Source organism: Mucilaginibacter gotjawali (assembly GCF_002355435.1).
Taxonomy (GTDB): domain Bacteria; phylum Bacteroidota; class Bacteroidia; order Sphingobacteriales; family Sphingobacteriaceae; genus Mucilaginibacter; species Mucilaginibacter gotjawali.
Window position 1 is genome coordinate 3569595 of the sequence record NZ_AP017313.1, and the last position, 115343, is coordinate 3684937.

At 43.1% G+C, this 115343-nt stretch carries 90 protein-coding genes and 1 pseudogene (2 of these 91 cut by a window edge); 33 read left to right on the forward strand and 58 right to left on the reverse strand.

From position 1 onward, the window contains the following. Positions 1–1170, forward strand: partial view of a DUF3943 domain-containing protein gene (locus MgSA37_RS15820; protein WP_157750591.1) — the 3' portion only. The gene continues 189 nt to the left of window position 1, outside the view; the window shows 1170 of its 1359 coding nt (coding positions 190–1359); the start codon falls outside the window, past its left edge; the stop codon is at positions 1168–1170. Between the two features lie 7 nt (positions 1171–1177). On the opposite strand, the gene MgSA37_RS29410 is transcribed toward MgSA37_RS15820, so the two are convergent. From MgSA37_RS29410 to MgSA37_RS15865, 9 genes are all read right to left on the reverse strand, one after another. Continuing rightward, positions 1178–1372 (reverse strand): nitroreductase family protein, encoded by a 195-nt coding sequence (locus MgSA37_RS29410; protein ID WP_157750592.1) that lies wholly within the window; start codon positions 1370–1372, stop codon positions 1178–1180. Then, complete coding sequence (locus tag MgSA37_RS15830; RefSeq protein WP_096353253.1) at positions 1369–1767, reverse strand: nitroreductase family protein; 399 nt, start codon at positions 1765–1767, stop codon at positions 1369–1371. The genes MgSA37_RS29410 and MgSA37_RS15830 overlap by 4 nt, the downstream gene beginning before the upstream one ends. Positions 1768–1867: 100 nt before the next feature. Continuing rightward, positions 1868–3259: a sensor histidine kinase gene (locus MgSA37_RS15835; RefSeq protein ID WP_172885330.1), complete on the reverse strand. Its 1392-nt coding sequence runs from the start codon at positions 3257–3259 to the stop codon at positions 1868–1870. Between the two features lie 136 nt (positions 3260–3395). Then, positions 3396–4889 carry a L,D-transpeptidase scaffold domain-containing protein gene (locus MgSA37_RS15840; protein ID WP_096353256.1) on the reverse strand — a complete coding sequence of 498 codons (1494 nt, stop codon included), beginning with the start codon at positions 4887–4889 and terminating at the stop codon, positions 3396–3398. A gap of 163 nt (positions 4890–5052) precedes the next feature. Continuing rightward, on the reverse strand, positions 5053–5475 hold the full coding sequence (locus tag MgSA37_RS15845) for a hypothetical protein (RefSeq protein ID WP_096353258.1): 423 nt from the start codon (positions 5473–5475) through the stop codon (positions 5053–5055). A 59-nt stretch (positions 5476–5534) separates the two neighbouring features. Further along, complete coding sequence (locus MgSA37_RS15850) at positions 5535–5966, reverse strand: Hsp20/alpha crystallin family protein (protein ID WP_096353259.1); 432 nt, start codon at positions 5964–5966, stop codon at positions 5535–5537. Positions 5967–6074: 108 nt separating this feature from the next. Beyond that, complete coding sequence (locus tag MgSA37_RS15855) at positions 6075–7277, reverse strand: PAS domain-containing sensor histidine kinase (protein ID WP_096353261.1); 1203 nt, start codon at positions 7275–7277, stop codon at positions 6075–6077. A 40-nt stretch (positions 7278–7317) separates the two neighbouring features. Beyond that, complete coding sequence (locus MgSA37_RS15860; RefSeq protein WP_096353262.1) at positions 7318–8037, reverse strand: LOG family protein; 720 nt, start codon at positions 8035–8037, stop codon at positions 7318–7320. Positions 8038–8196: 159 nt separating this feature from the next. Beyond that, a complete protein-coding gene (locus MgSA37_RS15865) occupies positions 8197–9051 on the reverse strand; it encodes a hypothetical protein (RefSeq protein ID WP_096353264.1) in 855 nt (284 codons plus the stop codon). Positions 9052–9332: 281 nt separating this feature from the next. Here MgSA37_RS15865 and MgSA37_RS15870 point away from each other — a divergent pair, with 281 nt between their 5' ends. The 15 genes from MgSA37_RS15870 to MgSA37_RS15935 all read left to right on the forward strand — a co-directional run bounded on the left by MgSA37_RS15870 (position 9333) and on the right by MgSA37_RS15935 (position 24439). Further along, positions 9333–9527 carry a hypothetical protein gene (locus MgSA37_RS15870; RefSeq protein ID WP_096353265.1) on the forward strand — a complete coding sequence of 65 codons (195 nt, stop codon included), beginning with the start codon at positions 9333–9335 and terminating at the stop codon, positions 9525–9527. A gap of 72 nt (positions 9528–9599) precedes the next feature. Next, positions 9600–10226: a TetR/AcrR family transcriptional regulator gene (locus MgSA37_RS15875; protein WP_096353267.1), complete on the forward strand. Its 627-nt coding sequence runs from the start codon at positions 9600–9602 to the stop codon at positions 10224–10226. Positions 10227–10239: 13 nt separating this feature from the next. After that, positions 10240–11559 (forward strand): TolC family protein, encoded by a 1320-nt coding sequence (locus MgSA37_RS15880; protein ID WP_197706007.1) that lies wholly within the window; start codon positions 10240–10242, stop codon positions 11557–11559. 19 nt (positions 11560–11578) lie between these two features. Further along, entirely contained in the window at positions 11579–12517 is a 939-nt protein-coding gene (locus tag MgSA37_RS15885; protein ID WP_096353268.1) for an HlyD family secretion protein, read from the forward strand. A 199-nt stretch (positions 12518–12716) separates the two neighbouring features. After that, complete coding sequence (locus MgSA37_RS15890) at positions 12717–13583, forward strand: ABC transporter ATP-binding protein (RefSeq protein WP_157750593.1); 867 nt, start codon at positions 12717–12719, stop codon at positions 13581–13583. A 1-nt stretch (position 13584) separates the two neighbouring features. Next, positions 13585–14325 carry an ABC transporter ATP-binding protein gene (locus tag MgSA37_RS15895; protein ID WP_096353270.1) on the forward strand — a complete coding sequence of 247 codons (741 nt, stop codon included), beginning with the start codon at positions 13585–13587 and terminating at the stop codon, positions 14323–14325. A gap of 55 nt (positions 14326–14380) precedes the next feature. Continuing rightward, entirely contained in the window at positions 14381–15487 is a 1107-nt protein-coding gene (locus MgSA37_RS15900; protein ID WP_096353271.1) for an ABC transporter permease, read from the forward strand. Further along, positions 15484–16605 carry an ABC transporter permease gene (locus MgSA37_RS15905; protein ID WP_096353273.1) on the forward strand — a complete coding sequence of 374 codons (1122 nt, stop codon included), beginning with the start codon at positions 15484–15486 and terminating at the stop codon, positions 16603–16605. The genes MgSA37_RS15900 and MgSA37_RS15905 overlap by 4 nt, the downstream gene beginning before the upstream one ends. A 157-nt stretch (positions 16606–16762) precedes the next feature. Further along, entirely contained in the window at positions 16763–16921 is a 159-nt protein-coding gene (locus MgSA37_RS28275) for a lmo0937 family membrane protein (RefSeq protein ID WP_157750594.1), read from the forward strand. Between the two features lie 146 nt (positions 16922–17067). Next, the gene (locus MgSA37_RS15910) at positions 17068–17514 is read left to right on the forward strand and encodes a DinB family protein (protein ID WP_096353274.1); all 447 of its coding nucleotides are present in this window, start codon (positions 17068–17070) and stop codon (positions 17512–17514) included. A 57-nt stretch (positions 17515–17571) separates the two neighbouring features. Continuing rightward, positions 17572–17895 (forward strand): hypothetical protein, encoded by a 324-nt coding sequence (locus tag MgSA37_RS15915; protein ID WP_096353276.1) that lies wholly within the window; start codon positions 17572–17574, stop codon positions 17893–17895. Between the two features lie 4 nt (positions 17896–17899). Then, entirely contained in the window at positions 17900–18307 is a 408-nt protein-coding gene (locus tag MgSA37_RS15920; protein ID WP_096353277.1) for a DUF6855 family protein, read from the forward strand. A gap of 290 nt (positions 18308–18597) precedes the next feature. Further along, positions 18598–19335, forward strand: a complete 738-nt coding sequence (locus MgSA37_RS15925) for an outer membrane beta-barrel protein (RefSeq protein ID WP_096353279.1) — start codon at positions 18598–18600, stop codon at positions 19333–19335. A gap of 362 nt (positions 19336–19697) precedes the next feature. After that, a complete protein-coding gene (locus MgSA37_RS15930; protein WP_096353280.1) occupies positions 19698–22835 on the forward strand; it encodes a SusC/RagA family TonB-linked outer membrane protein in 3138 nt (1045 codons plus the stop codon). Between the two features lie 32 nt (positions 22836–22867). Beyond that, positions 22868–24439, forward strand: a complete 1572-nt coding sequence (locus tag MgSA37_RS15935) for a SusD/RagB family nutrient-binding outer membrane lipoprotein (protein WP_096353282.1) — start codon at positions 22868–22870, stop codon at positions 24437–24439. A gap of 68 nt (positions 24440–24507) precedes the next feature. Here the strand turns inward: MgSA37_RS15935 and MgSA37_RS15940 are convergent, their stop codons facing one another. From MgSA37_RS15940 to MgSA37_RS29760, 3 genes and pseudogenes are all read right to left on the reverse strand, one after another. Beyond that, positions 24508–25119, reverse strand: coding sequence for a TMEM175 family protein (locus MgSA37_RS15940; protein WP_096353284.1), 612 nt, complete (start codon positions 25117–25119; stop codon positions 24508–24510). A 154-nt stretch (positions 25120–25273) separates the two neighbouring features. Beyond that, a complete protein-coding gene (locus MgSA37_RS15945) occupies positions 25274–27124 on the reverse strand; it encodes an outer membrane protein assembly factor BamB family protein (protein ID WP_172885331.1) in 1851 nt (616 codons plus the stop codon). A gap of 35 nt (positions 27125–27159) precedes the next feature. Continuing rightward, a pseudogene (locus MgSA37_RS29760) lies at positions 27160–27444 on the reverse strand (hypothetical protein); the annotation flags it as partial. Between the two features lie 255 nt (positions 27445–27699). Here MgSA37_RS29760 and MgSA37_RS15950 point away from each other — a divergent pair. Then, positions 27700–28398 (forward strand): hypothetical protein, encoded by a 699-nt coding sequence (locus MgSA37_RS15950; RefSeq protein ID WP_096353285.1) that lies wholly within the window; start codon positions 27700–27702, stop codon positions 28396–28398. Between the two features lie 162 nt (positions 28399–28560). On the opposite strand, the gene MgSA37_RS15955 is transcribed toward MgSA37_RS15950, so the two are convergent. The 4 genes from MgSA37_RS15955 to MgSA37_RS15970 form a co-directional block, all read right to left on the reverse strand. Then, positions 28561–29055: a hypothetical protein gene (locus MgSA37_RS15955; RefSeq protein ID WP_157750595.1), complete on the reverse strand. Its 495-nt coding sequence runs from the start codon at positions 29053–29055 to the stop codon at positions 28561–28563. 381 nt (positions 29056–29436) lie between these two features. After that, the gene (aqpZ, locus tag MgSA37_RS15960; protein WP_096353288.1) at positions 29437–30153 is read right to left on the reverse strand and encodes an aquaporin Z; all 717 of its coding nucleotides are present in this window, start codon (positions 30151–30153) and stop codon (positions 29437–29439) included. A gap of 217 nt (positions 30154–30370) precedes the next feature. Further along, complete coding sequence (locus MgSA37_RS15965; RefSeq protein WP_096353290.1) at positions 30371–31603, reverse strand: hypothetical protein; 1233 nt, start codon at positions 31601–31603, stop codon at positions 30371–30373. Further along, positions 31600–32241, reverse strand: coding sequence for an RNA polymerase sigma factor (locus tag MgSA37_RS15970; RefSeq protein WP_096353292.1), 642 nt, complete (start codon positions 32239–32241; stop codon positions 31600–31602). The genes MgSA37_RS15965 and MgSA37_RS15970 overlap by 4 nt, the downstream gene beginning before the upstream one ends. Before the next feature lie 124 nt (positions 32242–32365). Between MgSA37_RS15970 and MgSA37_RS15975 the strand changes: the two genes are divergently transcribed. After that, entirely contained in the window at positions 32366–32596 is a 231-nt protein-coding gene (locus MgSA37_RS15975; RefSeq protein ID WP_157750596.1) for a hypothetical protein, read from the forward strand. 32 nt (positions 32597–32628) lie between these two features. Here MgSA37_RS15975 and MgSA37_RS15980 read toward each other — a convergent pair whose 3' ends face one another. From MgSA37_RS15980 to MgSA37_RS16120, 29 genes are all read right to left on the reverse strand, one after another. Then, positions 32629–33930 (reverse strand): sensor histidine kinase, encoded by a 1302-nt coding sequence (locus MgSA37_RS15980; protein WP_096353295.1) that lies wholly within the window; start codon positions 33928–33930, stop codon positions 32629–32631. Next, a complete protein-coding gene (locus tag MgSA37_RS15985; RefSeq protein WP_096353297.1) occupies positions 33914–35287 on the reverse strand; it encodes a sigma-54-dependent transcriptional regulator in 1374 nt (457 codons plus the stop codon). The genes MgSA37_RS15980 and MgSA37_RS15985 overlap by 17 nt, the downstream gene beginning before the upstream one ends. A gap of 125 nt (positions 35288–35412) precedes the next feature. Continuing rightward, positions 35413–36597, reverse strand: a complete 1185-nt coding sequence (locus MgSA37_RS15990; RefSeq protein WP_096353299.1) for an ABC transporter permease — start codon at positions 36595–36597, stop codon at positions 35413–35415. Between the two features lie 24 nt (positions 36598–36621). Further along, positions 36622–37848 (reverse strand): ABC transporter permease, encoded by a 1227-nt coding sequence (locus MgSA37_RS15995; RefSeq protein ID WP_096353300.1) that lies wholly within the window; start codon positions 37846–37848, stop codon positions 36622–36624. 24 nt (positions 37849–37872) lie between these two features. Beyond that, entirely contained in the window at positions 37873–38538 is a 666-nt protein-coding gene (locus MgSA37_RS16000; RefSeq protein WP_096353302.1) for an ABC transporter ATP-binding protein, read from the reverse strand. Positions 38539–38578: 40 nt separating this feature from the next. Beyond that, a complete protein-coding gene (locus MgSA37_RS16005; protein ID WP_096353303.1) occupies positions 38579–40033 on the reverse strand; it encodes a TolC family protein in 1455 nt (484 codons plus the stop codon). A 99-nt stretch (positions 40034–40132) separates the two neighbouring features. Then, complete coding sequence (locus MgSA37_RS16010; RefSeq protein WP_096353305.1) at positions 40133–41377, reverse strand: efflux RND transporter periplasmic adaptor subunit; 1245 nt, start codon at positions 41375–41377, stop codon at positions 40133–40135. Positions 41378–41595: 218 nt separating this feature from the next. Then, entirely contained in the window at positions 41596–43032 is a 1437-nt protein-coding gene (locus MgSA37_RS16015) for a phytoene desaturase family protein (RefSeq protein ID WP_096353306.1), read from the reverse strand. Continuing rightward, complete coding sequence (locus MgSA37_RS16020) at positions 43032–43814, reverse strand: NIPSNAP family protein (RefSeq protein ID WP_096353308.1); 783 nt, start codon at positions 43812–43814, stop codon at positions 43032–43034. The genes MgSA37_RS16015 and MgSA37_RS16020 overlap by 1 nt, the downstream gene beginning before the upstream one ends. Before the next feature lie 120 nt (positions 43815–43934). Then, positions 43935–48098: a hybrid sensor histidine kinase/response regulator gene (locus MgSA37_RS16025; RefSeq protein WP_096353309.1), complete on the reverse strand. Its 4164-nt coding sequence runs from the start codon at positions 48096–48098 to the stop codon at positions 43935–43937. Positions 48099–48300: 202 nt separating this feature from the next. Beyond that, a complete protein-coding gene (locus tag MgSA37_RS16030) occupies positions 48301–50751 on the reverse strand; it encodes a glutaminase family protein (RefSeq protein WP_096353311.1) in 2451 nt (816 codons plus the stop codon). A gap of 188 nt (positions 50752–50939) precedes the next feature. Then, positions 50940–51704 carry a 3-keto-disaccharide hydrolase gene (locus MgSA37_RS16035; RefSeq protein WP_096353312.1) on the reverse strand — a complete coding sequence of 255 codons (765 nt, stop codon included), beginning with the start codon at positions 51702–51704 and terminating at the stop codon, positions 50940–50942. A gap of 132 nt (positions 51705–51836) precedes the next feature. Further along, positions 51837–52718: a sugar phosphate isomerase/epimerase family protein gene (locus tag MgSA37_RS16040; protein WP_096353314.1), complete on the reverse strand. Its 882-nt coding sequence runs from the start codon at positions 52716–52718 to the stop codon at positions 51837–51839. 120 nt (positions 52719–52838) lie between these two features. Continuing rightward, positions 52839–53729 carry a hydroxypyruvate isomerase family protein gene (locus MgSA37_RS16045; protein ID WP_096353315.1) on the reverse strand — a complete coding sequence of 297 codons (891 nt, stop codon included), beginning with the start codon at positions 53727–53729 and terminating at the stop codon, positions 52839–52841. 8 nt (positions 53730–53737) lie between these two features. Then, positions 53738–55021, reverse strand: a complete 1284-nt coding sequence (locus tag MgSA37_RS16050) for a nucleoside permease (RefSeq protein WP_096353317.1) — start codon at positions 55019–55021, stop codon at positions 53738–53740. Positions 55022–55043: 22 nt separating this feature from the next. Further along, positions 55044–55451: a c-type cytochrome gene (locus tag MgSA37_RS16055; RefSeq protein ID WP_096353319.1), complete on the reverse strand. Its 408-nt coding sequence runs from the start codon at positions 55449–55451 to the stop codon at positions 55044–55046. A gap of 77 nt (positions 55452–55528) precedes the next feature. Then, positions 55529–56785, reverse strand: a complete 1257-nt coding sequence (locus MgSA37_RS16060; RefSeq protein WP_096353320.1) for an MFS transporter — start codon at positions 56783–56785, stop codon at positions 55529–55531. 58 nt (positions 56786–56843) lie between these two features. Next, on the reverse strand, positions 56844–57899 hold the full coding sequence (locus MgSA37_RS16065; protein ID WP_096353322.1) for a sugar phosphate isomerase/epimerase family protein: 1056 nt from the start codon (positions 57897–57899) through the stop codon (positions 56844–56846). 185 nt (positions 57900–58084) lie between these two features. Then, complete coding sequence (locus MgSA37_RS16070) at positions 58085–59254, reverse strand: Gfo/Idh/MocA family protein (protein ID WP_197706010.1); 1170 nt, start codon at positions 59252–59254, stop codon at positions 58085–58087. 133 nt (positions 59255–59387) lie between these two features. Continuing rightward, complete coding sequence (locus tag MgSA37_RS16075) at positions 59388–60017, reverse strand: gluconate 2-dehydrogenase subunit 3 family protein (protein ID WP_096353325.1); 630 nt, start codon at positions 60015–60017, stop codon at positions 59388–59390. Positions 60018–60129: 112 nt separating this feature from the next. Continuing rightward, the gene (locus tag MgSA37_RS16080) at positions 60130–60756 is read right to left on the reverse strand and encodes a gluconate 2-dehydrogenase subunit 3 family protein (protein ID WP_096353326.1); all 627 of its coding nucleotides are present in this window, start codon (positions 60754–60756) and stop codon (positions 60130–60132) included. A gap of 125 nt (positions 60757–60881) precedes the next feature. Beyond that, a complete protein-coding gene (locus MgSA37_RS16085) occupies positions 60882–62303 on the reverse strand; it encodes a Gfo/Idh/MocA family protein (protein WP_096353328.1) in 1422 nt (473 codons plus the stop codon). A 186-nt stretch (positions 62304–62489) separates the two neighbouring features. Continuing rightward, a complete protein-coding gene (locus MgSA37_RS16090; RefSeq protein ID WP_096353329.1) occupies positions 62490–64169 on the reverse strand; it encodes a GMC oxidoreductase in 1680 nt (559 codons plus the stop codon). Between the two features lie 128 nt (positions 64170–64297). Further along, the gene (locus MgSA37_RS16095; RefSeq protein WP_096353331.1) at positions 64298–65977 is read right to left on the reverse strand and encodes a GMC oxidoreductase; all 1680 of its coding nucleotides are present in this window, start codon (positions 65975–65977) and stop codon (positions 64298–64300) included. A 435-nt stretch (positions 65978–66412) separates the two neighbouring features. Beyond that, on the reverse strand, positions 66413–68125 hold the full coding sequence (locus MgSA37_RS16100; protein ID WP_096353333.1) for a GMC oxidoreductase: 1713 nt from the start codon (positions 68123–68125) through the stop codon (positions 66413–66415). A 4-nt stretch (positions 68126–68129) separates the two neighbouring features. Then, a complete protein-coding gene (locus tag MgSA37_RS16105; RefSeq protein ID WP_096353334.1) occupies positions 68130–68723 on the reverse strand; it encodes a gluconate 2-dehydrogenase subunit 3 family protein in 594 nt (197 codons plus the stop codon). 136 nt (positions 68724–68859) lie between these two features. Then, positions 68860–69777: a TIM barrel protein gene (locus tag MgSA37_RS16110; protein WP_096353336.1), complete on the reverse strand. Its 918-nt coding sequence runs from the start codon at positions 69775–69777 to the stop codon at positions 68860–68862. Between the two features lie 4 nt (positions 69778–69781). Further along, positions 69782–71317, reverse strand: coding sequence for a TolB family protein (locus MgSA37_RS16115; protein ID WP_096353337.1), 1536 nt, complete (start codon positions 71315–71317; stop codon positions 69782–69784). A 348-nt stretch (positions 71318–71665) separates the two neighbouring features. Then, positions 71666–73549, reverse strand: a complete 1884-nt coding sequence (locus MgSA37_RS16120; RefSeq protein ID WP_157750597.1) for a tetratricopeptide repeat-containing sensor histidine kinase — start codon at positions 73547–73549, stop codon at positions 71666–71668. Between the two features lie 321 nt (positions 73550–73870). On the opposite strand from MgSA37_RS16120, the gene MgSA37_RS16125 reads away from it, so the two are divergent. Continuing rightward, on the forward strand, positions 73871–74569 hold the full coding sequence (locus MgSA37_RS16125; protein WP_096353340.1) for a toxin-antitoxin system YwqK family antitoxin: 699 nt from the start codon (positions 73871–73873) through the stop codon (positions 74567–74569). Between the two features lie 89 nt (positions 74570–74658). On the opposite strand, the gene MgSA37_RS16130 is transcribed toward MgSA37_RS16125, so the two are convergent. The 3 genes from MgSA37_RS16130 to MgSA37_RS16140 form a co-directional block, all read right to left on the reverse strand. Then, positions 74659–76371 carry a sodium:solute symporter family transporter gene (locus MgSA37_RS16130; RefSeq protein WP_096353341.1) on the reverse strand — a complete coding sequence of 571 codons (1713 nt, stop codon included), beginning with the start codon at positions 76369–76371 and terminating at the stop codon, positions 74659–74661. A 314-nt stretch (positions 76372–76685) separates the two neighbouring features. Continuing rightward, on the reverse strand, positions 76686–77183 hold the full coding sequence (locus MgSA37_RS16135; RefSeq protein ID WP_096353342.1) for an FKBP-type peptidyl-prolyl cis-trans isomerase: 498 nt from the start codon (positions 77181–77183) through the stop codon (positions 76686–76688). 48 nt (positions 77184–77231) lie between these two features. Beyond that, positions 77232–79325, reverse strand: coding sequence for a thioredoxin domain-containing protein (locus MgSA37_RS16140; protein ID WP_096353344.1), 2094 nt, complete (start codon positions 79323–79325; stop codon positions 77232–77234). 406 nt (positions 79326–79731) lie between these two features. Here MgSA37_RS16140 and MgSA37_RS16145 point away from each other — a divergent pair, with 406 nt between their 5' ends. Beyond that, positions 79732–81861, forward strand: a complete 2130-nt coding sequence (locus MgSA37_RS16145; RefSeq protein ID WP_096353345.1) for a hypothetical protein — start codon at positions 79732–79734, stop codon at positions 81859–81861. Between the two features lie 162 nt (positions 81862–82023). Next, positions 82024–83067 (forward strand): hypothetical protein, encoded by a 1044-nt coding sequence (locus MgSA37_RS16150; protein WP_096353347.1) that lies wholly within the window; start codon positions 82024–82026, stop codon positions 83065–83067. An 84-nt stretch (positions 83068–83151) separates the two neighbouring features. On the opposite strand, the gene MgSA37_RS16155 is transcribed toward MgSA37_RS16150, so the two are convergent. Continuing rightward, on the reverse strand, positions 83152–83490 hold the full coding sequence (locus MgSA37_RS16155) for a PIN domain-containing protein (protein WP_197706011.1): 339 nt from the start codon (positions 83488–83490) through the stop codon (positions 83152–83154). Between the two features lie 55 nt (positions 83491–83545). Next, a complete protein-coding gene (locus MgSA37_RS16160; RefSeq protein WP_096353348.1) occupies positions 83546–83791 on the reverse strand; it encodes a hypothetical protein in 246 nt (81 codons plus the stop codon). Positions 83792–84041: 250 nt separating this feature from the next. On the opposite strand from MgSA37_RS16160, the gene MgSA37_RS16165 reads away from it, so the two are divergent. The 4 genes from MgSA37_RS16165 to MgSA37_RS16180 all read left to right on the forward strand — a co-directional run bounded on the left by MgSA37_RS16165 (position 84042) and on the right by MgSA37_RS16180 (position 89424). Then, a complete protein-coding gene (locus MgSA37_RS16165) occupies positions 84042–86021 on the forward strand; it encodes a M1 family metallopeptidase (protein WP_096353350.1) in 1980 nt (659 codons plus the stop codon). A 162-nt stretch (positions 86022–86183) separates the two neighbouring features. Continuing rightward, the gene (locus MgSA37_RS16170) at positions 86184–87599 is read left to right on the forward strand and encodes a glucoamylase family protein (RefSeq protein ID WP_096353351.1); all 1416 of its coding nucleotides are present in this window, start codon (positions 86184–86186) and stop codon (positions 87597–87599) included. Between the two features lie 168 nt (positions 87600–87767). Continuing rightward, on the forward strand, positions 87768–88559 hold the full coding sequence (locus MgSA37_RS16175; RefSeq protein ID WP_096353353.1) for a Fic family protein: 792 nt from the start codon (positions 87768–87770) through the stop codon (positions 88557–88559). A gap of 238 nt (positions 88560–88797) precedes the next feature. Further along, on the forward strand, positions 88798–89424 hold the full coding sequence (locus tag MgSA37_RS16180) for a DoxX family membrane protein (RefSeq protein WP_197706012.1): 627 nt from the start codon (positions 88798–88800) through the stop codon (positions 89422–89424). A 338-nt stretch (positions 89425–89762) separates the two neighbouring features. On the opposite strand, the gene MgSA37_RS16185 is transcribed toward MgSA37_RS16180, so the two are convergent. The 6 genes from MgSA37_RS16185 to MgSA37_RS16215 all read right to left on the reverse strand — a co-directional run bounded on the left by MgSA37_RS16185 (position 89763) and on the right by MgSA37_RS16215 (position 101953). After that, positions 89763–92078, reverse strand: a complete 2316-nt coding sequence (locus MgSA37_RS16185; protein WP_232010660.1) for a glycoside hydrolase family 127 protein — start codon at positions 92076–92078, stop codon at positions 89763–89765. A gap of 835 nt (positions 92079–92913) precedes the next feature. Then, positions 92914–93441: a hypothetical protein gene (locus MgSA37_RS16195; protein WP_157750598.1), complete on the reverse strand. Its 528-nt coding sequence runs from the start codon at positions 93439–93441 to the stop codon at positions 92914–92916. A gap of 10 nt (positions 93442–93451) precedes the next feature. Beyond that, positions 93452–95992, reverse strand: coding sequence for an RHS repeat domain-containing protein (locus MgSA37_RS16200; protein ID WP_096353359.1), 2541 nt, complete (start codon positions 95990–95992; stop codon positions 93452–93454). After that, positions 95959–97173, reverse strand: a complete 1215-nt coding sequence (locus MgSA37_RS16205) for a DUF6443 domain-containing protein (RefSeq protein WP_096353360.1) — start codon at positions 97171–97173, stop codon at positions 95959–95961. The genes MgSA37_RS16200 and MgSA37_RS16205 overlap by 34 nt, the downstream gene beginning before the upstream one ends. A gap of 25 nt (positions 97174–97198) precedes the next feature. Next, positions 97199–100612: an RHS repeat domain-containing protein gene (locus MgSA37_RS16210; RefSeq protein ID WP_096353362.1), complete on the reverse strand. Its 3414-nt coding sequence runs from the start codon at positions 100610–100612 to the stop codon at positions 97199–97201. A 282-nt stretch (positions 100613–100894) separates the two neighbouring features. Continuing rightward, entirely contained in the window at positions 100895–101953 is a 1059-nt protein-coding gene (locus MgSA37_RS16215; protein ID WP_096353364.1) for a hypothetical protein, read from the reverse strand. Between the two features lie 919 nt (positions 101954–102872). Between MgSA37_RS16215 and MgSA37_RS16220 the strand changes: the two genes are divergently transcribed. From MgSA37_RS16220 to MgSA37_RS16230, 3 genes are all read left to right on the forward strand, one after another. Then, positions 102873–105140, forward strand: a complete 2268-nt coding sequence (locus MgSA37_RS16220) for an ATP-dependent helicase (RefSeq protein WP_096357539.1) — start codon at positions 102873–102875, stop codon at positions 105138–105140. A gap of 170 nt (positions 105141–105310) precedes the next feature. Next, positions 105311–105679 (forward strand): helix-turn-helix domain-containing protein, encoded by a 369-nt coding sequence (locus MgSA37_RS16225; protein WP_096353365.1) that lies wholly within the window; start codon positions 105311–105313, stop codon positions 105677–105679. 188 nt (positions 105680–105867) lie between these two features. Then, the gene (locus MgSA37_RS16230) at positions 105868–106155 is read left to right on the forward strand and encodes a hypothetical protein (protein ID WP_096353367.1); all 288 of its coding nucleotides are present in this window, start codon (positions 105868–105870) and stop codon (positions 106153–106155) included. 77 nt (positions 106156–106232) lie between these two features. Here the strand turns inward: MgSA37_RS16230 and MgSA37_RS16235 are convergent, their stop codons facing one another. Continuing rightward, a complete protein-coding gene (locus tag MgSA37_RS16235; protein WP_096353369.1) occupies positions 106233–107669 on the reverse strand; it encodes a tetratricopeptide repeat protein in 1437 nt (478 codons plus the stop codon). 540 nt (positions 107670–108209) lie between these two features. Between MgSA37_RS16235 and MgSA37_RS16240 the strand changes: the two genes are divergently transcribed. Both MgSA37_RS16240 and MgSA37_RS16245 read left to right on the forward strand, forming a co-directional pair. Then, positions 108210–108764, forward strand: coding sequence for a hypothetical protein (locus MgSA37_RS16240; RefSeq protein ID WP_096353370.1), 555 nt, complete (start codon positions 108210–108212; stop codon positions 108762–108764). A gap of 255 nt (positions 108765–109019) precedes the next feature. Further along, positions 109020–110390, forward strand: coding sequence for a dipeptidase (locus MgSA37_RS16245; protein WP_096353372.1), 1371 nt, complete (start codon positions 109020–109022; stop codon positions 110388–110390). Between the two features lie 81 nt (positions 110391–110471). On the opposite strand, the gene MgSA37_RS16250 is transcribed toward MgSA37_RS16245, so the two are convergent. Continuing rightward, complete coding sequence (locus MgSA37_RS16250; protein ID WP_096353373.1) at positions 110472–111581, reverse strand: mandelate racemase/muconate lactonizing enzyme family protein; 1110 nt, start codon at positions 111579–111581, stop codon at positions 110472–110474. 342 nt (positions 111582–111923) lie between these two features. Here MgSA37_RS16250 and MgSA37_RS16255 point away from each other — a divergent pair, with 342 nt between their 5' ends. The 3 genes from MgSA37_RS16255 to MgSA37_RS16265 all read left to right on the forward strand — a co-directional run. Beyond that, entirely contained in the window at positions 111924–112646 is a 723-nt protein-coding gene (locus tag MgSA37_RS16255) for a DUF4290 domain-containing protein (protein ID WP_096353375.1), read from the forward strand. A 127-nt stretch (positions 112647–112773) separates the two neighbouring features. Next, positions 112774–114081, forward strand: coding sequence for a UDP-N-acetylglucosamine 1-carboxyvinyltransferase (gene murA / locus MgSA37_RS16260; RefSeq protein WP_096353376.1), 1308 nt, complete (start codon positions 112774–112776; stop codon positions 114079–114081). 242 nt (positions 114082–114323) lie between these two features. Continuing rightward, positions 114324–115343: the 5' portion of a glycosyltransferase family 39 protein gene (locus MgSA37_RS16265; RefSeq protein ID WP_096353378.1), read on the forward strand. 540 nt of this gene lie beyond the right edge of the window; the window shows 1020 of its 1560 coding nt (coding positions 1–1020); its start codon is at positions 114324–114326; its stop codon lies off the right edge, out of view.

A 115343-nucleotide genomic window follows, 5' to 3' on the forward strand; every position in this document is an offset into this window, starting at 1 on the left:
GCCTGGTCAAAAATTTCTTTTAAAACAGTCGGAAGCAATACAAAACCCAGCAGCTGGTTTTGGGATAACGATGATTTTTTAACTAACCAATTTGGACATCCCTCACATGGGAGCATCTTTTTCAATTCTTTCCGGTCAAACGGTTATAGTTTTTGGCAGTCGGCTCCTGCAACATTTGCCGGCAGTTATATATGGGAAACTTTTGGCGAGAGCCAGGCCCCCTCTATCAATGACTTTATTAACACAGGCTTTGGAGGTTCGATACTGGGCGAATTCACGCATCGGTTTGCGAACAAAATAATAAACAACCACAGCCGGGGCTTAAAACGTCAGGCCAACGAAGTTTTGGCGCTGCTGATTAATCCCGCTAATGGACTTAACAGGATAATTGATGGTAAATGGGGCAAAGTCAGTGTCAACCCGGTTGAAAAGGATACGACTAAGGTTTATGTTGAATTTGACGCCGGCATGCGCCGGTTTTCGGTTAATAATCGCGATGGGAGTTTCAGCTGGTATGGCCGTTTTAAACTATTATATGGGTCGCCCTATGAAAATTACAGGTCTCCGTTCAGCTTCATCTCTATCAATACAGAATTTGGCAAGAGTATAAAGTCAAATGTAAATCTGATCAGTGTGTATGGCTCTTTAGCGGGATTCTGGGTACAATACACAGATCAAACGCAACAAATGGCGCTGCTTACCGCTAATTATGATTATATAAATAACGATGCTTTTTTTTACAGTTCAGAAAATATAAAGCTCAATTTATTTTCAAAGTTTAAGCTATCCCGCAAGATAAAATTAAACACAACATTTGGCACCGGCCCAATCATATTAGCTGCCATACCTGACCCTTACCTTAAGCTTGACAGGCATTATGATTATTGCTGGGGTGCCGGGCTTAACGCCGGCGCGATGATCAGTTTGAACGACAGGTTTTTTTATGGCATAAATTACAGGGGGGGATGGTTTAAAACCTATAGCGGCAACTCCTCAGACAATTTTTTACATACCGTTACCAGTGAACTTGGATTTAAGATCATCAAAGGATATTCCATATCTGCAGAACCCGGATATTTTGACCTGCTGGGTCATTATAAACACTATCCCGGTTACGACAAAACCTACCCCTATTTAAGGATTTCCGTCAGGTTTAATAAATTGCTTTAGTTTTACCCTATACATAAAAAACGTTACCGTCAACCATTTCGTGCTCCTTTGGATGTTCATCGCCATAGCCGAGGATTATGGCCAGTTGCACCATATCAGTGTCCGGGATATTCAGTAAATGATAATCGGGGGTTTTCATCACAAATTTTGCAAAACCAACAGGGCAGGTTTCCAGGCCGATGGACCTGGCAGCAAGCATCATATTCTGGGCACACATACCCACGTCCAGCCCCCCCACTCATCATCTTTGGGCGAAGTAATGAATATGACTACCGGCGCTCCATAAAACACATGATCACTTTTTGTAACCAGGTCTGCTATGGTTGAAAAATGAAAAAGACTGAGGCTTATTTTCACTACTTCTTTTAAACTAAGATCCTTTACCCCCTGCAAGGCTATGTGTGCTATTTCTTTGGAATAAGACCTGATCTTGTTTTTATCCGTAAGCACAAAAAATTTCCAGGGCTGCCGGTTCATTGCTGACGGCGCCATTTTCCCGGCCGCTATAATACGGCACACCAGGTCTTTTTCAACAGGCGTGTCTTTATATTTCCGTACTGCGCGCCTTTTATAAATGTTATTTATAACTTCATTCATCGTCTTATGTTATTGCTTGTAATTTATTTGCCCGGGTTGCATCCCGGTTTATTTTATTCTGTATTGCGCATTTATACCTGATGATGTGTGCTGCGTTGGATCACATGGGCTTGCCATCGCTGAAAATCATCTCAAAACGTGTTTCTTTTCCGGGCATACTGGAGAAAGACAACTTGCCGTTCATTAATTTAACATACCTTAAAACTATGTTCAAGCCTAATCCCGTTCCGGGAATGTTCCCGGTATTATTTACCCTGTAAAATGCCGTAAACAGGTTTTTTTGATCGTCTTCGGCAATGCCTATTCCGTTATCTTTAACACTAATAAAAATCCTATCGCCGGTGTACCTGGTTTCAAGCAATATGGTGGCCTGGTCGCCGGCATATTTGATTGAGTTGGAGATAAGGTTTACAATTGCATTGTGCACCAGGTGCTTATCCAGGTCAACGATAATACTTGTCTCCGAGGGGTTATATAATAGCTTCTGGTGGGGTTTTAAACTAAGCTCCATATCTTCAATAATGGATTCGCACAATTCTTTCAGGTCGAAATGCTCATTTTTCACCCTGACTTTACCGGTATTTAATTTTTCCAGCGATAAAAAGTCTTCCAAAATTGCCGTCAGGTTGTTTACTGCGGTTTTGATTTTATGGCTGTGTTTTAAAACACCGTCAGCATCATTATTCCTGGCGTATTTGTCAATTAATGACAATGAAAGCATCATTGAACTTAATGGCGTACGGAATTCATGCGAGGCAATGGAAACGAAATTGGTTTTTAGCTCGCTAATTTCTTTTTCCTGCTGGTAGGTCTTTACCCTGTTGTTGAATTCGCGCCAGATGAACCAGATCAAAAAGTAAACAATAATCAAAATCATTACTGTACCGCTTATAATAGCTATTTCAGTTCGTTCCCTGAGTTGCCTGTTTTCTGCTTCCCGTGTTACCAGCAGCTTTTGTTCGGCCTGTTTAATGGCGTTAATATCGGCAATGGCCACATCCATTTTTGCTTTTTCAAGAAAAACAATTTGTGCAGTTGACCTATCTTTCTGCGGCTTTAATAATAACTGGCCTGATTTCCAGTCCTGGGCGAGATTATTAAGATCGTTGGATAGGTTCGCTACTCTTTTAGTCTGCCCGGGGTTATCCTTAACCATATCAGCTAATATTTTGAGCTGAGCCTGCAGGTAGATGATGTTCGCATTATATTCCTTTAAAAAGCCGATCGATTTCGTGTTCACGTACCGGTTTCTGCTGAGCGAAATTTCGTTTAAAAGATCGCCTACCGTATCAACTTTATTATATACACTGTAAGCATGCTCAATCCATTTTTCCTTCTCACGCTGCCTGCCCGAATAATATAACGAAGAGGCACCCACAATCAGTACCAATAGAATAGCTGCAGTTCGGCCCACATAAACCATTATAGGAAAGGCTTTCTTGATTTCAGCCGGAGTTACAGGCGACAACTTGTTTTTTGCGGGTATTCCCATGACAGCCATTTGTTTTTATAAATATCCTCAATCCCCGCGCGGTACAGAATGATCAACATCACTAATAAACCTGATGATAAACAGGTACTTTTTTGTTAAACAGCAGAATGGCCATACCTATTTTTGCAAAATTGGGTTAATTAACTAATGCCAGCGGATCGACAATGTTATACAAAGCCATTTCGAGACGCTTATCCAGCCCGTAAATATCTTTGAATACCACCAGAGCGCCGTTTTGTACTTCGCAGGTTAAATAAGTTACGATTATCGGTATCGTCTTTTTTAAGATGAAATTTTGCGTTTTATACTGTCTTATTGCGTGGTGTACGTTGGTGATTAAATTTTCTGAACCGTCAAGTGCCAGGATCAGGCCCGCCAGCTTTTCGGCTTGCTCAACCCTTATGCAACCGTGACTAAAATCCCTTTCCTGTACCTTAAATAATTGTTGTTCGGGCGTATCGTGCAGGTAGATATCATACACATTCGGGAACCTGAAAACAATGAGGCCCATTGAATTATCGCAGCCTGCTGATTGCCGGGCAGTGTACCCGCCCGGATTGTTGCTGATCATTTCAAGGGCTTCCATCCCGGGCGAAATGTAATTTCCCTTTTCATCATATAATGAAATCTGGTTGCGCTCAAGGTATTCGTGATCTTTCAATGCTTTTGGCAATATCTCGGTTTCGAATATTTTTTTGGGCACCCTCCATTCCGGCGCAGTGGTGAAGTAACTAACCGCACTGTTTAGTGTCGGTGTTGGCCACGCAGGTTTGCCAACAATTACCTTAAATTCATAGGTGGTGTCGGGCTGGTGAAATTTGAGGGTGTACGATGGAATATTAATATGAATATAAGCGCTATCGGCTACGCCAGCCCAGCGCAGCCTTTCCATATTAGCAGCGATCCTTCTGACTGTTGAGTCAGGGATATCATAACAATCACCCTGATAAACACCTTCAAGCAGGTGCATCTGGTATTGCAGGTCGGCATAGGCTTTCACCTTCGGCTGAACGCTGATGACCGATTTCATAAAATCCTTCTGCGGCAGTGCGGTGGCCAGGAAGGCCCCGGCGTTAAAGCCACCCTCAATACCGTTATCTATTTTATCAGCCGTAAAGTCGGGGTTTAATTTACCGTAGTGCAAATGGTTCATAAAAGCGATCACGGCATCGGTTAACGTGATATCGTATTTTGCCTTTTCCACATCATTTACCGCAAGTGGTTTTTCCAGAATGTTGTGCAAAAGATCATAAGACAAATCTTTTGGATGATAATCGTCATGTGATAAACCGAACTGCAAAACGCAATCCAGCATCAGCATAGCCTCCCACGTTTGTTTCGGGCTTTTAGCCGCATCAACCCATACAGGTTGAAAGCCATTGTGCTGATAAAAGCGCAATACTGACTTCGGATACAACAGGTTTGACCAACTCTTACGCTCAAACCCACTTTTAATTTCAACTGAAATTGCGGTATCGGGTTTAAGTGCGGCTAAACCCCGGCCATTCACTTCTTTTTCAGCTGAAGCCAGGTTGCAAAAGACAAAAAGTCCAACAACAAAAAATACAAGCAAAAAACAAATTTTGCGGCTTCCGCTAATTTGAATTATTGATTTGGCATGTGTTTCCATGGCTTAATTATTAATTATACAAATTTCATCATTAGCCAACTATTTGATAATGATTACAGTCACATAATACCCTGATTAAAAACACCTTTAGGCTTCCCCAAACAAAAAAAGCGCCTTAAAAAAAGCGCCTCTCTAACTATAGACTTATATATATTTGGTTTGACTAATGTTCAGCAATAAGTTTGTTTTGGTGGGATATACCGCTAATAAGCGTAAAAATTTCCTTTTTTGTATTGCGGTAATCGGCCATAAGCTTGGTTACCATCCCTTCCAACCTTACCTGATTGGAAGCTAAATTATCAGCGTCCTCGGGGATGATGTCTTCGGCCATTAACTCAAGGTGTTTTAACTGATCAAGCAGTAATTTGTCTGCCACGGTTTCTTCCTTTTCAAGGTTGTATAATCTCATACCGGCATGGGTAAGTTCAGCAATATGAGCCTGGTTACATAAAGGGATAAAATGGTCTTCTAACAAACGGTGCAAAAATGCAGTTTCAATCCTGAAGAATTCAAGATCAGAAGCCCAATGCCTGTCAATTACATAATATTGTAATGAACGGGAAGAAATATTAGCTGCAGATTCCATGATGTGTGGTATAAAATACTCCGGCAGCAAATTGCCGGAGTATTGGATTATCAACTAAATTAATCAACTTTCACTTCTTTTTTGGCAACTAAATTTTTCCCTGATTTCTTCAGTTCAATATTCAGCAGGCCATCGCGATATTTGGCAACAATATCGTCTTCAACTACATTTTCAGGCAAAGTAAATGTCCTGATAAATGAAGAGCATGAAAATTCCCTCCGGGTATATTTTTCTTTTTCTTCATTTTTTTCTGTAGCTGTTTCCGCACTGATGGTTAACAACCCATTTTCAGTGGTAACCTTAAAATCTTCTTTTTTAAAACCAGGAGCTGCTACCTCCAGTTCATAATTGTTTTTAGTTTCCCGAATGTTTACGGCTGGCAAAGTTTCGCCATTAAAAAATGGCTGATTGAAAAACTTGTCGGTGTTCCAGAAATCTTCCATCATTGATCCTAATGATGGAAAACGATTTGTTTTTACAAGATTTGACATAGGAGTAAATATTTAATGTTTATGATGTAAAATTGCTAACCTTTACCATTAAAAACCATGATTGCGGTCATCTCATTCAGTGATGTTTATCATAAAAAATACTAAAAGCTAGTTAATTATTCCACCGGGCGAAACGGGCAAAACCAACTCGAAAATTGTGCCGTTTTCGTCGCTTTTAAAACTGATTTTCCCATTCATTAATTCTACATACCGTTTTACAATATTGAGGCCCAGGCCGGTTCCCTGTATCGTACCAATATTGCCGGCCCTGAAAAAAGGCTCAAACAGGTGTGCCTGGTCAACAACCGGAATACCGATACCATTATCCCTTACTGTGATTATATATTGTTCTTCATTTTTTATTGTTTTCACTTCTATTACCCCATCCTCGCCTGAATATTTAATGGCATTTGATAGGAGGTTGAAAACACTATGCCTTAGCAGGTTATCATCCACCATTATTCTTTCAGGCCCCCCGTTGTTCATATAATCAATTCTCTGCCCCGGCCTGGCCTGCAATGACAGCTGCATTATTATTTCGTGCATAAGCACCTTCAAATCAATTTCCTTCAGTTCGGTTTTCAATTTACCCGATTCAATACGTTCAACCGATAGAAAATCATTTAAAATTGCAGTGATATAATTAACGGAAGATTTGATCTTACTGAGGTGGTATAACACCTTATCGCGATTCAGTTTATCATAATATTGCTCAATAAGCGATGCCGAAAGCTGGATACTGCTGAGCGGAGTACGAAATTCGTGCGAGGCTACCGAAACGAATTGCGTTTTTAGCTGATTCACTTCTTTTTCCCTGAGTAATGAGTTGTAAACTTCATCTTTTGCCTTTTCAAGGGCGATGACAATATTTTTGAGAGAACCTGTTCTTTCTTCAACTATCGCTTCCAGTTTTGAGGTATATAAATGCCGTTCTTCCTCCGCCTTTTTTTCCAGACTAAGATCATGCACAACCCCCGCAAATAAAATTTTGTCGAGGTATTTTACTTCGCTCACTGCCAGTCTTGCAGGAAAAACCGAACCATCTTTTTTTAACGCTTTTACTTCTCTGCCCTTGCCAATGATCCGGGCCTGCCCGGTTTTTTTGTACTCGTCTATATGCGACTGGTGTTCGGGCCTGTCATGTTCGGTCATTAAAATACCGATATTTTTACCGTTTAACTCGCCCTGATCGTAACCAAATAAAATACAGGCCGAAGGGTTGGCTGTCAAAATAGTGCCATGGTCGTCTATAATGATAATCCCGTCTACAACATTTTCAATAACAGCTTTTAAAAGATCATTATTCTCCATCGGTATTATAAATTATCTTGCACTTGCACATATATCGTTTTTATTCATGCTCAAATAACCATTTAAAAGGTCTTACTTTATTCTCAGGCTTTAAACCATATTGTTTTATACTTTTTTCGATAATGTGCATGGTGGCCTCCTCGATGCTATCGGTAACCAGGTAAAGGCGGGCATCCGCTTCGCCGATGGTGCCATTCTTTTTCATAGTTTCGATATGTCCGATCAATTCCTTATGATATTCTTTACCAAAAATAATTATGGGAAAATTCTCGATTTTACGGGTTTGAATTAAAATTAAAGCTTCAAAATATTCGTCCATAGTACCGTACCCGCCAGGCATTACCACAAAAGCAAATGAATATTTAACCAGCAGCACTTTACGTACAAAGAAATGCTTTACATATACCCACTTATCAAGGTATTGATTGGGTTTCTGTTCAACCGGCAGCACTATATTGCATCCAACGGAACGACCGCCTACATCTTTGGCGCCCCTGTTGGCGGCTTCCATTAAACCCGGACCGCCGCCCGTTAAAATGGTAAAGCCCAGTTTTGCAAATGCTGCCGCAGCTTCGCGGGTGAGCTGATAATACGGATGATCTTCTTTAAAGCGGGCAGAACCAAAAATGGTTATACATGGGCCGATAAAATGCAGTCCCCTGAAACCTCTGATAAACTCAATGATCATTTGAAAAGTGAACTTTAATTCCTTATAACGGGAATGCGGGCCATCAAGGAATATGATCTCAGACTTGTTCATTAGTAAATTAAAGGGAATAATCAACCAGTTTAGTAATTGATAAATACAAAAATGAGCACATAACAACGACGCCCAAATGATGAGCATCATCCGGAAAAGTGACCTGGGTCATATTATCCCCCCCCCGTCCACGAAAAAACCACCGTTAAAGCTTATCTCTTACCCGGGAAATATAAGCAAAGGCACCGTAACATAAGCCGGCAACTGGTTTGTTATATGCCTCCCTATAATTTGTTCAAAATGGAACTGGTGGTTGATCAATACCAAAAGATCAGTATTTAGCCCGTTGATCATTACATCAACCACTTTTTGAATATCTCTTTCTTTAATATTATTAAAAAACAACTGGTCGTAATTCACTACGCTGCCGATGGCCTCGCTAAAAAAACGCATGGCATAATTTTTTTCCATATCTGGCAATCCCCGGGCAGAAATGTGCGCTATCTGCAATTTAGCATTGTATGGCCTGGCGATACTAGCCAAACATTTCACAACAGGGAGCTGACAATACCTCAGATCGGCCATGTAAACAATTCGCTCCAGGTCCTTCACCTGGTATTTGCCGGGAACAAGCAAAAGCGGGCACATTACCCGGTTTAAAACGCAATGAATATTAATTTGCCTGGTTTCTCCCATCAACTCCACATTTTCATGCATGCCCTTAACCATCATCCAAATATTGTTTTTAATAACAAACGCAGCCATATCGTTTTCAGAGAAGCCAGCGGCATTAAAATCACTTATCCGCGGTTTAAAAACACTTTTATTTTGGCTGTTTAATAATACCAGTTTGCTTAGCAAACAAGGTCTGGATTTGGGTTTAGACTTAAACTTAACGCCATCGTCCGCATTAACCGCAACCAAAACATATTCCATTGCCTTTACCGGCGCATTTTCTTTAAATATATTAGCAATTAAAAGGTCGGCATTTACCTTTTGGGCGATGTTCAAGGCCAACTTAGCAGCATGTGCGGCTTCCGGAGAAGCATCGTTGATAACTACAATGGTTTTCATCGGTTTAATTGTTAATAAATTATCAAAATACAATTTTGGTTATAAGAGGGGCTTCATAAATTTCGGAAATTATTTTCAGAACAACCCATGATCCCTGTCACTTAAAAAATTGATCCTGATCATAAAACCACCTCTCTTTCCCTATTATTCATCATTAATATTACAGCGGTTATTTTATTTACGCGGCACGCTGATAATATGACTTGTATCAGCTATTGGGCTGACGCCCATCATACCACGGGCGAAATTATTGTGGTTATTTTGAGCATAATCTGCTAACGATGGCAAAGAAAAGAGAAACAGGAGAAGCGGTTGAGATACCGGAACCTGCAAAAGAACCCGAAATTAAACCCGCAGCTGATCCAAAAGAACCAGCCGCCCCAAAAGAAGCCCCAAACAGCATCCCGGTTGAAAATCCGGTTGGGCCACCACCCAATGAGGTTCCTTCACCCGGCCAGGCTTTCAATACGTATTAGCAATTAATTTTTTGTTTTAAACATTTGTTTAATTACTTTGTTTAACTTAGGTTTGTAGGGAAATTTCGCAGCATGGATAAACCTGGTAACATAACAAATCCCGACGCTTCAACCGAAGAAAAGATCAAAGAGGCTGCCCGGGTTGTATTCACCGCTAAAGGGTACGCCGCTACCACAGTGAGAGATATTGCGGCCCAGGCAAACATTAACCTGGCTTTAGTGAATTACTATTTCAGGAGTAAGGAAAAGCTATTCGACCTGATCATGGCCGAAACCATGAAAATTTTATTTGACAAAATAAAGCCGGTAATTTATGATGAATCTACAACTCTGAACGAAAAGATAAGCGGGATAGTGGACAGTTACCTGGAGTTATTGCTGGAAAACCCTGAACTGCCCTTATTCGTGGTAAGTGAAATGAGATCAGGTTCGGATATGCTCCCGAAAATGACGGAAAACGGGAAATTGTTTTTAGAATCGCACTTTGCCAAACAGATCCGGCAGCTACAGGCAAAAGGCCAACTTAATTTTCATCCGGTCAATATTATGATGAATATGCTTGGGCTCATCGTCTTCCCTTTTATCGGGCGGCCTTTAATGCTCAAAACCGGGATAGTAAACGAAGAGGAATTCAGAAAAATAATTGAAGAGCGCAAAAAATTAATCCCGTTATGGATCGTCAGTATAATAAACCTTTAAATTTTTTATCAAAATGACCAAAATATTTAAGGCCAAAATATTTCCGTTCAACCAACAATGGTTCGGTATCCTGCTCCTGCTTTTGATGGCAAACCTTTTTACACCGATTGCAAAAGGACAATCATCTTTAACTATAAATGAGTGTTATAGCCTCGCCCGCAAAAATTATCCGTTGATAAAACAAAGGGATTTGATCACCAAAACAAAAGAATACTCTGTTTCAAATGCAGCCAAGGGTTATTTGCCGGCATTTTCGGTAAACGGGCAGGCAACCTATCAATCCAACGTAACCACATTTCCATTTTCTATCCCCATAAAAGGCTTTACCTTACCAAATTACAGTAAGGATCAATATAAAATATTTGGCGAATTGGACCAGACCATATATGATGGCGGCGTTATCAGCAACCAAAAGCAAAATGCTGAGGCGAATGAAATCATACAGCAACAAAGCCTTGAAGTTCAATTGTATGCCTTGTACGACCGCGTGAACCAGTTATTTTTTGGGGCGCTGCTTGTAAATGAACAGCTTAAACAAAACGACCTGTTAAAAGCCGATGTACAAAACGGTATCGACAAAGCAAAAGCGCTGCTGGCCAACGGCATGGCCTACCGCAGCAGCGTGGATGAGTTATCCGCACAAATATTACAAACCGAACAGGCGAGAGTGGAACTTACTGCTACAAAAAAAGCTTTTCTGAATATGCTGGGCCTGTTTATCAATAGCCCGCTGGACGAAAATACCGTGCTTGAAAAACCCGCTGAGCCGCAGCTTAGCCAAACCATCAGCAGGCCGGAACTAATGACCTATGAATACCAGAAAAAAACCTTCGACTTGCAGGACAAACTGTTAAATGCGCAATTACGCCCTCATTTTGGCTTTTTCGCCCAGGGTGGATACGGCAGGCCCGGCTTAAACCCATTGAGCAATAATTTTCAATGGTATTATATTGGCGGCTTAAAGCTCAGCTGGAATTTAGGCAGCTTATATACCTTAAAAAATCAACGGGAATTACTTGATATCAACCGGAAAAACCTGGATATACAAAAAGAAACTTTCCTGTTTAATACCAGCGTCACTCAAAAACAGCAAAACGCCGATATAGAAAAATATATGCAGCTGGTAAAAAACGATGATGCCATCATCGCGCTGCGCGAATCGGTAAAAAAAGCGGCAAGCGCGCAGCTTGAAAACGGTGTGCTAAGCGCACATGATTATATTAACGAGGTAAATAATGAAGACCAGGCCAGGCAAAACCTCATCCTGCACCAAATGCAGCTTTTACAGGCCGAATACAGTTACCAGACTACCATAGGCAATATCAAAAATTAAGAAACAAAAGATTACTCGCATGAAAACACGGATATTTTTATACATCATGATAATGCCCCTGCTATTTACAGGATGTAGTTTAAATGATCATTTATCAGATGCATCAGGCACATTTGAGGTGGATGAAGTGATTGTGTCGTCGGAAGTGCCCGGGAAGATCCTGTCGCTGAATATCGACGAAGGTTCTTTGCTCAAAAAAGACAGCATTGTAGGCATCATAGACTCTATTCCACTTGAGTTGCAAAAAGCACAGGTGGAGGCATCGATAAGTGCACTGCATGAAAAGACAATGGACGTAGGGCCGCAGGTACAAATGCTTAAAGACCAAATAGCTGTACAAAAAACACAACTGGCAAACGCAATGACTGAAAAGGCACGTACAGAGCGTTTGATAAAAGCAGATGCCGCCACCACCAAACAACTGGACGACTGGAACAACCAGATCGAGGTATTAAAAAAACAGATCGCAGTAAACGAACAGCAAATAAAAGTACAGGAAACCACCACCGGCACGCAGAACAACAGCGTTTTGAGTGAAGCAAAACCGTTGAGCAAATCGGTAGCTCAGATCAATGACCAGCTGAAACGTACCAATATTAAAAACCCGGTCAACGGCACCGTGCTTACTAAATACGCAATGGCGGGTGAAGTAACTTCGGCGGGCAAAGCCCTGTATAAAATAGGCGATCTTTCGGTTGTAACACTGAGAGCTTATATCACCGGGACGCAGCTTGCACAGGTAAAATTAAACCAGCATGTTAAGGTTTTGGTGGATAAGGATGCCAGCAATTACCGCACCTACGACGGGGTGATCAATTTCATATCGGACAAGGCAGAATTTACACCAAAAACCATCCAGACAAAAGATGAACGGGCCAACCTGGTGTACGCGATAAAGATCCATGTAAAAAACGACGGCTACCTGAAGATAGGGATGTACGGCGAAGTAAAGTTTTAAAGCCTCACCCTGCCCTCTCCAAGGGAGAGGGTTCTTTAAAAGCAAGTGGTTCAAGTCCTCTCCTTTGGAGAGCCTGCCGGCCGCAGGCAGGGATTTAGGTGAGGCCAACAAATATCAGAATAAAAAAACATTGAACGAATTAAAGCATGAAGCCCGTAGTTGTCGAGAATATTATTCAAAAATATCACGTTAAAAAACAGTGGTAGCTGCCCTTAAAGGCGTTTCGTTTACTGTTGAAAGGGGTGAGATTTTTGGCATCATAGGCCCCGACGGCGCGGGTAAAACATCCCTGTTCCGCATATTAACCACCTTGTTGCTTGCCGAAAGCGGCAACGCATGGGTGGATGGGTTTGATGTAATAAAGGATTATAAAGAAATAAGGAACCGCATCGGTTATATGCCGGGCAAATTTTCATTATACCAGGACCTTTCGGTGCAGGAAAACCTCGAGTTTTTCGCTACTATTTTTAATACCACCATCGAAAAAAACTACGAGCTGATCAAAGAAATTTACCTGCAGATTGAGCCATTTAAAGAAAGGAAAGCTGGCCAGCTGTCAGGCGGAATGAAACAAAAACTGGCCCTGTGCTGCGCGCTGATCCACAAGCCCTCCGTATTGTTCCTTGACGAGCCAACAACAGGTGTGGATGCAGTATCCCGCAAAGAATTTTGGGACATGCTTCACCGGCTAAAATTACAGGGCATTACCATACTGGTATCAACCGCCTATATGGATGAAGCCAGCCTTTGCGACCGTGTAGCCTTAATTCAAAAAGGCGAAATTCTGTCAATAAATACCCCTGAGGGCATTATTGACCAATTTGAAAAACCTTTATGGGCCATTAAGGCTAACGAAATGTACAAACTGATGAATGCCATTAAGAATGATCCGGCTGTTGAAAGCTGTTATCCCTTCGGGCAGTACCATCACGTGGTTTTTAAAACGCAGGAAAACAGCAAACAAAAGCTGGAGAACTTAGCAAAGGCCGGGCATTATACCGATGTGGAGATTGAGGCTATCAAACCAAATATTGAAGATTGTTTTATGGCATTGATGAACGATTAAGATGGAAAAAGTTATCACCGCAAAAGATTTAACCAAAAAGTTCGGGGATTTTACCGCTGTGGACAAGATCAACTTTGATGTGGAAAAGGGTGAAATATTTGGCTTTTTGGGAGCAAACGGCGCCGGAAAAACTACGGCGATGCGGATGCTTTGCGGTTTGCTGTTGCCTACATCAGGCCAGGCCACGGTTGCGGGATTTGATGTTTATAAACAAAACGAAAAGATCAAACAAAACATCGGCTATATGAGCCAGAAGTTTTCGCTGTATGAAGACCTGACTATTACCGAGAATATCCGTTTTTACGGTGGTATTTATGGTTTGAGCAATGATCGGATTAAAGAAAAAACGGCGCAGCTGATCAAACTGCTGCACCTGGAGGGACAGGAAAAAACATTGGTAAAAGCCCTGCCGCTTGGATGGAAGCAAAAACTGGCTTTCTCCATAGCGATAGTGCATGAACCCGCGATTGTTTTTTTGGACGAGCCAACCGGCGGTGTTGACCCGATAACCCGCCGTGAATTTTGGGGCCTGATATATGAAGCATCGGCAAGGGGGATCACCATTTTTGTAACCACCCATTACATGGATGAAGCGGAATATTGTAACCGGGTTTCGATCATGGTTGACGGCAGGATCGACGCGCTTGATACACCGGCAAATTTAATGAAAAATCATTCGGCAAGTTCAATGGATGAGGTGTTTTTGCATTTGGCCCGGAAAGCGGTGCGGACAGGAGATTAGGTTTATGTCATTAGGTCATTGTTTAATTGATACGGTTTAATAAACGATTAACAACGTGAAGCAATTTTTAATTTTTGTAAAAAAAGAGTGGCTCCATATCTGGAGGGACCGGCGCACCCTGTTTATCCTGATCTGGATGCCTATCGTACAAATCATCCTGTATGGCTTCGCGTTGACCAACGAGGTAAAAAATTCGAATATTGCCATTTTTGACCAGTCACAGGACCAGGCGTCAACCGATATTTCCAAAGAAATTGCGGCGAGTCGCTATTTTAACCTGGTAAAAAATGTGCATTCGTACCAGGATGTGGGCGCAACGTTCAGGCAGGGAAAGATCAGGTTGGCGATTATTTTTCCGGTCAATTTCCGGTACGATCTGCTGCACAGCAACCATGCGCAGATCCAATTGATCGCTGATGCATCCGACCCAAATACAGCCAACACACTTACCAACTATGCTGGTTCCATCATCAACGATTACCAGCAAAGTTTAACTAATAATGAGCAATTACCTTATACTATAAAAACACAGGTACGCATGCTGTATAACCCTGAATTAAAGGGCGCTTATAGCTTTGTACCGGGTGTAATGGCATTGGTGCTGATGCTGGTTTGCACCATGATGACATCTATCGCCATTGTAAAAGAAAAAGAAATGGGCACGATGGAAGTGATACTGGTATCACCCTTAAAACCGTTCCGGATCATCATTGCGAAAGCTGTCCCCTATTTATTTGTCTCGCTGCTTAACATTACCAGTATCTTGCTGCTCAGTGTTTATGTATTGGATGTACCCATTGTGGGCAGCTTATGGCTTTTGATGGCAGAGAGCACCTTGTTTACCATAACTTCGCTGTCATTGGGCATCTTGATCTCTAACAGCGCAAAAACGCAGCAAACGGCTATGTTTATTGCCATGATGTCCTTGTTTTTGCCCACGCTATTGTTCAGCGGCTTTATGTTCCCGATAGAAAACATGCCGGTGCCGATGCAGGTCATTTCAAACGTGGTGCCGTCGAAATGGTTTTATATCATCATTAAGGACATCATGATAAAGGGGCTTGGATTTACCGCTGTTTGGAAAGAAACGCTGATATTGGTGGGCATGACCATGACACTGCTGGGTATCAGTATTTATAATTTTAAAATCAGGCTGGCATGAGAATGTTGAAATTTTTATTGCAGAAAGAGCTGAAGCAGATATTCCGCGATCCGGGGATCATCAGGGTGTTGTTTATTATGCCGATGGTGCAGTTACTTATTTTACCCCTTGCTGCCGATTATGAAATAAAAAACATTAACCTGGGGGTGGTTGACCAGGATCATACCGAATATTCGCGCATCCTCACCAATAAAATTATTGCCTCCGGATATTTTAAACTTAAAGATTACAGCCCAACCTTTAACCAGGGCCTGAAAGCCATTGAACTGGATAAAACCGACCTGATAGTAGAAATTCCGCCGCATTTTGAGCGCGACCTGGTAAAAGACAACCAGGCAACGTTATTTATCGCCGTGAACGCCATTAACGGTGTTAAGGCGGGCCTGGGCGGGGCTTATGTGCAGCAAATCATACAGGGCTATAACCAGAATGTCCGCATGAAATGGATCCAGGCGCCCAGGTATAGCCCGCAGCCCACGATTGACGTAACGTATTCCGACTGGTACAACCCCCACATGAACTACAAGGTATTTATGGTACCGGGCATTTTGGTGATGCTGGTGACGATGATCGGATCCTCATTTGCGGCAAACAATATCGTACGTGAAAAGGAATTGGGCACCATCGAACAGATTAATGTGAGCCCGATAAAAAAATGGCAGTTTATTTTAGGCAAACTTATCCCCTTCTGGATGCTGGCCCTTAGTGTGCTCACGTTAGGTTTAATAATTGCCAGGGTTGTTTACGGAATTATTCCGCTGGGCAGCTATTTTACTATTTATATTTTCGCTTCGATATACCTGCTGGCGGTTCTGGGGCTCGGATTGTTATTGTCCACCTACGCGCAAACCCAGCAACAATCTATGCTCGTATCGTTTTTTGTGACGATGATATTTAACCTGCTTAGTGGGTTATACACTCCTATTGAAAGTATGCCGACCTGGGCACAATGGATTACCAAATTTAACCCGGTATCCTATTTTATCGAAGTAATGAGGATGGTGATGTTGAAGGGCAGCGGGCTTACGGATATCAGGTTCCATATTGTGGCTATTTTAGGTTTTGCACTTTTTTTTAACGGCTGGGCTGTTTTAAATTACCGGAAAAGGACCGGTTAGGTCCGGATTACCTTATTTGTTCATTTTTTATGCAAAATTCTACCATTTGTAGTTTTTTGTAAACACAAAAGGGACTTTTACCCTATGTGATATGTTTGCCGGCAATTTGGCATGATTATTTTGTTATGGCAAATACATTTACTAAAAACAAAATATTATGAGATCAATCCTTTATATTATCGCTGTCATCCTGATAATTGGATGGGCGATTGGCGTGTTTGCTTACTCGGCAGGTGGAATAATTCATGCTTTGCTTGTAATAGCAATTATTTCAATTCTTATCGGCTTAATCAGGGGTGATACCTCTGTCATTTAAAACGAATTGTTTATTTCATATCGAGGCGGCCCTGCGGGTCGCCTTTTTTTTTGGTATACCGGCTTAATATTTTCACGATCATCTCCTCTTAAATAAATTAATCGCTTATATTTAAACAACCTTAAATCCATCTGATTTTTATATAAATGAAAACAGTTTTTGACGAAGAAACAAGACGCGAATTAATTGAAAGAATTAATAACCTGAATGAAAACAGCCTCGCCCAATGGGGTAAAATGAATGTATACCAGACGATAAAACATTGCATACTGGCAGACGAAAATTATTTGGGCAAACGGAATTATAAACGGACATTTCTCGGGCGGGTTATTGGCAAAATAGCCCTAAAGGGTATGCTGAAAGATGACAAACCTATGAGCCGGAATGCACCTACCGGCAAAGATTTTAAGATAACTGAAACCAAAGGCAATCTTGCTGCGGAGAAAGCTAAATGGATTGCTTCGATCAGGGAATACGGGGATTTTTCAAACCCTGGTTTCGTTCATTGGTTTTTCGGAAAAATGACAAAGGAACAGGTGGGCTACTTTGCGTATAAACACAACGATCATCACTTAAGGCAATTTGACTGTTAAAATAAATGGACTGACCGTTGATAAGTTTTAAGGCTGAAACATTTACTTTATCAAAAAATGAAAATAGTTAAGGTAACCTATACCACCACAGCAGGATACGCAGAGCAAAACCAGCGCAATATCAAAAAGGTAATGAGCGATCTGCAGGAGCTGGCACATCCGGGTATTTTTTATCACGTATGTATGGGGGCTGATGGTAAATCATTTACGCATACTGCCTTTTTCAGCACCGAAGAATACCAGCAAATACTTTTCGACCTTGTTTCCTTTCAAACTTTCCAGTCAGAGCTGAAACAAAGCGGCCTTGATTCACCTCCGAAACAGGAATTTTTAACACTGGTGGGCTCATCAAAACAAATATTTAACGAAAAAATAAATTAAACTTATGAAAGAACAGATCGGCACAAAAGAAAACCCAACCCTATTAAAAACCCCACCATTATCGTCGGAATACACCATGCATTTTGATGTAAAAGACGGTAAAGACGTTTTAGTATGCACCGTTGGAAAGACGGTATTGCTGTATGACTACCATTGTTTGGCAGACCTGCATGCAATGCTGAAACAGCATGCCGACTGGATGGAACTGGGCAGCGCAGATGAACAAAAACCTGCCAAAGAAGGTACTGTTGAAGCCTGGGGCCGGTCGGACAAAAACCCTGTGGGCGGATGGTACGGCCTTAAGAAAGGCCTTCGCGGGCGCTTTGGTATGTATATCCCGCCGTTAATGGAAAAACTTGGGTTGGCCGAGGTTACGCACGATGCAAAAGGGAATAAAATGAAAGCACTGTAGTTTGGGCCGCATTTGTGCCTTCAAATATGGCCGATCAATATTTCATTTCGCGTATTCACTGCCGGGGAATGAACACGATTGGATAACAAACTGAATAAAATATCTTTTATCTCAAAAAATGCCTTTAAAATTCTTAAAATTGCACGTATTGCTATTGTTACATGCAAAATTTAACATTTTTTAAGAATTGATATAGATACTATTAGAATCCTTTATACGTTTGCATAACCGATGCGTTTTGCATCAGGCTGATAATGGCATAAAACAAAATATTACTCCGGCACTTTTATATGAAAAAACACCTTACTATTTTATCTGCAATTTTAATTTCCTTATTCTCTTTAAACGTAAAAGCACAGGATGACAAACCGGTTGCTAAAAGTTACCTGACATTTATGGGTGGCACATCAATCCCGCTGGGTAGCTTTGCATCCACCAATTACAGCGATAACAAATCGGGGTTTGCTAAAAAAGGCCCTACATTCGGCTTAGACGCTGCAGTGTATGTGTATAAAAGCCTGGCAATTGGCGCTACCTTTTCGTTCCAGGACCAGGGTGAATTAAGCCAGGCCGACGCCCAAAACCTTGCAAATGGCTACAATGCCAGTTTTACCAAGAACCAAAGTTCAGTAACTACGGTAAACCGATACCATAACCTCAATTTGATGGCCGGGCCACAATATTCGTTTTTGTATAAAAATTTCACGTTGGACCTAAGGGCTGACGCCGGATTGATTAAAAGTTCGTCCACGCCATCAATTATCATTGTTTTTAATAATTCATCTAATTCGGGATCTACCTATAACCAGTTGAGCTCTGGTGCCACCGCTTTTGCATATGGAGGCAGCGCAGGTTTGCGTTATGCGCTGAGCGATTCATGGGATGTAGGCATTCGGACTAACTATGTAACTTCAAGCGGTTTAAAAATTGAAAATACCGGTGGCGACACCGGCACGGTAGGCCGTTTCCAAACCAAGCTTCCGATAAGCGAGATTCAAACAACTATTGGTATGACCCTTAAGTTTTAATCCCTGCAGTTAACAAGAAACAATTTTTCGAAAATAGTAAAAGCGGCTGCATCAACAGCTGCTTTTTTGTTTTTGACAACTTATTACCACAAAAGCAGCAGCAATGTGTTAAAAATCTTCAATGGCTATACCTAAAAACCTGCCTACGCCGCTTTAATAATTATAACTTTTGCGTTACATTAACTTTTAAAACATTTTTTTATTATTTTAGCTAAAGTATCCCTGTTTTAATACTTCCTGGTTTTTATGCTGAAACACAGCCGCAATCCTCTCCCGAACCACCCGGGGATGAAAGCTGTTTTTTTATCGTAAAATAGTGCTGCAAGATTTGATCATTAGTTTTTTACCTAAAATTTTATTGTATGCAAAAAACACTCTACTACAAAAGTTTTATTTTTATTTTAAAAAATGTTTGCTTAACGGCTGTATTCGTCCTGCTTCTTATAGGTAATGCCATGGCGCAGGCGGGGCAGGTAATCAAAGGAACAGTAACTGATGCTGAAACAAAAGAGCAGCTTGCCGGCGTTACCGTGAGCGTGAAGGGGGGCACCAATAAGGTGGCTACCGATGTAAACGGAGCGTATGCGATAACCGTGCCCCCCGGAAGCGTACTGGTTTTTTATACGATCGGCTATGACCGGATTGAATTTACGGTAACTAACCAAACCTCCATCGATGTAAAATTAAAACAATCAACCACGCAGCTTAAGGATGTAATGGTTACCGCACTGGGTATTACCAAGGAAAAAAGGGCCATCGGCTATTCAGTATCTGAAGTAAAAGGGGCATCCATTACCGAGGTGCGCGAAAATAGCTTCGTAAACAGCTTGGAAGGCCGGGTTGCCGGGGTAAACGTTAGCGGGGTTGCTACCGGCCCTAATGGAGCCAGCAATGTTATTATCCGCGGCATTACCAACATGACGGGTAACAACCAGCCTTTGTACGTGTTAAATGGCATTCCATTAGTTAATAATAATTACGCCACAACGGATGTTGGTGGCGGTTACGGGGGCAAAGACGGCGGCGATGGCATCGGCGATATTAACCCGGACGATATTGAGACAATCTCTATATTAAAAGGAGCGGCAGCTACCGCATTGTATGGCTACCGCGGTTCAAACGGAGTAGTTTTGATCACTACCAAAAAAGGTAAAAGCGGCGAAGGCCTGGGCGTTGAAATTAATTCAAACTATGTGAGCGAAAATGTGATTGATGAGACCAATTTTCAAACACAATATGGGCAGGGATATAATGGCGCCAAGCCGGTAAACGCAGCGGATGCACTCGGATCAATGGAATCAAGCTGGGGAGCCCCGCTTGACGGGACAAAAACATTCCAGTTTGATGGGGTAAAGAGGCCGTACTCAGAAGCAGCCAAAGGCAATCTCGGTCGTTTTTATCACGCCGGCAGCAATTTCACCAACACGGTTGCATTTAGCAAAGGTTTTGGGGACGATGGTGCAACCCGTTTTTCGGTAAGCGACCTATACGACCAAAGCTATGTACCAAATGCCGGACTCAAACGGCTCACTTTTAATCAGACAACCAATCTTAAACTGGCAAAAAGTTTAACGCTCGACCTTTCCTCGCAGTATGTATCTGAATATACCCAAAACGCACCCAACGTGTCTGATGCTGTTGGTAACCTGAACTGGGGCCCAATGTTTGTTCCGCCGAATATAAACATTACCACCCTGGCAGGTCCGTTTGGCAACGGAACTATGGCCAATGGCAATGAGTTAAATCCATTCGCTGACCCTTACACCACTAACCCCTATTTTGCAGCTTATCAGTTACAGGGCGCTATTCACCGCAACCGTTTTACGGGTTCGGCCAATGCCAAATACACTTTTGACAACGGCATTTTTATCGGCCTTGCAGTTGCCGATGATTATACCAGCGACCGTAATACCAATATAGAACCAATTGGCACGGGCTATTTGGTTGACGAGGGTGTTAATGGAGATATGTACGAGCAAAACGTTAAACAAACAGAACTTAATATAGATTTGACTACAGGAAAAAAGATCAAATTCAGTAAAAACTTCTCCACTAATTTATTGTTCGGCGTAAATTACCGGAAGTCGGTTCAGGAATACTTCACCGCATCAGGCCAAAATTTTGCCATCCCATTATTATATAATATCGGCAACCTTGAAAACCTTACGGATAACTATTCCTTAAATAATGAAGAATTTGAATCAGTATACGCCAGTGCCGATCTGTCTTACAAAGATTTCCTGTATTTGACTGTAACAGGCCGCAATGACTGGTATTCAACGCTGGCGCCGGGAAAGATCAATTATTTATATCCATCATTAAGCGGTTCATTTGTTTTCTCGGAGTTGCTGCATATACCAGCGTTGGACCTTGGAAAGATCAGGCTCAGCTACGCAGACGTAGGCGGGGCTGCTGATAATCCTTACCAAACATTGCAAACCTATGCCATTGCCGGTACCTTAACTATTACCAATGGAATTTTCCCGATAGGTACTGCCGGAAACGGGCAGGTGCCGAACAGTGCACTAAAACCCTCATCAAGGCGTGAAATTGAAGCGGGCCTTGAAATGGATTTCTTTAAAAACAGGTTAAAGTTTGACCTTGCTGTTTATCAGAAGAAAGTGATAGATGATATTGTACCGGTTACTATTGATTATACATCGGGCTACAATTCGGCCCTTCTTAATGTAGGAACACTCAGGTATAATGGCCTTGAACTGGCAATAGGTGGAACGCCGGTTAAGAGCCGGGATATTACCTGGGATATCGACTTTAACGCTTCCTATACCAAAGGCAAAGTAATCTCGCTTGGCGGACAGCCGCAAATTACGCTCGGTTATGAAGCCCAGGATTGGGGATCGGCTGCATATACCCAGCAAATAGTAGGTAAAGAGCCCATGCAAATTATTGCATTGGACCCGGCCCGGGATAGCCAGGGAAAAATCATTATCGACCCTGCATTGGGAGCGCCGGACCCTTCGCTTGCACAACCTAAAGATTATGGGTCGGCCGAGAACCCCTGGACCGGCGGTATCAACAACTCATTTCACTTCGGACCGGTTAACCTTTCCTTCCTGATCGACGGAAAATTTGGCGGTAAATTATTTTCAAACACTAACCTTATCGCCTACCAGCAGGGGCTTTCAAAATTAACTTTGCCCGGCCGGGATCTGCTCTATGGTACCAACCAGCAATATGCATCGGGGTATTATGGCGACTGGCAGGCAGCAGACCAGGGAATGTTTGTGTATGATGCCAGCTTTATTAAGTTCAGGCAGTTGACGTTAGGTTATGATTTCCCGGTAAAAAAGCTGTTTAACAATAAAATACATGGGTTAAAACTGAGTTTTGTTTGTCACAATGTATTCACTATAACTAAACATACACCAAATATTGATCCTGAATCAACTTATTCTGCATCGATATATACGCAGGGGCTGGAGGCACCGGCAGTTCCCTATTCAAGGACTATCGGGTTAAACCTTAATATCAAATTGTAAGCAAACAGGTGTAAACTTTAAAAATTAACAACATGAAATTTAAATATATATATCTAATCATTGCTGCTTTTATCATAGGCTCTGCTGCTTCGTGTAAAAAGGAGCTGACAAATGTAAACACCAATCCAAATGCTATCACATCAGATAAATATGATCCCAATCTTTTATTAACCACGGTTCAGTTGATGTATACAGGGAGCACCAGTTTTGGGGGGAGTGCATGGGCTACCAAGTGGGGCGGCGTTGGCTGTTTTATTCAGCATACCGCTTCAACCAACCCCGGCTTTTATTACGGAGACAAATATTTAAATAATATAGGCGCCATGGGCGAAATGTTCCAGGACTCCTATACCTCTGAAGTTCAGCCGGTAGTTGAACTGTACCTTTTAACAGCAAATAAAACCCAATACCGGAACCTGCACCAGATGGCGCGGATAATGAAGGCAATGGTATTTGAGCAAATAACCGACCTTTATGGTGATATTCCTTATTTCCATGCAGGTTTAGGTTATTACGAGCGCCTTTACACCCCTTCATATGATAAACAGGAAGTGATTTATCCCGACCTGCTAAAAGAAGTATCGCAGGCCGTTGACAGCCTGAGTGAAAGCGCCGATAAGCCGAGCGGCGATGTTTTGTATTCATCAGCCGGTGATCAGATCGCCGAATGGAAAAAATTCGGCAACTCATTATTGTTGCGGATGGCTATGCGTTTAACCAAAGTAGACCCGACAACAGCCCAAAGCTATGTAGCAAAAGTAGTGGGTAAAACATTTCAAAACAATGGCGATAATGCTATTGTACAGCACCAGGATGGGAACCAGTTAACCCAAAACAGGGATGCGCTTGAAATATTCGGCAATGACAGTACCGACCTGAAGCTATCGAGTGCATTTATCAGCGGCATGAAAATCAACAGCGATCCGAGGTTGCCTGTGGTGGCCTGGATCTATTCACAGGATAACAATGGCAATAGTACCGGTGACAGTGATCCGGCTGACCAGATCGGGATGCCTCCCGGCTTTATTGCGGGTGGTAATAACCCTGCCATAAACATTACCAAACTTGATACTTTTCCCAAGGCAGGCATACCCGGTTACTCTCGTATAAATGACAATATATTGAACACAGCGGCACCAACTTTAATACTGACTTATGCTGAAACTGAGTTTTTACTGGCCGATGCCGGTAAACGATGGCCGTCCCTTAACATCTCCCCGGCAACGCATTATAAAAATGGTGTATTGGCGGCTGTTACCCAATTGTCCGTATATGGCGATGGTGCTGCCATCAGTGATGCTGACGCACAGGCTTATTATGAAAATGTGGCCTATAATGATGCCAATGGGCTTAACCAGATCAATACCCAATATTGGCTTTGCACATTAATGGACGAATACGAAGCATGGAGTAACTGGCGGCGCACGGGCTTTCCAAACTTAACACCCGTAAATTACCCGGGGAACGTAACCAGCGGCACCATACCACGCAGGCTCACCTATCCACCAAGCCAAAAAATCACCAACCTGGCAAATTATAACGCTGAAATAGCACAATTAACCGGCGGTGATAAAATGACCACTCATATTTGGTGGGATAAGTAGCAAAGTCAAAAGTCCCGCGTCGAAAGTCTTAAGTCGGGTAGAATTTGCGCCGACTTGAGACTTTTGGCTTAGCCTTTAGACTCACAAGGAGGCTCCTCACCTACCAGCTGCCGTTCGATGCGCTTATCGGGAATAAACCAGATACAGGCAACAACGATGTATAGAATAAAGCTGATGTTTGAGTTAAGCCAGGACATTGCTATTGCGGTAGCATAAATACCTATGGAAACTTTCCCCTTCCAATCTTCGCCAATAGCTTTTGCCAGTACCGAATTCCGGCCATGGTGCCGTATCAGCGCCAATAATAAAATGGTATAGGCACAGGCATTCATAATGAGCACGATGCCGTAGCAGGTTACCGGCCAGCGTGAAAAATTATTTTCGCCCATCCATGCGGTAACAAAAGGAACCAGGGAAAGCCAGAACAGCAGGTGCATATTGGCCCAAAGGATGGCCCCGTTTACGGATTCCGCCGCCTGCATCATGTGGTGATGGTTATTCCAATAAATGCCCACATAAATAAAGCTAAGCAAGTAGCTTCCAAGAACCGGGATCAGCGGCTTTAAGGCGCTTAAATCAGCGCCATGAACCCCTTCCGGAATTTTTAACTCCAAAACCATTATGGTTATAATAATGGCAATCACGCCATCGCTAAATGCCTCTAGACGACCTTTTTCCATATTATTTGAGGTGAAGAGTTAACGGCGAAAGGTAAGAATTAAGTCCGAAAGTCGGAAAAGTCCGATGGCCACTTTTTTACTCTATATGGAACTTTCGTTTTCACATAAATTTTGGTGCAAACTAATCTCTAATCTCCAGTCTCTAATCTCTACCTTACGGCAACGCAAAACAAACATAACTATCGCCTGATTTGCTGCCGATCTTGCCGCCGCCGCAGGCAATCACCACGTATTGTTTGCCACTAATAGCATAGGTTGCCGGGGTTGCGTAGCCTGCCGCCGGTAATTTGGCTTCCCAAACCTGCTTGCCCGTCTTTTTGTCAAAGGCCCTTATTTTTTCATCCTTTGTGGCGGCAACAAACACCAAACCGCCTTTTGTAACCAAAGGCCCGCCGTATAATTCGGTGCCGGTTTTGGGGATGCCTCTTTTTGTGAGTTCAGGATATTCGCCCAGGGGTACTTTCCATAATAGTTTGCCCGAGGTCAGATCGACGGCATCCAACGTACCCCACGGTGGTTTAATGCCCGGGTAGCCATTGGTATCCAAAAACCTTTTATAACCATTCATGGTATATGGAATATTATTCTGCGCGCTGGCAGAAACCGGTTCTTTTGAAATAATTTGCCTGTCAGAGGGTTTTTCAGGCAGATTTAAAATAAAGGCCAGTAATGCAGCCTTTTCAGCTGCCGGAATTTGCCTGAACGAAGGCATCATATTACGCCCGCTGGTAACCAGTTGGCTTACCTGCTGTTCATTATATTTTTTACCGATATTGACCAGTGATGGATAAGAACTGCCATTCCCTTTCAATTCGGGGCTATGACAGGTGATACAGTATTTATTGTAAATAGCATGGCCTATCCCCCGCAGGTTATGCGCATAATTATTCTTTGGCACATCGATCATTACCTGTGCCCAGGGCATTTCGGTATTGCTGATATACATGATCTTTGTTTCGGGGTCTACCGCCGCGCCGCCCCATTCGCCGCCGCCGTCAAACCCAGGAAAGATCCAGTCCCCATCCTTACTTGGCGGGGTAAACATAGTATTGTATTTTACCTTATTATATTTCTCCAGCATGATTTTATGCGTTTCGGGCGAAATATCCGTCACATCCTCCGGCCCGAAATGCTGGCGGGCAAAGGGCTGCGGCAAACTGGGTATGGGTTGTGTTGGCCATGGTTGTTCGCCCGGCAATGCGTTGGTGGGTACTGGTTTTTCCGTGATCGGGAATACAGGCTGCCCGTTCTTCCTGTCAAACATAAAAATAAAACCGTGTTTTGTGATCTGCGCCACGGCATCAATTGTTTTACCTTCGTGCCGTATGGTTACCAGGTTGGGGTTAGCCGGAAGATCACGATCCCACAGGTCATGGTGAATTACCTGGTAATGCCAGATATATTTACCTGTGGCGGCATCCAGCGCGATAAGGCAATTGGCGAAAAGATCAGTGCCTTTACGGTGCGCCCCGTAAAAGTCGCCGCCAACTGAACCTGTCGGAATGTAAACAATGCCACGTTCTTCGTCGAGCGCCATCCCGCCCCAGTTATTGGCGGCGCCCAGTTTCTTCCAGGCTGTGCTGTCGGGCCAGGTATTAAACCCATATTCTCCCGGGTGTGGAATGGTGTGAAAGATCCACCTGAGTTTGCCGGACATCACATCATAGGCCCGGATATGCCCAGGTGCTGCATCTTCTGATTCATCAACCCGCGCACCCATAATAATCAAATCTTTATAAATAACGCCCGGGGTAGTGCCCGAAACATAGGAATTGACTTTCCGGCCAAGGTCCTCGGTGAGGTCCAAATACCCCCCTTTGCCAAAACGTGTGATCGGCTGGCCGTTTTCCGCATCAATAGCAAAGGTTTTTTGCCCGACACTGTAAAAAAGGCGTTTATTATCGCCGTTTTTATCCTCCCAATAGGTAACTCCCCTGCAAACTTTATAATAGGCCATCGGGTCATTCTTTTTGAGGTATCCAGGCTGGCAGGGTCGAAAACCCATTTTTGTTCGCCTGTGGCGGCGTCCAAAGCAAATAACTTTAACTTCGGGCTGGTGCCATACAATATACCGTCAACCATTATTGGGTTGCACTGGTTCTGGCTGCGGTTTGCGCTGTCTTTGTCAGCTGAACTATAGGTCCATGCAACTTTAAGCCGACTTACATTCTGAAGTGTGATCTGATTGTTTGAGGAATACCTGTTGCCGTCTTTTGATCCGGCATAAGTGCTCCACCCGCTGTGCCCCGTCGATGAAATATGTTTTTTACAGGAATAAATAAGGCATAACGCCCCCAGGAAGGATAAATAAGTTTGGGTTCTCATAAATGAGTGTTTAGCATAACAGGGTTTACCCTATAAAACTAATCACAATCCATTGGAAATAAAAAAGAAAACCGGACTGAATTTATTATTATTATATAACTTTATCATAGTAAAAGCCAATTAATCAACCAAAACAATAAGCATTGACTGATAAAGTGCAGGTGCCCCCCTTTATTAACTGCTGTTATTCTCACTTGAACGTTGTAATCGAAAAAGGTCTATGTCCAATTAATTAGATAGTTAAATTTTACAAATATGAAAACAAACGATCAAACCGGGTTAAATCAACGCCGTACATTTTTAAAGCAATTTGCAACAAGCGCTGCAGTGTTAAGTACAGGGATGCTTTCTGCACCTTTTAGTTTGGCGGCCGAAGGTATGTCTGCACAGGATATTTCAGATGCAGATGAATGGTTTAAACAGGTAAAGGGGAAACATAGGATAGTATTTGACGTTACAAAACCTAACAGCATACTTCCTTTCGCATGGCCGCGGGTATTTTTACTCACCAACCAAAAGACAGGCTCATCTGAAAGTGAATGCGGCGTAGTGGTGATCTTGCGGCATGACGCTATTCCTTATGCTTTTGGGCACCAACTTTGGGAAAAGTATAAATTTGGCGAGTCATTTAAGATCAATAACGATGCAACAAAAGCTCCCGCTACACAAAATCCGTTCTGGGAGCCGAAAGCAGGAACTTTCAAGGTGCCGGGAGTGGGCGAAGTACAGATCGGGATAAACGAGTTACAATCAAGCGGCGTTATGTTTTGTGCCTGTGATGTAGCCATAACGGTACACACCGCAGTGATAGCAGAAGCTACCAAACAGGATGCTGCAGCAATAAAACAGGAATGGCTGGCCAATTTGTTACCAGGCGTGCAAGTAGTTCCCTCCGGCATTTGGGCCGTTGGCCGGGCACAGGAACACGGATGCACTTATTGCTTTGCAGGTTGAAAATAAATTAAAGCCAAACAAATCGGAACCCCGACACACTTTACTATTTCTAACTAATTTTATTTCCGGGGCTGTTTGGTGTGTACATTCCGGCCGCTGGCTTTTTCATAAACCGCCGGGTAATGGGAACATATAAAAATCCTGATAAAGCTTCTTGAGGGCCTATTTTGTAACCCCATACTTCTTTAAAATTGCGCTCTCATAACCAGGAAGGACAGCCATTATTCTCTTACTCTCATAAGCTGAAAATGAGGCGAACTTAAAGGCTTCGGCAGGGTATGCCTGGAAATTTTTCTTTAAATTATCAATCTGGGGTTGTAATTCCTTTATTTTATCCTGGTATTTTTTTTCTATGGCGTTCCTTTCCTGCGAGTCAAGCTTTGATGTATCTGCGGCCAGCGCTTTCATTTCATCCAGGTAAACTGTTATACATTCATCATACAGCGTACATACTTTTTTTTCATCAGCATCCGTAATATTTAAGGAGTCGATAACCGAATTGCTTTTTTTTGCGTTAGCGGTTACCGAACCGCTTGCTGCCGGCGACGCTGCAGTTGAACTGGCTGTTGAGCCTGAGCTGGCTTTTCCTTTGCATGCTGCAATAAAAATACAAATGACTATTGCCACACAAAGTTTAAGATTGATTTGTGCTTTCATGTTTTTTGATTTGTGTTTGTTAATTATACGATTAAATATCTTTAACTGATTGCCCGCACACACCGGAAATATTGTGCGGACAAACGATCCTATCATGATTAAAAACGGCCGGAAAAACCCTTTTATAAAAATAACGATGCATTTATGTTGATGCAAATTACAACTGTAAATCAAACTGTTACATCAATTTCAATAAGCATCAATCAAATATAAAATAAAAAATCTGCAATAGTCAATAGGATATTTTCCTTGTTTTAAAACAGGGCCGGCATCAATTTAGCGTGTTTGCATATAAGCAGCATGAAGCAAAAAGCCCCAGGCGTATAAGCAGGGGCTAAACACGGTATAACCGGAAATATTTATTTTATTAAACAAAAAAGATCATTTCTCTTCAAAGGCCACTTTATAAAACACAGCTGCTACTATCCCGCCAAGTATGGGCGCGACAATGAAGAGCCATAACTGGCCGAGCGCGTTGCCACCGGCAAATACGGCCGGACCCAGACTTCTGGCAGGATTCACCGAAGTCCCGGTGATGGGTATTAATACCAGGTGAATTAAAGTAAGAGATAAACCAATCGCCAGACCAGCCATTGCTGGATTTGCGCGTTTGGCCGTAGTTCCGAATATTATTAAAAGAAACAGGAAGGTAAAAACAGCTTCGCCTATAAATGCCGATTGTGTTGAATAATGGCCAAGATAATTAGCGCCCCAGCCATTGGCGCCAAGGGCATATTCGCCCATAGCAAAAGAAGCACGGCCTGAAGCCAGCAAATACAATACGCCCGATGCGGCAATGGCCCCGATACACTGGAAGATAACGTAACCAATTGTATCTTTAAAAGACAGCTTACCTGCTACCAGCATTGAAATAGAAATGGCAGGATTAATGTGACAGCCTGAAATTGGCCCGATAGTATACGCCATAACAACAACGCTTAGGCCAAAGGCAAGGGAAATACCCAATAACCCCACCCCAGATGGCGGAATATCAGTTGAATTAGCGCCCGCGATAACTGCTGCACCGCAGCCAAAAAGTACGAGACAGAATGTGCCGATCAGTTCGGCCAGATACTTTGTAAGTGGTTTGGTTTCCATAATTAATTGAGAATTAAGGTTAAAAATTAATTAAATATATATAACTATCTGCGATAAAAGGCAACCTTATTCCAAATAAAATACTGACTAAACATTGTGATAAAGTAGTTTGCTTTTGAATTATGGTTTTTAACAAGAAATAAAAAAAAACACTAAATACCTGACAATCAGCGGCAGCTATTGATAAAACAAGTGATAGTATATGAATATCCTTTTTTTATGGTTTTTGCAATGGATTTAAATTCCAGGTGACACCGATAGCGACACCGGTTGATTGCAGGTGCACCTGGCTGTAGCCTAAATTACCGAGCGGCAGTTTTAAATAAGGCTGTACACTAATACCAAACTTTGAATTCACCTGGTGCTCGTAGGTTGCATTAAGATTAAGTACTCCAAAAAAATATTTATGGATACCCGGTACCGTGTAATTTGAAGGCCCGGTTTCATAAGTACCTGCATAGTTAAACTTATAACTTTCGTGCAGCATGATATAAGAGGACAGGCCGGTGCCTATTGAAACCTGGTTTTGATGCTTGTTGTAAACCTGGTAACCTATATTTAGCGGAATATCCAGCATACGGCAATCAGCAACTACATTTAAGGGCGTAACCGGGAATTGGTAAGGTGTATGATAATTACCAAACCCGGTTAAATAGGGCTTTACGGAATAGATAGCACCCGTACTGATGGTTAATTTTTTTGATACCCCCGCTGAAAAAAGGAGTCCGACATTGGTACCTAATTTACTTTGCTGAAAGCCGCCCACCCCATTCAGGTCGGGGGCAGCCAGCACACTGAGTGCAAATTGAGGGCGATAGGATTGCTTAATCTGAGTTTTAACAGGTTTATTTTGGGGTTTCGATACTGTTCCGGTATCAGTTTTAACAGTAATGTTTGAGGCCGTCAATTCATTAGTTTGCGGCTTGCTTAAAGCCGGGGATTTTTTTTCAGCAATGGCTTGTTTATTTGGTTGCGGATATACCTTGCTGTTATTTGACGAAGTATCAGCACTTACAATAGTTGGCCCCGACATCGTTTTGACCGGCAAGATTGATATCGACTTACGGCCGCCTTTTTCACCTTTTGTTGTGATGGCAACAAAACTTTCAATACCCGGTGCTTTTTTTAATTGAGCAGGCCGCGGTTGACTGGGGGTGGCGGCGATGGCTTTATTTGTTTTTGGTCGCTCCTTTACAAGGTTAGCAACTGATGATTGGTTGCTTTTTTGTTCAGTGCGCTGTTGCCGTAACATCCACCAGCCGAAAAATAATAACAACAATGCCGCCACGCCGCTTAAAACCGGCATCCAATAAACGATTACACGTTTTTTCTTTGGTTTGTCCAGCATTTGTTCCAGCGCGCTCCAATCCTGTTCCTGGTAAGCGGCCGGCTCAACCGGGTCCTCCAGTTTGCGTTTAAACAGATCGTCTAATTCATTGTCCTTATTCATTTTTTAAAACCTTTATTTAAAAACATGCGCAATGCATCATCCATTTTAATGAATGTGATGTGCGTATAATCCATGCCGCTGTTATAATTGGCGCTATTGGCGCGGCTGTCTGATTGCAGGATCATGTCTTTGAGTTTTTGCCTTGCCTTATACAAATTTGATTTTGAGGTACCCGTACTGATATGCAGCATTGCGGCGATCTCCTCATGCGAATAGCCTTCTATCGCAAAAAGATTGAAAACAGTGCGATAGGCGTGTGGTAAAGCCTGCACCATTTTTAACAGGTCCTCATAATTAAGATTCCTGTCGGGTAATTCTCCATCGCTCAGTTCGGCAGCCTGGTCGAGATCTTCATTAAAGGCCAGCTTGAGTTTGGAGCGGTAGAAATCGATGGAGGTATTGATCATGATCCGGCCAAGCCATGCCTTAAACGGGAGCGCATCATTAAATTTACCGATCTTGCTAAACACTTTGAAAAAACCCAGGTTCGTTACTTCGGCAGCTTCATCCCTGTTACCGGCATAACGCAGGCATATACCCATAGCAAAGCCATAAAACGCCTTGTACAATTCTTTTTGGCATTTCCTGTCCTGTTTAATACAGCCTTTTATTAGTTCCTGTAAGTCTCCTTCTCCCATTTGGGTGGCTTTTCTTTACCCGTTTAATTTGCTGCTCTTGCTATCCCGTCAATAAAATTACTAAAATTAATTTTAATCAACCGGCATTAGCAATTGATGAGTCGATGTCGTTTAATTAAGCGGGATGCCTGTTCTTTCCAATCGTTTATTTCACCAGGTCAGCAAAAGTTCTATGCAGATGTGGGCATGGCGTTCATTTTGTAGCGTTGCGCTACAAGTGCTACAAGCGCTGAAAAAAAACGATAAAAAACTGATTATCAATAATTTAAATATTGAAAAAAATATCACTGAGAAAATCTTGTCAGCAGTTTTTCACGCTTCGCTCCTGCCGGATATCCCGTTCAGCAAACGATGATGGGTTAAAATCCGCTTGACAAAAAGAGAATATTAATTAAAAATTATGCTGAATTCGGTTTGATGTTCGGCAACTGTCTTTAAAGAGAAATCAAAATTATGGTTGATCAGTATTTCGCGCACCAGGGTAAGCCCAATGCCCTGCCCGTCTTTTTTGGTGCTGAAAAATGGCGAAAAAAGATCGGAGGCATGTTGCCCGTCAATACCTGCGCCGGTATCGGCAATTACCAGGCTTCTATTGGCAGGCAAGCTGATAAAGCTTATTTTCCCTTTTTCGTTGATGGCCTCAATGGCATTTTTCACAATATTGATCAGTACCTGCTCCATTTGCTGTGCGTCGGCATTGATCATAAAGGGACCCTCGGTCAGCCGGAATTCAAATTCAACCAGCTTCTCCCCTGCTTTAATTGCCATTAGCCGTGTAACGGAACCGATAAGCTGATGAAGATCAAGGGGCTTTTTGTTGGCAGCGGGCAGTTTTACCAGGTCGGCAAAGCCGCGCATAAAATGATTCAGATTTTGATTGCGGTCTATCGCCACCTGTAAAGCGTCTTTTAATGTATCGTTCTTATTGCCCTCCCAAAGCTGGTGGGTTTTTAATGTTGATTGCATTATAGAATTGACCGGCCCAATGGTATTATTCACTTCGTGCGCCATCATCCTGATCACCTTGCCATAAACATTCTTTTCGGCGGCCAGTATTTCAGTAGTCAGGTCTTCAATCATGATAAAATGCCTTGAGAAACCTCTGTCGATAAAATGCGATTTCTGGAGTTTATAGGTATTGATGCCATCGGGCTTAACTACCATCGCTTCGCCGGAGTTTAAGCGTTTTATTTGCAGCAGTAAGGGGTGCCTTAATTTATCCACAGGATACTTTAAAACATCGTCGGCACTAACACCGATGATCTGTAGGGCTTTGGGGTTAATCTGCTGTACATTATCATCATAATCAAGTATAATGATTCCGGTTGGGGACGTGAAAATGAGTTTTTCGAGAAAAAAATGCTGCTGTTCCTGCCGGGTTCGCTCGGTGCGCAATTCATCCATCATCTGGTTATACACTTCAATCAGCTGATCCATTTCGTGCTTGCCGGTAGAAAGGAATTTCACATTAAAATCGCGGTCCTTAATTGCTTCTACCCCCTGCATTAATGTTTTTAGAGGGCGCAGCAATTGTAGATATAATTGCCAGGCGATGATCACCGAAATGATGATAAATACTTCGGAAATGATAAAGTAGATCCTGTTTTGCGCAAAGATAAACCACGACAGCGTAAGGGCTACCAGGTGAAGGATAACAACAAACAGGATATATTTAGTCCTCAGCTTCATCGTAAGGGATTTGGTATTTATCCAGGCGCCTGTAAAGGGCGCTGCGGGTAAGCCCCAAAGATACAGCCGCTTTTGATATTTTGTTTTTGTGATATTCCATTGCCCGTTTAATCATTTCAACCTCCACTTCCTCCAGCGTTAATGTGCCGATACCCGGCAACTGCATATTGCCTTTTTTTACGGGCGAAAGTTCAAATTGCGAGCGGAAATCTTCAGCGGTAAGCTCGTCGTTTTTACTGACAAGTATTGTTCTTTCCACCAGGTTTTTTAATTGGCGGATATTGCCGGGAAGCGGCAATTGCTGCAGCCATTTGATGGCAGCAGGTGCTACCGAAAGTCTCGGACGGTTATAGATCTCTTTTAAATTATCTATAAAAAAATTCACCAGCAGCGGGATGTCCTTTGGCCGGTCGCGCAGGGCGGGCAAATAAATGGTAATGAGGTTGATGCGGTATAACAGGTCCTCCCTGAAGGTGGACCTGTTTACCATATCATTCAGGTTTTTATTTGTGGCGCAAACTACCCGAACATCCACCGTTTTGGTGCGGCTGTTGCCTAAAACCTCGTAGGTCCTGTCCTGCAATACCCTTAGTAACTTTACCTGGCTGCTGCCGTCAAGGTCGCCTATCTCATCCAAAAAAATAGTTCCCTTATTGGCCAGTTCAAAACGGCCGGCCCTGTCAAAACGGGCATCGGTAAACGCCCCCCGCACATGGCCAAACATTTCGCTTTCAAACAGGGAGGTAGAAATACCCCCCAGGTTTACTTTAACAAAGGGTTTACTTTTGCGGAGGCTGTTTTGGTGGATAGCTTCGGCAATCAGTTCTTTTCCGGTACCGCTCTCGCCCATGATCAGGACTGAAGCGTCGGTAGTTGCTACCCGGCCAATCGTCTCCAGGATCTCCAGCATTTTCGCATCCTCGCCAATGATATGCTGAAAATTATACGTTTTATCCAACTGTTTACGCGTATGATGGGCTGCTTTTTTGCCGCGCAGGTCGAGCATTGTCTTGACGGACTGTAACAAATGATCGTTGTTCCATGGTTTATTGATAAAATCATTGGCGCCTGCTTTCATGCCCTGCACGGCCAGTTCGATACTTGCCCAGCCCGTTATCAGGATAATAGGGATCTGCGCATTGATCTGCCTGATCTTGCCCAGGATCTCCATCCCTTCTTTACCGGAGGTATCATTAGAGAAATTCAGGTCGAGGATGATGAGTTCAGGTTCATCTTTTTTGATAAACCTGATGGCCTCTGCCGGTGTCATACAATCCGCAGCGTCATAACCCTCGCCTTTTAATAACAAAAGCAGGGATGTTCTTACAGCGATATCGTCATCAATGATCAGTATCATAATTTATACAAGTATAAGCAAATGCTGTACCGTCTGAACCACGGATTGAACTGATTTACTTTATTAACCTGATTTAAAATCTGTGAAATGAATAAAATCAGTTCAATCAGCGGTTCAAACAATTTTTATTCCTCGTGCAGGGCCACCGCCGGGTAAATGGCTGCCGCCTGCTTGCCGGGATATAAAGAACAAACTAAAACCAGCAAATAAATAAATATTATGGATAAAATAATTGCCGTAATGTAAATCCCGGCCTGCAGGTTAAATACATTCAGCAAGGGAAACTGTACTGCAAAAAATGTCCCGACAATTAAAGATAACGTGGCGACAAGCATTGATTCAGAAACCAGCTGGCCTGAAACCGATTTGCCGGTAGCGCCTATGGCCCGGCGCAAACCAATTTCGCCACGCCTTTTGTTGATGTTGTACCACAGCACACCAAATAACCCTAATGCTACATTAATTATGAGAAAACAGCTTACGATGGACAACACTATAATTGGAACAACACTGAAATAGTTTGTACTTGTCCGTTTATTAGTGAGATGTTCTATTTCAATATCCGAGTTTTTCATATAATTGGCCAGTGTTTTATACAGATGGCCCTCGAACGCGGCATCAGCATCCGGGGTTACTTTTATCATAATCTTTCCAAATCCATGGAATGAGCCGGTATCAGCCCTTTGGTACTGACCATATCCTGACGGTAAATAGTCGCCTTTTATTTTAACGCCTTGTATCACACCTATAACTCTCATTTTATTTTTATCGGCATCATCACCAATTAGTTTACCAACGGCAGGTTCGTTTCCAAAAATCTCTTCCTTTAATTCATCGTTTATAACGATTGGTTTATTTTTGGCAACAGCATCGCCTTTGTTAAACCAGCGCCCTTCTATAATTTTCAGGTTCAATGTTTTGTCATAGCTATCCTCTACGGCGAATTCATTAATATGGTCTATTTTTTTGCCCTTAACTGTCATTCCGCCCTGCCAGGTATTTTGCGAAAACGGCACATTATCACTGCAAAAACTTAGTTCGCTTACCTGGGGCATGGCTTTTAAAGTTTGCCGCAGGGTTTCGTAATACGTATTGAGCGAATCCGTGCTTTTGGTTGCGTAGGCATTGTTATAATTTACAACCCACACGTTTTCATAATCCAGTCCCATGGGTTTCTTATAATTGTTATAATAGTACGCCATCAGGGTAAATACCGCGAATATGACCAGGAAAGAGATCAATATCTCGGACATTAATAAAAAGTTTTGTTTCTTCTTATTCCAGATCAGTTTAAATAAATGCTTGAACATAATATTTTTATTTTAAAGATTAGTTTATTGAGCCTTTAAGGCCGTTACCACATTCAGTTTTGACATGCGCCAGGCCGGATAAACACCTGATATCAGCCCAAACACCAAACAGATAATCAAACCGATAAACAATACCATCAAATTAACAGACAGCACCAAATTAGGGATCAGGTTTGCATTGTTTAAAATCTGTATGGCGATAAAAGCCAGCACTATGCCTATAATACCACCAAGGAGTGTGAGGATAATATTCTCGACAATAAACTGATAAACCAATGTTTTTGACGACGCCCCGAAGGCTTTTCGCACGCCGATCTCCGACGAACGCTCCATAATGCGGGTGATGTTGATGTTTACCAGGTTTAAGGTGGGCAATAGCATAAACAAAAACACAAATGTGCCCAAAACGGTGATGACAAGTATCACTCCTGACTGGTCTTCCCTGCCGGTATCAACATAGCTGGCAAGGTAAGAGTTGGCATGGCTGTACATAACACTGATTCCTTTGGTTGTTATCGGTATCCGTTTTACGAGCTGCTCATATTCATCGTGCATTTTCTGCACATCGGCGGAGGAATTGGCCAATAAGATAGCGCTATAGCCACCTCCGTATCCCTTATCTTTATAATCGGTTTTTGATACGGTATAGGGCAGGTAAATCTGGCTATAGGTCATATAGCTGGTAATGGGGATATCTTTAACAACGCCTATTACCCGGTATTTTACGTTATCAGCTTCAATAAATTTACCGACTACTGATGCAACGTCTCCAAAATATGCCTTTTTTATATCTTCGGATATTACCGCAACTTTCTCGGCATTGTCAACCTGCTGCTTGGTAAAAGCCTTCCCTTCTAAAAAATCATATTCCAGTATATCCCAATAATTTGCATCGGTATATTTATAGTCGACGGCTATCTTTTTATTATTAACATAGGTGTTTGTGCCGCCAAAACCTGAAAATATGGTCATTTTAACAGGCGTTTTCATGCTGCCGGCATAGTGGCTCAAAAAATAATAGGATAGAGCTCCGGACATACTCATGTCTTTTCCCTTTTGTTCCAAACGGTTAATATATAAGGAGCGGTCGCGCTTTCTGTCGGGATAATTATCGCCCACTACTTTATCAATAAAGGCGGTTAAAACCAATAAAATGGTGAGCGTAAAGCTGATGCCAAACAGGCTGATGAAAGTAAAAAACTTTCTCCTCCGCAATACCGCTATGGCTATTTTAAAATAATTTTTAAGCATAATTTTAATTTTTAAGCTGATGAATTATTGAACCTGTGATCCGTCGAATAAGCGAATCAGCCTGTGTGTTTTGTGCGCCATGTTTTCATCGTGCGTTACCATTACGATAGTGGTGCCGTCGTTTTGATTTAACTGCATCAGGATGTCCATAATTTCGTTGCCCATGGCGCTGTCAAGGTTACCGGTAGGCTCATCGGCAAGGATGATCTCGGGGCGACCCACTATCGCTCTTGCAATGGCTACCCGCTGCTTTTGGCCGCCTGATAGCTGGTTGGGGAAGTGTTTCATGCGGTTTGCCAGGCCCACTTTTGCCAGCGCCTCTGATGCCAGGGCTTTTCTTTCTTTGGCTGTGCTGTTGCGGTATAAAAGCGGCAGTTCCACATTATCCAGCACCTGCAAATCATTAATGAGGTGGTAGCTTTGAAATATGAACCCAAGCTTCTGGTTCCTGAAATTTGCCAACTGTTTGTCCGATAAATTTTCGGTTTTCTGATCGCCGATCTTGATCTGCCCTTTGGACGGTGCATCCAGCAGCCCCATTATATTGAGCAAAGTACTTTTCCCACAGCCCGAAGGGCCCATAATGGAAAGGAACTCTCCTTTAGCGACATCGAGGCTAATGCTGCTTAATGCCAGCGTTTCAACCGTGCTGGTGCGGTAAACTTTTTCTATGTTTTGTAATTGTATCATCGTTTTAATTATTGAATTAGTGATTTAGTGAGTTGTTAAATTATTTATAGGTGATCTTTTCATTTTTTTCAAAGTCGAACAGCGACAGGTACCTTAGTTGATAATAAGCGCTCCAGAAATCCCGTAACGATTGTACGTAATCCCTTTGTGCCTGGTCGTTTTCAGTGAAGGCAATGCTCAGGTCAGTGATACTCAGGTCGCCTAAAACATACCTGTCGCGGGCTATCTTATATTTTTCGGAGGCGATGCTGTCTGCTTCGGCGGTTAAGGCCAGTTGTTCCCTCATCACATTAAATAAGGACACCTGGGTAACTATTTGCTGTTTAAAGGTCTGTTTGTCCTGCTCTACAGAGTATTCAGTAAGCTGCTGGTTAGCTTCGGCAGTTTTAATTTTAGCTTTTGACCTTCCCCAATCCAATACCGGTATAGAAAATGTCAACTCAAGCAATTGCTGCGTTTGCGGCGACCGGTATACGCCAGGGATAGTGGTTGCCGAATTGGATGTACCCAGGTTTGCAGTTAACGAAGCGGTTAAACCTGTTTGCCCGTGCGCTATCGCTACATCCCGTTTCGCTTCGGCTATGCGCCTTATAAAGGCAATCGCATCCGAGCGGTTTGCAAAAGCCTCTGCCAAAACCCTGTCGCTGGTTACGGTCATCTGGCTGATGAATTGCGGGGCGACGAGTACAATTTTATCGTTACCCTCCTGGCCAATATAACTCCGCAGGTTAAGGGTAGCAATTTCAACATCACGCCTGGCGGTGCCTGCTGCCTTTTTGGCGTTCAGTTGCTCTAATTGTAACTGCAAGATCTCGTTTTTGGATACTTTCCCTAACTGAAACTTCAGGTTGGCAATTTTTAAGATCTTTTGGGTGTTGGCTAAATTATTTTCGGCAGTTTGCAGGTTTACCTGTGCCAGCAGCAGGTCGAAAAAATAGCCGGTTACTGTAATGGAGATCTGCTCCTGCGCCTCTAGGTAAGCCTGTTTGCTTTCTTTATATAATAAAGGCTGAATCTTTTTGTCCCACTTCAGGCTGTTAAACTGGCCCAATGGCTGGCTGAAGCCGATGGCATAAGGCGTCCCATTATATAAAATATTGTGGCGGTCGAAATCGTCAAAACGCTGCATCTGGGTCATCCCGTAAATGGTGGCGCCGGTGGCGGTGATACTCTGGCTAAAATTTAAAGTTAATGCTGAATTATCATAGTGGATCGACTGAAACAGGATCGAGCCATCCGGCTGAATAACAGGCGTGCTGGTTTTACTGTAGCCGGGCAAATTTCCGCTTAAGGATAACTGTGGCTGGTAATTCGATTTATAGGTTCTCCATTGCCAGTACTTTGTCTCTTTGGTAGTGGCAGCTTGTTTTGCGGCAATTGAGTTACCTTTTGCCATTTCAACAACATCCGTAAGTGTAAGCCTTAGGGTATCGCTGCCGCTGCAAAACGCCCGGGTGCTGATGGTTAATAATAATATGATATATAGATATTTCATTGTTATTTTGTCTGAACTATGATTTATAGGATTAAAAGATTTTAGGATTTTGGTGTGTAAACAACTTAGTCAACCTAATCCAACTTAATCAACCACTCACTAATTAATAACTACTTCTTTTGAATTTTTAAACTCGCTCATATCTGATGTGATCACCACGTCGCCGGGTTTAACGCCATCTTTAATTTCAACATTGTCGAAATTAGTGAGGCCGATATGTACCGTTCGTTTTTGAGCGATCCCGTTATTGAGCACAAAAATGTCCTGCAAGTTTGATCCTTTGAATGCGGCGCCGTTTGATACCATCATTACATGGTTATGGGTAGCAGTAACTAGGTAAACATCCACTTTCATATTTGGGCGAAGCACCGCGCTATTGCGCTCATCCAGTTGGATATCGAAAGTGATGATGCTGTTTTGGATAGATGGTGACACATTTGCCACGTGCCCTTTTAACTGTGTATCATTGATCAGCACAATTACAGGGATACCATTATGGACCTCGTTCATTGCGTTATCTGAAATACTTCCCTGCACTTTAAAGCTGCTCAAATCGGCTATCCTTGCCAATGATTCGCCTTCTTTTATATTCTGACCAATATTTTTGTTTACATAGGTGACCACACCGGCGCGGGTAGCTACAATATTCGCCAGATCCAGTTTATGCTGCAGGGCATTTAAATCACTCCTCAAAACATCTGCAGCCAACTGTGCCTCCTTGATCTCGATCTGCATGGTCTGCTGCTTGTTTTTGATCTCGTTTTCAATCTGTTTCTTTTCCAGCTGGGCGACTTTTAGGTTTAACTCCGCTTGTTCTATCCCTTCGCGTGTGCCGCCTCCGGCGCTAAACAGGCGTTTGGCATTTTCCACCGCATCGGTCAGATCGCTGATGTGCAACTGTTTGATATCGTTATTTGATTTGATATCGAAAAAGCTTTTGTTCAAATCAAGCTTTAGCTTTTCAATTTCGTTTTGTTTGGATTCCAGTTGAAACTTCTGTTTATCGAAATCATTTTGAGCCGCTGATTTGTCGAGGGTAAGGATAGACTGGCCTGCCTTAACCTTATTACCTGCATCCATAATTACATTTTTGATGGAGGCATTTATCGGGCTGGTTAAAATCTCTTCAAACTCGGGCAATACCTCGCCGGTGGCGTTGATGGTATTGTCGATGTTGCCTACCTTTACAACAGCGGAGGTGATGTCTGACCTTTTTACCGATGATTTAAAGATCACCCGCACTAACCATATCGCAGCAACCAATACCGCGATGCTGATTATGGCAATTGTGATCCCTTTTTTCCTGTTCTGAATCGTAACTTCCTGTGTTATTTCCTTATCCATAGTACCTTGTATAGCATAGTTATACGCAATAGGTGTACCAAAATTAAAATATTAAAAATCAATACTTTATCATTTTTAGTTTTCAAAAAAGTGATCGATATCGGACAAAAAAACCGTAAATGGACAAAATGTCTGAACTCGAATTTTTCGGATTAACGAATTATCGGAATTTTACGTTTGTTTAATTCTATGAATTCCTCAATTCGAAAAATTCGAGTTCAGACAATATCGAAGACATCCTTTAGCGCGCGTTTTGCAGCGTGATAGCCACACATGCCATGCACACCACCGCCGGGTGGCGTGGATGAGGAACAGATATAGATGCCTTTTGCGGATGTTTTATAGGGCGACCAACGCAGTGCGGGGCGGGTAAATAATTGGCCGAGGTCGATTATGCCGCCGTTGATGTCACCGCCGATGTAGTTGGGGTTGTACGCTTCCATTTGGGCGGTGTTAAAGATATGCCGTGCAAGTATTCTTTCTCTGAAGCCCGGGGCAAAACGCTCCACCTGTTTTTCAATGGCTTCCGTCATGTCTGTTTTGGAACCATTGGGCACATGGCAATAGGCCCATGCGGTATGTTTGCCTTTTGGCGCCCGCGTTGGGTCAAATAAGGAGGATTGGGTGAGCAGTACGAAAGGTTTTTCAACCGTTCGGCCTTCTGAGCACTGTTGTTCGGTTGCCGCAATTTCTTCAAAAGTATTGCCGAGATGGATGGTTCCCGCTTCGCGGCAGCCGGCAGTCGTGAAAGGAATTGGCGCATCCAGCGCCCAGTCGATCTTGAAAACCCCCATACCATACCTGTACCGTTCCAATTGCCATTTGTAAACAGCCGAAAACTTATGGCCGGCAATCTGCAACAACTGCTTCGGCGTAACATCAAACAATACAGCATGAGCTGATGGCAGTTGCTCCATTGAACTCACACAAAAATTCGTTTCAATTTTTCCGCCTAACGAAAGGAAATAGGCGGCAAGGGCATTGGCGATGCTTACCGAACCACCTCTAGGTACCGGCCACCCTTTTAAATGCGCCTGGGCCATTAATACAAGCGCCACGGCCGAGGTGGCTGCATTGGTTAAGGGCTGTATAGAATGTGCGGCCATCCCTCCGATTAAAGCCCGAGCTTCCCTGGTTTCAAAACGTTTTATTAAATGCGCAGCGGATGTTAATGCTGTCAAGCCAAAGCGGGCCATCGCCAGCGGATGTTTGGGGTAGTGCAAAGGCCCCAGAACATCAGGGGCTATTGCGGGCCAGTCATTAACTACTGGTTGCATCAACTTTTTATAGGCTTGTTCATCGGCGCCAAGTAAACCTGCCGTTTCTTCTATTGAGTTTTTTATTATAGCTGCCTTCCCGTTATCAAATGGATGAGCTGCTGCTATTGGCGGGAAAATATATTCCAGGCCATGTTTATCAAGCGGCAGGGTTTCAAAAAAAGGCGATGCCACCGCAAGCGGGTGAATTGCCGAACAAATATCATGGATATAACCAGGCAGGGTAAGTTCGGCAGAGCGGAGTCCGCCGCCGATAGTTTCTTTCCCTTCGATCAATAAAACAGAAAGGCCCTTTTGCTGCATTAGTATGGCCGCCGCAAGCCCATTTGGGCCGGAACCTACCACTATGGCATCAAAATCGCGTTTCTCCAAAGTCATTAAAAATCAGAATATGCGGTTGGATGCAGGAAGATGATATCCGCTTTTGATACATTATGCTGGTATTGCGGAAGCGCCACCAAAGTCTTCCACTCCGGATCGTTCGAAAATGTATCCCAATGTTTATCCCTGTCAGCTTTACTGTTAAAGGTGGTCATGTACATCAGGTTGGGCATATGGCTCCCTGCCAGCACTTCCGCATAAAAAACAGCGTTAAAACCCAGTCTTTTAAACAGCGCTACCTCATTACCATCATTAAACATTTTAACTTTGTTTAAATTAAAAGCCTCGGACGGGCTTTCATAGCTGCGCAGCTCATAAACACGGTCTGATTTTCCCGCAGAAAGCTGAGGTACTGCCGGTGCAACCATTTTAGGGAAGGCCTTTAAAACTATTGTTTCCAACCGTGTATAAGGCTCATCATTGTATGGTGCATTGATATAATCTTTCCCATCAATAAAGTACTGCGAATCGGCCGATAATTTATCGGTAAGGCTTTCCAACTGTTTCCATGTGCGGAACGGGATCAAAACATAGACCCTTTTGTCGGCCGTATCGCCGGCAAGCGGCTTAAAAACACCCACATTTTTTATACCCATCCGATGCAATGCGGGAAGGAATGCGTTCTGGAGATAATAATCAAGGCGATCTTCCTGGGCCTGTGTTTTCAGGTGGTAGATCTTAAGCTGGTAATAGTATTTTGGCGCTGCATCAGCTTTAAAACAGAAAAAGATCGCGGAAAGCAGGAGTAAGAAACGAATAGTTGATTTAATATTGGTCATTATAAAAAGAATTAAAAATACTGGGTGAAATTAACTTTTTCCTTTAATAATAAGTACCCGTTTGTGCGGGTTAAAGCCTGGTTGTAGTATAATTGTTGCAGTACCGGCCCGTTCCGGGCGCTATTTGTTATTTATATGTTTGCCCCAGCGTTCTAAAACATCCATAATATCGGTAATCTTCATGGGTTTGCTCAAATAGTCATCCATTCCCGATTTCAGGCACAATTCTTTATCTTCAGGCATAGCGTTAGCGGTCATCGCGATAATTACGGGCTGGTACTCCATATTTTCGCGTATAAACCGGGTTGCCTCCAGCCCATCCATTTCGGGCATTTGCACGTCCATTAATACGATATCGTATTTTTTGGCCGCCATAGCGTTTAATGCATCATGCCCGTTTACTGCAATATCCGGCTTATAGCCCATTTTCATTAATATCCGCGATGCCAGTTTCTGATTTATAACATTATCCTCGGCAATTAAAATATTCATTGGATACTGTTTGGCAAAGTCTTCTGAAAACTGCTGTATCGCAGGGTCAGGTTCACTCACAACGCTTCCTTTTTCTTTTAACTGATCCACAATATGCTTGTACAATACCTGTTGCCGCGCGGGTTTTGTCAGGATGCTGTTAAATAAGTGTGATTCGCTCCTGCTTTGTTCGTTCCCCATTGAACTTAGCAGGATAATCGGCAGCTCAGGGCGCATTTCTCTAACTTTCCGGGCAAGCTGAACGCCATCCATCACAGGCATATTCATATCAGAAATAACCAGGTCAACCGTTTTATTTAAAGAAAGGATCTTCAATGCCTGGTCGCCGGATTCGGCCATAACAGGCTTAAACTTCCACTGCGCCAATTGTATTTCAAGAATTTCCCTGTTGGTTGCATTGTCATCAACAATCAAAATATGTTTGCCTTTTAACCGGTCGAGGTTCATATAAACATAGTTGCGCTGCACATTTTGCCCTGCCTTTGATTTTATGGTGAATGAAAATGTCGTCCCAACACCCACTTCGCTCACCACCCCTATTTCGCCCCCCATCAATTTAACTAATTTTTCGCTGATGGCCAGCCCCAATCCTGTACCGCCATATTTTCGTGTTGTACTTGAATCGACCTGGGAAAAAGCTTTAAATAATTTATTTAATTTATCTGCAGGTATACCAATCCCGGTGTCGCGGATGTCAAATTTTAATACCAAATCTTCATTTTCCTGTCCGGCAACTTTAACACTTATAAAAACCTCCCCCTTGCTGGTAAACTTCATTGCATTGTTTACCAGGTTTATCAGCACCTGCCGTAATCTTATCGGGTCACCGCTTATTTGCGAGGGCACATTATGATCAATCTGGTATACCAGGTCTATTTGTGATGCTTTTTCAGCAAAAATATCCAATACCCCTTCAACACAGTCCCTCAAATCAAAATCCTGCTCTTCCAATTCCATACTGCCCGATTCAATTTTTGAAAAATCAAGCACATCATTTATCACCCTTAACAAAGCATCGCCACTGTTTTTGATAGTTTCGGTATACTCCTGTTGTTCTTCGGTAAGCCTGGTACTCGACAATAAAGCAGCCATACCAATAACGCCGTTCATCGGCGTACGGATCTCGTGACTCATCATTGCCAGGAAAATGCTTTTTGCTTTATTCGCGTTTTCGGCTTCCTCGCGCGCTTTCTCGGCTGCCTGGCGCGACTCCCGTTCACCAATCGTCATTTCCTCAAGGCTTGCAGTCCTCTCCTCCACCAATTTTTCAAGTATCAGCTTTTGGTTTTTTATCGCTTGTATGCGGATCTTAAAAACGGCGTATACCCCTGTTATTATCGCCAGGATCACTAATGAGATGAACCACCAGGTTAACCAAAACGGGGGAACAATGATTATTTGAAGGCCCGACGAAACGGGCGACCATGAGCCGGAACTATTTTGATATTTTATTTTAAAGGTATAGGTTCCTGGCGGGATATTGGTGTAGGAGGCCGTGTTCCGGCTGCCGACATAGTTCCAGTCTTTATCAAAAGGTTCCAGGATATAGGCGTAATTCTTTTTGTTTGATGAGGTAAAATCGAGTGCGGCGTATTCAAATGAAATTACTGATTGCTCGTAAGATAAGGTGAGTGACCTGGTATCCGAAATATCTTTTTTTAAGGGTGAAGGGTCATTATCATTTTTTGCGATTTCGACCGGTTTATTGAACAACTGAAACCCCGTAATAATTAACGGGGAAAATCCCGCTGGCCTTAGTACCCTGCCGGGTGCAAACGAATTAAAGCCATTTACCCCGCCAAAATACAAAGTTCCATCATGCGTTTTTAATGCTGAGTGCGGTTTAAACTCATCCCCCTGTATACCGTCCTCTGTTGTAAAGTTTTTAAAGGACTTAGTAGTGGGGTCGTACCTGGATAGGCCACTATTGGTACTTACCCATAGCTTGCCGTTGTTATCTTCCTTAATTGCATAAATAATATCACTCGGCAAGCCGCTTAGTTTATTATAAACGGTAAAATGCTTTGTAACGGGATCAAATAAATCCAATCCCGAAAGTGTACAAAGCCATAATTGTCCTTTGCTGTCTTCAAAAATATCAGTAATACCATTATTACTGATACTATTCTTTTTTTCATCGTGTTGAAAACGGGTAAAAATACCTGTCTTCCTGTCTAAAAGATCAAGGCCTGCATCAGAGGTTCCTATCCATAGATTTCCTTTTTTATCTTCAAAAATGGCATATATATAATCGCTGCTGATACTTTTAGGGTCATTTACGTTTAGCCTGTAATGTTTAAAAATCTTTGTCTTTTTATCATAACTATTTAATCCGCCCCCAAAAGCGCTCATCCACATGGTATTATCGCGGGTGTGCATCAAATAATAAACATTGTTCCCGCTTAAACTTTGAGGGTTTAAAGGATCTCTGTTAAAATAACTGAAGGTGTTTTTTGAAGGGTTAAATACAGTTACCCCGTTCCCCCATGTGCCCATCCATATATCGCCGTCAGCGTCCTGGTCGAGGGCCAGCACATAATTGCCCGAAATGCCTTGTTTTCCGGCCGATTGCCTGTAACTCTTAAAAGTTCCGGTCCCCGGATTAAATTTATTCAATCCGCCTCCATCCGTTCCAACCCAAATATTCTGTGCTTTGTCCTCTAAAAACGCAAGTACAAAATTGTTTGACAAACTGGCCGGCGACGAGTTATGCCTGTATAGCGAAAAGCTTTCGGTAGATTTTTTAAAAACGTTAAGCCCGCCGCTGAATGCGCCTAACCACATATTGCCCGTTCTGTCTTTGCATATAGCATAAATGGAGTTTCCGTTAATGCTGTAATTATCAATTTCGTCGTGCAGGTAATTATGAAAAGTATAGTTTTTTTCATTCAGAACAGAAAGTCCTCCATTTTCTGTCCCAATCCATAAATTCCCATCATCATCTTTATTCAGGCTATAGATGGTATTACTGGAAAGGCTGTTCGCCGATTTTTCGTCGTGCTTAAAACGCCTGAAAGTTCTTTTTTTGACATCAAACAGATAAAGCCCGTCATCCTGCGTTCCTACCCACAGCTGGCCCTTTCTATTTTCCAGTATACAAATGGCATTATTTCCCGAGATCGCCTTATTAACAGGGTCTTTATATGGAAATTTTGAAAAAGTATTATTTTCATCGTTGTAAAGACATAGCCCGTTTGTTGAAGTTCCTATCCACAAATTACGTTGGGAATCTTCAAATACAGTCCGGATATTATTATCACTGATACTTTTTGCATCCCGGTCTGAATGTATATGGTGCTCAAATGTTTTCTTTTTCAGATCAAGGCGATCCAATCCGCCGGTTTGCGTGGCCACCCATAGGTAGCCCTTATGGTCAAATGCCAGCCTGTTGATAATATTGCTTGAAATACTATTTGGATTATGGTCATCATGCATGTACCTGGTAAATCTGCCGGTATTCCGCTCGTACATATTCAACCCGCTTTGGGTAGCAATCCAGATATTGCCATCAGGGGCCTCAACTAGATCAGTAATCATGTTATTACTGATGGAACCATCATTCATTGAATCATAGCGATAGATAATGAATTTATAACCATCGTAGCGGTTTAATCCATTCCGGCTTCCAATCCACATAAAGCCGCGGCTATCCTGTATAATGCAATTTACATTAACCTGCGACAACCCTTCCGCTGTTCCGATATGTTCAAACTCCAGGTTTTTATTTTGCGAATAGCAAGCCCCGGCAATAAAAAAAAAGATGACCGAAAACAGATACTTATAAGTATTCACTTTAATAAACGAGGTTCAATTGGCAGCGACACAGTTAGCGTTAAAAGCAAAAGCCGTGTAAAGATTATGCTAATTTAAAAGATTATTTTATATTTAGGTTAATAAAATCACCTATAAATACTATATTTTTAACTCAACACCTAATATCAAAAGCACCGCTACTTAGTCTTATTGCCGGACCTTTGACTATCCTGCACCATATTTATCTCATCCATTTGGTTTCTAAAAGCTTCATAAAATAGCCACCAACAACACTCCGGGCCTGAAACCCTACCATTTTACCGTCGGTGGTTTCGTGCCAGTCGCTCAGCGGAACGCGGGTTGGCGTTTCGGTCGCATATTTATAAACAGGGTCTATCAATGCTTTAAAATCCTTTGGGTTATCTGCAAGGGTGGCAGTCCATAAAATCCAATCAGATTTGGTATACGTTTTACGGCTGTCGAGTGCCAGGCCGAATGTATTTTGTTTGGTGAGATAATAGTTGATCTCGGTTTTATATACAGCCGGAGGAAATAATTGAAGGCCCAAAACCTTATCCCATACCAGGTTATATTTCTGACTCCAGCTATCCTTACTGCCAAAAACCAGGCTATAATGATCACCTGCCTGTGCCAGGCTTTGCCATTTACCTGCCGCATCCCTGGCAAAATTTCTGTAATTTTTTGCTTCAGCTTTTTTGCCGAGCTTGCTGGCCATATCTGCATAGGCACCTAAAGCAACTATGGCTTTTACTGATAAGTTGGCGTTGCGGGCAAGATGTCCTGCAAAATCATCAGTGCAGAGCTGGTTACCAGGGTCAAGGCCATTTATGCTTAGATATGCGGCCCATTTGGTTAATGTTTTCCAATGTTTTTTGGCATAATTGGCATTCCCTTCGGCTTTTACAATGGCAGCGGTGAGGATGATCATGTTGCCCGATTCTTCAACCGGCATATTTTCGCCGTAGGTTTGGCCATTTGCCAATGGATAGGTACCCAAATCATGTGCAGCAAAATTATGGGCCCAGCTACTACTTTCACAATATTGAAAAATACCATTCAACATCCCTTCCAGCAAATGCGGATTATAAATCAGGTATAACGGCGCCGATGGATAGGTTACATCAACCGTATTGATTGAACCATTGCTAAAGTTTTCTTTCGACAAAAACAGGATCTCGCCTTTGGGGCTTTTTAAAAGCTGGTGTGCTGCGATACTTTGCCTGTAGGCCAGTACGCAAAGGTCGGCATAGTGCTTTCCGCCTGCCGTTAACGCATCTGCATACATACTTTTATTAAAGCTGTCGCATTTTTTCATCACTGATGAATAAACGGTTGCCGCCAGGCTTAACTGTTTTTCGATAGTTTGCTTTGTGTCTGTTTTCCACCAGGGCTTTAAATTTTGCCCGAAATATTGTACCGAATACAAATCATCATAACCCAGTTCAACAAACTTTTCAACCGGGGCCGTACCTACACTATTGAAATTGAGGATGGTATTTAATGATAACTGCTTCCCCTTGTTTACGGCCGCAGGATTATTTTTAGCGATGAATGACCCCAACGCATCTTCCTGCGTGGTAATATACTGCGTAGTGTTTTTGGAGTTGGGCACAGCTACATACATATAGCCCCAGTCAATCCGCAGGTCATCGCCTTTTTTCTTTAATACAGGCTGGGCAACAGTACCTGCTTTTAAAATGGATAAGCCCGATGCCGTATATTTATTGGCCCGAACCTCCTGGGATGGGTTATTTACAGCGATGTTACTTGAAGCGCTCAGGAAAACCTTCACATCATGACTACGGCCATCATTTGCTTTTACTTTGTAACTGATATAGGAAACCGGGCGGGAAAACAAAGCTAAATTGTCCATCAGCACCGGCGAAGTAAACGTTACCTGCAAATCTATCCCTACGCATTTGAAATTATAAATGGTTTGGGTAGCATTTACCACAAAACTTTTTTGTTTGGCAAGTAAAATATCGTTGGCCCTTGGCTTTGTTTCGTCAACCAGGCCTGCATCAAGGTATGCACCGCCCGCAGTATTTGCGCAATGAATAGCCAGCACATTTGCCCCCTGCCTAAGTTTGTTTTTAATTTTTTCTTTTAGTGGGATCAGTTTAAAATCGCTGGTCCAGCCGGTAGTGTTATATATTTTCTCGCCGTTTAAATACACTTCTACGTTATCATCATGATATAATTTTAAAACCAACCTGTTAACATCGGTATTGTAGAAATTAAATTTTCGCCGTACCCAGATATCTTTGCTTGTCCATAACGTTTGCGCCAGTTGCTTATCATCAGAGAAGGGGGCCGTTCCTGATTTCCATTTGGTATCATCGTAACCGGTATCCATCCAGTCGCCTGCAGTTTCCGTATAAGCGGCGCTCCATTGCGCCTCATCGGCCGCCGGAATCAAAGTTTTATAATACAGCGGCTCCTTACCCATAAACCGGTAGGTAGCGCCATCTACTTTAATTAAACCAATCAGCGGCTGATCTTTCCCCGACCAGTGTTTGGTGGTCGACGCGTTTAGCGTATCCCCGAAGGACCAGATACTGAAGTAAGTGTTATGTGTAATTAAGGGATAGGCCGGAGCTTTGCCAGCCTGGGCATTTAACTGCGCGGCAAACAGGGCGAATGCGGCCAGTAACAGCAGTATTTTTTTCATAGACGGAACAGTTCAAGGTTCATGGTTGATAGTTCATAGTCTTAGCATCAATGTTGTGCTTAAGCAATAAACCATCAACAATGAACACGTTTATAATGAAGTTTCATTCAAAATAGTTCATGGTTTTTAACCTTGTTTAAACAAAATTGTTTTGGCTATCAACTATGAACTATTAGCCTTGAACTCAATTATAATTCCCTTACCCAAATATTGCGGTAGCTAAGCGGTATGCTTTTATCGCCGTGAGCCTGTAATTTGATGGGAGCCGCACCGTGGGCTTTATATTCAGGTTTACCTATGTATAAAGTAGGCCCCCATAGTTCGAAATTATTTTCAACCAATACGCCGTTAAACAATACCGTTACGCGTGCTTTTGTTTTAACAGAACCGTCGGTATTAAAAGTTGGCGCTGTCCAGATTACGTCATAAGTCTGCCATTCGCCATTTGGCCTTCCGGGGTTAGCCAACGGAATGGCCTGTTTGTAAATACTGCCGGCCATGCCATTCACATAAGTTTTGTTATTGTATGGATCCAAGACCTGCAGCTCATAACCCGCATCGCCTTTGCCGATGGAGGCCAAAAACACGCCACTGTTACCGCGGCCCTGCCCTGTACCCTCAAGGCCAACCGGTTCCCGCCATTCAATATGAAGCTGGTAATTGGTGAAGGCTTTTTTTGTTTCGATATTGCCGTAATTTTTGTTTACAGTAAGGATGCCGTCTTTCACATCCCATTTTGCCGGCGAACCATCATTGTTTTGTACCCATTGGTCAAGGTTGGTGCCATCAAATAAAATAATAGCATCCGATGGCGCATCACCAGGCTTAGCAGCCGGGGTTACTACTTTTGGAACGGGGTCCCAAACTTCGGTATCTTCGGGTTTTGCCTGCTGGGCATTTGCCATAAATGAAGTGCCTGCCAATAATGCAGCGAGTAATACTGGATATTTCATATTAGTTGGTTTATTAGTTCATTGGTTCATTAGTTCATTGGTGGTATCGTCATCGGGTCATTAGGTCATTGATTCGTTTGATAAGATAAGCTGTTTCAACTTAATCTAACTCAATCTAACCTAATCAATCAATTATACCCCCAATACATTCTTCACGTAAGCTGCGCTCTTGCTGATACTTACTATCGGGTCTATATTGGTAAAATTTTCCTGTTCAACTATAAAGTGTTTCAAACCGGCCAGTTTTTTATAGCTCAGAATCTTTTTAAAGTCGATAGCGCCGGTGCCGATCTCTGTATTCAGGTTATGGTTGGTTTTATCCATATCTTTTAAATGGCAAAGCGCAAACCGGCCAGGGTGTTGCTGAAATAGTTTTATCGGATCTTGTCCGGCCCGAACTACCCAATAAATATCCATTTCCATGTGTACCAGTGCGGGGTCGGTTTCTTTTAACACCACATCATAAAATGTTGTACCGTCAACAGGCTTCCATTCAAAGTTATGGTTATGATAGCCCAGCTTTAAGCCCGCTTTTTTACAAAGCTCAGCTGCTTTGTTCATTTTTTCGGCTACCTGTTTAAACTGGTCCGCGCTTTTCAGCACTTCGCCATTTATAGATGGAATGATCACATAAGTCATCCCTGTGATATTTGCCGCTTCGATATAGGTTTCCAGGTCATCAGTTTTGCCTTCCACAAAATACTGGTCCATCCCAAAATGCGCACTGGCGGTAGTCAGGCCATTCTGTTTCAGCAGGGTGCTGAATGCTTTGGCGTCGAGCCCCCAGAAACCGTCCTTTTTTGAATAGCCAAAAGGTTCAACCTCTTTATAACCCGCCCGGGCAACTTTGGCGATATAGCCTTTTACATCTTTGGGTAACTGGTCGCGCAGGCTGTACAGTTGCAAGCCGGCAACATGACCGGACTTAGCTGAAAGTAAATCCGGCGCTATCATGGCGGCTGCGGTAACTATACCGGCCTGGGTCAGGAATTTTCTTCTTGTTTGATTGTTCATTAGTTCAGTGGTTCATTAGTTCAGTGGTAGAAAGGTCATTGGGGCATTCAGTTCATGGTTGATGGTTCATAGCAGAAAAGGCATTACGTCATTTTCAACCTTCCAACCATACAACAACGCTTAAACGTCACAAATTTGTATCGCGGCTTTTAATGAAGCAATTTTATCGGTATTTTTTGGCACAAACTCCTGGCCTACGTATCCTTTGTAGCCTGTGGCCACTATGGCGCGCATTACGGCAGGGTAATGCAGCTCCTGCGTATCATCGATCTCGTGCCTGCCGGGGATACCACCTGTGTGGTAATGGGCAATATACTGATGGTAGTCGGTTACATTTCTCACAATGTCACCTTCCATGATCTGCATATGATAAATATCAAAAAGCAGCTTAAAGTTTTCTGAGCCTATTCGTTTCGCCAGTTCTACACCCCATTCTACGCTATTGCACTGGTAGTCCTTATGGTCAACCTTGCTGTTCAGCAATTCCATACACAGCACTACATTATGTTTTTCGGCTAAAGCAACCAGGGGTTTCAGGCCCTCAACGCAATTGTTCCAACCGGTTTCGTTGTCTTTTCCCCTGCGGCTGCCGCTAAAGCAGATCAGGTTTTTATACCCATTTTTCTCCACCAGCGGGATCATTTCGGTATAGTTCTTTTGCAGCGTGGCATGAAACTGTTTATCGCCAAAAGCATCAGTCAGGTTAATCTCGGCGCCGTTGCACATGGATGAATACAAGCCATGTTTCTGTAATATTGGCCAGTCCTTAGGCCCGCACAAATCAACGCCGGTAATACCGATTTCTTTACACACTTCGCAAAGCTGGTCGAGTGTTAACTCACTGTAGCACCAGGGGGAAACAGAGTGGTTGATATTGCCTTTTAGTTTGTATGACAATTTTTCTTTGATTTCTTCCTTTTTAAAAGAGGTTAACATACCTGATGCTGTAATTGCAGCCGTTCCGGCAACGATGTTGCGGATAGCCGACCTTCTGTTTTGATTAAATGCCATGATGCAGGTTATATTTGTACTTCCGGAGATGGTTCTTCAATATCCAGGCCGGGGTTCAATTCAATGTGGTTTTTGTCTCGGAAAAACAGTAAAAATAGCAACAATACGGTAACGGCTATTCCCCCCGGAATAAACCAAATGGGCTGCCAATTATGAGATACCGCGATTTTGCCATTCGCCAAAATGGTTGATATTTTCCAATGGTCAACTATTGGGCCTGAAATGTAAAAGCCCATCAACATCCCAACACCGTAAGTTGCAAGCGTAATAAATCCTTGCGCAGCGCTTTTAAAGCGTTCACCAGCAAGATTATCCGTGTAAATCTGTCCTGTTACAAAGAAGAAATCATAACAAACACCGTGTATTACAATTCCGGCAATTAGCATCCAATAGTTATTCCCAGTATCGCCGTAGGCAAAGAAAAGATATCTTAATCCCCAGGCCAACATACCGAGCGCCAGCATCTTTTTAACTCCCAGTCTTACAAAAAAGAACGGAATTAAAACCATAAACAGAATTTCAGAAACCTGTCCTAACGATTGGGTAACAGTGGTATTATTCATACCTTTTTCCTGAAAAAATGAGTTAGCAAAGCTGTAATAAAATGCCAAAGGGATGCAAATAGCTATGGATGCTAAGAAAAACACCAAATATGATCTCTTTTTCAGCAATCCGATTGACTCTAATCCTAATATCTCCCCGACAGAGGTTTTCTGTCCTTTTTTTAGCGGTGGGGTTGCAGGCAAGCTAAAACTAAATAGTCCTAAAATTATTGAAGCAACGGCGGCCATTTTAAAGGTGTTCACCAATGCCGCTTCGCCTCCCTGTTTATCCCAATTTAGCCAACTGATAGTAAAACCGGCAACTATCCAGCCTATTGTCCCTAAAACCCTTATGACCGGAAACTCTTTAGCAGGGTTTTGCATTTGTCTGAATGATATTGAATTTACTAATGCCAGTGTTGGCATGTATAATATCATATAAACCAATATAGCCGGATAAAAAGTAGCAAAATTATTTGCGGAGGAAACAACCCAAAGCATTATCCCTCCGCTCAAATGCAAAATCCCGAGAATTTTTTGTGCCGAGAAGAACTTATCGGCTATAAGGCCGATGATAAAAGGCGCTATAATAGCTCCAATAGATTGACTCGTAAAAGCTGTTCCGACCTCCAATCCCGAAGTTTTCAAATCTTTTAGAAGATATGTCCCCATGGTAACAAACCATGCCCCCCAGATAAAAAACTCCAGGAACATCATTGTCGATAACTTAATCCGGATGGCTGTTGTCATGGCTTATAGCTTATTTGGTAGCTTATTTTTTTAATGTTAAAATGTATTTTACGATGGTTTTGGCATCGTCCATTGAGAGTGCAGCATGAGGTGTCATCGCTACTTCACCCCAGTTGCCTTTACCGCCTTTGATGATCTTATTAGCTAAAGTATCGACAACGGCATCAGATGCAGTATATTTTTTTGCAACGTCGGCATAAGCAGGGCCAATAACCTTGGTGTCCACTTTATGACAGGTTAAACAATCATTTTTTGCAATCAGTTTACCGCCAGCCTGGGTGGTATCTATTGTTCTTGACGCCGATGCTGCCATAGCGCTTGTATCAGTGGTTGCAGCAGTAGCTGAACTGTCAGAACTTCCTGATTTTGAACCGCCGCCGCATGCGCTGAATACTGCTGCTATGAGTAACATTCCGAATACTTTTTTCATGTTGATGATTTGTAGTTTGATATATTGTTAAATGATAAATTGATTTTTTAAAATTACAATTTTAAACTTTTATTGCCCTATACTGCTGCATTTTTGTTTCTGGAACGCATGTAAATAACCAGCCCGGTAAACGCTACAATAAGCCCGATCGGTATAAAGCTGGTGATATGCAAAACATCAATCCCCGTTACATTTTTTGCATCGTTGTACAAAGTCTCTAAACTGCTCCCGGGTGCCGCTTTAACAGCGTCCTGCAAACTGCTTCCAGCGGGTAATTTGCCTGCAACAACACGATCGATATAATGCCCCATATATATGGTATAAAAAGATACCGACAACATCCCTGCGCCACCCATCAGGTTTAAGCCCAGTGCGCCTGTTTTAGGAAGGTTTTCGTTCACAAAACCTAACATGGTGGGCCAAAAATAACATACGCCGATACCGAATACAATTGCATCAACAAAAACATTACCGGTTGACGTATATAACAGGTAAAGGCCAATTGCCGCAATTGTGGCAGACATCAGCAAAACGCCCTGTGGTGCGAATCGTTTTAATACCGGTTTCGCCAAACCGCGTCCCAATACCATTACGCCTGATGTAGCTGTAACAATAAGAATGGGGTTACCTATGCTTTTTAGTAATACCGGTACCCATTGCTCCGTATATAACTCAGTGATGGCTGTACCGCACATGCATATAAACATAAAGATGAACAAAGGCGACGCAAGAGCTTTATACATCCCTGCCATCGAAACTCCCGATGAAACACGTTCCGTAACCGGGAAATCCAGTTTTGAGAAAAGGTAACCATAAATAAGCGTTGGAATCAGCATTGTACCCACCTGGATCTGCCAGCTTAAGCCTAATTTTGTAAATAGTAAAACGATCAGCGTCCCTATAAATATTCCGCCCGGGAACCATAAATGGAAATGATTCAACTTTGTTGTTTTACTTTCAGGGAACAAGGTGGTTACTAAAGGATTACATGCTGCTTCAACAGTACCATTGGCAACACCAATTGTTAATGTGGATATAAACAGCGTCCAGAACCCGCCAGCAAAAATTGTTAGTAATATGCCCAAAAGGTGAAAAATAAATGCCATTACCAATAAGCGTTTCATACCAATGATATCCACAATCATTCCACCAATAACCACTGCCAGCGGGAAGCCCCAAAAGGCAGTAGCAGTGATCGCTCCCAGTTGGGTAGCATTCAAATGAAAGTTTGATTGGAGGTCGCCCATGATACCCGCACGGATACCAAAAGAGAGAGAGGTTACCAGCAGGGAAAGACAACTTGCCCTGAATAACGCTGTACGGTTAATTTGCATTGTTCAAATAATTTTAGGTTTATTAGTTTAATTATTGGTTCTTCTTCATTCGGGTATTTCAGTCAATACCCAAAGTTTTGCGGTTAAACGCATCATCCGACCCTGAGGCCGCAAAATCATCAAAAGCCTTCTCTGTAACCCTGATGATATGATCTTTGATAAACTCAGCGCCTTCTCGTGCACCGTCTTCAGGGTGTTTAAGTGCGCATTCCCATTCAAGTACGGCCCAGCCTGTGTAATTATATTGTGTAAGTTTACTAAATATTCCTTTAAAATCAACCTGCCCGTCGCCTAATGAACGGAAACGGCCCGCCCTGTCAATCCAGTTCTGGTAGCCGCCGTAAACGCCCTGTTTGCCGGTCGGGTTAAACTCGGCATCCTTTACGTGGAACATTTTGATTCGTTCGTGATACAAGTCGATGTACTCCAGGTAATTAAGGCATTGGAGTACGAAGTGCGAGGGATCATAAAGTAAACATGCGCGTTTATGGTGATTTACCTTATCCAAAAACATTTCGTAGGTGATCCCGTCATGCAGGTCCTCACCCGGGTGAATTTCGTAGCATAAGTCGATGCCGCAATCTTCGTAAACATCAAGGATAGGTTTCCAGCGTTTGGCCAGTTCGTCAAAAGCAGTTCCAACAATACCGGCAGGTCTTTGCGGCCATGGATAAACCATAGGCCACAGCAATGCGCCGCTAAAAGTTACGGAGGCATTCAACCCTAAATTTTGTGATGCCTTGGCAGCATATTTCAATTCCTGAACAGCCCACTCTTGTCTTGCTTTTGGGTTGTTGCGCAATTGTTCCGGCGCAAAGCCATCAAAAAGTTGGTCGTAAACCGGGTTAACGGCTACCAGCTGGCCCTGCAGGTGGGTGGAGAGTTCGGTAATTTCCAACCCGTAAGAGTTGATCTCACCTTTCAGCTCATCAGCATAAGTCTTACTCTCAGCCGCTTTTTTAAGGTCGATAAAACGGGAATCAAGGGTTGGTAGCTGCAAACCCTTATAGCCCAGACCTTTTGCCCATTTGCAAATCCCTTCGAGGCTGTTAAACGGGGCCTCATCCCCTATAAATTGTGCTATAAATAGCGCCGGTCCTTTTATGGTAGTCATTGGTTCATTGGTTCATTAGTTCATTGGTAGAAACGTCATTGGGTCATTGTCATTTTTGTCTGAACTCGAATTTATAGAATTTAGGAATTTATAGAATTTGATTTTTCCTAAATTCTGTTAATTCGGTAATTCTAAAAATTCCGGTTCAGACATTCTGCACATCCGCACATTTGCACATCCGCACATCAGATTACATAATCCGTCCACTTTTCATTGCTGAGGTTTGAGGCTACAACATTTTCAATAAAAGCCATGCCCCTGATGCCATCTTCAACGCCGGGAAAATCAAGCCATTCGGGTTTTGGTTCCTCGTTATTTAGTTTTGCCATCAGCGATAACGCGAAGTTGCGGTACAGGTTACCGAACGCTTCCAGATAACCTTCGGGGTGACCGCCGGGAGTGCGTGTATTGTGCACTGCGTAGGTTGATTGCCTGTCGCGGTAGTTGCCGCCTGCCCTCAACGTTTGCGCGGGTTTATCCAGCCATTTTAGTGTTAACGTATTTGGCTCCTGCTGTGCCCATTCCAGTCCGCCGAGTTCGCCATAAACGCGGATTTTAAGTGCATTTTCTTCGCCTGCCGTAATTTGTGATGCCATCAGCGTACCTGTGGCGTTATCTTCAAAACGGAGCAGGATAGCGCCATCGTCATCCAGCATGCGGCCTTCAACCACAACATTTAATGAGGCACAAAGCTGTGTAATTTTTAAGCCCGAGATATATTCAGCCAGGTGTGCCGCATGGGTACCAATATCCCCCATACAACCGCTTTTACCCGATTTTTTCGGGTCAGTTCTCCAGGCTGCTTGGGCATTGCCTTCGCGTTCGGATAATTTACTGAGCCAGCCCTGGCAATATTCTACATAGATCTTCCTGATCTTGCCAAAAGCACCTTTTTTAACCAGTTCCCGGGCTTCTTTCACTAAAGGATAACCTGAATAAGTATGGGTGAGCAATAGCATCAAGCCTGTTTCTTCCTGTTTGGCCCGCAGTTGTTTGGCCTCGTCAAGGGTAAAGGCGATGGGTTTTTCGATCACCACATGAAAGCCATGATCCATGGCCATCATTGCCGGCGCAAAATGCGCGAAATTGGGGGTAACGATGGTTACAAAATCCATGCGTTTATCTTCAGGCAGCTTGCTTTCCGCCAGGATCATTTCCTCGAAATTGGTATAGGTGCGGTCTTCGGGTAAAAAAAGCATTTTGCCGCTTTCAATAGCAACTTCTTTATTTATACTAAGTGCGCCGCAAACCAGTTCTACCTGGCCGTCCATATTGGCTGCAATGCGGTGAATAGCGCCTATAAAGGCATCTTTTCCCCCGCCGATCATGCCCATGCGGAGTTTTCTGTGAGACATATTTATTTAATTTGAAAATTGGTTAATTTGAAAATTTGAAGATGCTAATTTATTAATTTGAAAATATCCTAATTTGAAAATTATAATTGAATATTTTTCCATTTTCAAATTTTCAAATCAACACATCTTCAAATTAAGCATCCGCCCAGGCCTTGTCGCCTTTTTTATAGGGTACGCAGCCATCAAAATGACCGGGAGTTTCGATATACCGCAAGGCTTTTGTGGCCCCAACCTGCGAAGTAAAAAAGCCGAGCAGGGTAAGTTCCTTCATCATTTTAAAATAATGATTTGGCTGATCGGGCGCTACATAGTTGATATCTCCTTTATGTTTTGCTTCTTCCGGCGCTATTTTCTTGTACAGCTGCTTATAGTATTCTTTTTGCTCAGCATCAGCGGCTATCAATAGCTCTGTGCGCTGTGCCATGGTTAACGCCACAAACTTAGCATTGTATTTTTTCTGGCTGGCATCGTCCAATTTAGAGATTCCTTCAATAAATGTTGTCTGATCAGCCGGGGTATAACAATCACGCACCATTACCGCCATAAATTGCCCTACCCGGGCTGCTTTTGCACCAGGCGAGCTTGCTGTGGTTGGTAAAATGGTTTCAGCAACCTCATTTAAAAAGTCGGCATTTTCCTGCTTAAACAGGTCATCGACATTTGAAGCGCCGTTGGGCCGGCAGCCCGACAGGAAAAACTCGGCGCCTATTACCGCGCCACCCATGAGCAGGGCCACCCTGCCGATTGCATCTCTTCTATTCATTTTAATTTGTGATTTAGTGAATGAGTGATTTAGTGAATTGCATAAGTGAATTAGTGATTGACTTTAGATTCAATATAAATCACTAATTCACACTTCACTAATTCACTAATTATCAAGTTGCCCAGGCTTTATCGCCTTTTTTGTATGGTAAGTTTCCATCATAATGCCCCGGTACCGCAATATAGCGCAAAGCTTTGGTAGCCCCAATTTCAGACGTGAAGTAACCTAACAAGGTTAGTTCCTTTACCATCCTGAAATAGTGTTTTGGCAACTCTGCGGCAACATATGCAGGGTCGTCTTTATGCTTTAATTTATCCGCAGCCATGTCTTTGTCGCGTTTGGCGGTAAAATCCTTTTGTTCCTTGTCAAGGTCGACCAACAGATCGGTTCGCTGTTGTGGAGTAAGGTCCATAAACTTGCTGCCTGATTTTTTATTAGCGGCTTCATTTAGCTTGCCGATACCATCGATAAAGGTTTGCTGATCGGCAGGAGTGTAACAATCTCTTACCATTACGGCTATAAACGGACCAACGTTTGCGGCCTTAGCGCCGGGCGAGCCGGCAGTGGTTGGCAATATCGTATCAGCCACTTCGTTTAAAAAAGCAACATTATCCTGTTTGAACAAGTCGGCAACATTTGATGCGCCGCCCGGTTTACATCCCGACAGGAAAAATTCAGCGCCTATAACCGCGCCACCCATAATCAGGGCTACTCTTCCTATTGCGTCTCTTCTATTCATTAATTTTGAATTATTGAGTTATTAAATTATTGAGTTATTTTAATTTAAAATTGGCGAACGGTTGAATTATTGACTGAATATCGGATAAAAATTCAATAAATCAACAATTCAGTCATTCAACAATATTATATTGTCCAGCCTTCCCTGTATGTACGTTTAACGTATTGGTTAACGGCATCAAAATTGGTGATCTTCATATTATCATTATCCCATTCCATTTTAATGTGGCCGCCTTTAAGGTCATGGCCCCTTACTGCAAGGTTTGCCATTAATAAAGCTTCAGTTAACGGACCGGCGACATCAAATGATGAGCTTAATTCTGTTTTGCCGTAACCGGCTATACAGCCTTCAACCCACTGTCCGTAGTGCCCGTCAGACTGTCCGGGAACACGGGCATACCTTTGTTTCACCTGGGTTTCTTTAGTAAGCGATGTTGGCAATAACTGCGGATTGAACCCGTAGGTACTGGCCATCATTTTACCTTTTGTCCCAATAAATAAGGTACCGTTGCCATCGTCTCCAAATTCTTCATTGGCCCCTAATTCTTCAGGCCGTTCAGGCTGTATACCGCCGTCCATCCAGTGTAGCGTAACATCCCCATGTGTTTTTTCAGTTTTGGGGAAAGTAAGGGTGATATGGCTTGAAGGCGGGCAGCTATCCGGGAAATGCCCCTGCCGGAACTCCCCGACATAAACTGAACCAACGCTTGCCTGGACGTCTTTAGCATATTGCAGCCCAAGTGCGCGGAACGGTGCCTCCAATAAATGACATCCCATGTCGCCGAGCGCACCGGTTCCGTAATCCCACCAGCCGCGCCAGTTAAACGGCACCAGGTTATCAACGAAATCTTTTTTTGGCGCAGTACCTAACCACAGGTCCCAATCCAACGTCGCGGGAATCTCCGCCTTTTTGGTTGGCCATGGAATACCCTGTGGCCAAACGGGGCGGTTTGTCCAGCAATAAACGGTATGTACGTGCCCTATTTTACCAGCATCATACCATTCAGCCAGTTGCCGGGTGCCATCGTTAGAGGCGCCCTGGTTGCCCATTTGGGTTACCACCTTGTATTGCTTTGCAGCCTGTGTTAACAAGCGGGCTTCAGCTATATCATGCGTTAAAGGTTTTTGCACATACACGTGTTTTCCCAGTTGCATAGCATGGTAAGCTACAATAGCATGCGTATGGTCAGGTGTTGAAACCGACACCGCATCAAAGTTTTTTGATTCTTTGTCAAATAATTCGCGCCAATCCTTATAATATTTAGCCTTGGGGAATCTTTTAACAGATGTTGCGGCCCTGGCATCATCCACATCGCACAGAAAGGCTATATTAGCTTTACCGCTTTTATCAAAATTAAAAATATCGCTTTCGCCTTTACCACCTACACCTACACTGGCAATGGTTAACCTATCGCTTGGCGCGGTGTATCCTTTGCCGCCCAGCACAAAGCGCGGAACGATCATGAAACCTGCAGCAGCTACGGCGCTGGTTTTAATAAACTCCCGTCTGCCGGGGTTGCTTGCTTTATCAGACTTTTCTTCAGCCATTGGATTAAAATTTCAAAACTGGTTAGATATTTATTTTTATCGTTTGCCTCACCTAAACGGCGTAGCCCTTACTAATCCCCTTCAAAAGAGAAGACTTTAACTTCGCTTTTATTTTATTTTGCCTTTTACCTCCTTTCCCCAGCCTACCGGCAGGCAGGTTTGGAGAGGGCCGGGGTTAAGCTAATACTATATATTCCCTTTCTTCAGCTCTTCCACCGCGTGATTTGCAGCACGGGCGGTAAGCGCCATGTAAGTAAGTGAAGGGTTTTGGCAGGCAGCTGATGTCATACAGGAGCCATCAGTTACAAACACATTTTTCGCATCCCAAACCTGGTTCCATTCATTTAAAACCGAAGTTTTTGGATCGCGGCCCATACGCGCCGTACCCATTTCATGAATACCGCGCCCTAATACGCCATCGCTTGTGAAAGTATGTACATTTTTAACGCCGCACGCTTCCAGCATTTCCTTGGCATCGTTCTCCATATCAATGCGCATCTTTTTCTCATTGTCCCTCACTATGGCGTCAATGGCAACAACAGGTAATCCCCATTTGTCTTTTTTGGTTTTATCAAGGGTAACCTTGTTGTCGTGGTAAGGCAACGTTTCGCCGAAACCGCCCAGGCCAATTGACCATGCACCCGGCTCGGTTAAAGCGTCTTTAAATGCACCGCCAATGTTCATTTCGGCAATATCCCTGCCCCATCCTTCGCGGCCGCCGCCCCCCTGGTAACCAAAGCCCCGGATATAATCACGTTTTTCGCCATTCAGGTTACGGAAACGAGGTACATAAACCCCGTTTGCCCTGCGGCCAAAATAATATTTATCGTCAAAACCCTCAACCAATCCGCCGGCGCCAACACCCAGGTGGTGGTCCATCAGGTTATGGCCCAGTTCGCCGCTGCTGCTGCCTAATCCGTCGGGCCAGATATCAGTTGCCGAGTTCATCAAAACCCAGGCGCTGTTTATAGTTGAAGCGTTAACGAAAACGATCTTTGCAAAATACTCATAAGTCTGGTTAGTTTCGGCATCCAATACCTCTACCCCCTTTGCCTTTTTGGTATCTTTATCGTACAAAATTTTTGTAACGATAGACCATGGCCGAACTGTTAAGTTGCCTGTTGCCATAGCGGCCGGAAGGGTTGCAGACTGTGTGCTGAAGTAAGCCCCAAACGGACAACCCAGCCAGCATTTATCGCGGTAATGGCACGCCTGGCGATCAAAGTGAGGTACAGTGATGTTAGCCGTACGGCCGATAATGAATGCGCGGGTCTCTTTGTAATGCTCTTTAAAACGGGCGGCAACATCTTTTTCTACGCAATTCATATCCATGGCCGGCATAAAATCGCCATCCGGCAGGATAGAAAGCCCATCCCTGTTGCCCGAGATCCCCGCAAATTTCTCTGCATAACTATACCATTGTTCAAGGTCCTTATACCGGATCGGCCAGTCGACAGCGATGCCGTCTTTCAGGTTCTCCTCAAAATTGATATCGGCCCAGCGGTAGGATTGCCTGCCCCACATTAATGAGCGGCCACCTACATGGTATCCCCTGAACCAATCGAACCGTTTCACCTCGGTATAAGGGCTATCTTTATCGCTCGCCCAATAATCAAGGTTGGTTTCGTTTAACGGATAATCTCGCTTTAATACCGGGTAATCCTTGATCATTTGCTGTGTGCGACCGCCCCTGTGCGGAAACTCCCAGGGATCTTTGGTGGCATTTACATAATCCTTAATGTGTTCGATGTTACGGCCCCGCTCCAGCATGATTGTTTTCAGGCCTTTTTGCGTAAGTTCTTTCGCAGCCCATCCGCCCGAAATCCCTGAACCAATGACGATAGCGTCGTAAGTGTTTGCAGACATATTTTTGTAATAATTGTTTTTTTAATCAATTGCCCATTTTACAGTTGGCAGTTGGCATTGTGCAGTTGGCAGTTATTTTTTTAAACTGTGCGCTTCTTAACTGCAAACCGGTAACTGCCAAGTGCAAACTAAATATTCCCTTTTTTCAATTCACTAACGGCGTGGTCGGCAGCCCTTGCAGTTAATGCCATATAAGTTAACGAAGGATTTTGGCAGGCGGCAGATGTCATACAGGCGCCGTCGGTTACAAAAACGTTCTTCGCATCCCAAACCTGGTTCCATTCATTCAGAACAGATGTTTTTGGATCGCGGCCCATACGTGCAGTACCCATTTCGTGAATACCCCGGCCAAGGAAAGGATTGGCGCTGTGCGTTTTCACGTTTTTAACCCCGGCAGCTTCCAGCATTTCTTTGGCATCATTTTCCATATCCAAACGCATCTTCTTTTCGTTGTCTTTTATTTCGGCATCGAAAGCAAGTACGGGTAATCCCCATTTATCTTTAACGGTTTTATCCAATGTTATTTTGTTTTCGTGATAGGGCAGCGTTTCGCCAAAGCCACCGATGCCCATTGTCCATTTACCTGGTTCGGTTATGGAATCTTTAAAAGCACCGCCAACACCCAATTCAGCAATATCACGGCTCCAGCCTTCGCGGCTGCCACTGCCCTGGTACCCAAATCCACGTAAATAGTCGCGTTTGTCGCCTCCCATATTCCTGTACCTGGGTATATAGATCCCGTTTGCACGGCGGCCAAAATAGTATTTATCTTCATAGCCTTCAACAGTTCCCGAAGCGCCAACACCGAGGTGATGATCCATCACATTATGGCCAAGCTCACCGCTGCTGCTGCCAAGGCCATCAGGCCAGATATCAGTAGCAGAGTTCATTAATACCCAGGTACTGTTAAATGTTGAGGCATTAACAAAAACTATTTTTGCAAAAAACTCATAGGTCTGGTTGGTTTCAGCATCCAGCACTTCAACGCCTTTTGCCTTTTTGGTGTCTTTATCGTACAAAATTTTGGTAACGATAGACCAGGGGCGAACCTTAAGGTTTCCTGTGGCCATTGCTGCCGGCAAAGTAGCAGACTGGGTACTGAAATAGGCTCCAAACGGACAGCCCAGCCAGCATTTATTGCGATACTGGCAATTGGTGCGGTTATTATGTGGTACGGTAATATTTGCTGTACGGCCAATAACGAATGCCCGGGTTTCTTTATAAAAGTCCTTAAATCTTTTGGCTACATCCTTTTCAACTACGTTCATTTCCATTGGCGGCATAAAATCACCGTCAGGAAGCACCGAAAGACCATCTTTATTGCCTGATATACCCGCAAATTTCTCTACATAGCCATACCATGATTCCAGGTCCTTATAACGGATTGGCCAGTCGACCCCAATGCCGTCTTTTGCATTTTCTTCAAAGTTGAAGTCGGCCCAGCGATAGGATTGCCTGCCCCACATTAATGAACGGCCACCTACGTGGTATCCCCTGAACCAATCAAAACGCTTAACTTCAACATATGGGCTTTCTTTATCGCTTGCCCAATAATCAAGGTTGGTTTCGTTTAACGGATAATCGCGTTTAAGCACAGGATAATCATCTATCATTTTTTGCGTACGGCCGCCCCTATGCTCAAACTGCCAGGGATCCTTAGTGGCGTTTACATAATCTTTAATGTGTTCTATATTACGGCCACGTTCAAGCATTAACGTTTTAAGGCCTTTTTCGGCAAGTTCTTTTGCGGCCCATCCGCCCGAAATTCCTGAACCAATGACGATAGCGTCATAAGTGTTTGAAGACATATAATAATTAATAAAAGGTTAAATAAATCTTTAAAATCGGTTGTCCCGACTAATGTATGAACAAAAACCTATTGAACAAATTTTCATTGTGTTTTTTAACACAATAACAAATTTTAAGCATCCAGAAGCACATTTACACCCATTTTATATAAAGTTTCCGGGCTAAAAACAGGTTGTTTTTTATAAAAACCATGCCTCATATTTTGCCTAAATTAACTGTTTCGCTTCACTTAAATCCAAACACAAGGCGATAACATCAAAATGTTTTATATCACAACTATTTTTAGGCACAACGCCAGCCCCCTCTAAATCTCCCCCGGCGGGGGAGACTTTAGCTTCGCTCTTTCCAAAGTCTCTTTTTAAACAGAAACTCAACCGATATAAAGGTTACAGCAAACTTAAAACCTGCCTGCGGCAGGCATGTTGCAAACGTTCTTAAACGTTCCCTTTTTTCAATTCACTAACCGCATGATCGGCCGCGCGGGCGGTTATGGCCATGTAAGTTAATGATGGGTTTTGACATGATGTTGACGTCATGCAGGCGCCATCCGTTACAAAAACATTTTTGCAGGCGTGCACCTGGTTCCATTCATTTAATATCGATGTTTTTGGATCTTTACCCATGCGTGCACCCCCCATTTCGTGAATATCCAGGCCGGGGGCCTGGTGATTGGTTGAAGGCCGGATATTCTTGAAGCCCGCCGAAGTGAACATTTCGGTAAGCTGCTCAATATAATCCTTCTTCATCTTCTCATCATTATCGTCATAGTCAATATTCATCCTTAGCAAGGGCACTCCCCACTCATCTTTCAGTTTAGTATCAAGGCTCACATGGTTGCTTTCTTTCGGGATGGTTTCGCCCATCATGTGCGAACCAACATACCACGGGCTCAGATCGCCCTTTACCAATCCTTCTTTCAGGCTGCTGCCCACGCCGTCATACTTATGCTGCTGGTACCTGTACCCGCTAAAACCACATGCATAACCACGCAGAAAATTTGTTTCCTGTTTGTAAACGTTCCTGAACCGGGGGATATAACCTCCTGTCGGCGAGCGGCCGTCAACTGTCCATTCTTTTAAGCCGTCATATTCAGCGCCGATATGTGCCGAATAATTATGGAAAGCGATATATTTACCCAAAACGCCGCTATCGTTACCAAAACCGTTAGGAAAACGGCTTGAGGTAGAATTCAATAATACCAGGTTGGTATTTATCGCGGCGGCATTCACAAAAATAATCTTCGCGTAATATTCAATGGTTTCTTTTGTTTTTGTATCGACGACGCGAACACCCGTAGCTTTACCCAATTTATCGTCATAAATGATTGACTCAACCACCGAAAACGGCCGCAGGGTCATATTACCCGATTTTTCGGCCCAGGGTATGGTTGATGCGTTACTGCTGAAGTAGCCGCCAAAGGGGCAACCCCGCTGGCACAGATCACGGTTTTGGCATTGGGTGCGCCCCTGATCGATATGTATCTGATTTGGTTTTGACAAGTGCGCACAACGGGCGCTAATGACGTGCCTGTTTTTATAATTTTTTTTAAGGTGTTCGCTAAAGTAAACTTCCACATCATTTAAAGGGTAGCCCGGTAAAAATTCACCATCGGGCAGTTCGGGAATACCATCCTTATTGCCGGCGATACCAGCAAATTTCTCCACATAGCTATACCAGGGGGCTATATCTTTATAACGGATGGGCCAGTCTACCGCAAAGCCATCCCTTGCTGGTCCTTCAAAATCAAAATCACTCCAGCGCTGGGTTTGCCTTGCCCAAAGTAACGACTTACCCCCTACCTGGTATCCGCGGATCCAATCGAACGGTTTGTCCTGGATATACGGATGCTCTTTGTCTTTTACAAAAAAATGGGCCGAATCTTCACCAAAAGCATAACACCTGCTTGCAATCGGGTTGGCTTCGGTAACGGCAGCGGGGAGTTGCCCGTGATGTTCAAACTCCCATGGGAATTTATTTGTAGTAGGATAGTCTTTTATATGTTTTACATCGCGGCCGCGCTCAAGCACTAAAGTTTTTAAGCCATGCCCGGTTAATTCCTTAGCCGCCCAGCCGCCGCTTATCCCCGAGCCGATGACAATAGCATCAAATGTGCGGGCTTTAACGCTGTCAATATTTAAATTTGCCATTTTTTTAACCGAGCTTTAGTTTGCTAACCGGGTAGTGTACATTGTACCTGCCGGGCACCATATCATAAAAAACAAGTTTGGTCATAAAATACTGCGATGTAGTGTATGCAAAAATAGTTTGCTGCTTAACACCCCAATAAAAGGCCATTACCGGGTCGTCCTGCAGGTGTTTTTGGGGCCGGGGCCTGCGTGTGGGGGCCTTTGCCCCGTCTTTCGGCTTTGCGCTATTCTCAATACCGGTTAATATAGCTTCGCGATCCTTAACACTCAGCTCACTGAATGAACTATTGTACTTAGTTTTTACCATTTCAGTAAACTTAGCCATGCCGGCTAAAAATGCCTGTTGGTCTTTTTTCCCGTAGCAATCATCAATCATCTTTAAAACAAATGCGGGCAGGTTAAGCTCCTTAGCTCCTGGTGTATTTGTTTTAGGGATAAACGTTTCACACATATCAGCTATTGTTTTCTCCTGGTCAGCATCTATATCAATGTGTTTGAGTTTGATATACGTTGTTCCGTCAGGATGCAGGCATGAGGGAAGCAATACGGCGCCGCCAACAACCAAAGCCAGATTTTTGATCAACGTGCGCCTATCCATTTGTTTTATTTGATCTGATCATGTACAAATAATGTTTATCGGTTCCTTAACAAAATTGTCATTGCTTCGTCGTCCCTCCTCAAAATGACAAATCAGGGTAGTATTTATAATCAACGGTTAAGTTAAAATAATATCATTAAAATCCCCACTTTTTCATGGTTTGTAAGTCAATTTTTACACAATCAAATGGGTCCTTACCCTGGTACGACTCCTGTTCAATGATAAATTGCGAAGTTCCGCCTATTTTACGGGCCTCTTTTACAATATCTTTTACCGGCATTACTCCTGTGCCCAATATGGTACTGTCATACCCATCCATACCTCCGCCTGTTGTGCTTTTTATTTCGTCTTTAACATGCATCAGTTCAAAACGGCCCGGATATTTTTTCAACAAGTCAAGCGCAATACCGCCTGCACCCAGCATATTGCCAACGTCCATTTGCTGGGCAACCAGGGATGGATCGGTATTGGTTAGAATATAATCGTATAAAGTAGTACCGTTAACTTTTGTACTGAATTCGAAATTATGGTTATGGTAACCAAAGGTCATCCCGTTTGATTTGCACAATTCGCCACATTTGTTAAACTGATCCATAAATCGTTTTAGGGCGTCCATGTCCGTACGGAGTTTTTCATCAAGCCATGGGCTTACCACATAGCGCTGGCCAACTTCGGCGGCATCCTGGATGGTGTATTTCCATTTGTCAGTAAAATCATTTTTGGCATTATCCCAATCTTCGGCAACCATAACGGTGTGCCCGCTAGGCATTTGCAAACCATTATCAATCAGCAGCTTTTTAAAATCCTTTGCATTGTATCCGTAAAATTTCCGGTCTACATAATTGGCATGTTCCACATGGATATACCCCATATCGGCCAGTTTTTTTAGCGAACCGGCAGGGTCCTTCATCATGGCATCACGTACCGAATATAACTGCAAACCTACTCTTTCGATCTTTTTATTGTTTTTGGCTGTTAAAAATTCAGGTAACAAAGCGGCGCCGGCAATAGCAACAGCGCTGGTTTTTAAAAAAGTCCGTCGTGAATTGTTCATAATTTTATTTTTTACTTATTGGAAATATTGGGAATAACAATGATGTGTTGCTAATGAATGCCAGGTGTTTACTATCAGGCGACCATGAAGGAGTATTGATGGTTCCCTGCCCGCCGTAAAGATAGGCCACTACTGTTGAGGGGCCACCGTCAACCGGCATTACCCTTAAATAAACATGTTTATAAAAGGGATGGTCGCCAGGCGCTACTTCGCTTTTCAGGAAGGTAATGTATTCGATCCATTTGCCATCAGGAGAAACATGCGGGAACCAGTTATTGTAATCGTCGTTGGTAAGCTGCGTTTGTTCGCTGCCGTCAGCCTTCATCCGCCAAACCTGCATCAGGCCGCTGCGTACAGAATTAAAGTAGATATATTTACCGTCGGGCGAATACTCGGGTCCGTCATCCAAACCTTTTGTGGTAGTCAGCCTTTCTTCGGGACCACCAGCCGAAGGCACCCGGTAAACATCATACTCATTATTGCGGGCACCGCAAAACACGATCCATTTTCCATCCGGCGACCATCCGTGCATGTATGACGGCCCCACCGGGGTTAACCTGCGCGGTTCGCCGCCGGTGATGGGAACTACCCATCCCATTGAAGCGCCTGATTGATCAGCGCTACTGATGGCCAGCCATTTGCCGTCGAACGAGATGACGTGGTCGTTATTGTTATGATTTGCCGAACCTGTATTTAAAACGGCGGGCGTATTATTTTTCAGGTCGAACTTGTATAACAAGCCATCACTGTTGTACAGCAGGTGTTTGCCATCCTGCATCCAGTTGGGCGCCTGTAATGATACAGGCGACTGATAAACGATCCGGCTGTTTTGCGTTTGCAAATCCAGTATCTCGATATCACTGCCTAAATATTGCTTATAGGGAACCAGGCTTGCTGGTGCCGGTACCACGATACGCACATTGTTAAATACGGCTTTTTCGGTTACCGAGGGGTTGTGTGAACATATAAATAAACCTACATATACCTCATCTCCCAAATCAATATCGCTCACTTCCTGGCTAACAAACATTTCGCCCCTTTTGGCGACAGACATGGTGTAAACATTGCCTTTTCTTTCCAGCTGGATCACCTCATCGGCCGAGGTAAGTTCAAATTTCTTTTCCTCGGTAATACCGCCTGTTGACCGGCGAAATTGCAGCGAGGTTAAACCCGAACCATGCATTACGGCGCTGATATGTTTTGAACCCGAATCAAGCGAAGCACGTACCATCCACCCTGCTTTGCGGTGTTCTTCTACGCCTTTGCCAATAAAAACAGCATTCGTACGCAGGATGAAGTCGCCTTTCATCTTTTTCCATACATAATGAAATTCATCATGAGTGGCCCATACATTGGTACCTGAGCCGGAAAGCTGGTATCGCTGGGTTGTTGCATCGTAAGTGCCGCTTCCGGGAGTTTTAACCCTGCCCACATCGTCCTGTCCTTCAAAGAGACCAGGCGCGTTTTGAGCGGTTGCCTTTTGGATCAACAAAAATGACGCAAAAAGAGTTAAAACCAGGAACAGTATTTTTTTGCTCATCAGTAAACTGGGTATTAGTTTAAAATCGGTTTACTAAGGTATAAATACAATTTGAAAATGAAATAGTGTATTTGCAATAATATACTGTCTCATTACTACTTCAATGGGGCAAAAAACGTTTTGCATTTATTTAAAATCATTAAAAAAAGGGCATTTTAATGTTAAAATGTGTGCGCATGCAAAAAGGCCCCGGGTTTGCTGAGCCTTCATAATTATAGGCTTTATTGTCGCGAAGATTTTGTTTGAAGATGATTTGGACTGATAGTAATAAGAGAATGAAAAGTAAATCCATCTGTAATAATGATTTACCGATTGGATTGATATTACAAATTCAGAAAGGAAACGATATCAGGCGTAAGTTTTAGCCAAAGGGAGGTTAAAATAAAAAGTACTACCAGCGCCTAATTTTGATTTTACCATTAATTTTCCGCCATTAAGTTCAACCAGTTCTTTGCATAAAAGCAAACCTATGCCGGTTCCTTTTTCGCCGGAGGTGCCTGAATGCGAAAAATGGGTATTTAAATAAAAGAGTTTATCCATCTCTTCTGCGCTCATTCCTTTGCCGCTGTCGGTAACGCTCACTATTAACCCGTTGTTTTCAATGGTAGTGCTCAGCTTTATCGTACCCTTATCAGATGTAAATTTTATGGCATTGCTGATCAGGTTCCGCAGGATCACTTTAAGGTGATTTTCATCAGCTACGGCGCCCCGGCCCGGATATGCTTTGTTTACAAACTCAATATTTTTTACCTGCAGGGCGTGGATAAATGTTTGTTCCATTTCAACGCCCATTAAAAATATATCAACGTTTGTTAGCGTTAAATTATGACCCTTTATCTGGCTCCCGGCCCATTCAATCAGGTTGGATAGGGTTAGCCCCACTCCTTTTATAATCGGGTTAATATTTTTCATCAGGTCGTGTACCTCTTCGGGCGTCAGGTAACCTTCGTCAAACATTTCTATAATATTACTCAGGTTGGCCATCGGCGAGCGCAGGTCGTGCCCGATCACTGCAAAAAGTTTATCTTTCAGGTCATTTACCTTTTGCAGGTTGGCTGATTGCTCTTCAATCAATTTTTTCTGTTCAATCAGTTCATTGTGCTGCACTTCCAATTTATTGCCCAGCAGAATTTTCTGTTTATAAAAATAGTAGGTACCGGTTAATATAGCCAGCAGGATCACCATCGAAAACAAAAGCATCCGGATGATAATATGCTGCGATTTGATTTTTGCCTCGTTGAGCTTCGCATCTACAGCCATCACCGTTAACCCGTTCATCTTTGCGTTAAGATCATAATAGTTTTGAACCAGTGTAACCGTTTTTATTTTGGCGATATTAGTTAAACTGTCTTTCACAATATTAAAGCGCTTCTGGTAGCGGAGTGCTTCTAAATAATCATGTTTTAGCTCATAAGTAGTAACAAGGGCATTAAAAGCCTTAGTTTCTGCATCCATCAATCCTAAACTATCGGATAAAGCGATACCTTTTTTTGCATAATCAATGGCTTTTGCAAATTGGCCCAGGCCATTAAAAGCGAGTGCATAATCCGCGTAGGTATAAGCCAGCAGGCGCTTATTGCGTATTTTAACACTCATAGCGGCAGCAGTATCATTATAGGCTACGGCAACCCTGTAATTTTTCTGAGCGAGATATATACTTGCCATACGACCATACAGCACAGCGATATGGCCTTCGGCCCTTGCAATTCTGTTTAGTTTTAATGAATATTTTACAAAACCAAGCGCTTTATTATAGTCGCCGGTAAGGTTGTAAATGTAGGTACGTTCGCTATAAACTTCGGCCAGCCGGGCGGCATCTTTACCGGCAAAATAGGCTGCTGTGTCAAGATCGGCGAGGGCTTGTTTGTAATCTTTCAGGTCGGCATATGTGCGTCCGAGTGCCCTGTAAGCGTCTGACAGATAAAGGGGCCTGTTTTTAGGTAAAAACGTTATGGCCGATTTAAGGTAAAAAAGACTTATAGGGTAATAGGATTGCGACCAATATATGGCGCCAAGATTAAGAAAACTTCGGCCCTTGCCGAAAGGGTAATTTAATTTTTCGGAAAGGATAAGCGCGGTGGCGGCTACTTTATGGGCAGAATCCGGATAGGTGAGAAAAATATTACTGCCAATATTATTTAGGCGATCAATATTTGCATAAGTGGCCGGACCGGGCCTGACTAAGGTTTTCTTTTGCGCATCCTGGCCGGCATAAGTATATTTATGTAGCAATGATATTAATAATATTAGAAAACAAGTTCTCATCGCCATTAATACGTCAAAAGCAATAGAAAGAGTTGCGTTTTTTGTTTAAATAGTTTTGGTAAAAAAAGGTCATTTATTTGTCTATTTCGTTAAGAAGCGTTAATCATCAACACCCAAATCTTTCCCTGCGGGGGTTAAAGGTTATTTAATTATTATAAAATAGACTGGCGATTGCCATAATTTATATTCTATTTACCCTTTTGGACTTATCCAATTTTACCGACTTTCCCGACTCAAATATTTCTTTTTCCGCTTGGCATGCATTATCTTGGCTGAAATCAATTTTAAGTGAAGATCTGTTACCTGCTATTTTATAGCATTCTATTTGTTACAACCTGTTTTGCGCAGGATTTGCCGGACACCATTGAGCGTAAAAACAAGCTTTCAGACTCTCTGACAGAAAAGTTTTATGTACTCAAAAACAACCCGGAAATACGACAGGGGCCATATATTGCTTTGCTTGACCGCAAAAAACCGGTGGCGAGGGGTAATTATAAAAATGGAAAAAAATCCGGTCTCTGGCAATTTTATGATTCGGAGGGCAGATTAAATGAGAAATACAATTATGATCTTCAGAAACTAACCTACGAAGCGCCGCTTGAAGCAGGCAACTTTAGTTTTCTTTTTGACGACTCTTTAAAAGTAGGTGACCGGCTAACCCGGCCGCTCCGTATCGGGGGGGTATATTATGGCTTTATCCCGTATTTAAGCCTCTTTCGTGTCCCTTTTGACCCCTACGACATTAATATGGAAGCTTTTGAAGCTTATCTTGAACTGCTGATCAGCCCGATGGGGCGCCTGGCCCAATACAGGGTCAGGATAGCTTCAGCACTATACCAATATGACCGTATTTTTACGATGGATGTTAAGCTTTTCAGCGATGAGGACCGTGGTTTTATACCGGCAACCAAAAACGGCGAAAATGTGATGTCGAGAATATTAATCAAATGTTATGTTACCCCTTCCGGGACACTTGATTTTAATTAGTTCGTCTGAACACGATTTATAGGATTTTAAAGATTGGGACAATCCTTTAAATCAATGAGATCTTATAAATCGCGTTCAGACAAATTGTTTTACCAAAATCTTACATAAAGCATTGAAATGATCATTAAAGTAACCACGATCATTGCAAGCACTCCAGGCGATACTTTAAACATGGTTTTATCCAGCGCAAAAGCTTTTGGATTGATCTTGGGCCCACCCAGGCTAACCAGGATCATAACCAGCATGGTGAAGCCGAATGCAAGGCCCATGCAGATATGGAACGGAATTTCATAATTACCATCAGCATTTTTATACGCTGTGTAAAGAATAGTTTCGGGCCCAAACCACCGCGGAGCAAAAATATTAAACAGCACCGACATCAAAAAGCCAGTAATAACACCAACAACTGCCGCCGCACCTGTAGTACGTTTCCAAAACATGCCCAGTATAAACATAGCGAACACGCCGGGACTGATGAAGCCTGTGTATTTTTGAATATAGGTAAACCCACCCTGGCCACCAATACCCAGCGTATCATTCCAGGTAAAAGCTATTGCTATGATCAGGGCCGCGATGATTGTTATTCTGCCTACCCAAACCATGCCTTTTTCGTCGGCATCTTTTTTTATGTATTTTTTATATACATCAAGCGTAAAAATAGTAGAAATACTGTTTGCTTTACCTGCAAGCGAAGCCACAATTGCAGCGGTAAGCGCCGCGAGCGACAAGCCTATCAAGCCATTTGGCAGGTAACCTAGAATTGCCGAATACGCGTTATCTGACATCACTTCTCCATGTTTACTACCAATGGCCATTTCGGCCTGCAACATTCCCTTTTGGTGCAATACATAAGCAGCAATGCCCGGCAGCATAACAATTATAGGCATTAGCAGCTTTAAAAACCCGGCAAACAGGATCCCCTTCCGAGCAGTCTGTAGGTCGGCGCCCAATGCACGCTGGGTAATGTATTGATTACAGCCCCAGTAATTTAGGTTTATGATCCAGATCCCCGCAACATAGGAGAGTAAACCCGGGATAGTAAGGTAATTATCCACCTGGTGCTGCGGTGTGCCTGGTACCGGTTTGGCAAATATCATGTGAAAATGGTCCGGAGCATTTTTCACCAGCTGATTAAAGCCTTCTATAGCATTCTCGCCAAAGCCAAAGGCCTTACTTACTACAATTAAAGCTATATATGTGGTTGCTAATCCACCAATTATAAGCACACCAACCTGGATAACATCAGTAAACCCAATCACTTTCATGCCACCAAGTGTTATAATTACCGCAAACACCGATAGTGCAATCATGATAATTTCAAAGGTTACCGGGCTACCTCCCATAAGGTTATTGATTGCCAGGGAGCCAAGGAATAATATCGAAGTAAGGTTTACAAAAACATACAAGAAAAGCCAAAAAATGGCCATTATAAGCGCAACAGTCTCATTATACCGCGTTTTTAGAAATTGCGGCATCGTGAATATCTTATTTTTTAGATAAACAGGAATAAACCAAACGGCTACAATAATTAAGGCTATGGCTGCGATCCATTCGTAGGCGGCAACGGCAATACCAATGCTATAACCGTTACCGCTCATTCCAATGAATTGCTCAGCAGAAATATTTGAAGCGATAAGGGATGCACCGATTGCCCACCAGGTTAGTGATCCTTCGGCCAAAAAGAAATCATGGGTATCTGAAACGGCTTTCTTTTTTTTTCGGTAGATATAATAACCGTAACCGGCAACTATAAAAAAATAAATTACGAAAATTACGATGTCAATGGTTGCAAACTTACTCATATAGCGTTTTTAATTAGGTTTTAATTTTACCCCTTTACACAAATCCCATCCGTGTTTTAAGGGGCTATGGCCTGGTTTATAATTGTTCTTTTAACAATTATAAACTTTAAAAATGTGTTTTTCAAATTTCGGTCAACAATTCATAAAAAAATACAGCGTGGCTTATTTTCTTAAATTGGGCAGCACAATTTTTAAATTTTCAGGTTGATATAAAAAATAACCGGCAAAACGAAAGTAATTGTTTTTGAGGAAAAAACAAGAAAAGAATTTCGAACCCCGGGGGCTTCGAAATTCTTCCATATGGAGGGGAGATATTAGTGGTGGTGATGACCATCGGGTCCGTGTGCATGACCGTGCGACAATTCTTCGGGGGTAGCGGGGCGTACATTCAGGATATTTCCTTTAAAATGTAACTCCTGCCCTGCCATAGGATGGTTAAGGTCAACAATTACCGAATCTTCGGCAATTGAGACTACCTGGCCCTGGAAACGGTTGCCGTTATTGTCCTGTAATGGCAGGATACTGCCTATTTCGGGCACTTCGGTACCATTAAACATTTCAAGTGGCAGGTTGGCAACTGCTTCTTCGTCATACTCACCGTAAGCATCAGCTGCTGATAAACGAAATTCATAATTATCGCCGGTAGATAGTTCGCTCAAATTCTCTTCAAATTTTGGCAGCATTTGTCCTGCACCGAATAAAAAAGTAAGCGGTTGCTCCTGTGTAGCGCTTTCTTCCAATACTTCAGAGCCGTCCTGGTCAACATACAGATCGTAAGTTAATGACACTACGTGTTGTGGTTTAATCTTCATGGATTGATTTTTTAAATTTTACATGGCGGAATTCATCATTATCCGCCGTTAAAGGGCCGTAATTTGTTTTAATGCGTCAGCAATATTAAGGGCAGGTAATCCGCAGGTTTTATCTTTACAAATAAATATTTGTGTTACAGCACCAAACTTGTCCTGCAGCAAAGGTAAACTTCCTTTTTTACCGCCCAAGATTATTTTGTTTGGAATGTAATTTTTTTCCATTTCCATCCGCGTTTCTTCAACATCTTGCCCGGTTACCGCTATCTCATAGGTGCCGGCTACTTCATCCAGCAACAACATGATCCAGTTAGAATAAGATGAACCGTACCGGGCCAGATGGGGCATAATATTCCTTAACAGCTGCGCCGAAATCTCCGCGTAATTTTCATTATCAAATAATAAGCCAAGTTTTTTAAGGTTTCGGGCCATTACGGAGTTGGATGCAGGTGTTACGCCGTCCATTATTTCGGATTTACGGGCGATGAGTTGTTCGTCATCATCGGCAGTGTAAAAGAAAATACCATTAGCAGTGTCGTAATAATGTTCGATAGCAATATCCACAAGCTTTTTGGCCTGGTTTAGCCATTCCTCGTTAAAAGTAACTTCGTATAGAGCGAGGAAGGCATCGGCGAGGTTGGCGTAATCATCCAAAAAGGCAATAGGAGTCGCCTCACCCCGGCCCTCTGCAAAGGAGAGGGAGGAAAAAGCTTCTTTTTTTAAAGTCTTCTCGCTTGGAGAGGATGAGTGAGGGCTACGCCGTTTAGGTGAGGCAATCCTGCTTAGTCTCCCTTTTCCGTTCACCAGGTTATCCAGAATAAATCCGGCGTTTTTTAAGGCGACATCCAAATATTCCGGCTTATTGAATGCGCGGTAAGCATCGCAAAGCCCCTTCAGCATCAGGCCGTTCCACGAGGCTAAAATTTTATAATCAAGCCCAGGCCTTACCCTGTGGCTCCTGGCCTCAAATACTTTTTGGCGCGAAGTTTCAATTTTTTCAAACAATTGGTTAACCGGCAAGCCTAATTTAGTTGCCAGGTCTTCATCGCTTTCCCTGCGGAACAGGACGTTTGACTCCTCCTCTTCCCAATTTCCATCTTCGGTGATATGGTAGTAAATACAAAACAAATCCGCCTCATCACCCAAAATTTCTTCAATTTCGGCTTTGGTAAAAATGTAAAACTTACCTTCTTTGCCTTCGCTATCGGCATCCAGGGCCGAATAAAAGCCAAATTCAGGCGAGGTTAGTTCGCGCAGGGTAAAGCCTATGATCTCATCCGTTATTTTTTGATACAGCGGGTCGGGGTTCCAGGTATAAGCTTCGGCATACAGGCTGATCAGCTGCGCGTTATCATAAAGCATTTTTTCAAAGTGCGGCACATGCCAGCGGCCATCAACCGAGTAACGGGCAAAGCCACCGCCAATATGGTCGTAAATACCACCGAAAGCCATTTTATGAAGGGTTAGCTTTACCTCCCCCGCTACATTTTCATCCCCGAACAAGTGCGCGTAACGCATTAAGCACTGCCAGTTATTTGGCATCGGGAATTTTGGGGCAGTGCCAAGGCCACCCTCTGTTTTATCAAAATACTTTTTCCAGTTGTTAAGGATAAGTTCAAGGTCGTCTGTTTTATATTCAGGCTGTTCCGTAACCAATTCCACGGATTCATATTGCTTGATGCCATCGGTTAGCCTTGTTGCATATTCACCGGCCTCGTCAGCTTTATTTTTATAGAAGTCGGCCAAGTTGAACAAAAGGCTCACCCAATCATTTTTACGAAAATAGGTACCGCCGTAAATAGGGCGTTGGTCGGGCAGGCAGATACAGTTGAGGGGCCATCCTCCCCTCCCACTCATTAGCTGCACTGCGCTCATATAGATTTGGTCGACATCCGGACGTTCTTCTCTGTCGACCTTGATGCAAACGAAATATTCATTCATCACCGCAGCCACCTTTTCATCTTCGAAGCTCTCGTGCTCCATTACATGGCACCAATGGCAGGCGGAGTATCCAATGCTTACAAGGATCAATTTATTTTCATCCTTTGCTTTTTGCAAGGCTTCGAAGCCCCAGGGATACCATTCAACCGGGTTATTGGCATGCTGAAGTAAATATGGCGAGGTAGAATTGGCGAGATGGTTCATCGTTTGCAAGACTTATAAAAAGCGGCAGTATACGCACTTTTTATTTAAATCAACCGGGAGATGTAAAAGTTTTACAAATGTTCATTAATTCCATCCACCTCTTTTACCTATGGTTTAATAGTAGTAATACCCGGTTAAAAATCCGTACTAATACGCAATATTTCAGGTGCTTTTACTATACAGTCGCCCACTAATGGTATCTAATTTTACTTCCTGAAAAACAAGAAGGAAGAGTGCCGAAAATCCTGTAAAAGAGTAAGCGCCTGAATAAAAACTATCATCGCCAATGAAAATAAATGCATATGCCTTCCGTCGGACCGGCAGACTAAATAGTACTCGCCGGGTCCATTTAAAAATCACATACTAACCTATTATTTATTTTTTTACCCATAAAAACAATAAAATCATGCCAAATCTCGCATTTCATACCGAGGTACTCAACCAGGTAATTGCAAAACGCGCAGCTCAAAATGACCCGCTCGCTATTAAATTAAATAACCCTGCCAATGCCAAACTTAAAGAGTTTGCCGTATTGGGCGCTATGGGGCCGGATATGCTCCGTTACGTCCCGGTGAGCCAAAAGCTGGTTAAATTTTTGACGCAATCCATTCCACCGGCAACATCCGGTAAATTGTTAACGCCGGCAGAGATTACCGCTGCAACCACAAAAATTCAAAACGACATGTCGAACCTGAGCAATACTGATCAGGCTTTGGCATTTGAACTGTATTTTAACCCCATTGGCGCCATATACGCTGTTTTATTCAGCGGGCTGGTGGTTCCTGTATGGCCCATACTGGATAAAACTACCGATTTCTTTAACAAATTGTCCGTGATCGTGCAAAACCAGGACGAGATAGCCCTTGCGCTTATTATCGGGCAGTTTTCGGATATTCAAAAGGGCGCCAAATCGCTTACCGGCCTTCCTTCTACCTTACAACTGATGGAGGTTGTTTTAGGCAGTATTTTAACGCTTGGGCCATGGATGGAAATGAACCAAACCTTCCCGGCGCCAACTGAAAACATTGCCGACAGGCGCTTCGAGTTTCTGCGCTGGCACAAAACTTCGGAATTTGTACAGGCGCTTACAGCAAATGCAACGACCGACAATCAAAAAGCTTATGTGTTTGGCTGGCAGTGCCACATGGCTTCGTCTATTACCACAGAACCGTTTATCAACAATATTACCGGCGGCCCTTACCGTACGCATTGGTGGAGAAACAGGCTCGTTGGAAATTTTGTTGATTCATGGACCTTCGGATTTTTTGAACAACCTGTTGCGCCAACAATGAATGGCGACACCCCTACCCCTGCCTATTTCGATCCGACAACAAGCACCGGCTGGCCGGCCTTATGCGACGGAGGCAACCTGCAGGATAAATTTAATGTGGGCAACCTGGCCGGCCCGGCTCCTGATGATGTGCCTGAATCCGTAAAAGCAATGGCCAAAGGCGACCTTGGCACACTGCCAAATTCCTTCCCGGCAGAGATCAGTAAACTGTTCTCCAAAGCGCTTAATGATACTTACCCGGCAGCAACCCAGCCTGTACTTGGCGTTGACGCGGCTTTTCAAACGATCCCTGCATTTGACGACAATACTTTGGCAAATGCCTATGTCGGTGCTTCGGCCGTGTATTGGTTTATGACTTCGGGCCATGGCGCGCTGGTGAATAGTGTTCTCGGTCCGGGTACCGGCATGCCTGAACCATCATGGATCACCCAGGGCAGCACACCTTCGCCTGCACAGGCCGGCCTGAACGTTGGCGCGGCTATTTGCGCGGCCATCCTGGCAGCACTGGCTGCCTTGTTTACTCTGGGAGGCGCTTTTGCGGCAGGATTAATAACGCTTGAAGCAGCTTTAAGCGTGCCAATTATTGATTGGGCCACTGTAGCCAACGAATTGTTCTGGCTGCGCAAAACGCTGATAGATGAGGAGAACCTGATGCAAAACATCCTGGTTATGGGCGGGCTGGCCTATCCGCCACCGGTAATGCTTGGAGCACAGGTTAATATAATGGGTAATGATGTTACCTTACCGGCAACAGACCTTACTCCTCCGCTTAACCCTAGCGTGTCGGCAGTGCCAAATGTCACTGGCATACCTTTGTGCAAATCAAACCAGCTGACTACCGAGGGTATCAGCGCAACGTTTATTCCTGCATCATACCCGCGCTGGCTGGATACAAAGAGCACGGTGGCACCGGCCGCCGACCTTAATTTCGCGGTCTTCCCGCTTGCTATCAAAACTGAGACCAAGGCGACTGATAATCCTATCCCGCCAAATACTTACCCGCAGACTTTTGTAAATGGTTTCGGGTTGAAGAACGGCGGTATTGTTACAGCCGAGCCATATCCAACAAGTAACCTGTTTTTTGGCGACGCGGTTTCAAACGCAGTACAGCTTATTGCCGACGGCCCGTCCAAACTACCTGATTATAACCTGGATGGCGACCGCGGTTACGGCTGGCTGGCCTGGGATGCAGTTGCCGGAAGTAATCCGTTTAATGTGCCCGTTCAGGATATGCAGGAAGTTTAGGTTAGTCGGAAAGTCAGCAAAGTCCGGAAGTCCCAAAGAAGCCGCATTTGTGTTGAGTGAATAGAAAGCCCAGCGCTTCGGTTAACTTAACCTGAGTTATACAGAATGTTTTAAAACGCACTATTATAAAAATGATTTATAAACAGCAAAAAAATAAGTATCATGGAAAGTACAATTGAAAAAATCGATAATAAAACCAATAGGAACAAGGGCGATAACAAACGTTTTACCGCCCCGCAAATCCCCAAACTGAATTTTAACGGCAGAAAAGAGCCTTTACACGATACCACGTGGATAGTGGTAAGAGCCGATTTTACCGACATGGGCGGCAGGCCGCTTGCACCGGGTACCGTCTTTTGGGAATCGCCGGATGTTTGGGTACAAAGTTCGGCTGGTATTAACCAGCCGGTGCCAGGCGAAAACAATACCGTATTTGCCAGGATAAACAACTATGGTTTGCAGAACGCCACCGGAATTATGGTAAAATTTTGGTGGGCCGATCCTTCCCTCGCCATTACAGAAGCTACGGCCCATTTAATAGGGACCGGTTTTGTTGATGTACCTTCCGGATGGTCGGTTACTTTACAATGTCCTGCGCCATGGGTACCTGTTGTTGAAAATGGCGGGCATGAATGCCTGATCGCAGAAGCTTTTATCCAGGTAACCGACCCGCTAACTGCGCCTATGGATCCGATGGACGACCGCCACGTGGGCCAGAAAAATGAACAATTACTGCTGCTGCCAAAAGGCGCAAAATTTGTAACCAAAGTACGGGCCGCCAATATAACCGATAGCCGTAAAGAGCTGCGCTTTGATGTGCAGGCTTTACATTTTGATCCGGAACACCCGCTGGTAAAAATGCGGGCCGCCAGTTTGCCTGCCAATGTAAAACCTGCGGGAACAACAATGCCTGTAGCGCTTCAGTTTCATGAAAGCCATCCGAATTTTATATCCAAAAGCATTTTATTTGCTGAACGGATGATCTTACGGGGACTTGAAAAAATTGAAGAAGAACTGGTGGAAGCACTGGAACATTCGCAGGTGACCCATAAGGCACATTTTGAGCCATGGGAAAGCCGGGTATTGGAAATGACAGGAGAAGTTCCTGAAGATGCCGAAGTTGGGCAAAGTTACCTGTTCAGGATCGAACAACGGATTGGCAACATGGTTACAGGTGGTTACACCGTTCATATTGTGGTAGTATAAGAACTTCGTTTTTGATTAGGGTTGGCATGGGTGCTCTCATGAGTGCCTGTGCCTTTTTATGGGGTTAATGATCATATAAAAGCATCATTTTGCCCAATTTTCAATATCAGTCCCATCAAGCCTTTCAAAGTCAGACACGTTTCTGGTAACTAAAGTTAAATTATTAGAGATAGCTGTCGCCCCTATTAATAAGTCAAAGTCATCTAATATTCTACCGCTTTTTTTCAGCCACGTCTTCTCTTTTGCATAAACATCCAGCGAATTAAAAATGGGAATTACAGTAAACATTTGCTGGAGTTTAACGATTTTTTCAGCATTCTTTTCCGGATAGTCACTATTTTGAGCTCCAAACTTTAACTCAGCGATAGTTATTTCAGAAACGAAGAAATTAGAAGTACCTGCTGCTTCGATTTTTTCGGCCAAATCAAATAATCCTTAAAAAGGTAAATGCAGATATTAGTATCCAGCAGATATTGTTTCAAAATGATTCGATGTTGCGCGTAAAGTTTCTTGCTTTTTTCAAATCATCTATAATTTCATCGGCGGTTTTTTCCGGTATAAAATCACCAGCTAATGACTTTAATGAGCTCGTCTTCTTTTTGCCGCCAGACTTCAATGAGTCAGACAGGCCCGAAATCAAATCTAATTTACTATTCGGGCTCAAATTTTTCAAGAGATCAAGGTAACTATCTACCAATCTTTTATTTATGTCAATCGTTTGCATATTTTGACCTCCTTATGGTTGTTGTAGTATAATATTAACAAAAATACAAAATACGTTATCAATAGCCAAGTAAGTTAAATGTTGATCGCATCCTAATGAACTGTTTGTCCATCAATTGTATTTGCATTTTCAACCAATAACCACCCCATTTGTATCATCCTTCATACAAATTATCAAATCCGTAATTTATTTGGTTAATTTGCCATGCAAATTAAAAAATCACTGACCTGATTAAAAACTAATAACGATTATGATAAAAATGCGACTTTTAAAAAGCTGCCTGCTGGCAGGCGCCACGTGTTTGTTACTTGGATCCGTGAAAACGGCATCGGCACAAACAACTACCGACTCCATAAAATACGACCATAACGAGGTCTTTGGCCCAATTGTTTGGCCAACTACTACCGGCGATACCCGCTCGGCAAGCGGACAGCCCGGCCATAATTACTGGCAAAACCGTGCTGATTATATTATTAAGGCCAGCCTGAACGAAACCGCACAGGATACTACCATTACCGGCGAGGTGACGATTAATTACACCAATAACAGCCCCGACAACCTGGATTACCTTTGGCTGCAGTTGGACCAGAACCTGTTTAAACCTGATTCGCGCGGAGCGGCTACCGTGCCCATTGGCGGCGACCGTTTTGACGTGAGAGGATTTAGCCGGGGCGGTTACAAAATCGAATCGGTATCGGTAACCTATAAAGGACAGAATTATAAAGTTGACCCGGTGATCACCGACGCCCGGATGCAGGTACGGCTGAATAGCCCGATGGCCGGCAAAGGCGAAAAGATCCAGGTGAAAGTAAATTACAGCTTTTCGATCCCTTTTTATGGCGCTGACCGCATGGGCCGCAAAAAATTCAAACAAGGCTACGTTTATGAATTGGCACAGTGGTACCCACGGATGTGCGTTTATGACGACGTTGAAGGATGGAATACACTGCCATACATGGGCTTAGGTGAGTTTTACTGCGATTACGGCGATTATGACTATTATATCACCGCACCTGCAAATATGACAGTTGCCGGCTCAGGCGATCTGCAAAACGCCGCACAGGTTTTGACAGAAACACAACAGAAACGCCTGGCAGATGCGAGGAATAGCGACAAAACGGTAATGATCATTACTCCTGATGAAGTGGGACAGCCTAGTGCTCATGTGGGCAAAGGCACACTGACCTGGCATTTTAAAATGCTGAACACCCGCGACGTATCATGGGCGGCATCACCCGCTTTTATTTGGGACGCGGCAAGGGTTAACCTTCCGTCGGGCCGCCAGGCCATTGCCATGAGCACCTACCCTGTTGAAAGCGCGGGTAACGACTCTTGGGGCCGCTCCACCGAGTATTTGAAGGCCAGCATGGAAATTTACTCGAAGGAATATTTTGAATATCCATGGAACTCTGCAGTTAGCGTATCCGGCGTGGCTTTGGGTATGGAATATCCGGGTATAATTTTTTGTTTAAGTAACTTAAAAAATGGAGGCCTTTGGGGTGATATTACCCACGAGATCGGCCATAACTGGTTCCCGATGATTGTTGGCAGCAACGAGCGTAAATACATGTGGATGGATGAAGGCTTTAATACTTTTATCAATGAATATTCGACCGAGAAATTTAATAATGGTGAATATTTTAACAGCAAAGACCGCCCGGCAAACCGGATTGCCCGTATGATGCCGCACGAAAAAGATCCGTTGATGGTAGCGCCTGAAGCACAGAATGAATACGGGCAGTATTATGTTAAAACTTCGATGGGTTTGGATATGCTGCGTAACGTGGTTTTGGGGCCTGACCGTTTTGACTATGCTTTCCATGAATATATTAAACACTGGGCATTTAAACACCCGCTGCCTTATGACTTTTTCAGGGCGATGAACGATGCTTCCGGCGAGGACCTGAACTGGTTCTTCCAGCCCTGGTTCTTTACCACCTGGAAAATTGACCAGGCGGTACAAGGTGTAAAATATGTAAAGGACGATGCAGCCAACGGCGCGCAGATCACCCTGATAAATAAAGAAAAAGTGGCCATGCCTGTTGATTTGAAAATTACCCAGGCCAATGGCAAAACCGAAATATTGCACCTGCCGGTAAACATCTGGCAACGCAGCGGTACCTGGACATTTATTTATCCGTCTACCTCGGCAATAACGAACCTTGAGATTGACCCGGACCACCAGTTGCCTGATGTTGACAGGAAGAACAATGTTTGGGAAGGAAAGTAAGGTAAAAGGTAAAAGCTGAAAGGCTAAAGGTATTTTATTTCGGAAGTCAGAATTTCGATTTCGGAATTAAGAAGTAAGAATTATAATTATTCAAAAAGACCCGGTTTAAAAAAAGCCGGGTCTTTTTATTTAATATTGTATCTCCAATAAAACCAATTTACCATGCTTCGTTACCTGCTTTTACCGGCCATTGCCTGTTTGTTTACTTTTAATTTATTTGCCCAGCATCCGGCGAAAAAAGCTTTGGGATATCCTAACAGCATCGTTCCTGTGGGTATCGTCAAAAACATCTCTGATTCAGCTTTGCTGGACATTGTTCAGCGGCAAACCTTCAGGTATTTCTGGGAATTTGGCCACCCGGTGAGCGGCATGGCGCGCGAAAGGGACAATACCGTTAAAGCCAACTATTACTGGGATTATATTAACGAAGCGGACGGTCAGCCCAACTTCAGCAAAGGCACTTTCGGCCCCGAGGCCTGCGCGATGGGCGGCACCGGTTTTGGCATCCTTGCTACCGTTGTTGCTGTTAACCGGGGATGGATCGGCAGGGATACCGCTTTAAAACGCATTGTTAAAATTGTTGATTTTTTAATAAAAGCAGATTGCTACCACGGCATATACCCCCATTTTATGAACGGCGTTACCGGTAAAACTATCCCCTTTGGCCGGCTGGATGATGGCGCTGATATTGTGGAAACCAGCTACCTGTTTATGGGCCTGCTTACCGCCCGGCAATATTTTAACGGGGACACCCCGCTGGAAAAATATTTCAGAAACCGTGTATCGGATATGTGGTACTCCGCCGACTGGAACTGGCACAGCAAAGGGGACGACAAACACCTGTACTGGCACTGGAGCCCGACCAACGATTTCGACATGAATTTCCCGGTGTTTGGGTATGACGAAGCGCTGATCACTTATATAGTTGCGGCCTCGTCGCCCAATCATCCGATTTCAAAGGATCTGTACGAGAATTCATGGGTAAAAGGCAACGGCTGGAAAAACGGCAAAACGTATTATGGCTATACCTTGCCCCTGGGAAATTACAACGGTGGCGGTCCTTTGTTTTTTGAGCAATACACTTATTTGGGCATCAACCCTAACGGCTTAAATGACGACCATGGTATTAATTATGCTGAACAAACCAAAAACCATACGCTCATCAACAGGGCCTATTGCATTGAAAACCCCAAAAAATATAAAGGTTACGGCGCCAATTGCTGGGGCCTTACCGCCGGCGACAGCTTTAAAGGCTACGTAGCACATTGCCCCGAAGATGACAGGGGTGTAATACAGCCAACGGCAGCATTATCCTCCTTCCCTTATACACCCGAATACTCCATGCAAGCCCTCAAACATTTTTATTACGACCTGGGGGATAAAATCTGGAGCCCATACGGTTTTGCCGACGGATTTAGCGAAACCCATAACTGGTATGGCAAAACCCATTTGGCCATTGACGAGGGACCTATTGTGGTGATGATTGAAAATTACCGCAGCGGCTTGATCTGGAAGTTATTTATGGGCTGTCCGGAGATCCAGGATGGGTTGAAAAAGTTGGGGTTTAGTAAGAATTAAAAAATCTCGGATTTCGCCTGCCTGCCGCAGGCAGGGATGTTCGATTTCGGAATTTATGCGCCACTTAGAAATTTTGTATCAGTCCAAAAGTTTGATTTGCAGTCAACACGGATTGACGGCAAAGTTTTATTAGTTTTGAGGGAGGTCAAATAAATCGTGAACAACTAAATGAAGGAAAAGCTAAAAATAATACGTGTTAACTTGCTGGAAGAATACCTTCAACTGGTTAATAAAGACTTATCTTCATTATTTGGCAGTTTAACCGACGCAGAGATTTCGACCGACACTTTTAGCTTTTATACTTCGGTATCCGCCATCGCTTCATCCCGTATCGAGGGCGAGCAAATGGAAATTGACAGCTATATCAGGCATAAAATGCTGAATATTGAATATCAGCCCGATCTTGTACAAAAGCCAAACGATCTGTACAAGGCCTATCTGTTTGCACAGGAAACTGAACTTACGCCGGGGGCGTTTTTGAATGCTCATCAGCTCATTACCTGCCATTTGCTACCATCAAATAAACAAGGTGTATTCCGTACCGGCAATATGGTGGTGATGGAGCACAATACGGGCCGCATTCAATTTGAAGCCGCCCCGGCCCAGAGCTTAAAAGATAATATGGAGCGTTTGTGGGAGGATATTGAGCAATTAAAAATGGAGCCCTTAACCCCGCCCGAAGTTTTTTATTTCGCTGCTTTTATACACATCGTTTTTGTAAATATCCACCCATTTGAGGATGGGAACGGACGTGCGGCACGATTACTTGAAAAATGGTTTATTGCTGAAAAGCTGGGCAAAAAAGCCTGGTATTTGCAAAGCGAGTTAAACTATTACAAACATGTTAATGATTATTACAGAAATTTAAACAGGCTGGGAGTTTTTTACGAAGAATTAAATTATGCCAAATCCCTCCCGTTCCTGCTGATGCTGCAAAATGCGCTGTCAATCCAAGGATAAAACATCCTTATTGCCCAACCTCTCAGGCCCATAGGGGAAGCTTAAACGAAGAGATCTGCCTGTAGACAGCGTCCGTTGACAAAGAACAAGTGCACAGGCAACCAAACATAAAATTACAGCACATTATATTCCCCGAACGGCCCACCCAAAGTAGCAAGAAAATTCATTAAATTGATGTCCTTATACTAAATATTATCACCAACACGCCAGTTTTTTTATACATTTAGCGCAGCACTAAATGCTTCAGCGCTCAATTAATAGTTTTGAATGGTTTAATGCCTGCTTAAAAGATGATATTGATAATACTTCAAAGGGGTTTATGCGGGGTTTAGCAAGGTTTACAAAAGCAAATATTACTGCCTGGAAAGCTAAAAACGGCATAAATATGCTCCGGCTTTCCCTGGGTATTGTTTTTTTATGGTTTGGTTTTTTAAAGTTTTTCACGGGCATTAGTCCGGCTGAAGATATAGCCGGCAGAACTATTTCAACGCTTACCTTTGGGTTAATAAAACCAGCGATATCAATGCCGTTGCTGGCTGTGTGGGAATGCACTATAGGTTTAGGTTTAATTACAAAAGCCTGGATGCGCCTGACCCTTATTTTGTTATACTTCCAGATGGCAGGCACCTTTTTGCCGATCCTGTTTTTCCCGCACGAAACCTTTAGCGGCTTCTTTACACCGACCTTACTGGGGCAGTATATCATCAAAAATTTTGTGCTTATTTCCGGCGGTATTGTGTTGGGCGCCGCTGTGCAGGAAAGCCCTCCGGCTGTAAAGGTTAACAAAAACGAAGCTATAAAACTGATGTCGACCCGCGCCATTGCAGAGACGTTTGAAGAAGATTTTGCGGCACATAAAAATTAAGAGTTTCACACGGCAAGGCACTGTGTTCGATATTAAAATACTTAACTTAACATGGGTTCGATATAAGAAATTAGCATACAATTTCAAAATGCCCCGCCAAATGGCGGGCTACCGCTTTGTAGAAACCAAATACCAGGGATAATTGCCACATCAGTGGCTACCCTTCGCGAATTGGGTAACCGCTGACGCGGCAAAAATAATGTTTGAACATAGTGCTACAAAGCGGTAGCCCGCCAGTGGGCGGAGCACACTGCAATGATACCGAATGCTGATATCAAACCGACATCAACTCAGTGAGGTTGACGGTAACCAGTAAAGAGGGTTGACGCTTTTTCTTCCTAGTTTTTCACCACCCTGCTTCCATATACCGGCCCTACGCTGTTACCGGGTTTGGGTAATAATTTGATCGTCACTTTTTGTTTGCCTTTTGTACTTTCAATCGGGATATTGTAGGAGATATCATAAAACTTACTTTCCTTGTACTGGTTCAAATCTTCGGTAGTTAGTTTAACCCCGTCTACCAGTATATCAAAAATCCGCCCGCGGTTATCCATACCCCAGTAGGTATTGATCAATGTATTTTGTTTATCGGGGTCAACTTTCATTTGGTAGGTGATATAGCCACCCTCGTCAGTCGCGCGCCATTTCTTCTGATGGTCTTCACCAGTCGTGGTATTCTCTCCTCCAAAATTATGGTCGCGCTCGGGCTGCATTTCGCCCACTCTTAGTATGTCGGTTGTGCGGGCTTCAAGTTCCTGCTGCTGCTTTTTTTGTTCGTCGTAAGCCTTTTGCTGCACAGCCCATGCCGAAGGCGTAAAAACATCCCAGTAAACGGTGTAGTACTCGTTTTTTGTGCGGTTAAAGGGGATCAGTTTTACATCGCCGGGATAGGCAATATTCACCGTTTTGAAACTCAACTGGTCTTTATCAACCATTTGTAGCCATTTATTGGGATCCTTTTCGCTGGTAACAAATACAGGAGTGCCCTTTACAGGATCAGGCTCTGTATCACCCAATACACCGGCAAGCAATACAGGACCATAAAACACTGCCTGTCGGTTTTCGTTATCCGGGATCGCTTCTGTATAGAGGGTCTCCCCTAATGTCAGCTCAACCTTATCATTGTTATGCCATTTACGGTTAATCACCAGGTAGCCTTCGGCATCAGGAGATACGGGCCTTGCAATTCCATTGATTTTGATGGTTGCAGCCGATGCCCATTTGGGTTTGCGGATGCGAATGGCGAATGCAGCCGGTTTATCGGCCTTTATGGCAAGGCTAACCTTGTTACCATCAGGCAAGGCGGTTTGCTGGGTAATACTGATGCCCCTTTCCTTCCAGTTTAATACCGAAGGGATAAAAAGGTTAACATAAAGACTCCCATCGCTTCCGCGGAAGTAGATGCTCTCGTTATATTTTACGTGGTTTTCCATGCCCGAACCTACGCAGCAGGTAAAGGTGGTAAAAGGCGTGCTATATTCTTTTTTGCCGCCCATGCGCAGGGGCACAAAGTAACACATCATCCCGTCCTCGTGATTTTGCGAAGCCAGGATATGGTTATATAAAGCCTTTTCGTAATAATCCATTAAAACTGACGACGGCTGCGCGGCAAATAAATGCCGTGTAAGCTTCAGCATATTATAGGTATTACAGGTTTCGGTAGTGTTTTCGGTGAGTTTATCGTTCAGCTTACGCGCCTCGCCAAGGTATTCGTAATTGCTGTTGCCGCCGGTTGCGTAGGAATGGTCGCGTGTTACGGCTTCCCAAAAGAAGTTAGCGATAGCCTGGTCCTTTTTATTACCTGTAAGTTCGTACCGGCGGGCGCTTGCAATAATTTTTGGGATCTGCGTATTGGAATGTTTGCCTGCCAAGATATCCTGCTGGTGCGAAAGCGGGTCTAAAATGCGTTTATCATAAAATTTAAACGACAGACCGAGAAATTTTTTATCCCCGGTGATGGCATATAAATTAGCAAGGGTTTCGGCCATTCCCCCATATTCGCAAAAAAGCATTTTTTGCAGTTGCTCATCATCCAGGTTTTTAAGGGTCTCTTCTGTCCAGTTGGCCATCCCGACACATATACTTAAGGCCTTTGTATTGTGGGCATATAAATAGGCATCCAGCAAACCTGCCATTACCTTATGCACGGTGTACCAGGGCGACCATCCCCCGTTAAGGTCGAAACCCCTCGAGCGGATGTCGCCTTTGGCTACTTCGGCCCAAATGGTATCTTCTTTGGGTATGGCGCCAATGTATCCTGTTTTACGCGCCCGCTGGCATTCATCCAACTGATCGACAATATAGTTTACCCTTTTTAAAAATTCAGGGTTGGCGGTTGAGGCATAATTCATGGAGATAGCCGAAAGATAATGCCCCAGGGTATGGCCTGCCAGCCCGGAAGATTCCCAGCCTTCGTACAATGCTCCTTTTGGTTTTAAGCCCGAATGGGAACGAAAACCCGAAAGCAAGCGGTCGGGATCAATAGAAAGCAGGTATTTTTCATCAGCCTGCATGGCTTGTTTAAAAGGGCCATCCAAAAGATGTACCTGTGTTAAATCGAAGGCGAGGGCTTTAACAGGAATTACCGGTTTTACTTTAATCCGTGGGTCGTTCCACTCCGGAACATAAGACTGCGCAGAAACCCGGAAGACCATGAATAAATTTAAAATCACCACGAATATCACCCGGCATCTTTTGTATACTAACATAACCTGTAATTGAATTAATAATCTGCCATAAAGTTAGACGACGCGGCACAATCTTTCTTATCATATTTTGCAGATAGTACCCATAATTTAACTTCTTTTTTTACAATGAGCACAATCATCAGGCTTTCTGAAATTAAGAATCGTTTAAGGCAGCTTTAGTTACCCCGGCCAGACGGCATGCATAACGAAACTTGGGCGTATCCCCCTTTTGGTAGAAAAAGGGGGCCGCGCTTTCCGTTACAAGTCCTCGCCCGGTTTATTTAAGGCCTTTTTTTATTGTTTTACCGGGCTGTGGGCTTTTCACTGCAATCGCTTACGCAAAGCGCCGGGAAACCTTAACACTTCGTACAGGCACAACTACCATCTGCCTGTCAGCGGGGTACAAGAAGTCCGGCGCTTTTGGCCTGCCCGGATTGGCGCCAGGATGGGCATTTAATAAATGTCACCCATACAATTTTGTAGTGTAGTGCTACAAGTGCTACACCTGCCACAAAGCGCTAAAAATTTGATTATCAGCTATTTAACTACTTGCAAATTTTGTCAGTGACAGGATCGTGTCAGCACTTTTTGGCGGTATTTTGCTTAAATAAACAATCTTGTGGTAAACTTTTATATAAACAGGGCCCGGCGCGCGGCCGGCTTCGTCTGTTATCTTGCTTTTCTTTACTGTAGTCAGAGGCTGGCATAGCTAATCCGAAGACAAAGTCTTCGTGACAGCGTTCTGGGCAAACTAAGCACAGCGGGGCGGGGTAAGCATTCAGAACAATGTCCACCACGAAATTTATATTTTTGTTATGGTATTTAAATTTATTATTTCTTTCTTTTTATTAAAATACCCCTCTATCGTTATTGAATCTGCAAACCTTATAGAGTCAACACTAATTAAACCAAATTTCGGTAAAACAGAATGATCGTCAGTTAAACGGAATCTTTTAACTAATTGATATTTTCCGCCTTCTTCTCCAATTGCTATATTTTCAATAAATAGCGATATATATTCCTCTTCTGGTATTTCAAGAATTCTATAAAACACATCTTCACCTTTTGTGTTCGTATATATTTTCCCGGAATAAATCTTATCAATTTTCAAATAGATATCATTTTCAAATTCTAAATTACTATCAGCCAATGCTTCTCCTGAATTGCTTCTATCTTTCGAATTTGAATTACTTATCTTGCTAAATGGTGACATCGATACTGTATCCTTCTTTAATTCGTCAGTTGTTTTTTTGCTAGTGCTTGAATTGCAGCAATTAAAAAGCATGCAAATTAATAAAGTATTAGTTACCAAAAGTGGTTTAAAATTCATTTTTATCTTTTTATAATTTAACATTAGTTTTAATTATTATCCTTGTCATTAGCTTTCTTTTTAACTCGTCCAGTATTTTTTGATTCTCTTGATTTTGTTGTTTTACCCTAATCATAAATCTATACCAATCGTCCATTATTTGCCCAAAAAGGGCCTCTGTCATGGAGGTGTTTCCACTTAACGCTTCTTTTAAAATTTGTTGTTCAGCTATAACGTTTTTGTTCAATTCCTCATCAGTAGGTTTATGATCTTTGTCTATATCGTCGTCGTCGTCTAAATATTCTGAGGCATACTTACTTCTTTTGCCTGATTTATGATTAATGTCCAAATCTATATGAAAATGACCATCATCATAATCAGCACCGTCAGGGTTAAATCTAAATCCGGTTTCCGCAGCAGCAGCTTTCAATACATCATCGTCAATCCCTTTTATGGTAGATAAATCGACTGCTATAGCGCCCTCTTCCTGCAGGTGCCTTGAATGCCTGGCAGCCTTTCTTATAATATTATTGTTAGTAGCTGAGTAAATGTCACCGTTTTTCTTGTACCTATCGCCTCCAGTGATTATAAACTTATAAGAGTGAATATTTCTCCCTGAAATCCTTGCAACCGCTAAATCAAACTGATGCATTTTTCGTATTAACATAGTATTACTCAATACCATATGTTGAGGGTTAATAATATCGTTTCCATCAGGATCAATAAGTTTTATAGGATTATCTGCCACATAATTGTACGGCGACAAAGCGAAATAACGCTCTGCAGACGGATCTATCGTAGTCCACGTAGCGATTACGGGATCATAGAACCGTGCACCATAATCGTATTGCTGTAATTCCTCCTGTAATTCTTTTTTATTATAAAGGTATTCATTTTTGGGATTGGTTACCGTGCCCCTCGAAATTTCGTATCCAAACGGATAGTAATCATCCTGCTGGGACATTACCGCTACGCCTGTTTTGGTATCAAAGGTAAGCCTAGTATTACCCAACTGGTCACCTAAATAATAGGTGTAATTGTATCCGCCCGCACCATCAGGTACTGCTTTTCCTTCTTCGGTTTGTATAAAACTGATAGCGGGTACTGTGGCTCCTACACCCTGGTCGTACTGAATCCCGTTGATATAGTCTGTACTACCTGTATTAGGGCTCACCCTTCGCAACTTTTCCCCGTCTGCATCGTAGGTATAGGTAATTGTTTTACCACCTGTAATATTCCAGGGCAGGTTCAGCAGGTTATACTGGATATTTATATTTGCTACAGCACTACCGTTTGGTGGGGTTGGCAATACCTTCATATTACCGTTGGGGTCATACTGATAACCGCTGTAAGTCCCCGGCCTGTACCCGTATAAACTATTGTCAACAGCTGCATCATTTATGCTTTGTACCTGGTTTGTACCGTTGTAAGTATAAGTTAATTGATCAAGGGCCGTTGTACTGCTGCCCATGTAACGGTTAAGTTTGGTGATATTGCCGTTTAGGTCATAATTTATACCCGTTTCGGTGAAATTATCTGTGGAAATGCCCCCGGTAAGCCGGTTCAGGTTATCATAACTGTAGGTGTAACTTTTAGCAGCGGTGGTAACAGGATTTGTCATGGCCCACCACGTTTGGCTGGCAATATTGCCATTATATTGCGGCGTTGGCGATATATTGGGTACAGCAGTTACATTATTATACTGCAATTGTTCTGCAAATAATTGAGTGGAAGAAGGCGCTACAGTTGGGTCGTTTATTTTTAAAAGCCACCCCCGCTCATTATAGGTATAGCTGGTGTTTTGCAAAAAACTGCTGCCATTGCTTGTGCTGTGCAGTTGTTTTACCATCAGCTGGCCTATCTCGTTATAATTGTTTTGAGACAGCAATATATTAGCGCCGCCGTTTATACTTTCAAGCGTCTGTTTTTTATGGCCTATGTGGTCATATACATAGGTATTGGTTATAGTAGCATTAAGCACAGCGGCGGTATTAGTTGTAATTTTACCATAATGCAGCCTGGTGACACTGACTAACTCGTTTACAAAATCAGTAAAATCATAGGTGTTGGTAACCACATCATAGTTATACGGGCTTGATACTCCCCCCAGGTAATGCTGCGCGTAGCTTTGTGTTAACCGGCCAAAATCATCGTAATAATGTGCCGTCCACAACATATCAGAGGAATTCAGCACTCCGGTTACTGTGGCGGTAAGCAACCCGGTTGTGTTGGTACTGGCGCCCGACGGCGTGGTTACAGTTGAGGGTTTAGCCGGAAAAGTATAATCGTCATAATAGTTTATTTTCAGCACCGTACTTAACTGCGGGTAGCTGCTGATGACATATCCGGTGGGGTTTGTGGCTGTAGTATTTGTATAGTCTCTTGTATCCCATTGTACGGCTGCATAAATACTTGACTGCAAGGTGGCAAGATTTATCGCCGAGCCTGCGTTCCACAGGCCGGTTACAATAACTCTTCCCTGTGCATCATATTTCGTTACCGTCCACTGGTTGCCGGCCCGCTGATTGGCGTCCTGGCTCAATACCAGTTGGTCGAGTCGGTTATATACCATATATTCCCATCCCTTGCCAGGTATCTTTTTTGGGTAAGCCGGTCCCGTTCGTCGTAACTGTACTGGTAGCACAGGTTGTTTAACGTGGTTTGGTTTGCCGCGCTGGTAATGCCTGCCGTGGCATCGGCACCCGCGGCAGGCGGCAGTACAAATGCAAGGTTGCCCAAATCGTCATACACATAATAGGTGCTCAGGGTTTCAAGCGTACTGGTGGCGGTATTGTAATTATAAGTTCGCTTTAATACAATGTGTCCCTGTTTATCCTTGTATTCTTCAGCAGTATTTAATCTTGAATCGCTTTGGGCAGCATTCCAGTTCTCATCCTGGCTTATTGTTACAAGCAGCGTGTTTGTACCATAACGGTTTTGAAAGATAAGGGTTCGGTTACCGGCTGCGTCTATATTTACGCTATACTGGTTGGCCCAATATTGTGTACCGTCGTTATTGGCATAAATTGTTTTTACAGTGTGACCAGCAACAATCCCGCTTGGGTTAACTGTACCGGTTAGCTGCCATGCATCGCCGGGCGAACCTTGTTCAACCACACGGTTAAGCGGCGAAGGTTCGAACGCAGTTACTGCCTGCGGGGTAGTTATCGGGCTAACCCCTGTTGGCGGCGAGGTGTAAAAATGCGCCTGCCCTGCATTTGCCGTTAACGCATCACTTTTGTAGCTGCCATCGCTTGTTGCCGTGCCGGTTAAGGCATAAGGCAGATATTTGGTTGCTTCTCTTCCATAAGCGTCATAAGCTATGGGCTGTACCATATCATTGCCCTGGGGCGAGCCTTTTACTTGCACAGTTTGCACCGGCCGACCCAGCCCGTCAATATACTGTAGGGTTTGCATCACATTACAACTGGTGTAGCCTGCGGTGCCGGGCACATAAGCGGGCATCCTTGGTACAGAAGTCATGATATAATTCATGCCCGCTGTTGGAGCGGTGGTTAAAGGAATGCAATCATTCAAAATATAAAACTGATAGGTCCCGGTTGCCCCGCTGGCGCTAAAGCCAGGACTCAGCGTAATGCTGCTGGTGCCGTAATATGAACCTGCTGCAGGTGTACTTGTCATTGGGGCCGTCACCAGGGTTTGCGCCTTTAAGCTGAATACCGGCAATGCCAGCGCTAATGCCAGCAGTTTAAGCTTTAGCCTGCTTTTTATGTTAAATTTTTCAATTATCATGAGGATAAACTTTATAGGTTAATACTTACTGGCCCTGGTAATGGTAATCCATATGCTTAATGATATTACCGTTTTTGTCTTTGATATTGATCAAACGCTGAAAGCTATCATACTCATAGTAGGTGATCTCATTTTTTGCATCTGTCGAACTGGTGACGCCTACCAAGGGATCATAAGTATAAGTGGTCATCTGGGCATTTGACGGATAAAACCGAACGTCATCTATCTGCCCGGCAATTGGTCCTATGGTATAGGTGCTGCCAGGCACGGCTACTATATTGCTCACAAACGTCCATGTACCATTCGTTGGTTTTAACCAATAACTCAGTACATAATTGCCTGTATAAACTAAGCCCGATATGTTTTTTGAATAAGCTGTGCCCCCGCTATAGCTGTAATGACCTGTTTTGCTGATATTTAAAGCACTGGTGCCATCCCCTTCTTCAAAACTATCATAAAAGATGTCGCTGGCCAGGGCGTTAGTTACTTTGGCTACCGGGTATTGACCCTTATATCCCCATTGGTAAGCGGTTGTAGGCCCGCCGGCTTTTGCGTCTTCCAACAAATTCCCAATATTGTCATAATTAGTGAACTGCACCCGGTTTTCAAGCCCGGTACTTAATTGTGTTTGAAACTGGATATTTTCAGGTGAAACAATGATTCCGTTGGCATCCCATATCCTGTAATTGGTTCGCAACCGGCTATTAAATGTACCGCCCGTATACTGCTCGCTTTCCAAAACCGTACTGACCATATTCTTTCTGACCATCGAGTCAACGGCCAAACTTGCAGTAGTGCTGAGGTTACTGATCAAACTTTTATCCTGGGCATATTTATTGATTGTTTTCACAATACCCCCCCTGCTGTTCGTTAACTCCGTGCGGGTAACCTGACCATGTAAGGGGTTCTCATAATAATAATTGGTAATTGTTGTTAGCGGGTTCAACCCATTTTGATCATATTGCGTCTCTGATGTTTGCGTCTTGTAAATCCAGGGACAGATGATCTGGCTGTCGAAAACATAAAGCAATTCATAAGAATATGTATTACAATATGAACAAAGTTCGGGACTTATACAATAACATTGAGTACAACCAACATGGCACATATCAATAAATAATCCTGCTTTGGAGTTCATTGCAAAATAGTTGGTGGACGTAGGGGTTAATGCTGCTGTTAAATTATATTGAATATCTATTTCTTTAATAAGTTGATTTGACGAATTATAAAATTGCTCTTTGGTTAGAAAGCCCCGATAAGCATCATAATCGTTTAAATATTTATTTATATAACTACTGTTATTAGAAGCGGTGACCTCGTTTTGATTGATGATCAAACTGTCAGTTCCATAGGTGTTAGCGTAGTCAGCAGCTGTAGTGAAATAAGACACTTTCTTACCCTGATCTAAGTTTCCATCTTTCTCAGTTACCGCTCCGTAACCAATGAAACACCCCTGCGTAGTTCCGAGGTAGTTACTTGTACCTGCGCTTCTAACCGTCCATTGGTAACCCCATGTATTTGAAATCTTTGAACTCACAAGGTTGATGGCAGATACCAAAGCGCCGGAAGACAAGGTTGCATCCGTGGCTGATTTATAGCTGTATTGCTTTAATAGCGTGTGCGTTGTTACCGGGTCGGTACTAAGAACTTGTTTGATCCGGATGCCCCCCGCTGACTTTGTATGGATGTAGCCATCCGCTGAATAATATTGTACAGTTCCTGTAGCTGTTTGAGTGGCACCATCGACAGAAGCTATGATCTCATAGTTACCTACCGATAGCTGTTGTGTACTACTTAGCGTGGAATTGATCATATTTCTGGTCAAAATATTTGTTCTGCTTCCATCGGAGTTGACCAGATTGATATAAACGCTCGGGCCATTGTCGACCGGTGGGGCTCCGCTATAACTCCCTTGTGTGGTTATCAATATGGTTTGCGCCGAATTAATAGTAAATGTTTGGGTAACAGAGGGGATATTTACGGTAGAGGTCTTAGTGGCTGTAGCCTGCGCCTGTTTTTGGGTTTGCAACTGTTCATTTACCGGCGTGCCATTTACAGAGCTGTAATCGTTACCTTCATAAGTAAATTGAGTTGTTCCCCCGGTGGGATAGGTAATTTGACTTAAGCACCCTACCTGTGCGTAACTGATATCAGGATCCCGGTTTCCATAAACTGTTGCCTGGTTTGCAACATATGATCCATATATCCTTGGGTCCATATACGGCAACAAACTGGTATTGGTTTTACCGTTAAAATACCCCCAATAGTCCTGGGATAAAGACGTCACTGACGGTACAGAGGCCGGGCTGTTGTAACCAAATGTATAGGTTTTACTGAGTGTACTATCGGCAGAAAACTCAATTGCCTGATCCAGTTTCAACCGGCAATCCTCCGGTGAAGAGGTATTGCTATTACCAAAGTAGCTTTGATTAAATACTATTTTCTTTTTTACTACGCCATTATAATCTTTAACAACAAATTCGTTTATCCGTTTTGCAGCAGGCATATCCTTTCTGTCGGCAACCGTATAAAACTGAATAGCTTCATTAGGTGTCGTTATTGCTGTCAATATTCTCGAATCAACTGTAATATAGTTATTGCTTACCTTCAATCCGGGGTTGAATTTACTGGCATCCGTACTTGAGCTGTTGTTTAAATGGTCGCTTTCATTATATTGATAATAGTATGTTTGGTCGCTGGCATAGGTAAAGGTAATATTGCCGGCAGGCGTAACGATCTTTGACAGATACCAGGCGGAAGTATAGCTTAATATAGTAGGCGGGGCATTATCATCTGTAGTGGTTTCCTTAACATCGAAAATATATTTGATCCCTTTATCATCGGTGATCTGAAAACTGTTGAGAGAGTCTATCTCCTTAACTTTAATGGATGGTTGATCAGGTATTATGTGTGCAATATGTCCCGTTGTGGCATCTATAACAAACTTTCCGGAGTATTCGCCAAAATTAAAATAGAAAATATCAGGCTGAGCATCATAAGTTCCGTTACAAAAGGACTCTGAAATATTTAAAGCACTACTGATATACTGATTGGTCCAGGTTGAATGTCCCCAATAGCCCATGCCGTTTTCATCGGGCAACCCTTTTACGGTCCGTGTAACTACTCCACCGGCATTTAACGCCCAGGAAAGACCTATATTCCCTGATTTCTCCTCAACTTTCAAGCCCTGGCTATGATAGGAAATGCCAATAGGCAAAGAAAAATTGCCCAATTTAACGTCATATAACGGTATGCTTACATTAGGAATGCCGGAATATAACCCAACCGGAATATCACCATATTTACCTAACGTGGCTGCATTGGGTGATGGCGGGGTTACTTTTGGCAGATCCATTCGGGGGTCATAAGTTGTGCTTTGCCCGGACACATCGATTACAAAGGTCAATAGCGATATAATCAGCAAGTATACTTTTTTCATATAAAAAATAAGTGGGTTTAATTTTTGTTGCTTTTCAAACTGCTTTTTGTTGAGAAGTATCTAATTTGAGCTTTTTTATTTTGGCAAAGACAATAGGGCCAAAATTTCAATAGCTGAAAATAATGATGAAGGAAGCTGAATAAGATTAACTGAAATTGTCAAATACTTCTTTTTTGCGACCAGATTAAAGTTTTAGTTTTTGAGCCTAGATACGAACGGTTAAATATTAAAATTTAGATGTAACAAGAATAGATATTCATTTTTTAAAATGTATCGTAATAATTATTTTTGTTCCAGTTCAGTTAGTTTCTTTTCGATGTCGTCCAGCCGCTTCTGTTGAGCTAAATTCTTAGCTTTCTCGTCTTTTAATTCTTTATTTTGTTCAATCAAATAAAGTGTAAGCTCTTCCACTTTCTTCATCAGCAGCTTATTCATCTCGCCAAGATTAAGCCCGTCTTTAGCAATTTCCTGCTCCGATGGCACTTCAGGCAAATGATGATTTTGGTCGATATAGGTTTTTACATCGCTTAATAAGGGCAGGCTATAATCCTTTTTGAAAACATAATCGGGCCAATTACCCAAAGCTTTAACTGTAACAGCAGTCGCTATCATGTTTCCACTTACAGCAAATTGATAGCCTGCAGGCATAGTGAGGGTATTTATTGCCACCATCCCGGCAAAATAGTTTAGTGAGTTGGATGCCCCTCCGGAGTATAATACATAGTTGTTTGTACCCTGTGTGTTGGCTCCATCGATATACAGGGTTGCCGTATTACTAACTGTTGAGCCGGTTCCAAGAGTGATGGCTCCGATCGGGTTTATGACCGCATTTGCAGCAAAAGGAATATTTACCGAGGCGGCCAGAGTAAATGGCGATGCCGTTACGTTAAGGTTGGAATAATTATGTGCAGTTGCCAGTGGTGTAGAATATATACCACCGATTCCTGCGCGAAAATACGTGTTTGCAGACCCTGCGAATTGATATGAAGCCGCGGTTGCATTAATCGCGCCATTGGTTGATGGCAGATATAAGTTTTGATTAGGGTTACCTAATATCACCCCTCCGCTTATTGTGGTCGAAATTGCCGTTCCGGTGGGTGCAATACTCAACCCTCCGGCAGATGACACTGTAAATTTAATATAGTTGTTTACATCATAGGCCAAACGTAGTTGCTCCGTTGTGCCGAGAATATGTAAGAAAGCTAAAGGGGCTGTTAAACCAATGCCCACATTTCCGGTGTTGCTATTATAAATATCAGTGCCGTTGGCAGCGGTACTCCACTGTGCAAATGAGGAACCGATGATGGCGGTAAAAAGTAAAGTCAGGTAAAATCTTTTCATTTTAAAGTGTGTTTATTAAAAGGTTATTGGTGTTTTATATTGTAATATTTTTGTTATTCTGGCTTGATACAGCACACAAATTGGCCTGAAGAATCATTGATACTTCGCTGAATCAGGTTTATTTCGCGGATTAGCGAACGTTGATGGACAAGGTCTGTTTATGGGTAGAAAAATTTAAACCAGACCTGCTTGTTGACAAGACTAATCCTTTTAATTGTTCAAAAGACGAAATTAAAGAAGTTAAAATAGTTATAAACATGAAAATAGGACGTGATAGGGTTAATTGAAAGGTCAGATACTCTTTAATGTGAGGTTAAAGGTTTGAATTTAGAACCTTATAAAGAACGCTTAATACTAAAATTTAGATGTAGCAATAGTAAACATTTGTTTCAATAAAAAGAACTGTCTCTGCGACAAGTTTATTAACAATTTATCAACAAATATTAATAGACGGTGTTTTTTTACATCTTACGACAAAAGCTTTTTTAACGGCGTATACTGCGTTAGCAGCCGAAACGGATACCGGCCGCTTCGTGGGCCCCGGCGCAGGCCGCGCCTAATGCCAGCGGCGTATGAGTGCAGCACGCGACCCCGCTTCTATCAGCGTGGGAACGCCCACTTTAACAATTCAATGATACTTTTATACTCATTTTTCTTTAAAAGTCCAAGTAATTTACAGAAAAAATTAGTGTACCAGGCTCATTCATCCGTCCCGGGTGGTTCAGGTGGTTTTCTTTTAGTACATAGCCCATGGACCATGGCAAAAATACAAATACTCATCTGCCATGGAATATCGACCATGAACCTTTCCATCTTCCGGTCCTCCAAACTTCCGGACTTTCCCGACTTTCCCGACTTTTCCTCTTCCTACTTTCGCCGCAAAAGCCTAATTTCGCCGTATAGAAAAGAGGAAAAAGATTTGGATTATTTACAGGGTTTAAACCCCGAACAGCAAAGGGCGGTACAGCAATTAAAAGGGCCGGTGATGATCATCGCAGGCGCAGGATCGGGCAAAACAAGGGTGATCACTTACCGGGTGGCGCACCTGATCCGCAGCGGGGTGGATAGTTTTAACATCCTGGTGCTTACCTTTACCAACAAGGCGGCCAAAGAAATGCGCGAACGGATCAACCAATTGGTGGGCCCCGAAGCAAAAAATATCTGGATGGGCACCTTCCACTCTGTTTTCGCCAAAATATTACGGGTAGAGGCCGATAAAATTGGTTACCCCAGCAACTTTACCATATACGATACCGACGACAGCAAAAGCGTACTGAGGGCCATCCTGAAGGAAATGAACCTGGACGATAAGCTGTATAACCCCAACTTTGTACATAACCGCATTTCGGCGGCAAAAAATAACCTCATTGGCTGGCAGGAGTATCAAAAGAACGAGCAGATCCAGGCGGATGATTTCAGCAGCGGCAGGGGTTTAATAGGCGTCATTTACCAAAACTACGCGCAGCGCTGTTACCGTGCCGGCGCCATGGATTTTGACGACCTGCTGTTTAAAACCAACGAACTGCTAAAACTGCATCCCGAAGTACTGAATAAATACCAGCATAAGTTTAAATACCTGATGGTGGATGAGTACCAGGATACCAACTTTTCGCAATACCTGATCGTTAAAAAGCTGGCGGCGGTGAATGAGAACATCTGCGTGGTAGGCGATGACGCGCAAAGTATCTATGCCTTCCGCGGCGCCAATATCCAGAATATCCTGAACTTTGAAAAGGACTACCCCGACCTGAAAGTATTTAAACTGGAGCAAAACTACCGCTCAACCCAAAACATTGTAAATGTTGCCAACAGCATCATCTCCAATAATAAGGAACAACTGAAAAAGAACGTTTTTTCGGAAAAGGAAACGGGTGAAAAAATAAAAGTGATGCGGGCCTTCAGCGATAATGAGGAAGGAAAGCTGGTGGCAGAGGACATTATGTTCCAAAGGACCACCAAGGGTTTGGCCTGGCGCGATTTCGCGATACTTTACCGCACCAATGCGCAATCGCGCTCGATGGAAGAGGCGCTCCGCAAACAGGGAACGCCTTATAAAATATACGGAGGCCTGAGTTTTTACCAGCGGAAGGAAATAAAGGACCTGATCGGCTACTTCAGGCTCACCTTTAACCCTGCGGATGAAGAAGCGCTGAAACGCGTGATCAACTACCCCCGCCGGGGCATTGGAGACACTACGGTAGACCGCATTATATTAAGCGCAGGGCAAAACAACATTACCGCCTGGGAAGTATTGCTGGATCCGTCGAAATATTTGGATGGAAGGACATCGGCAGCGGTTGGCAACTTCTCTACCATGATCCAGAGTTTCCAGGTGATCACTAAAAATTTGTCGGCCTACGAGGCAGCTTTGCATATTGCCCAGCATTCGGGTTTGCTGAAAGATCTGTATGAAGATAAATCGGTGGAGGGACTTAACCGTTACGAAAATATCCAGGAATTGCTGAACGGGATCAAAGAATTTTCGGAAAGGGAAGATATTGAAGAAAAAGGGCTGGATGTGTTTATGCAGGATGTGGCTTTATTGACCAATGATGACAAGGACAAAAATGCCGATGCCGATACGGTGTCGCTGATGACCATCCACTCATCAAAAGGACTGGAATTTCCGCATGTGTATGTAGTTGGGCTGGAAGAGAATTTGTTCCCGTCGCAAATGTCGCTGAATTCGCGCAGCGACCTGGAGGAAGAACGCCGCCTGTTTTATGTGGCCAGTACCCGTGCGGAGAGTAAACTGACCATGAGTTATGCTACTTCCCGCTTTAAATTTGGAACACTGATCAGTTGCGAGCCAAGCCGTTTTCTGGATGAAATTGACGCGCAATACCTTGAGCTTGACTTTACCGCTAAGCCGGCAAGCTCAGGCAACCCGTTTTTTGATGACGACCGCGCTGCCTGGGGTAAGGGGGCAGATACTTTCTCGAAACCTAAAGCCGCCGTTGTTAAAACAACCTCGATCCTGGCAAAGGCGCATGTGCCTTCGGCGGGTTTTGCGCCATCAGATACATCGAACCTGCAGGTTGGTATGGAAGTTGAGCACGAAAGATTCGGGTTTGGCAAGGTAATAAGCCTTGAAGGCAATAAGCCGGATATCAAGGCAACCATTTTCTTCAAGGAAATAGGTCAAAAGCAGCTTTTACTGAAATTTGCAAAATTACGGATCTTGTAAAGCAGTGATTTTTTCTACCCAACTGCGTGGAAAATATTCCCCAATATTTCCCGACATTTTATTTATTAATTGTATGGCAAGTTAATTTTGCCCTATAATTAAACATGGCATAAAATTTGTCTGATTTTTTTCACCCTAAGTGATCTAATATTATTGAGGAAAACCTGATTATGACTGAAAATCTAAAAAAGAAAACCAATAAATCTGTTGGTAAAAACATCCGGACCCTACGTCACCAGCGCGGCTGGAGCCAGGAAGACGTGGCAAACCGTTTGGGAATTTCCATCCCCGCATTTTCAAAAATTGAAACCGGTGTTACAGATATCAACTTATCTCGCCTGGAACAGATCGCCAACATTTACGAAGTTAATGTAGTTAACTTATTGTCGTTAGACGCTGAAAGCGCAGAACCCCAGGTTTCAAATTTAAGCATCGCCCAAAAGAAAATAGTTGACCGCGAAGCTGAAATAGCAAACTTGCAGCGTAAAGTGATTTTACTTTACGAAGAATTGCGCAACAGAACTGCCGAAGCAGTTTAATTTTTCCTTTTCTGTTTATTATACATGACACTTTTGTACTATCCAGCTGTCACTAAAGTCTGTTTGCCTGAAATTTCCGGCTAAATAAATTATATTTTGAGGCTATTGTTATTAAAATTGCTGTTTCTGGCAAATAACAAAACTTTTGGAGTAATAATTGCAAAACAGGTTGGATAAACGCTACTGTTATGTCAAATTATTTGATCTCAATATCCGGTGATGCTGCAGTCAATGATGAAATCATACACGATCCTGTAAGCAAATTAAAAGTTAAGGCTTTTGACTTATTAGAGTCGACTTTTAAACCCAGTAAAGGAGAAGTCAGGTATTTTGTAACCTCCGGGGATGAGAAGCTGGCATTTGAAACAAAGGGGTATAAAAAACATCGCCAGGTACTTGTTCTTCAAATGATCGCCTGGTATTGTTTATACCTTGGGTTAATTGAGGCGCAGATCCACCCGGCGTTGCCTATTTAAAGGAGTTGATAGGTCATAGCTGATACTGCTTAGCTGCTTCAACAGCTCAGCAACCTTTTAAATGAATGATGAGCTGATTAAAATCCGGCTCTTCCCGGATCGTGGAGCATATCGCTCATTTCGATGATTTTGTCATCAATTTCCGATACGCTCTTGTTCATCATCCTGATACATTCGCGCTGGTCAACCAAACCCTCTTTTTCGAGGTTTAATAATCCTTTAAGGGTTGCTATGGGCCCGCGTATCTGGTGCGACAGGTAGGATGAATACTCAGAGAGTTTTTTATTTTTAACCTGCAAATCTTTTGTTCTTTCGTCAATTATTTCTTCCAGGTGATGATTGATCCTGTCGAGGTTATCTTTTTGCCTGGAGACTTCGGCATTTAGTGCCGTTAACTGTAAATTGGTTTTTGCCTTCCGTTTAACATTGCTAACCAGCAAACCCACCAAAACAAGCAATAAGCCGGCAACAACCGTTACCCCCCAGAATCGTACCCTATCGTATTTTTGCCTTTGCAGTAATATTTCGTTTTCCTTAATACGGGCCTGCTGCTTTGCCTGCTCCCTCAGCAAAGTTATTTGCGTTGAACTGTTTTGCTTAAACGAAACGCTGTCTTTATGGTATATGCTCTGCAAATAATTAAGCGCAAGCTCATAGTTTTTACGTTTTGCCTCCAGCTGGTAGCTTGTATATTTAAAGTCGGCTTCTATTTTTTCATCTTTTACCGTATTGGCGTATACCAGGCCTTCCTGTATAGCTTTTTCAGCCTCAGTATATTTTTCCTGTGCGATATACGATTCGGCAATGGTTAAATTTATACTTGCGATAGTTTCATTGAGATCTAACTGGTGCGCCTGCTGGTTGGCACTTAACAACAAACCAAGGGCCTTATCATATTGATGAAGGTTAAAGTAAATAACCCCTTTGTTCTGTAAACATAATACCAGGTTTACCGAGTCCTTTAAAGCGGCAAAAATCACATTGCTTTGGTTATCATAATTTAATGCCTGGTAAAAATTTTTCTTGCGGAAGTAAACATCGCCAATATTCAGGTATATCGAGGCCACTAGGTGGTTGTCTTTCAATTTGAGCGCGATGGGCAAGGCCTGGTTGAAAAAATTCAGGGCATCATCATAATCATTGTCGCGGTACAGGATCCCTATGTTATTATAAACTTTTGCCTGGCTGTGCAGATCATTGGCCTGCTTAAAATAGTCAATTGCCGTTAAATAATCATCAATAGCCTTTTGAGATTGATTAAGATAATAATTACCTATACCTCTTACCCTGTATGACTCGCCGATACCCCTTTTATAATCCAGGGATTTTGCCAGCGCCATTGCTTTTTCCGCGTTATTGACCGTCTGTTCAGGGTTGGTTAACCGGCCCGCAAACCCTTGTTTGTTTAACTTAATAACTTCATTAGTATCCCGCGCCAAATTCCCGCCTGATGCGTCAGCCATCACACAAAAATTAAGCATTATAAAAAAAACAAACAGGAGAATCTTCTTCATTAAGGCTTTATTACGTTCGTTTTAAAAGAAAGTTGTAAAAATTTCATGAGCACATCAATTATTGAGCAAAATTTCCTTAATTAATTTGATATTTTATTTTGTTTATTGAAATCCATTATTTACATTTGACGCTGATAAGTTATTGGACAACGAAAGTTAAATCAATCAAGCTGTTCTTTTTTACCGCACTATTTGGCTGACATGCTGTTTATCACGTCACAAATACGCGCTATCAATGCCTTGATTTTTATTTAACAATCCAAATTCCATTTTTAATAAAATTCGCGCGGTTTAATTATTGTTCTTTTTTTTAAGTTTTTCTTGAAAAAAGAAAATAACAATACCGTTACGACTATTCTGCTCTTTTTTTACAGTCGTTGTTTTTGATAAGCTGTTGCCGGTCAAAAACCAGGTGCCGGTGTTTAATTGGCTGTTGTACGGAAGTGATTTAAAAAAAGATATGGTATTTGATAAATAAATTATTGAGAAAAAGATTGTAATTAAAATTTATATACACTGCTAAATCACTAAATATTCTATATGAAAAAGTTATTATTTTCAACAGCACTGGTTTTAAGTATTGGCGCGCTCTCAACTTCGGCTATAGCTAAAACTAATGCAATAAAAAACACAATTTCTGTTTCGGACAAAAAGAACACTGGTAGCGCTGACGTAAACGACAAGAAAAATACCGGTAGCGCTGACCTGAGCGACAAAAAAAATACCGGAAGCGCTGATTTGAACGACAAAAAAAATACCGGAAGCGCTGACTTGAGCGACAAGAAAAATACCGGAAGTGCTGACTTGAGCGACAAGAAAAACACCGGTAGCGCTGACCTGAGCGACAAAAAAAATACCGGAAGCGCTGACTTGAGCGACAAAAAAAATACCGGAAGCGCTGATTTGAGCGACAAAAAGAACACCGGAAGCGCTGACTTGAGCGACAAGAAAAACACCGGAAGCGCTGACTTGAGCGACAAGAAAAACACCGGAAGCGCTGACTTGAGCGATGACAATGACCTGAGCGATAAGAAAAACACCGGTAGTGCTGACCTTAGCGACAAGAAAAACACCGGCAGTGCTGATTTAAACTGATAAGTTTTAAACTTTATAATAAAAAAAGACCTGTTTCGCCTGAAACAGGTCTTTTTTTATTGTTCAGGATCAGGTTTAATTATTTAGCCTCAATCTGGCAAACACGTTCCGTTGAACATACCGCATTGCTGAACTTCGGTTACACCTTCATTGATGAATAAGAAAGACAACTTTTATTCTTAACGGGTCTCAGGCTATTCATTATTCCATATTTTCTCCCAAAACAAACCCTATATTTGCTCCAAATTGATATGTATGGAGCTTATAAAACAATATATTGAAAACAACAAACAACGATTATTGGATGAGTTGTTTGAACTGCTTCGTTTCCCGTCGGTAAGCGCCGATCCGAAATACAAAGCTGATATACTTAAAACTGCAGATTTTGTCGCCAAAAAATTGTGTGATGCGGGAGCTGATAACGTTGAAGTTTGTGCCACTGCTGGTTACCCGATAATTTATGGTGAAAAAATCATGGATGCAGGCAAGCCAACGGTGTTGATTTATGGGCACTATGATGTTCAGCCTGCTGACCCCCTGGAACTCTGGAACAGCCCTCCTTTTGAGCCTACCATCCGTGATGGAAAAATATACGCCCGCGGCGCCTGCGACGACAAGGGACAATTTTATATGCATGTTAAAGCTTTTGAGCTAATGATGCAAACCAATACTTTGCCCTGCAATATCAAATTTATGATCGAAGGGGAAGAAGAAGTTGGATCATCAAACCTGGCAATTTTCGTTAAAGAGAACAAAGAAAAGCTAAAAGCTGATATGGTATTGATTTCAGATACATCTATGATCAGCATGGAACATCCTTCGCTGGAGACCGGCCTTCGTGGCTTATCCTACCTGGAAGTAGAAGTGACCGGGCCGAACCGCGACCTGCATTCAGGCGTATACGGCGGCGCCGTAGCCAACCCGGCAACTATACTTGCCAAAATGATCGCATCCATGCACGATGAAAATAATCACATCACTATACCCGGCTTTTATGATAAGGTAGTTGAATTAACTGCGGCAGAACGTACTGCGCTTAACAATGCGCCTTACGATGAGGCGGAATACAAAACCGACCTGGGCGTTGACGAGCTTTGGGGAGAAAAAGGCTATACTACGTTTGAACGTACCGGCACCAGGCCAACCCTCGAGGTAAACGGCATCTGGGGAGGCTATACCGGCGAGGGAGCCAAAACCGTGCTGCCATCAAAAGCGCATGCCAAAATATCAATGAGGCTGGTGCCCAACCAAACATCCGACGAAATAACCCGGCTTTTTACCGCTCACTTTGAAAAGATAGCGCCAAAAGCAGTAAAAGTAAAAGTTACCCCGCACCATGGCGGCGAGCCTGCGGTTACCCCCACTGACAGTATCGCCTACCGCGCCGCCCAAAAAGCAATTAAAACTTCATTTGGTAAGGATCCAATCCCTACACGCGGCGGGGGAAGTATCCCTATCGTGTCGTTATTTGAGGCTGAATTAGGTATAAAAACAGTATTGATGGGTTTTGGCCTGGATAGCGATGCGCTGCACTCGCCAAACGAGAAGTACGATATTTTTAATTATTACAAGGGTATTGAGACGATCCCGCTGTTTCATAAATATTTTGCGGAGTTGAGCGTCTGAACACGATTTACAGGATTTATAAGATTTACAAGATAAGGCAGAGTTATATCTTTCGAATCTCATAAATCCTGTAAATCGTGTTCAGACAGTAACCTTTTCACATTTCTCCAAAAAGCTTTCATCCGCATCAGCGCCGATACCCGGCCGATCAGCAATATTTAATTTGTACCCATCGTAGGTAACACCGCCAACACAAGGATCAACCAGGTGACCCAGCATACAGGTATCCATGTCGTAAAATTTAATGTTGGGGCTGGCATAAACAAAATGCAGTTTGGAACTTAAGGCAATGCGGCTTTCCAGCATGCCGCCCATCATACAGGCAATGCCTTTGGCAGCAGCCAGGTCGTGGATCTGTTTGGCTTCAAATATCCCGCCTGATTTAGCCATCTTTATATTGATATAATCACATGAACCGCTGTTGATCTGTTTCCGGGCATCATGATGATTATAAACGCTTTCATCCGCCATTATTTTTACGGGTGAAAGCTTCATCAATTGGGGCAGCTGGTCGTCATACCAGGTGCGCATTGGCTGTTCACAAAATTCGATATCATATTTACCCATTGCCTGTAATGCAAAAACGGCATCATCAAAACTCCAGCCCTGGTTGGCATCAATGCGTATCGCCAGCCTCTCCCCTACGGCTTCACGGATCTGTTTTACACGTTCAACGTCCCCTGCAGCATCCTTTCCTAATTTTACTTTAAGGATATTGGCGCCTGATTGTTTAAATGCTATTGCTTTTCCGGCCATCATTTCGGGCGATGCGATCCCAATGGTTATATCCGATTCCACCACCCGTTTCTCTCCGCTTAAAAACTTGTAAAGGGGCAAGCCTGCATATTTGGCCGCAATATCATATAAAGCCATATCGAAGGCGCTTTTTATCGTCGTATTACCGGCGGTAAAACTATGGAGCTGCTGCAAACGGGCTTCAATATCCAGCGCATCTTCCCCTATCCAAAGCCCGGCAAATTCCCTGGCCATTATTAAACAGGTATCCTGGGTTTCCCCGACAATCACCGGGAACGCAGAACACTCTCCTACTCCATAAAATCCGGCATCAGTATGCACCCTGATAAACACATTCTGTGCATGATCCATCGTACCCGTGGCTATAGTAAACGGCACCATCGGGATACTGAACCTGTAAATATCTATTTTGGTAATGATGACTGGATAACTCATATGCGAAAATAGATATTTTAGTCCGGAAGTCGGAAAAGTCCGGAAAGTCCGAAAGAATTTATATTGCTTTTCATTTAATGAAATAGCTCATAAAACGGTTCAATTATATTGCATTATCTTTATCACCCAAATTCTTTCGGTCTTTCGGTCTTTCGGTCTTTCGGTCTTTCGGTCTTTCCTGACTCAAAAAAACAATTTGCACTTTCACACAATTGCTTTATATTTGCGTTACCTGTTCAGGTAAATTCAACTTTGGCCTGTTATTTCCGGCTTTTTTAGGAAGTAATGTCTGTGCTGATTTTAAACTTTCAATAATTCTATTCATTACATAGCTATAAAACTATGCCCGAAAATTTTGATTATAACTCAACCAGGAATAAACTTATCCTGTCTGAATATGGCCGCAACGTACAAAATATGGTAAAATATATTGTTGCGCTGCCTACCAAAGAAGAACGTAACCGTTACGCCCAGGTGGTGATTGACCTGATGGGTTTCCTGAACCCCCACCTGCGCGATGTTGCCGATTTTAAACATAAACTGTGGGATCACCTGCATATTATCTCTGATTTTCAGATCGACGTGGATTCGCCATATCCGAAACCGTCTACCGAGGCGATCCATATGAAGCCCGAACCGCTGAGGTATCCGCACCAGCGTATCAAATATAAGCACTATGGCAAAACCATTGAACTGATGATTGAAAAAGCCAAAAGTATAGATGATGCCGACCGTAAACGCCATATGGTACAAGCCATCGCAAACTTTATGAAAATGGCTTATGTGCAATGGAATAAAGATTCAGTGGCTGACGAGATTATCCTGTCTGACTTGTATAACCTATCCGGCGGCCAGTTAAAACTCGAAGAAAACATCAACCTGAACAAGGTTGAATACCGTTCGATACCGCATAATACCAACAATAACCAAAACAACCGCGGCCGTACCAACAACAACAATAACCAAAACAACCGCGGCCGTACCAACAACAATAACAACAACCCGCGTAACAATAACAACAACCAAAACCGCAACCGCAATAGCGGCGGCGCAAAGAAATATTAACATGGGTCCATGGTCGATAGTCCATAGACCATGGCAAATTGTCTTCATGAATGAGGTTTCATTCAATTACAAAATAAAAACTATGGACCATGGACTATCGTCTATGGACTGCATATTGAACTAAAACATGACCAACGCATTTGAAATAATCGGCGGAACACCGCTGAAAGGCGAGATCATTCCGCAAGGTGCAAAAAACGAAGCATTACAGGTGCTTTCCGCGGTTTTATTGACCGGCGAAAAAATCATCATCAGCAATATCCCTGATATTAAAGATGTAAATAAACTGATAGAATTATTGGGCGACATGGGGGTGAAAGTGGAAAAACTTGCGCCGGACACCTATAGTTTTGAAGCAAAAAACATCGACCTTGACTTTTTTAAATCAGATGCCTTTAAAGAAAAAGGAGGAGGCCTTAGAGGCTCGATCATGATTGTTGGCCCATTGCTTGCCCGTTTTGGCAAGGCGGCCATCCCTAAACCCGGTGGCGATAAAATTGGCCGCCGCAGGTTGGACACCCACTTTTTGGGCTTTGAAAAATTGGGCGCGCAGTTCAACTACGACCCATCCAATGGTTTTTTTAATGTTGACGCCTCTAACTTAAAGGGCACCTATATTTTACTGGATGAAGCATCGGTTACCGGAACTGCCAACATTGTGATGGCTGCCGTTTTGGCAAAAGGAACCACCACCATTTATAATGCTGCCTGCGAACCTTATTTACAGCAACTATGTAAAATGCTCAACCGCATGGGCGCAAAGATCAGCGGCATTGGTTCGAATTTATTGAGTATTGAAGGCGTTGCTGAACTGGGCGGAACGGAACACCGTTTACTGCCGGACATGATCGAGATCGGTTCGTTTATCGGCCTGGCTGCCATGACAGAATCTGAGATCACCATCAAAAACGTACATTATAATGAGCTTGGGATGATCCCTGACGTTTTTAAACGCCTCGGCATCCAAATGGAGCTGAGGGGTGATGATATTTTTATCCCGGCGCAAAAACATTACGAGATAGATACCTTTATTGATGGTTCCATCATGACCATTGCAGATGCCCCATGGCCCGGCTTTACGCCTGATTTATTGAGCATTTGCCTGGTAGTGGCCATACAGGCCAAAGGCTCGGTACTGATCCACCAAAAAATGTTTGAAAGCCGCCTGTTTTTTGTAGACAAACTGCTGGATATGGGCGCCCAGATCATTTTGTGCGATCCGCACCGTGCAACGGTAATAGGCCTGGATAAACAGGTGCAGCTGCGCGGTATTTCCATGACCTCGCCCGACATCCGCGCCGGTGTTGCCCTGTTAATTGCCGCCCTATCTGCAAAAGGTAAATCAACCATATACAATATCGAACAAATTGAACGCGGTTACCAGTATATCGATAAACGCCTGATAGCGTTAGGCGCAAATATTAAACGGATTTAAGGAAGTCCGAAAGTCAGGAAAGACCGAAAGTCCGAAAGAGAAGAAAGGAGTTGCAAATTGGTGATTGCAGCTCTTTTTGTTTTAACGGACTCAGCAGAAATTAATTACAATTATTTTGGCTTGACAACTTTTTTTTCGGTCTTTCCCGACTTTCGGACTCCTATCAAATTTTCACTTTCGGACTTTCGGACTTTCGGACTTTCCGACTAAAAAAACTATCTTTATCGCAAACGCGATTATAAATGCCCTATAAGAACCGGAGATCAACCTATTCCAGTTTTATTCTGATTTTTGTTTTGATTAAAATTGGTCTGAATTTGCTGGCAATTGCTCATTTCGGTTTTCACCGCGACGAGTTTTTACATTTGGTTTTGGCCGATCACCTGGATTGGGGGTATAAAGAAGTACCGCCTTTTATAGCCCTGCTGGCAAAGATCACCATCTCTATATTTGGCAATTCGGTATTTGCAGCCCGTATATTCCCTACTATTGCAGGGGGCTTCATTATTTGGTTCACCGGGCAGATCACCGTTGAACTGGGCGGCAAAAGGTTTGCCGTCGCGCTGGCCTGCCTGGCGCTCATCTTCTCCCCTGCTTTTGCGGCAAGTGATTATTTATTCCAGCCGGTAGTGTTTGACCAGCTTTGGTGGGTGCTGGCGGTTTGGTTACTGGTAAAATATTGCAATACTTCTTCGGTTAAATATTTATATTTCCTCGGCATGGCAGTTGGTGTGGGCATGCTCACTAAATACTCCATGGCATTTTTTACCTTCTCGCTTCTTTTCGGCATCCTGATAAGTAAACAGCGCAAAATGTTGTTCAACAGGCATATTTTAGGGGGGGCTTTGGTTGCTTTGCTCATTTGGCTGCCAAATATCATCTGGCAGTTTCAGCACCATCTGCCGGTGTTCACCCACATGAGCACGCTGCAAAAAGAGCAGCTGGACTATATTCAACCCTTTGACTACATCAAACAGGAGCTTATGGTAAACGGCATCGCCTTATTTGTTTGGCTTACCGGCTTTATATTTTTGTTATTCTCCTTCAGGCTACATAAATTCCAGTTCCTGGCCATTGCTTTTGTGCTGATATTTACTTTTTTACTGGTGATGCATGGCAAAAGCTATTACCTGTTTGGGGCTTACCCGATGTTGTTTGCGGCAGGTGGCTTTGGTTTCGAAAGATGGCTAAAAGCAAGCGGTTATACAATACGCGGCCTTACCATAGCCTTGTTTACTATTCCTAACCTGATTTTACTCCCG

Coding starts and splice junctions, on each gene's coding strand:
- MgSA37_RS29410 (WP_157750592.1), bottom strand. CDS start 1,372: ATGATGCTTGCTGCCAGGTCCATCGGCCTGGAAACCTGCCCTGTTGGT.
- MgSA37_RS15830 (WP_096353253.1), bottom strand. CDS start 1,767: ATGAATGAAGTTATAAATAACATTTATAAAAGGCGCGCAGTACGGAAA.
- MgSA37_RS15835 (WP_172885330.1), bottom strand. CDS start 3,259: ATGGGAATACCCGCAAAAAACAAGTTGTCGCCTGTAACTCCGGCTGAA.
- MgSA37_RS15840 (WP_096353256.1), bottom strand. CDS start 4,889: ATGGAAACACATGCCAAATCAATAATTCAAATTAGCGGAAGCCGCAAA.
- MgSA37_RS15845 (WP_096353258.1), bottom strand. CDS start 5,475: ATGGAATCTGCAGCTAATATTTCTTCCCGTTCATTACAATATTATGTA.
- MgSA37_RS15850 (WP_096353259.1), bottom strand. CDS start 5,966: ATGTCAAATCTTGTAAAAACAAATCGTTTTCCATCATTAGGATCAATG.
- MgSA37_RS15855 (WP_096353261.1), bottom strand. CDS start 7,277: ATGGAGAATAATGATCTTTTAAAAGCTGTTATTGAAAATGTTGTAGAC.
- MgSA37_RS15860 (WP_096353262.1), bottom strand. CDS start 8,037: ATGAACAAGTCTGAGATCATATTCCTTGATGGCCCGCATTCCCGTTAT.
- MgSA37_RS15865 (WP_096353264.1), bottom strand. CDS start 9,051: ATGAAAACCATTGTAGTTATCAACGATGCTTCTCCGGAAGCCGCACAT.
- MgSA37_RS15870 (WP_096353265.1), top strand. CDS start 9,333: ATGGCAAAGAAAAGAGAAACAGGAGAAGCGGTTGAGATACCGGAACCT.
- MgSA37_RS15875 (WP_096353267.1), top strand. CDS start 9,600: ATGGATAAACCTGGTAACATAACAAATCCCGACGCTTCAACCGAAGAA.
- MgSA37_RS15880 (WP_197706007.1), top strand. CDS start 10,240: ATGACCAAAATATTTAAGGCCAAAATATTTCCGTTCAACCAACAATGG.
- MgSA37_RS15885 (WP_096353268.1), top strand. CDS start 11,579: ATGAAAACACGGATATTTTTATACATCATGATAATGCCCCTGCTATTT.
- MgSA37_RS15895 (WP_096353270.1), top strand. CDS start 13,585: ATGGAAAAAGTTATCACCGCAAAAGATTTAACCAAAAAGTTCGGGGAT.
- MgSA37_RS15905 (WP_096353273.1), top strand. CDS start 15,484: ATGAGAATGTTGAAATTTTTATTGCAGAAAGAGCTGAAGCAGATATTC.
- MgSA37_RS28275 (WP_157750594.1), top strand. CDS start 16,763: ATGAGATCAATCCTTTATATTATCGCTGTCATCCTGATAATTGGATGG.
- MgSA37_RS15910 (WP_096353274.1), top strand. CDS start 17,068: ATGAAAACAGTTTTTGACGAAGAAACAAGACGCGAATTAATTGAAAGA.
- MgSA37_RS15915 (WP_096353276.1), top strand. CDS start 17,572: ATGAAAATAGTTAAGGTAACCTATACCACCACAGCAGGATACGCAGAG.
- MgSA37_RS15920 (WP_096353277.1), top strand. CDS start 17,900: ATGAAAGAACAGATCGGCACAAAAGAAAACCCAACCCTATTAAAAACC.
- MgSA37_RS15925 (WP_096353279.1), top strand. CDS start 18,598: ATGAAAAAACACCTTACTATTTTATCTGCAATTTTAATTTCCTTATTC.
- MgSA37_RS15930 (WP_096353280.1), top strand. CDS start 19,698: ATGCAAAAAACACTCTACTACAAAAGTTTTATTTTTATTTTAAAAAAT.
- MgSA37_RS15935 (WP_096353282.1), top strand. CDS start 22,868: ATGAAATTTAAATATATATATCTAATCATTGCTGCTTTTATCATAGGC.
- MgSA37_RS15940 (WP_096353284.1), bottom strand. CDS start 25,119: ATGGAAAAAGGTCGTCTAGAGGCATTTAGCGATGGCGTGATTGCCATT.
- MgSA37_RS15945 (WP_172885331.1), bottom strand. CDS start 27,124: ATGGGTTTTCGACCCTGCCAGCCTGGATACCTCAAAAAGAATGACCCG.
- MgSA37_RS15950 (WP_096353285.1), top strand. CDS start 27,700: ATGAAAACAAACGATCAAACCGGGTTAAATCAACGCCGTACATTTTTA.
- MgSA37_RS15955 (WP_157750595.1), bottom strand. CDS start 29,055: ATGAAAGCACAAATCAATCTTAAACTTTGTGTGGCAATAGTCATTTGT.
- aqpZ (WP_096353288.1), bottom strand. CDS start 30,153: ATGGAAACCAAACCACTTACAAAGTATCTGGCCGAACTGATCGGCACA.
- MgSA37_RS15965 (WP_096353290.1), bottom strand. CDS start 31,603: ATGAATAAGGACAATGAATTAGACGATCTGTTTAAACGCAAACTGGAG.
- MgSA37_RS15970 (WP_096353292.1), bottom strand. CDS start 32,241: ATGGGAGAAGGAGACTTACAGGAACTAATAAAAGGCTGTATTAAACAG.
- MgSA37_RS15975 (WP_157750596.1), top strand. CDS start 32,366: ATGCCTGTTCTTTCCAATCGTTTATTTCACCAGGTCAGCAAAAGTTCT.
- MgSA37_RS15980 (WP_096353295.1), bottom strand. CDS start 33,930: ATGAAGCTGAGGACTAAATATATCCTGTTTGTTGTTATCCTTCACCTG.
- MgSA37_RS15985 (WP_096353297.1), bottom strand. CDS start 35,287: ATGATACTGATCATTGATGACGATATCGCTGTAAGAACATCCCTGCTT.
- MgSA37_RS15990 (WP_096353299.1), bottom strand. CDS start 36,597: ATGTTCAAGCATTTATTTAAACTGATCTGGAATAAGAAGAAACAAAAC.
- MgSA37_RS15995 (WP_096353300.1), bottom strand. CDS start 37,848: ATGCTTAAAAATTATTTTAAAATAGCCATAGCGGTATTGCGGAGGAGA.
- MgSA37_RS16000 (WP_096353302.1), bottom strand. CDS start 38,538: ATGATACAATTACAAAACATAGAAAAAGTTTACCGCACCAGCACGGTT.
- MgSA37_RS16005 (WP_096353303.1), bottom strand. CDS start 40,033: ATGAAATATCTATATATCATATTATTATTAACCATCAGCACCCGGGCG.
- MgSA37_RS16010 (WP_096353305.1), bottom strand. CDS start 41,377: ATGGATAAGGAAATAACACAGGAAGTTACGATTCAGAACAGGAAAAAA.
- MgSA37_RS16015 (WP_096353306.1), bottom strand. CDS start 43,032: ATGACTTTGGAGAAACGCGATTTTGATGCCATAGTGGTAGGTTCCGGC.
- MgSA37_RS16020 (WP_096353308.1), bottom strand. CDS start 43,814: ATGACCAATATTAAATCAACTATTCGTTTCTTACTCCTGCTTTCCGCG.
- MgSA37_RS16030 (WP_096353311.1), bottom strand. CDS start 50,751: ATGAAAAAAATACTGCTGTTACTGGCCGCATTCGCCCTGTTTGCCGCG.
- MgSA37_RS16035 (WP_096353312.1), bottom strand. CDS start 51,704: ATGAAATATCCAGTATTACTCGCTGCATTATTGGCAGGCACTTCATTT.
- MgSA37_RS16040 (WP_096353314.1), bottom strand. CDS start 52,718: ATGAACAATCAAACAAGAAGAAAATTCCTGACCCAGGCCGGTATAGTT.
- MgSA37_RS16045 (WP_096353315.1), bottom strand. CDS start 53,729: ATGGCATTTAATCAAAACAGAAGGTCGGCTATCCGCAACATCGTTGCC.
- MgSA37_RS16050 (WP_096353317.1), bottom strand. CDS start 55,021: ATGACAACAGCCATCCGGATTAAGTTATCGACAATGATGTTCCTGGAG.
- MgSA37_RS16055 (WP_096353319.1), bottom strand. CDS start 55,451: ATGAAAAAAGTATTCGGAATGTTACTCATAGCAGCAGTATTCAGCGCA.
- MgSA37_RS16060 (WP_096353320.1), bottom strand. CDS start 56,785: ATGCAAATTAACCGTACAGCGTTATTCAGGGCAAGTTGTCTTTCCCTG.
- MgSA37_RS16065 (WP_096353322.1), bottom strand. CDS start 57,899: ATGACTACCATAAAAGGACCGGCGCTATTTATAGCACAATTTATAGGG.
- MgSA37_RS16070 (WP_197706010.1), bottom strand. CDS start 59,254: ATGTCTCACAGAAAACTCCGCATGGGCATGATCGGCGGGGGAAAAGAT.
- MgSA37_RS16075 (WP_096353325.1), bottom strand. CDS start 60,017: ATGAATAGAAGAGATGCAATCGGCAGGGTGGCCCTGCTCATGGGTGGC.
- MgSA37_RS16080 (WP_096353326.1), bottom strand. CDS start 60,756: ATGAATAGAAGAGACGCAATAGGAAGAGTAGCCCTGATTATGGGTGGC.
- MgSA37_RS16085 (WP_096353328.1), bottom strand. CDS start 62,303: ATGGCTGAAGAAAAGTCTGATAAAGCAAGCAACCCCGGCAGACGGGAG.
- MgSA37_RS16090 (WP_096353329.1), bottom strand. CDS start 64,169: ATGTCTGCAAACACTTACGACGCTATCGTCATTGGTTCAGGGATTTCG.
- MgSA37_RS16095 (WP_096353331.1), bottom strand. CDS start 65,977: ATGTCTTCAAACACTTATGACGCTATCGTCATTGGTTCAGGAATTTCG.
- MgSA37_RS16100 (WP_096353333.1), bottom strand. CDS start 68,125: ATGGCAAATTTAAATATTGACAGCGTTAAAGCCCGCACATTTGATGCT.
- MgSA37_RS16105 (WP_096353334.1), bottom strand. CDS start 68,723: ATGGATAGGCGCACGTTGATCAAAAATCTGGCTTTGGTTGTTGGCGGC.
- MgSA37_RS16110 (WP_096353336.1), bottom strand. CDS start 69,777: ATGAACAATTCACGACGGACTTTTTTAAAAACCAGCGCTGTTGCTATT.
- MgSA37_RS16115 (WP_096353337.1), bottom strand. CDS start 71,317: ATGAGCAAAAAAATACTGTTCCTGGTTTTAACTCTTTTTGCGTCATTT.
- MgSA37_RS16130 (WP_096353341.1), bottom strand. CDS start 76,371: ATGAGTAAGTTTGCAACCATTGACATCGTAATTTTCGTAATTTATTTT.
- MgSA37_RS16135 (WP_096353342.1), bottom strand. CDS start 77,183: ATGAAGATTAAACCACAACACGTAGTGTCATTAACTTACGATCTGTAT.
- MgSA37_RS16140 (WP_096353344.1), bottom strand. CDS start 79,325: ATGAACCATCTCGCCAATTCTACCTCGCCATATTTACTTCAGCATGCC.
- MgSA37_RS16145 (WP_096353345.1), top strand. CDS start 79,732: ATGCCAAATCTCGCATTTCATACCGAGGTACTCAACCAGGTAATTGCA.
- MgSA37_RS16150 (WP_096353347.1), top strand. CDS start 82,024: ATGGAAAGTACAATTGAAAAAATCGATAATAAAACCAATAGGAACAAG.
- MgSA37_RS16160 (WP_096353348.1), bottom strand. CDS start 83,791: ATGCAAACGATTGACATAAATAAAAGATTGGTAGATAGTTACCTTGAT.
- MgSA37_RS16165 (WP_096353350.1), top strand. CDS start 84,042: ATGATAAAAATGCGACTTTTAAAAAGCTGCCTGCTGGCAGGCGCCACG.
- MgSA37_RS16170 (WP_096353351.1), top strand. CDS start 86,184: ATGCTTCGTTACCTGCTTTTACCGGCCATTGCCTGTTTGTTTACTTTT.
- MgSA37_RS16175 (WP_096353353.1), top strand. CDS start 87,768: ATGAAGGAAAAGCTAAAAATAATACGTGTTAACTTGCTGGAAGAATAC.
- MgSA37_RS16180 (WP_197706012.1), top strand. CDS start 88,798: ATGCTTCAGCGCTCAATTAATAGTTTTGAATGGTTTAATGCCTGCTTA.
- MgSA37_RS16185 (WP_232010660.1), bottom strand. CDS start 92,078: ATGGTCTTCCGGGTTTCTGCGCAGTCTTATGTTCCGGAGTGGAACGAC.
- MgSA37_RS16195 (WP_157750598.1), bottom strand. CDS start 93,441: ATGAATTTTAAACCACTTTTGGTAACTAATACTTTATTAATTTGCATG.
- MgSA37_RS16200 (WP_096353359.1), bottom strand. CDS start 95,992: ATGGTATATAACCGACTCGACCAACTGGTATTGAGCCAGGACGCCAAT.
- MgSA37_RS16205 (WP_096353360.1), bottom strand. CDS start 97,173: ATGATAATTGAAAAATTTAACATAAAAAGCAGGCTAAAGCTTAAACTG.
- MgSA37_RS16210 (WP_096353362.1), bottom strand. CDS start 100,612: ATGAAAAAAGTATACTTGCTGATTATATCGCTATTGACCTTTGTAATC.
- MgSA37_RS16215 (WP_096353364.1), bottom strand. CDS start 101,953: ATGAAAAGATTTTACCTGACTTTACTTTTTACCGCCATCATCGGTTCC.
- MgSA37_RS16225 (WP_096353365.1), top strand. CDS start 105,311: ATGACTGAAAATCTAAAAAAGAAAACCAATAAATCTGTTGGTAAAAAC.
- MgSA37_RS16230 (WP_096353367.1), top strand. CDS start 105,868: ATGTCAAATTATTTGATCTCAATATCCGGTGATGCTGCAGTCAATGAT.
- MgSA37_RS16235 (WP_096353369.1), bottom strand. CDS start 107,669: ATGAAGAAGATTCTCCTGTTTGTTTTTTTTATAATGCTTAATTTTTGT.
- MgSA37_RS16240 (WP_096353370.1), top strand. CDS start 108,210: ATGAAAAAGTTATTATTTTCAACAGCACTGGTTTTAAGTATTGGCGCG.
- MgSA37_RS16245 (WP_096353372.1), top strand. CDS start 109,020: ATGGAGCTTATAAAACAATATATTGAAAACAACAAACAACGATTATTG.
- MgSA37_RS16250 (WP_096353373.1), bottom strand. CDS start 111,581: ATGAGTTATCCAGTCATCATTACCAAAATAGATATTTACAGGTTCAGT.
- MgSA37_RS16255 (WP_096353375.1), top strand. CDS start 111,924: ATGCCCGAAAATTTTGATTATAACTCAACCAGGAATAAACTTATCCTG.
- murA (WP_096353376.1), top strand. CDS start 112,774: ATGACCAACGCATTTGAAATAATCGGCGGAACACCGCTGAAAGGCGAG.